The 115,343-nt window shown below is 35.9% G+C and carries 95 protein-coding genes and 3 pseudogenes (1 of these 98 running past the window's edge); 16 read left to right on the top strand and 82 right to left on the bottom strand.

The genetic code is table 11. The features are described 5' to 3' along the window. Nucleotides 1–104, bottom strand: the 5' end (the start) of a protein-coding gene (gene ribD / locus MMB68_RS10585) for a bifunctional diaminohydroxyphosphoribosylaminopyrimidine deaminase/5-amino-6-(5-phosphoribosylamino)uracil reductase RibD (RefSeq protein ID WP_277548843.1). It extends 988 nt beyond the left edge of the window; the window shows 104 of its 1,092 coding nt (coding positions 1–104); the start codon lies at nucleotides 102–104; its stop codon lies beyond the left edge, outside the window. After that, nucleotides 101–850, bottom strand: a complete 750-nt coding sequence (locus tag MMB68_RS10580; protein WP_028408822.1) for a GTP cyclohydrolase II — start codon at nucleotides 848–850, stop codon at nucleotides 101–103. Before MMB68_RS10580 ends, ribD begins: the two co-directional genes overlap by 4 nt. 356 nt (nucleotides 851–1,206) lie before the next feature. Between MMB68_RS10580 and MMB68_RS10575 the strand changes: the two genes are divergently transcribed. Further along, nucleotides 1,207–1,530 carry a winged helix-turn-helix transcriptional regulator gene (locus tag MMB68_RS10575; protein ID WP_014460492.1) on the top strand — a complete coding sequence of 108 codons (324 nt, stop codon included), beginning with the start codon at nucleotides 1,207–1,209 and terminating at the stop codon, nucleotides 1,528–1,530. A 118-nt stretch (nucleotides 1,531–1,648) separates the two neighbouring features. Here MMB68_RS10575 and MMB68_RS10570 read toward each other — a convergent pair whose 3' ends face one another. The 4 genes from MMB68_RS10570 to MMB68_RS10555 all read right to left on the bottom strand — a co-directional run bounded on the left by MMB68_RS10570 (nucleotide 1,649) and on the right by MMB68_RS10555 (nucleotide 6,871). Next, entirely contained in the window at nucleotides 1,649–2,857 is a 1,209-nt protein-coding gene (locus tag MMB68_RS10570) for an MFS transporter (protein WP_264409095.1), read from the bottom strand. A 273-nt stretch (nucleotides 2,858–3,130) separates the two neighbouring features. Next, nucleotides 3,131–4,186, bottom strand: a complete 1,056-nt coding sequence (locus MMB68_RS10565) for a tartrate dehydrogenase (RefSeq protein ID WP_264409094.1) — start codon at nucleotides 4,184–4,186, stop codon at nucleotides 3,131–3,133. 148 nt (nucleotides 4,187–4,334) lie between these two features. After that, nucleotides 4,335–5,834: a glucose-6-phosphate dehydrogenase gene (zwf, locus tag MMB68_RS10560; protein WP_264409093.1), complete on the bottom strand. Its 1,500-nt coding sequence runs from the start codon at nucleotides 5,832–5,834 to the stop codon at nucleotides 4,335–4,337. A 125-nt stretch (nucleotides 5,835–5,959) separates the two neighbouring features. Further along, nucleotides 5,960–6,871, bottom strand: coding sequence for an AEC family transporter (locus MMB68_RS10555; RefSeq protein WP_025752008.1), 912 nt, complete (start codon nucleotides 6,869–6,871; stop codon nucleotides 5,960–5,962). Between the two features lie 255 nt (nucleotides 6,872–7,126). Here MMB68_RS10555 and MMB68_RS10550 point away from each other — a divergent pair, with 255 nt between their 5' ends. Together MMB68_RS10550 and MMB68_RS10545 are read left to right on the top strand one after the other, a co-directional pair. Beyond that, complete coding sequence (locus MMB68_RS10550; protein ID WP_221812858.1) at nucleotides 7,127–8,644, top strand: alpha/beta hydrolase; 1,518 nt, start codon at nucleotides 7,127–7,129, stop codon at nucleotides 8,642–8,644. Between the two features lie 53 nt (nucleotides 8,645–8,697). After that, the gene (locus MMB68_RS10545; protein ID WP_277548842.1) at nucleotides 8,698–8,841 is read left to right on the top strand and encodes a hypothetical protein; all 144 of its coding nucleotides are present in this window, start codon (nucleotides 8,698–8,700) and stop codon (nucleotides 8,839–8,841) included. 42 nt (nucleotides 8,842–8,883) lie between these two features. Here MMB68_RS10545 and MMB68_RS10540 read toward each other — a convergent pair whose 3' ends face one another. After that, nucleotides 8,884–9,567, bottom strand: a complete 684-nt coding sequence (locus MMB68_RS10540; protein ID WP_260507801.1) for a DUF421 domain-containing protein — start codon at nucleotides 9,565–9,567, stop codon at nucleotides 8,884–8,886. 137 nt (nucleotides 9,568–9,704) lie between these two features. Here MMB68_RS10540 and MMB68_RS10535 point away from each other — a divergent pair, with 137 nt between their 5' ends. Beyond that, nucleotides 9,705–10,334, top strand: a complete 630-nt coding sequence (locus tag MMB68_RS10535) for an NUDIX hydrolase (RefSeq protein WP_221782712.1) — start codon at nucleotides 9,705–9,707, stop codon at nucleotides 10,332–10,334. Nucleotides 10,335–10,338: 4 nt separating this feature from the next. On the opposite strand, the gene MMB68_RS10530 is transcribed toward MMB68_RS10535, so the two are convergent. From MMB68_RS10530 to MMB68_RS10500, 7 genes and pseudogenes are all read right to left on the bottom strand, one after another. Continuing rightward, entirely contained in the window at nucleotides 10,339–10,737 is a 399-nt protein-coding gene (locus tag MMB68_RS10530) for a PaaI family thioesterase (protein WP_221782710.1), read from the bottom strand. A gap of 190 nt (nucleotides 10,738–10,927) precedes the next feature. Continuing rightward, entirely contained in the window at nucleotides 10,928–12,079 is a 1,152-nt protein-coding gene (locus tag MMB68_RS10525) for a suppressor of fused domain protein (protein WP_221782708.1), read from the bottom strand. Nucleotides 12,080–12,109: 30 nt separating this feature from the next. Beyond that, nucleotides 12,110–12,577, bottom strand: coding sequence for a DUF6985 domain-containing protein (locus MMB68_RS10520; RefSeq protein ID WP_221782706.1), 468 nt, complete (start codon nucleotides 12,575–12,577; stop codon nucleotides 12,110–12,112). 308 nt (nucleotides 12,578–12,885) lie between these two features. Next, nucleotides 12,886–14,703 (bottom strand): annotated as a pseudogene (locus MMB68_RS10515) (type IA DNA topoisomerase); the annotation flags it as partial. Between the two features lie 339 nt (nucleotides 14,704–15,042). Then, nucleotides 15,043–16,368 carry a hypothetical protein gene (locus MMB68_RS10510; RefSeq protein ID WP_277548840.1) on the bottom strand — a complete coding sequence of 442 codons (1,326 nt, stop codon included), beginning with the start codon at nucleotides 16,366–16,368 and terminating at the stop codon, nucleotides 15,043–15,045. Nucleotides 16,369–16,695: 327 nt separating this feature from the next. Beyond that, on the bottom strand, nucleotides 16,696–16,860 hold the full coding sequence (locus MMB68_RS10505; protein WP_277548838.1) for a hypothetical protein: 165 nt from the start codon (nucleotides 16,858–16,860) through the stop codon (nucleotides 16,696–16,698). 150 nt (nucleotides 16,861–17,010) lie between these two features. Continuing rightward, nucleotides 17,011–17,364 (bottom strand): GIY-YIG nuclease family protein, encoded by a 354-nt coding sequence (locus MMB68_RS10500; protein WP_277548836.1) that lies wholly within the window; start codon nucleotides 17,362–17,364, stop codon nucleotides 17,011–17,013. Nucleotides 17,365–17,633: 269 nt separating this feature from the next. Between MMB68_RS10500 and MMB68_RS10495 the strand changes: the two genes are divergently transcribed. Continuing rightward, nucleotides 17,634–18,026 (top strand): hypothetical protein, encoded by a 393-nt coding sequence (locus MMB68_RS10495; protein WP_277548834.1) that lies wholly within the window; start codon nucleotides 17,634–17,636, stop codon nucleotides 18,024–18,026. Between the two features lie 200 nt (nucleotides 18,027–18,226). Here the strand turns inward: MMB68_RS10495 and MMB68_RS10490 are convergent, their stop codons facing one another. Together MMB68_RS10490 and MMB68_RS10485 are read right to left on the bottom strand one after the other, a co-directional pair. Further along, nucleotides 18,227–18,421, bottom strand: a complete 195-nt coding sequence (locus tag MMB68_RS10490) for a DUF4083 domain-containing protein (protein ID WP_277548832.1) — start codon at nucleotides 18,419–18,421, stop codon at nucleotides 18,227–18,229. Nucleotides 18,422–18,525: 104 nt separating this feature from the next. Then, nucleotides 18,526–19,998 (bottom strand): M1 family metallopeptidase, encoded by a 1,473-nt coding sequence (locus MMB68_RS10485; RefSeq protein WP_277548830.1) that lies wholly within the window; start codon nucleotides 19,996–19,998, stop codon nucleotides 18,526–18,528. 85 nt (nucleotides 19,999–20,083) lie between these two features. Between MMB68_RS10485 and MMB68_RS10480 the strand changes: the two genes are divergently transcribed. After that, entirely contained in the window at nucleotides 20,084–20,596 is a 513-nt protein-coding gene (locus MMB68_RS10480; protein ID WP_277548828.1) for a hypothetical protein, read from the top strand. Nucleotides 20,597–20,718: 122 nt separating this feature from the next. On the opposite strand, the gene MMB68_RS10475 is transcribed toward MMB68_RS10480, so the two are convergent. The 6 genes from MMB68_RS10475 to MMB68_RS10450 all read right to left on the bottom strand — a co-directional run bounded on the left by MMB68_RS10475 (nucleotide 20,719) and on the right by MMB68_RS10450 (nucleotide 31,133). Next, complete coding sequence (locus MMB68_RS10475; RefSeq protein ID WP_277548826.1) at nucleotides 20,719–22,875, bottom strand: type IA DNA topoisomerase; 2,157 nt, start codon at nucleotides 22,873–22,875, stop codon at nucleotides 20,719–20,721. A gap of 221 nt (nucleotides 22,876–23,096) precedes the next feature. After that, nucleotides 23,097–25,619, bottom strand: coding sequence for a DEAD/DEAH box helicase family protein (locus MMB68_RS10470; protein WP_277548824.1), 2,523 nt, complete (start codon nucleotides 25,617–25,619; stop codon nucleotides 23,097–23,099). Nucleotides 25,620–25,734: 115 nt separating this feature from the next. Then, nucleotides 25,735–26,631 (bottom strand): HNH endonuclease, encoded by an 897-nt coding sequence (locus MMB68_RS10465; RefSeq protein WP_277548823.1) that lies wholly within the window; start codon nucleotides 26,629–26,631, stop codon nucleotides 25,735–25,737. Beyond that, nucleotides 26,632–28,173 (bottom strand): AAA family ATPase, encoded by a 1,542-nt coding sequence (locus tag MMB68_RS10460; RefSeq protein ID WP_277548822.1) that lies wholly within the window; start codon nucleotides 28,171–28,173, stop codon nucleotides 26,632–26,634. Between the two features lie 216 nt (nucleotides 28,174–28,389). Next, nucleotides 28,390–30,069 carry a hypothetical protein gene (locus MMB68_RS10455; RefSeq protein ID WP_277548820.1) on the bottom strand — a complete coding sequence of 560 codons (1,680 nt, stop codon included), beginning with the start codon at nucleotides 30,067–30,069 and terminating at the stop codon, nucleotides 28,390–28,392. Continuing rightward, nucleotides 30,066–31,133, bottom strand: a complete 1,068-nt coding sequence (locus tag MMB68_RS10450; RefSeq protein ID WP_277548818.1) for a dsDNA nuclease domain-containing protein — start codon at nucleotides 31,131–31,133, stop codon at nucleotides 30,066–30,068. The genes MMB68_RS10455 and MMB68_RS10450 overlap by 4 nt, the downstream gene beginning before the upstream one ends. A gap of 199 nt (nucleotides 31,134–31,332) precedes the next feature. Here MMB68_RS10450 and MMB68_RS10445 point away from each other — a divergent pair, with 199 nt between their 5' ends. Beyond that, entirely contained in the window at nucleotides 31,333–32,856 is a 1,524-nt protein-coding gene (locus MMB68_RS10445) for an HNH endonuclease (protein ID WP_277548816.1), read from the top strand. A 267-nt stretch (nucleotides 32,857–33,123) separates the two neighbouring features. Here MMB68_RS10445 and MMB68_RS10440 read toward each other — a convergent pair whose 3' ends face one another. The 9 genes and pseudogenes from MMB68_RS10440 to MMB68_RS10400 form a co-directional block, all read right to left on the bottom strand. After that, on the bottom strand, nucleotides 33,124–33,663 hold the full coding sequence (locus tag MMB68_RS10440; RefSeq protein WP_277548814.1) for a hypothetical protein: 540 nt from the start codon (nucleotides 33,661–33,663) through the stop codon (nucleotides 33,124–33,126). After that, entirely contained in the window at nucleotides 33,648–35,666 is a 2,019-nt protein-coding gene (locus MMB68_RS10435; protein ID WP_277548812.1) for a hypothetical protein, read from the bottom strand. The genes MMB68_RS10440 and MMB68_RS10435 overlap by 16 nt, the downstream gene beginning before the upstream one ends. After that, a complete protein-coding gene (locus MMB68_RS10430) occupies nucleotides 35,663–38,065 on the bottom strand; it encodes a site-specific integrase (protein ID WP_277548811.1) in 2,403 nt (800 codons plus the stop codon). The genes MMB68_RS10435 and MMB68_RS10430 overlap by 4 nt, the downstream gene beginning before the upstream one ends. Further along, complete coding sequence (locus tag MMB68_RS10425) at nucleotides 38,058–39,413, bottom strand: tyrosine-type recombinase/integrase (RefSeq protein ID WP_277548809.1); 1,356 nt, start codon at nucleotides 39,411–39,413, stop codon at nucleotides 38,058–38,060. Before MMB68_RS10425 ends, MMB68_RS10430 begins: the two co-directional genes overlap by 8 nt. Before the next feature lie 168 nt (nucleotides 39,414–39,581). Beyond that, a pseudogene (locus MMB68_RS10420) lies at nucleotides 39,582–39,920 on the bottom strand (toprim domain-containing protein); the annotation flags it as partial. A 265-nt stretch (nucleotides 39,921–40,185) separates the two neighbouring features. Next, on the bottom strand, nucleotides 40,186–41,484 hold the full coding sequence (locus MMB68_RS10415) for an arsenic transporter (RefSeq protein WP_115653665.1): 1,299 nt from the start codon (nucleotides 41,482–41,484) through the stop codon (nucleotides 40,186–40,188). 15 nt (nucleotides 41,485–41,499) lie between these two features. After that, a complete protein-coding gene (locus tag MMB68_RS10410; RefSeq protein ID WP_013056623.1) occupies nucleotides 41,500–41,850 on the bottom strand; it encodes an ArsR/SmtB family transcription factor in 351 nt (116 codons plus the stop codon). 674 nt (nucleotides 41,851–42,524) lie between these two features. Next, nucleotides 42,525–43,289, bottom strand: a complete 765-nt coding sequence (locus MMB68_RS10405; RefSeq protein ID WP_221782702.1) for a YibE/F family protein — start codon at nucleotides 43,287–43,289, stop codon at nucleotides 42,525–42,527. Continuing rightward, nucleotides 43,286–44,278, bottom strand: coding sequence for a YibE/F family protein (locus MMB68_RS10400; RefSeq protein WP_277548807.1), 993 nt, complete (start codon nucleotides 44,276–44,278; stop codon nucleotides 43,286–43,288). The genes MMB68_RS10405 and MMB68_RS10400 overlap by 4 nt, the downstream gene beginning before the upstream one ends. Before the next feature lie 548 nt (nucleotides 44,279–44,826). Between MMB68_RS10400 and MMB68_RS10395 the strand changes: the two genes are divergently transcribed. Beyond that, nucleotides 44,827–45,393, top strand: a complete 567-nt coding sequence (locus MMB68_RS10395) for a peptidoglycan-binding domain-containing protein (RefSeq protein ID WP_221782700.1) — start codon at nucleotides 44,827–44,829, stop codon at nucleotides 45,391–45,393. 226 nt (nucleotides 45,394–45,619) lie between these two features. Here MMB68_RS10395 and MMB68_RS10390 read toward each other — a convergent pair whose 3' ends face one another. The 4 genes from MMB68_RS10390 to MMB68_RS10375 form a co-directional block, all read right to left on the bottom strand. After that, nucleotides 45,620–45,940: a 2Fe-2S iron-sulfur cluster-binding protein gene (locus tag MMB68_RS10390; RefSeq protein WP_221779773.1), complete on the bottom strand. Its 321-nt coding sequence runs from the start codon at nucleotides 45,938–45,940 to the stop codon at nucleotides 45,620–45,622. Between the two features lie 74 nt (nucleotides 45,941–46,014). Beyond that, on the bottom strand, nucleotides 46,015–46,194 hold the full coding sequence (locus tag MMB68_RS10385; RefSeq protein WP_014460510.1) for a hypothetical protein: 180 nt from the start codon (nucleotides 46,192–46,194) through the stop codon (nucleotides 46,015–46,017). 263 nt (nucleotides 46,195–46,457) lie between these two features. Beyond that, nucleotides 46,458–47,765 (bottom strand): MFS transporter, encoded by a 1,308-nt coding sequence (locus tag MMB68_RS10380; protein WP_221782698.1) that lies wholly within the window; start codon nucleotides 47,763–47,765, stop codon nucleotides 46,458–46,460. 194 nt (nucleotides 47,766–47,959) lie between these two features. Continuing rightward, on the bottom strand, nucleotides 47,960–48,517 hold the full coding sequence (locus MMB68_RS10375) for a YdhK family protein (protein ID WP_221782697.1): 558 nt from the start codon (nucleotides 48,515–48,517) through the stop codon (nucleotides 47,960–47,962). Nucleotides 48,518–48,745: 228 nt separating this feature from the next. On the opposite strand from MMB68_RS10375, the gene MMB68_RS10370 reads away from it, so the two are divergent. Continuing rightward, a complete protein-coding gene (locus MMB68_RS10370) occupies nucleotides 48,746–49,174 on the top strand; it encodes a hypothetical protein (protein ID WP_221782695.1) in 429 nt (142 codons plus the stop codon). 138 nt (nucleotides 49,175–49,312) lie between these two features. Here MMB68_RS10370 and MMB68_RS10365 read toward each other — a convergent pair whose 3' ends face one another. From MMB68_RS10365 to uxaC, 18 genes are all read right to left on the bottom strand, one after another. Beyond that, complete coding sequence (locus MMB68_RS10365) at nucleotides 49,313–51,730, bottom strand: heavy metal translocating P-type ATPase (protein WP_221782693.1); 2,418 nt, start codon at nucleotides 51,728–51,730, stop codon at nucleotides 49,313–49,315. 85 nt (nucleotides 51,731–51,815) lie between these two features. Beyond that, complete coding sequence (gene copZ, locus MMB68_RS10360; RefSeq protein WP_221782691.1) at nucleotides 51,816–52,022, bottom strand: copper chaperone CopZ; 207 nt, start codon at nucleotides 52,020–52,022, stop codon at nucleotides 51,816–51,818. A gap of 14 nt (nucleotides 52,023–52,036) precedes the next feature. Continuing rightward, nucleotides 52,037–52,369 (bottom strand): metal-sensitive transcriptional regulator, encoded by a 333-nt coding sequence (locus MMB68_RS10355; protein WP_013056612.1) that lies wholly within the window; start codon nucleotides 52,367–52,369, stop codon nucleotides 52,037–52,039. A gap of 113 nt (nucleotides 52,370–52,482) precedes the next feature. After that, entirely contained in the window at nucleotides 52,483–53,163 is a 681-nt protein-coding gene (locus tag MMB68_RS10350) for a response regulator transcription factor (protein ID WP_221782689.1), read from the bottom strand. A 1-nt stretch (nucleotide 53,164) separates the two neighbouring features. Next, nucleotides 53,165–54,541 carry a sensor histidine kinase gene (locus tag MMB68_RS10345; RefSeq protein ID WP_221782687.1) on the bottom strand — a complete coding sequence of 459 codons (1,377 nt, stop codon included), beginning with the start codon at nucleotides 54,539–54,541 and terminating at the stop codon, nucleotides 53,165–53,167. 378 nt (nucleotides 54,542–54,919) lie between these two features. Then, entirely contained in the window at nucleotides 54,920–55,339 is a 420-nt protein-coding gene (locus MMB68_RS10340) for a universal stress protein (RefSeq protein WP_050690064.1), read from the bottom strand. A gap of 226 nt (nucleotides 55,340–55,565) precedes the next feature. Continuing rightward, a complete protein-coding gene (locus MMB68_RS10335) occupies nucleotides 55,566–55,763 on the bottom strand; it encodes an IDEAL domain-containing protein (RefSeq protein WP_013056608.1) in 198 nt (65 codons plus the stop codon). A 79-nt stretch (nucleotides 55,764–55,842) separates the two neighbouring features. Continuing rightward, nucleotides 55,843–55,995 carry a hypothetical protein gene (locus MMB68_RS10330; protein WP_221782685.1) on the bottom strand — a complete coding sequence of 51 codons (153 nt, stop codon included), beginning with the start codon at nucleotides 55,993–55,995 and terminating at the stop codon, nucleotides 55,843–55,845. A 143-nt stretch (nucleotides 55,996–56,138) separates the two neighbouring features. Then, nucleotides 56,139–57,635, bottom strand: coding sequence for a CoA transferase (locus MMB68_RS10325; protein ID WP_221782683.1), 1,497 nt, complete (start codon nucleotides 57,633–57,635; stop codon nucleotides 56,139–56,141). 242 nt (nucleotides 57,636–57,877) lie between these two features. Further along, on the bottom strand, nucleotides 57,878–58,123 hold the full coding sequence (locus tag MMB68_RS10320; RefSeq protein ID WP_013082790.1) for a DUF2164 domain-containing protein: 246 nt from the start codon (nucleotides 58,121–58,123) through the stop codon (nucleotides 57,878–57,880). A 117-nt stretch (nucleotides 58,124–58,240) separates the two neighbouring features. Beyond that, on the bottom strand, nucleotides 58,241–59,605 hold the full coding sequence (locus tag MMB68_RS10315; protein WP_221782681.1) for a glycoside-pentoside-hexuronide (GPH):cation symporter: 1,365 nt from the start codon (nucleotides 59,603–59,605) through the stop codon (nucleotides 58,241–58,243). Nucleotides 59,606–59,700: 95 nt separating this feature from the next. Next, a complete protein-coding gene (locus MMB68_RS10310) occupies nucleotides 59,701–61,650 on the bottom strand; it encodes a beta-galactosidase (protein ID WP_221782679.1) in 1,950 nt (649 codons plus the stop codon). Between the two features lie 608 nt (nucleotides 61,651–62,258). After that, the gene (locus MMB68_RS10305; RefSeq protein ID WP_264409092.1) at nucleotides 62,259–63,656 is read right to left on the bottom strand and encodes a glycoside hydrolase family 28 protein; all 1,398 of its coding nucleotides are present in this window, start codon (nucleotides 63,654–63,656) and stop codon (nucleotides 62,259–62,261) included. Nucleotides 63,657–63,698: 42 nt separating this feature from the next. Beyond that, nucleotides 63,699–65,189 carry a UxaA family hydrolase gene (locus MMB68_RS10300; RefSeq protein WP_221782677.1) on the bottom strand — a complete coding sequence of 497 codons (1,491 nt, stop codon included), beginning with the start codon at nucleotides 65,187–65,189 and terminating at the stop codon, nucleotides 63,699–63,701. Nucleotides 65,190–65,201: 12 nt separating this feature from the next. Then, the gene (locus tag MMB68_RS10295; protein WP_221782676.1) at nucleotides 65,202–66,665 is read right to left on the bottom strand and encodes a tagaturonate reductase; all 1,464 of its coding nucleotides are present in this window, start codon (nucleotides 66,663–66,665) and stop codon (nucleotides 65,202–65,204) included. 116 nt (nucleotides 66,666–66,781) lie between these two features. Next, on the bottom strand, nucleotides 66,782–67,795 hold the full coding sequence (locus MMB68_RS10290) for a LacI family DNA-binding transcriptional regulator (protein ID WP_221782674.1): 1,014 nt from the start codon (nucleotides 67,793–67,795) through the stop codon (nucleotides 66,782–66,784). Nucleotides 67,796–67,897: 102 nt separating this feature from the next. Continuing rightward, a complete protein-coding gene (locus MMB68_RS10285) occupies nucleotides 67,898–69,280 on the bottom strand; it encodes a glycoside-pentoside-hexuronide (GPH):cation symporter (protein ID WP_028413697.1) in 1,383 nt (460 codons plus the stop codon). Nucleotides 69,281–69,327: 47 nt separating this feature from the next. Beyond that, a complete protein-coding gene (gene uxaC / locus MMB68_RS10280; protein ID WP_277548805.1) occupies nucleotides 69,328–70,749 on the bottom strand; it encodes a glucuronate isomerase in 1,422 nt (473 codons plus the stop codon). A gap of 512 nt (nucleotides 70,750–71,261) precedes the next feature. On the opposite strand from uxaC, the gene MMB68_RS10275 reads away from it, so the two are divergent. Then, nucleotides 71,262–71,456 carry a twin-arginine translocase TatA/TatE family subunit gene (locus MMB68_RS10275; RefSeq protein WP_221782667.1) on the top strand — a complete coding sequence of 65 codons (195 nt, stop codon included), beginning with the start codon at nucleotides 71,262–71,264 and terminating at the stop codon, nucleotides 71,454–71,456. 109 nt (nucleotides 71,457–71,565) lie between these two features. Next, nucleotides 71,566–72,657 carry an AI-2E family transporter gene (locus MMB68_RS10270; protein ID WP_025751972.1) on the top strand — a complete coding sequence of 364 codons (1,092 nt, stop codon included), beginning with the start codon at nucleotides 71,566–71,568 and terminating at the stop codon, nucleotides 72,655–72,657. A gap of 61 nt (nucleotides 72,658–72,718) precedes the next feature. On the opposite strand, the gene MMB68_RS10265 is transcribed toward MMB68_RS10270, so the two are convergent. Then, a complete protein-coding gene (locus tag MMB68_RS10265; RefSeq protein WP_013056601.1) occupies nucleotides 72,719–73,069 on the bottom strand; it encodes a VOC family protein in 351 nt (116 codons plus the stop codon). A gap of 376 nt (nucleotides 73,070–73,445) precedes the next feature. Between MMB68_RS10265 and MMB68_RS10260 the strand changes: the two genes are divergently transcribed. Together MMB68_RS10260 and MMB68_RS10255 are read left to right on the top strand one after the other, a co-directional pair. Beyond that, the gene (locus tag MMB68_RS10260) at nucleotides 73,446–74,876 is read left to right on the top strand and encodes a hypothetical protein (protein ID WP_014460532.1); all 1,431 of its coding nucleotides are present in this window, start codon (nucleotides 73,446–73,448) and stop codon (nucleotides 74,874–74,876) included. Between the two features lie 898 nt (nucleotides 74,877–75,774). Continuing rightward, entirely contained in the window at nucleotides 75,775–76,914 is a 1,140-nt protein-coding gene (locus MMB68_RS10255) for a hypothetical protein (protein WP_060747457.1), read from the top strand. Nucleotides 76,915–77,514: 600 nt separating this feature from the next. Here the strand turns inward: MMB68_RS10255 and MMB68_RS10250 are convergent. The 6 genes from MMB68_RS10250 to MMB68_RS10225 form a co-directional block, all read right to left on the bottom strand. Further along, on the bottom strand, nucleotides 77,515–78,219 hold the full coding sequence (locus MMB68_RS10250) for a FadR/GntR family transcriptional regulator (RefSeq protein ID WP_221782665.1): 705 nt from the start codon (nucleotides 78,217–78,219) through the stop codon (nucleotides 77,515–77,517). Between the two features lie 218 nt (nucleotides 78,220–78,437). Then, nucleotides 78,438–79,811 (bottom strand): glucarate dehydratase, encoded by a 1,374-nt coding sequence (gudD, locus tag MMB68_RS10245; protein WP_221782663.1) that lies wholly within the window; start codon nucleotides 79,809–79,811, stop codon nucleotides 78,438–78,440. 36 nt (nucleotides 79,812–79,847) lie between these two features. After that, nucleotides 79,848–81,221: an MFS transporter gene (locus MMB68_RS10240; protein WP_221783416.1), complete on the bottom strand. Its 1,374-nt coding sequence runs from the start codon at nucleotides 81,219–81,221 to the stop codon at nucleotides 79,848–79,850. A gap of 119 nt (nucleotides 81,222–81,340) precedes the next feature. Further along, nucleotides 81,341–82,807 carry an alpha-ketoglutaric semialdehyde dehydrogenase GucD gene (gucD, locus tag MMB68_RS10235; protein ID WP_221782661.1) on the bottom strand — a complete coding sequence of 489 codons (1,467 nt, stop codon included), beginning with the start codon at nucleotides 82,805–82,807 and terminating at the stop codon, nucleotides 81,341–81,343. A 39-nt stretch (nucleotides 82,808–82,846) separates the two neighbouring features. Then, nucleotides 82,847–83,779: a 5-dehydro-4-deoxyglucarate dehydratase gene (kdgD, locus tag MMB68_RS10230; RefSeq protein WP_221782659.1), complete on the bottom strand. Its 933-nt coding sequence runs from the start codon at nucleotides 83,777–83,779 to the stop codon at nucleotides 82,847–82,849. A 156-nt stretch (nucleotides 83,780–83,935) separates the two neighbouring features. Continuing rightward, the gene (locus MMB68_RS10225) at nucleotides 83,936–85,855 is read right to left on the bottom strand and encodes a sigma-54-dependent Fis family transcriptional regulator (RefSeq protein WP_221782657.1); all 1,920 of its coding nucleotides are present in this window, start codon (nucleotides 85,853–85,855) and stop codon (nucleotides 83,936–83,938) included. Between the two features lie 214 nt (nucleotides 85,856–86,069). Between MMB68_RS10225 and garD the strand changes: the two genes are divergently transcribed. Further along, nucleotides 86,070–87,605 carry a galactarate dehydratase gene (gene garD / locus MMB68_RS10220; RefSeq protein ID WP_221782655.1) on the top strand — a complete coding sequence of 512 codons (1,536 nt, stop codon included), beginning with the start codon at nucleotides 86,070–86,072 and terminating at the stop codon, nucleotides 87,603–87,605. A gap of 59 nt (nucleotides 87,606–87,664) precedes the next feature. On the opposite strand, the gene MMB68_RS10215 is transcribed toward garD, so the two are convergent. The 12 genes and pseudogenes from MMB68_RS10215 to MMB68_RS10160 form a co-directional block, all read right to left on the bottom strand. Further along, entirely contained in the window at nucleotides 87,665–88,699 is a 1,035-nt protein-coding gene (locus MMB68_RS10215; RefSeq protein ID WP_221782653.1) for a DUF3231 family protein, read from the bottom strand. 121 nt (nucleotides 88,700–88,820) lie between these two features. Beyond that, nucleotides 88,821–89,981, bottom strand: a complete 1,161-nt coding sequence (locus tag MMB68_RS10210; RefSeq protein WP_264409091.1) for a Ger(x)C family spore germination protein — start codon at nucleotides 89,979–89,981, stop codon at nucleotides 88,821–88,823. Beyond that, a complete protein-coding gene (locus tag MMB68_RS10205; protein WP_221782651.1) occupies nucleotides 89,981–91,504 on the bottom strand; it encodes a spore germination protein in 1,524 nt (507 codons plus the stop codon). Before MMB68_RS10205 ends, MMB68_RS10210 begins: the two co-directional genes overlap by 1 nt. Further along, on the bottom strand, nucleotides 91,491–92,597 hold the full coding sequence (locus MMB68_RS10200) for a GerAB/ArcD/ProY family transporter (protein ID WP_277548802.1): 1,107 nt from the start codon (nucleotides 92,595–92,597) through the stop codon (nucleotides 91,491–91,493). Before MMB68_RS10200 ends, MMB68_RS10205 begins: the two co-directional genes overlap by 14 nt. A 184-nt stretch (nucleotides 92,598–92,781) precedes the next feature. Continuing rightward, entirely contained in the window at nucleotides 92,782–93,354 is a 573-nt protein-coding gene (locus tag MMB68_RS10195) for an HTH-type transcriptional regulator Hpr (RefSeq protein WP_221782647.1), read from the bottom strand. Nucleotides 93,355–93,586: 232 nt separating this feature from the next. Continuing rightward, nucleotides 93,587–94,801 (bottom strand): cystathionine gamma-synthase family protein, encoded by a 1,215-nt coding sequence (locus tag MMB68_RS10190; protein ID WP_221782644.1) that lies wholly within the window; start codon nucleotides 94,799–94,801, stop codon nucleotides 93,587–93,589. A gap of 287 nt (nucleotides 94,802–95,088) precedes the next feature. Further along, nucleotides 95,089–95,325 (bottom strand): annotated as a pseudogene (locus tag MMB68_RS10185) (butanediol dehydrogenase); the annotation flags it as partial. Nucleotides 95,326–95,402: 77 nt separating this feature from the next. Continuing rightward, nucleotides 95,403–97,280, bottom strand: a complete 1,878-nt coding sequence (locus tag MMB68_RS10180) for a sigma-54-dependent Fis family transcriptional regulator (RefSeq protein WP_221782643.1) — start codon at nucleotides 97,278–97,280, stop codon at nucleotides 95,403–95,405. Nucleotides 97,281–97,544: 264 nt separating this feature from the next. Further along, the gene (gene lpdA, locus MMB68_RS10175; RefSeq protein ID WP_221782642.1) at nucleotides 97,545–98,924 is read right to left on the bottom strand and encodes a dihydrolipoyl dehydrogenase; all 1,380 of its coding nucleotides are present in this window, start codon (nucleotides 98,922–98,924) and stop codon (nucleotides 97,545–97,547) included. 15 nt (nucleotides 98,925–98,939) lie between these two features. Beyond that, nucleotides 98,940–100,169: a dihydrolipoamide acetyltransferase family protein gene (locus MMB68_RS10170; RefSeq protein ID WP_221782641.1), complete on the bottom strand. Its 1,230-nt coding sequence runs from the start codon at nucleotides 100,167–100,169 to the stop codon at nucleotides 98,940–98,942. 24 nt (nucleotides 100,170–100,193) lie between these two features. Further along, nucleotides 100,194–101,228: an alpha-ketoacid dehydrogenase subunit beta gene (locus MMB68_RS10165; protein WP_013082775.1), complete on the bottom strand. Its 1,035-nt coding sequence runs from the start codon at nucleotides 101,226–101,228 to the stop codon at nucleotides 100,194–100,196. Nucleotides 101,229–101,246: 18 nt separating this feature from the next. Beyond that, entirely contained in the window at nucleotides 101,247–102,239 is a 993-nt protein-coding gene (locus MMB68_RS10160; RefSeq protein ID WP_136789441.1) for a thiamine pyrophosphate-dependent dehydrogenase E1 component subunit alpha, read from the bottom strand. Nucleotides 102,240–102,696: 457 nt separating this feature from the next. On the opposite strand from MMB68_RS10160, the gene MMB68_RS10155 reads away from it, so the two are divergent. Further along, nucleotides 102,697–104,031: an ArsB/NhaD family transporter gene (locus tag MMB68_RS10155; RefSeq protein ID WP_277548799.1), complete on the top strand. Its 1,335-nt coding sequence runs from the start codon at nucleotides 102,697–102,699 to the stop codon at nucleotides 104,029–104,031. A gap of 79 nt (nucleotides 104,032–104,110) precedes the next feature. Here MMB68_RS10155 and MMB68_RS10150 read toward each other — a convergent pair whose 3' ends face one another. The 3 genes from MMB68_RS10150 to MMB68_RS10140 all read right to left on the bottom strand — a co-directional run bounded on the left by MMB68_RS10150 (nucleotide 104,111) and on the right by MMB68_RS10140 (nucleotide 107,542). Further along, entirely contained in the window at nucleotides 104,111–105,487 is a 1,377-nt protein-coding gene (locus tag MMB68_RS10150; protein ID WP_221782640.1) for an NCS2 family permease, read from the bottom strand. 255 nt (nucleotides 105,488–105,742) lie between these two features. Beyond that, nucleotides 105,743–106,069, bottom strand: a complete 327-nt coding sequence (locus tag MMB68_RS10145) for a Na-translocating system protein MpsC family protein (protein WP_013056580.1) — start codon at nucleotides 106,067–106,069, stop codon at nucleotides 105,743–105,745. Nucleotides 106,070–106,105: 36 nt separating this feature from the next. Beyond that, complete coding sequence (locus tag MMB68_RS10140; protein WP_221782639.1) at nucleotides 106,106–107,542, bottom strand: NAD(P)-binding domain-containing protein; 1,437 nt, start codon at nucleotides 107,540–107,542, stop codon at nucleotides 106,106–106,108. Nucleotides 107,543–107,932: 390 nt separating this feature from the next. Here MMB68_RS10140 and MMB68_RS10135 point away from each other — a divergent pair, with 390 nt between their 5' ends. Further along, nucleotides 107,933–108,835, top strand: coding sequence for a COX15/CtaA family protein (locus tag MMB68_RS10135; RefSeq protein WP_221782637.1), 903 nt, complete (start codon nucleotides 107,933–107,935; stop codon nucleotides 108,833–108,835). Nucleotides 108,836–108,882: 47 nt separating this feature from the next. Here the strand turns inward: MMB68_RS10135 and MMB68_RS10130 are convergent, their stop codons facing one another. The 7 genes from MMB68_RS10130 to MMB68_RS10100 form a co-directional block, all read right to left on the bottom strand. Continuing rightward, nucleotides 108,883–109,767, bottom strand: a complete 885-nt coding sequence (locus tag MMB68_RS10130; protein ID WP_013056577.1) for an SDR family oxidoreductase — start codon at nucleotides 109,765–109,767, stop codon at nucleotides 108,883–108,885. A 349-nt stretch (nucleotides 109,768–110,116) separates the two neighbouring features. Continuing rightward, on the bottom strand, nucleotides 110,117–110,611 hold the full coding sequence (locus MMB68_RS10125) for a universal stress protein (protein WP_221783413.1): 495 nt from the start codon (nucleotides 110,609–110,611) through the stop codon (nucleotides 110,117–110,119). A gap of 148 nt (nucleotides 110,612–110,759) precedes the next feature. Beyond that, complete coding sequence (gene cyoD, locus MMB68_RS10120; RefSeq protein ID WP_269871613.1) at nucleotides 110,760–111,056, bottom strand: cytochrome o ubiquinol oxidase subunit IV; 297 nt, start codon at nucleotides 111,054–111,056, stop codon at nucleotides 110,760–110,762. Then, on the bottom strand, nucleotides 111,057–111,656 hold the full coding sequence (cyoC, locus tag MMB68_RS10115; protein WP_277548798.1) for a cytochrome o ubiquinol oxidase subunit III: 600 nt from the start codon (nucleotides 111,654–111,656) through the stop codon (nucleotides 111,057–111,059). A gap of 1 nt (nucleotide 111,657) precedes the next feature. Next, nucleotides 111,658–113,625, bottom strand: a complete 1,968-nt coding sequence (qoxB, locus tag MMB68_RS10110; RefSeq protein ID WP_277548797.1) for a cytochrome aa3 quinol oxidase subunit I — start codon at nucleotides 113,623–113,625, stop codon at nucleotides 111,658–111,660. A gap of 1 nt (nucleotide 113,626) precedes the next feature. Then, the gene (locus tag MMB68_RS10105) at nucleotides 113,627–114,583 is read right to left on the bottom strand and encodes a cytochrome c oxidase subunit II (protein ID WP_221782629.1); all 957 of its coding nucleotides are present in this window, start codon (nucleotides 114,581–114,583) and stop codon (nucleotides 113,627–113,629) included. A 665-nt stretch (nucleotides 114,584–115,248) separates the two neighbouring features. After that, the coding region (locus tag MMB68_RS10100) for an IS3 family transposase (RefSeq protein WP_251399788.1) at nucleotides 115,249–115,343 on the bottom strand (95 nt) is incomplete at its 5' end.

The following is a 115,343-nucleotide window of genomic DNA, read 5'->3' as shown; positions in this document are numbered from 1 at the left end:
TCGTTTACAATGACCGATCCTACAAGCGGATTTGGCTCTGTTTGTCCTTTTGTTGCTTTTGCATTTTGTAAAGCTATGTTCATATAAAATTCGTGATTGATCAAAGAAGAACCTCCTCTTTTAAGTGTCCTGAACGTTTAACTTTAGTATCTAAATACTTTTCATTAAACTGAGATACATCTCCCCAAAGTGGAACGCGCCCTGATAAAAGTGCGCCGTTTTTCTCAAGCGCGATTAGCTTTTTCGGATTATTGGTAATCAGCGTAACCGGTTTTTGACGCAGCACTTTTAACACGCTGATGGCATCACTATAGCTGCGAGTATCATCTTCAAATCCTAACCCTTCATTCGCCTCTACCGTATCAAATCCGTTTTCTTGAAGAACGTATGCCATTGCTTTGCTGAATAGGCCAATGCCGCGTCCTTCATGATTTGCTAAATAAAATAGCGCTCCGCTTCCATTTTCGACGATCATTTTCATCGATTGTTTTAATTGAAAACCGCAGTCGCAGCGTTTGCTTCCGAATATATCTCCGGTATGGCAGATACTGTGCATACGAATGAGTGCCTCATGCGATTCTTGAAAATCTCCGTACACAAGAACACTCGATTGCTGCATGTCAGCTAAATTAGCTCCTTGCATTTTTTCAATAAGCTCTTCCGTACTTAAAGATCCTTCTTTTACATTATCAGAACGCAGCCATGAATACCAACTAAATACTTGTGTCTCGCCATCTAGATTCACAGGAAGCGTGATAGGTCCTACTATATAAATAAAATGATCATCATTTTTTACTACGTTAATTTTATCTTTTAAAATTGAAACAACTTTTTCGTTAATCACAGTCATTTCCTCCTCTTATGTGTCTTTCACTTATCTACTATTTTCACATTGTGCTCAATCTCTCACATGAACAAATATTTTTTCTAGCACTTCACTACATTTATCTTTTTTAATTGATGTATCAGCTTACTAAAAGTAAGTAACTTTACTTGCTTAAAGTATTATATGACGATACATTTATCTTGTAAAGCTTTTATGCTCTATTAGTTACTTTTAGTAATTAACTTCTTTAATTATATAAATTATATAATTAAAATATAAAAACGTAAAGTAATTTATATTCTTTAAGTAATTAAATTACATAACACTAGATAAAATGCCGACTTTGTTTTATAATATAGGAAGAGAATGGAGGTAATAACATGGACGGTTTAGCACTCTGCCCGCGTTTTGAAAAGGCTGTTACTATACTAACGAAACGTTGGACGAGTTTGATCATTTTTCAGCTGCTTTCCGGCTCACAACGGTTTTCTCAAATGCAAGAAGCACTTCCAGTAAGCGGAAGGCTCTTATCCGAGCGCTTAAAAGAATTAGAGCATGAAGGAATCGTCATTCGTACGGTTATTCCGGAAACTCCTGTTCGAATTGAGTATTCGTTATCCGACAAAGGATTAGCACTGGCGCCGGTAATTCAGGAAATTCAGACATGGTCCAGTGAGTGGATTACAAAAGAAGAAGTGGAATAAAAGAAATCTCTAAAGAAATCAGGAGGGCTTCTATATCGATATGCTCACAGCCGTTTTCTTTAGAGCTCCATAAATAAAAAAGGCATGCTCCCCTTGAGCACGCCTTTTTTTATTTATGTTATTTTCCTAATGATTCATTTTGAGAAATAATGCGCTGTTTCTGGCTTTTTCGGCCGTGCAATACAAGATATACTGCTATAGCTAAAAGAGCAACAATAGAACAGAATACATACATTCCTTTATATCCGGCTGCTGTAGATAAAATACCTAATAAAAAGGACCCTAATCCCATTCCAGAGTCAAAAAACACAAAAAACGTAGCCGTGGCGACACCTCGGCGATGAGGAGAAGCTTTTTTTACAGCAATGGATTGAAAACTTGATGTAATCGTTCCAAAGCCTAACCCAATCAATGCTCCAGCTAATAAAAACACCCAGCTTGTTGTCGCTTGGCTAAGCAAAAAGATACCAATAGCTAAAGATAAAATGGACGGATATACCACGCTGTTTTCTCCGTATTGATCAAACCATTTTCCGGTAAAAGGTCTAGAAGCTAATAAGCACACCGCGTATACAACGAAGAAAAAGCTTGAAGCTTGCGTAAAGCCCATTTCTTTTGCATAAATAGACACAAACGAAATAACACTTGCATATGAAAAAGCTACCACAAGGCCAGCAACAGAAATAGGCAGCGAACGGTATTCAAAAAATGCCGCAAGACCTTTAGCTGGCTGTATTTCATTTGTTGCAGAAGAAGCTTGCACCTCAGGTATACGAAGTACTAGACTGCATAATACTGCTAAAACAGAAGATACAACCGCAACGGTAAAGACCGCTGTATGACCCAAAGTATTTGTTAACGTTAAGCCTACAAACGGACCTACTACCATTGCTAAGTTCATAAACGTCGCATAGTACCCCATCCCTTCGCCTTTTCTCTGTTCTGGGATTACATTTGCAACAATTGCTCCTGTAGCAGTTGTGCTCATTCCAAAACCAATACCATGAAGCACACGCAGCAGCATCAGCGCAGATAATGAGTGAATATTCATATATAAAATAGAACCAATTAAAAAGATAAAGACACCTATTAATAGGACTTTCTTTTGTCCTAATGTTGTCATCCACTTACCGGCTAGCGGTCTGAACACAATGCCGGACACTAAAAAGATTGTCACAATTAGCCCTAAGCTTTGCTTACTTGCATGAAGTTCATCCGTTGCAAACAGCGGCAATGTGACAGTTAACATATAAAAAATGACAAAAACAAAAAAGCTAGTCAATGAGACCGCTAAAAAATCTTTTGTCCATAATTTCGATTTCTGCATGATTTTCCTCCTTTTACCTTTTCATTCGTACCTATTTATTAAAACAAACTAAAGCATAGTCAGGAAATAATATGTATACGAATTATATCAACTCAAACTATTATAGGGTTCATATATGTAAGTGTCAACATGTATTTATCGATTCCATTTTTCTATAGAAACAAATCGATAAATGAAACCTACATTCACCACCACAATGAAAAAATCCGAACGATTAATCGTTCGGATTTTCCTTCAACTACATTACTTTTATCTCAGCCTCTTTTAGAAGCGTCACTTTTTTAAATGAGAAATAATTTGATCCGTTACTTCACTAGTAGTTGCGCTGCCTCCAACATCTGGTGTAATGATGCCAGATTCCGTCACTTGTTCAATAACCTCTAACAAATGACTGCCTAATTCTTGTTCACCAAAATGATCCAACATCATTTTGGCTGTCCAAATCTGTCCGATTGGGTTTGCAATTCCTTTTCCGACAATATCAGGAGCAGACCCGTGTACCGGTTCAAACATCGAAGGATGTTTTCCATTCACATTAATATTTGCAGCAGGAGCAACGCCAATACTCCCCATAATAGCAGCTCCGATATCTGTTAAAATATCTCCAAATAAATTACTTGCCACAATTACATCAAAACGACTTGGTTTTGTAACGAAAAAAGCGGCCAGCGCATCGATGTGCTGTGAGTCTGTTTCAATATGAGGATAACTCTTTGCAACATCTTGAAACACTTCGTCCCAAAACGGCATGGAATGAACAATTCCATTTGACTTCGTTGCGCTTGTAACTTTTGCTTTTCTTTTAGAAGCTAATTCGAATGCGTAGCGCATCACTCGTTCTGTTCCTTTTCGAGAAAAAACCGCATTTTGAATAGAAATTTGATCTTCTCCTTGATAAATCCGGCCTCCTACTTCACTGTATTCTCCTTCACTATTTTCACGAACAACAATTAAATCAAAATCTTTTGGGTTCATTAGTGGAGATGCAATGCCTTTTAACCTCTTGGCTGGACGAATATTAATTACCTGCTGAAATTCTCGACGAATCTTAATGAGCAGACCCCATAGCGACACGTGATCTGGCACAAGATTTAAATTTCCTACGGCTCCTAAAAAAATTGCGTCAAAGTCTTGAAGCTGCTTTAGCCCATCTTCCGGCATCATATGGCCGTACTTCAAGTAATAATCACAGCTCCAAGGAAATTCTGTAAATTCAAATTTTAATCCCCCGTGAAGATCTGCAATCGTACGAAGGACTCTAACCGCCTCCGGCACAACTTCTTTTCCTACTCCATCTCCTGGTATGTTCGCTATTTTTAACGTTTTCATCAAAAATCCCCCTGCGTCTTTTTATATTAATCTTTACACAATACTTCATGCATCTACTCTTTTGATTATACGCAGGGAACATAAGAGCCTCAAGAAAATTCAGAATATACAAAGTATGAAAAAGACACCTCTAAAAGAGATGTCTTTATTAAATCGGCAAAAACACTCCAGGTGCTTCCCCATGTTCATCGTCATCGAGCCACCATTTAAAGCCTTCTTGTGCAACTAATTTTTGTGCTTCTTCAGGACCTTGTGAGCCGGATGGATATTCATAAAGCGGCAGCATGTCAGCTTCAAATGCATCTAATACATGCTGCACCCATTGCCAAGATAGCTCTACTTCTTTCCAATGGGCAAAAAATGTGGAGTCGCCGATTAATGCGTCGTAAATAATTCGTTCATATGCTTCTGGCACACTTTCTTCTTCTCTTGAGAACGTAATACGAACCGGCTCAATAACACCATTTTTTAATGGATTTTTGCTGTTAAGCTGCAAAGCGACGTTTTCGCTTGGACTAATTTCAATAATAAATAAGTTTGGTGCTACTTTGTCATAAGGAGTTTCATACAGACCTTTTAAAGAATCTTTAAATTCTACGACGATACGAGTTGATTTTTCTTTCATTCGTTTGCCCGTTCGAATATAAAAAGGAACACCTTTCCAAAATGGATTATCAATCCATAAGCGAGCGGCTACAAACGTGTCATTTTTAGAGTCTGCTTCTACGCCAGGCTCTTCTTTGTATCCTCTAACAGATTTGTGATCGATTTCTCCGCTTCCGTATTGCCCTCGTACAACATCGCGAGCTACTTCTTCCGCTTGAATTTTCCTCAGTGACTCCATTACTTTTTGCTTTTCTTCTAAAATGTTTTCTGAGCAAATTCGTTTTGGAAGATGCATAGCTGTCATCATGAGAACCTGCAGCATATGATTTTGAATCATGTCGCGTATGGCCCCCGTATGATCATAATACCCTGCACGATTTTCAACACCGACTGTTTCACTTGCCGTAATTTGGACATTTGCAATGTGTTTGTTATTCCACAATGATTGCAGTACGGGGTTCGTAAATTCAAGCGCTTCTAAATTTTGCACCATTGGTTTACCTAAATAATGATCAATTCGATAAATTTCTTCTTCTTTAAACGTACTGCTTAGCTTTTCATTAAGCTCCCTTGCTGAAGCAAGATCATGTCCAAACGGCTTTTCAATCATTAGACGCTTCCAGCCTCCAGTTTGATCCAAGCCGCTTTTTTTTATATGCAGAGCAATTACATCGAAGTATTCTGGTGCTACGGACAAATAAAACAAACGATTTCCTTTACTTCCATGAGTTGTTTCTTGCTCATTCACAACCTTTAATAGCTGTTTGTAATCTTCCGTTTTGCTTGCGTCTACTGCTTGATAATGAAACAGCGACAAAAAATCTTCCTCGTTACTTTCCATTTTCCGTCTCGAAAAATCGTTTATAGATTGCTTTACACGCTCTTTAAAATCCTCATGAGATAGCTGCTCGTACCCTGATCCAATAATAGAAATAGCATCAGGGAGCTTTTTGTCTGTAAATAAATTATAAAGAGCGGGAAAGATTTTTCTTTTTGCTAAATCACCCGTTGCGCCAAATAAAACAAAAGTTAAGGACTCCACGTTTTTTCCTCCCGTCAGATTGCATGTATGATGGATTTTCTCTTCTCCTAGCTTACCTCTGTTTATTTGGGAATATCCTTTTTTCATCAAAAAGGACGCTCACAAATGCGAGCGTCCTCTGTTATTTACATTAAAATGTTTGTCATTCCCCACAGCAGCAAAAAGCTCAGCAGAATCGTCATATTGGACACGGTGCCGACAAATTTTTGATCGTATTTGAATTCTACTGCGTAAGGTAAAACGGACCCCGCTACTGGTAGAATGAAGCAAACTAAGATTGTATACCGGAACATATCTTCAAATGGAAGCAAGAAAAACAGCGCAATTCCTACGCCAAGTCCAATCACGTAGCGGATGCTTAAGAACATGATAATTTTTTTCAAATAGCTTTTTTGGAATGAAAAATTTAAATATACGCCTAAAAGCAAAAGAGAAAGCGGCATATTCGCTTTCGAGATAATGCCTGAAACGTCTAATACATATGATGGTAAATGAATGCCTATAATCGCCAGAAGACAAATGATTACATAGGTAAGAAGCGGCATTGATTTTAATACTTTATATAAAATCTTTTTAAATTCAATGTCAATATCATCCCCAGAGTAGTAGCTGCCAATTACATAGCATAAAACAAAAATAACAAAAGCATTTCCGACATCAAACATACCAAAATATTTAAGCCCTTCTTTTCCCCAGATGCCTTCTACTAATGGATAAGCAAACATTCCAATATTAAAACCTGGAATCATCATGGTCAGCATGCCTTTCACTTTTCGCTCATCTTTTCGAAAAACAAAAATTCCGACAGCAGCTAACAGCAAGCCATAGACAATTCCAATAACTAATAGTAAAATAAGCGATCCGTCAATTTTAATGCTGCTGAATGTAACAATAATCAAGCAAGGCATTGTAATATTAAAAATAATTCTTGCTAAAGCTTCCCCGTCTTTTTGCTGAAGAAGGTTTGTTCGTTTTAGTATGTATCCTAATAGAATGATTGTAACAGAATACAAAAACTGACTGTTAAAGCTACTCATAGACCTACTCCCTTAACCTCTTTTATACTTATTTAATCGATTGTTTTACCCTGTCTTTTTTAATCCTTTTTTCATTATAATATAAGTAGCTTAAAAAGAAACTAGAGAATTGGATGCAGTTTACCTGTTTGTTAGACAGAAACAGCTTAAAAACAAACGAAAAAACTTCCCCAAAACTGATTTTAAAACAGGACATTTTTCTTTTTTATGGAATTTACTTAAAAGGTATGAGTATTTTCATGAGGAGGAAGAAACGTGAAACGAAAAATGATAGCGCTTACTTTTTCTGCTGCTCTTTGTTTTTCCGCTTCAGGATCTCTTGCTGAAGCTGCTAACAAAACAGATGCCATTCCAAATGCTGATCAGTCAGCAGAAACCTATTTTGACGGAGCGAACGGGAATTGGCTGACGACTAAAAACCCGGCTCAATATCAGCTGGCTACGCTCTATGGAAACATCGGGCTTACTCCTTATAACTGGGGAAAAGCTGAAAGTGAATCAGGCTGGTATCGAATCAATCAGCCCGCTGCGGTTAAAGGAACGCAAGTAAATGGAATTTTTGAAGACGCTCAGTTCGTCATCCGTGTTCCTGATAACTGGAACGGAAAACTTGTGGTAGCCGGCATTCCTGCTACGCGCAACGAAACGTCCACCGATTTATTGTTCAGCGATTACGTTCTTAAAAAAGGCTATGCGTTTGCCGCGATTGATAAAGGAACGCAAGGGGAAAGTGACCCTAACGATCCTTTTGCTAAAGTAAAAAATGCGCTTGCTAGCGATGACGACAGCGTAGCAGAATGGAATATGCGCTATCGTCAAATGACAAAAGCAGCACAGCAATATCTGACTACTCATTACTCAGACAAACTAATCAGTCCGTCTAATCGAAAAAACCCTGCAAGCGATTTGATTCGCAACGATCATAAAGTACCAACGTATGCAATTGGCATTTCAAACGGTGGGTACGTTGTCAGATACGCACTTGAGCACGATGATCCAAAGCAAACAAAAGAGCCTCGTTTATTTGATGGAGGCGTCGATTGGGAAGGCGTATTATGGAGTTCAAAAGCGCCAAATTTAATTAGCTCACTAACACCTGTTGTCAACAACGCAGAAGAAGCGCTGTACGGAACGGGAAAAGAACAGAAAAAAGCCATGAAACAAATGTACAAAGCAGGTCTTCCGAAAGGATCAGAAAAATTGTGGAATTATCATGATCAAGTGTACTGGGCGGTCACATTAAACATTTACCGTGATCACTTTGATCCAACTGCTCCTGGAAGAACAAACTGGCACAACTATTTAAACTTTACTTCATCAGGCCTACGCGACCGTTCATGGGACTACATCTTTGAAAATTATCGCTATCAAACCCGTCCAAAAAGCGTAAAAGAAAATGTAGCAAAAGTAGAAAATACGGGTGATATCGATGTACCTCTTATTAGTATGACCGGCTCTCTTGACTCACTTATCTTTCCGTCTATTCACGCGGAAGGCTATGAAAAACTCGTTAAAAAAGCTGGCAAGGCAAATCTTCATCGTCTTTATACCGTTAAAAACGGAAATCACGTTGACAGCTTAGTATGGAATAAACAAACGGATCCAAATCAAGAGCTTCAGCCTCTGCTTCCATATGCCCATCAATCTTTTGATTTGTTAGTAGACTGGGTGGAAAATAAAAAATCAGCGCCTGCAAGTAAAGATATTCAAGCACCTCAAAATAACCTTAAAGTAATCGACATAAAATCTGGGCAAGAAGTAGATCCTCGCTGAGGTTGAGACATAACTAAATGAATCCAACCTAAAGACGAATAAATGAGACATAAATGAACTGGACTGCTTATTACACCGCAATTGATTTCCGTGCAAGGCTTCGCTTTGCACGGAAATCAACTGCTAGAAGGAACGAAACAGATAAAACTATATTCACAATCACAAAAAACGAACCACTAATCAAACATGTTGATTAGTGGTTCGTTTTTCACTTAGGGGAAAATGCTTTTGTCCCATACTCAGTCTTCATAATATTCAAGATACAAATGACCTGCTGAGTCTGCTTGACCTAAAAATACCTTATCGACTGCAGCACCTTTCTTTTGGAGTTGCTCTTTAACCCATGCTACGCTATACCCTAGCTCATGAACGGCTTCTTTCATTATATTTCCGTCCATGATAATCGTTTGAGGTAATTGTGTCGCCTCTCCTTTTATTAATAAATCTTCTCTCCTAACGTTTTGCTTTTCTTTTTTTAACAGCACGCTTAATTCGCCGTTGGTTTCAAGCATAGCAAAAGCTACGTCTTCCACATAAAAGATGTCTTTTTTGCGAAGCTGCTCCATGAGCTCATCTACTGTATATTTTTCTTTTTTTACATTTTCCTCAAGAATTTTTCCTTCTTTAATGAGGATCGTTGTCGTCCCTTCCACCGCTTTTCGAAAGCTTATGCTTTTTAACGATACGTTTGATACAAAAATAAGAAACGATGCCCACACTAAAATCGCGACTACCCCGTGACTTGCCTGTAAATCTACATCCATTGAAATTGTTCCCGCAATATCTCCAATTGTAATACCAACGATATATTCAAAAAAAGAAAGTTTGGATAACTGTTTTTTTCCCAACAGCTTTGTAATAAAAAACAAACCAAGTAAAATCAGCACTGAACGAAGTACTACTTCCATCCAATGATTCACCATAAGCACCTTCTTTACTAAAATTGATGTATCTTTTATTTTGTGCATATTTATATGTATCGAAGCAGCTTTTCACCTTCCATTATTTACATACCTTTCACGGCAGGTTAGAGTAGAAGGAGGAAACAAATGGGGGTTTTATGATGAATGATGAAGTGTTAACCGTATTTAACGACCAACAGCAGCGCATAGGAACAGCGTCTCGCAAAGAAGTTCATGAAAAAGGCTATTGGCACCAAGCGTTTCACTGCTGGTTTATCAGCCGTGAAAATGATACAGACTATATTTATTTTCAAATTCGCAGCGAACAAAAACAAGATTATCCCGGTGCGCTTGACATCACAGCTGCCGGACATTTGCTTCATACAGAAACCGTTCAAAATGGAGTAAGAGAAATTCAAGAAGAGCTCGGCGTCAACATTTCATTTGATGAATTGCTTCCTTTAGATGTCTTTAAATACGAAGTAGCTCAGCCGCACTATATTGACAAAGAATTCGCACACGTATTTTTATACTACAGCTCTCACTCTTTTAGTGCGTTTACGTTGCAGCAAGAAGAAGTATCAGGACTTGTAAAAGCGCCTTTTTCTCACTTTTGCGAACTGTGGCTTGGAAATCAAACAGAACTGATCGTTGAAGGGATAACAAATAAAAAAGAGCCTATTCACCGTATAGCACACAAAAGTGAATTTGCTCCTCATCCCGAAGCTTACTATGAAACGATCATTGCATTCATTAGTCAGCAGCTCCATTCAGCAAAAAAAGCTTAGAATCCTAAGCTTTTTCTGCTGAAAAAATCATATATGTTGCACTGCCAAGCGCAACAAGCTTGCCGCTGCTGTCTTCAATTTTCACTTCTCCAACTGCAAGCGTTTTGCCGCGGTGAGACAGTGTAGACTTTGCAACTAAATAATCGCCTATTCCTGGTCTTGTGTAGTTTACTTTTAACTCAACTGTACTGGCGCTTTCCTCCTCAGAAAGAGAAGACCGCACAGCTGAACCAACCGCCGCGTCGATAAGCGTTGCAATAACGCCTCCATGAACCGTTCCTCTTCCTTGCAGAAGCTGGGGTTGAATCGTGATTTTTAACTCCGCATATCCTTTTTCAAGCAGCGTTTCTTCAATGCCAATATAATCCCAAAACGGAATCATCCCTTTACTAGTTCGTTTCATTAATCTCATCCTTTGCATAAATAAACTATGTAAGAAATTCTAGAAAAGCTAGAGAAATCCTGTTTCTTCACATGCAAAAAGCGCTTGCTCTTTAGCAAACGCTTTTTATTTCTCTACTTTTCAAATAAAAACTGTACTTTGTTTTCTTTCCATACGGGTGATTGTAAAAAGCTACCCGGATTAACAAGTCTTATTGCATACCAACATTTATCCGATTTATATCCAAAACATCGGTGATTCCTTTCTCATTCATTCTTTCAAGCAGATACTCATACCCTTTTTCCAATGCAAGCTTTCTTTCTTCTTCATAGATAGGAACAAGTGTATACATATTTATGTCTTTATCTCTAGTATGGACGTTAGCCAGTCCGGACTCTTGAGGACGACAGATCATTACGCATGATAACTTTGTATTTGATGCAAATGGCTGAGGAGGTTCTCCATTTGGAAGAATAACTCCTTCCTCAAGCCATCCATCATAAAGGTGTGGAATATGAGCCACTTTCCTTAACCATCCAAAGGGCCAAGAATGATTTTGGTCTTGCATATTATCTTTTTCGACTATCCAACTTGAAGGTAATTTTAGTAGCAACTCTGCATACTTAAATGTTCTTTCTTCATCTGAATAATCCATAGGTTCATCACTCATACCGGTAGTTACAAGCGTGACGAAATCTTTATTCGTTGACGGAGGAATTATGTGAATAGTAACTGATACTCTACTACCTGGAACAGTTTCACTTATAGTATTTTCAATAGGACCGAAGTGTTTCGTAATATGATTTAAAATCTCAACATGACGGTCCTGATCAGTATGGTTCGTTGTAGTTACACCCGTAGAGAGCCTTCCCTGACTTTCTAACAATTTAACAATTTCTTTTTGGCCTTGTTCCTTTGCAAAAGTCAATGCGTCTACCTCTCTCATAGATTCACCACTATATTTAATATTCGTATCTATACCACTTTCAATTAATAGTTCTGCAATAGTAGCATGACCATTACTAATTGCACCAAACAATGGATTTCTTTCTGGATCACTTACATCCATATCTGCTCCACAAGATAATAGATACCTGACTATATCAATATGACCTGCAGAAGCAGCTTCGTTCAACGCTCCACCACCATACACTCCTCCAAGTACATTAACATTTGCACCGAGTTCGATTAGTTTCTTAACAATATCTAACTCTCCTCTAGAAGCTGCAACATGAAGCCAGGTTCCGAAAGGAGTCATCATATTTAATCGTTCAGGATTAAATCCGATTAATTCGGCTACCTTTTCAATATCGCCTTTTTTTATAGACGAACGAATTTCTTTTGCAACTAAATTACTATCCATTCCTCATTACCTCCTAGCGAGTAGTTCTATTTAAATTGCAATATCCTGATAGCCTACTTTCACTACTTTTTCATTTAATAGCCTAATCCCTAAGCCATTTTCCATATCCCATGTACAATTAAATGTCATTGTAATATCTCGCCCTTCAAAAATATCCGCATATGGAACAACAATCCCATCTAAAGTTATCATGTCTAGTACTTGATCCGCTGTTTTAATTAAGGGGTAATGTTCATTTAATCCACTATCATTGCCTAGTTCATGTTGCTTTTGATTATAATAGTCTATTATTGATTGCAAGAGACTTGGCTGTAAGTTATCCCAATTTTTTATGAATGATTGATATGCGGTATACTGATTTTCATCAAACATGCCCTCTTCTTCCCCATCAATCATCAAAGTTATCTGAACTTCTTTTCCCAAAAAACGAATAGTCGTATCCTTTATCCAACCATATTCATACTCAAGTTCACCAAAAATTGGATCGTTTATCATCATTTTAAAATCTCCTCTTTTTGTTTATTAGTAAACCTCATTTGTCTAAAGGCAGGTGAAGCTTCAGCAACTCTACTTACCCGCTGTCTTAGTTACTGCATTTTTTCTTTGAGAATATTTAGCGTCTTTATCATACCAAACTTCGATCTCGCTAATAAACTGCTTAAGATTTACTTGATAGTTAAATGGAATTCTGCGCAGTTATAAGAAAGAGATGAGAACATAACTAGCCTAAAATACGAAAAAAGGTTCTACTCATCCGACTTCGATGAATAGAACCTTTTTTTATTGACCGACTTTTGTCCTAGCCTCTATTTTTCAAACAAAAACTGTACTTTGTTTTCTTTCCATTCTAACTTGGCGTTAAAGGTCTTGTCTCCTTTTTTAAACCCTTCAATCAAATCTGTCTGTCCTTCGCTCAACAGCTTTTTTAAATTAGCTTGAGTGACTGTTTTACCTAAAATCTTTTTCGATACGGTAAACGTGCATTTTGTTTTTGCATAGTTTGAGCATCCGTAAAATGAGCCTTTATCCACTACTTTTCCATCGCAAAGCTTACACGAACCAAACGATTTGGAAGAAAAGCTTTTACCTTTGCCCTTGCCTTTTCGCTGAATGGATTCAGTGTCGTATCCGCTGAAGTTCCACTTACTTTCTGCTTCGACAGCATCTTCGATAATTTTAGCTGACAGCTTTTTTGTTTGTTCCATGAAGGCACCGGCTGATGCTGTCCCTTCACCAATTTCAGCTAAACGCTGCTCCCACTTAGCCGTCATTTCTGGAGAAGCTAAAATTTTATCGCCAATCGCGTCAATCAATACCTTTCCTTTATCAGTCGCAAATACTTGGTTTTTTTTCACATCAATATATTTACGGTCTTTAAGCATTGTAATGATTCCAGCACGCGTAGCTTCCGTTCCTAAACCTTCTGATTTTGCTAAAATTTTCTCCAGCTCATCATTATCTAAATGCTTACCAGCTGTCTTCATCAGTGTAATCAACTGACCTTCGGTGTAGCGTTTTGGAGGCTGTGTTTTACCTTCTTTTACGTCTACTTTAATAACTTTTCCTTCTTCGCCTTCTTGAACATTAGGAAGAATAACGTCGTCATCTTTCTCATTTTGAAAAATTACTTTGCGCCAGCCTTCTTGAATTTGCTGCTTTCCTTTTGAAATAAAAGCTGCTCGCTTTTCCACGAGTGTCGTAATCGTTGTGTAGTCGAAAATCGCTTTTTCGTAGTGTGCCGCAATTAGCCGTCTTACGACTAAGTCGTAAATTTTCTGTTCATCTCCTGACAGTTTGCTAGGGTCCTTCACTTGTTCTGTTGGAATAATCGCATAGTGATCGCTTACTTTTTTTGCATTTACATAGCGTTTATTTCCTAGAATTGAAGAGTAAGGAAGCGGAAATAAATGTTCGTATTCAGAAAAAGCACTCAGCTTTTCTAAAATCTCAGGAAACGTTTCTGCTTCACCTTCTGTTACGTAGTTTGAGTCTGATCTCGGATAAGAAACAATTCCTTTCTGGTACAGCCCTTGCAGCACATCAAGCGTCTTTTTAGGAGAAAACTTAAACGCTTTATTCGCGGTTGCTTGAAGTGATGATAGGTTAAATAACAAAGGCGGCTGAAACTCTTTTCGCTCCGTTACGAGTTCATGAACTTCCGCGTCTTTTCCTTCGCAAAACTGAGCAATTTTATACGCCATTTCTTTTTCTTTAAGACGTGATTCTCCGTCTTGATGCCATTTGCCTTCATATTTCTTTCCTTCAATATCAAACTTAGCAAGCACTTCCCAAAAAGGCTCTGATTTAAAATTATCAATTTCTTTTTCACGCTTTACAATCAAAGCAAGCGTTGGTGTCTGCACGCGTCCTGCTGAAAAAACATCTGACATGCCATGCTTTTTTAACAAGATGCTATACACACGTGAAGCATTCATCCCAACGACCCAATCCGCACATGCTCTTGTATATGCTTCATAATAAAGGTTGCGCGTGTCGCTTTCGTCTTTTAACTGTTGAAATCCATCATAAATGGCTTTTGGTGTTAAAGAAGAAATCCACAACCGTTTCATCGGCTTATGCACACCTGAGAGCTGGATGATATTACGGACGATTAATTCTCCCTCTCATATACTGACTTGTATATGTGTGTAAACACAAAATAAACTGTAATATCAATAGTTTAGATCATTTTTACTCATTTTCACAATTTACACACTAACTCTTGTAATAAAATTCCTTTTTAATAATTTAGTTTGAAGATATGAGTATATTTTTACACACCCCCATACACCTTCAATTCAATTTCAAAAAATAACAGATATATAAATTAGCTAATTTTTTCGTAAAATAGGCTAATAGAGTTGTTTCAACACTAAATTTTCATTTTCTTAAATAGACCTTTTAATTTTTACTATTTAAAGCTTTTATATAATATAGAAACAAAATCTGTTGTAGAAATTATATTAAATGCTATAAAATAAATAACTATATTTTTTCCTTACATCCTCACCAAAAAATTCTTTAGCAGAATGAAACAATATACTATGGGTGTCTTTTGCATCTCGACCATTGTAACATTGCGGATTATGATTGGCTTCTGTAAGCAATAACTCCATTTGTTCTCTGCTGAATTCTGTATAATAAGGACGTATACAACAACTAAAAAGAATATCTGCTACATCATAAGAATGACTGTGATAATAATGTTTGATCATTAAGTCATAAAATTTAGGTAGCATACTATACTCTTTACAAACTTTAAATAGGAAATCGATATCCGTGTTATTTAATATATAATTAAGGGCATATGGCTGGTTATAGTAGTTACCTGCTGTTGTATGGAATTCATTGCTCAATTTTGTTAAGTGGCTTTCCAGGGAATCTGATAAAAAATAGCTTTTAATCTTCAATGATGTTTTACTTTGAATTCGATTATTTAATAGTTGTTTTGAATGTTCCTTTAAAAGAAAGTAGACATTAGGGTATTTAGATAAAAAATCCACAAACTTATCTAAGATACTACTATCTTCGTCTAGAAAATCGCTAAAATGAGACTGTTCTTTTTTTACATATTCAAAAAGAATTTCCTTATATCTCTTATAGATAATTAATAGCACTTTATAGTTAATATTTCTGTTTTCAGCTTCCTTCTTTCCATTGCTTTTAAAAACACACTTCCATAGATGTTTAAAGATATACTCTACTAGCTCCTTATTAAAATGAACAAAGAATTTAGATTCTAAATAAATTTCTAATCTACTTTCTGTGGAGAAATCATTTTTAATTCGTTCGATTTCTACTAAAAAGGGAATAAAGACATTTTTTGTAAATAGTGGATGTTTGTTTAATAACCCTTCTAAAATGTTGATCATTAGTGACTCCACCATTTCCTTATTAGGTCTAAACAAAATCTCCAATGAATTTAAGACAGGGTGTCCAGAGAGATTACGATATTTTTTTAATGTAGTGATATGAGTATATACATCATTTTCTAATAGTTTGGCTTCCTTAAACGCTTTTTCAATGAGATTATTTTCCCAAACAGGCGAAACCGGATTTTCCTCTTTATCTGTTTCTAAATCTTCTAAAATTTTTCTAGCTTTTTCATCGTTATGGATATCTCTTAAATCATTTAACTTAAAGATTAAATCACAAATAACTACGGTATACAGCATCACTACAGCAGATCTGTAATTTTCATTCTTATACGAGCTGAGAACTTCTTGAAAATAATCTTTTGTTTTTTGATGGTAAATGCCTTCAGCTAGTTGAGTTAAATCTTGTCCCATACCAATCTCCACTTCCTCTATATCGTTTCTTTTGTTCCTCAACTATATATTACCATTTTTCCCGGACTTTAATATTAAGTTAAGATGTATATTCCTCAGCTCTTTAAACAAAATGTATTTAAAAAACTGCATCCTATCAATAATCGTTTTCTACCATAGACTTTTATATGCAGTTAATCTTAGGGGCTAGCTCTTTTCAGTACGTTTTGCTTATATACTTTTAAAGGTAAATGTTAAGAGCACCACTTGTATTATTTTAGTGGTGCTCTCTTTTATCTATACAAATAATTAAGGAAACAAATGCTTGCTGAGTATTTAAAAAGAGTATTATTTATATTTTTTGTCATAAAGTTTCATTTCCCAAGTTCGAATACTGTAAAAACCCGCATCAATTCTATCTTTTTCTGTCTTCAAATATTTAATTAATCCTGTAGGATAGTGAGCAGTATTATAGTCTAATTGTACTTTATCGTTTGGACTATATAGCATCACAATAAATAGCTCCTTATTTTTATAATCCATCCCTACACAAGAAATGTTAGAGCTGGAGCCTAGACGAAAAATAAACATAATTCTATAGATTCTAATCACCTCTTTGATGGTTTATTGGTTTACTGCTTTATAATTTTCTCTTTAATAACTTTAACTGATAGCATACTTAAGCAGTCTTTTATTGATCAAGCCTTTTGGAAAGATATGTGGTGAAGCTTGTATGAGAAGTAACTCAGCTTCTTTTAACAAAGCTTCATTGGCGTGGGGAAGCACAGCCAGTACTTTGACACTTAACTTATTTCTATTAAAAGCTGCTTGAAGCTCTTTACTATGATGCTTTTCACTTAACAACAAACTACGATGAGTAGCAATCCGTGCTCTTAAGTCTCTACTACATCCAATATATACTTTGTTGTTCTGCTCATTTTCTAAAATATAAATACCTGCTACATTTGGAAGCTCTGCATTCTTTTTATATTTTAAAAGGTCAACTTTTTTATTCATAAAACATCACTCCTTTTAACTTATAAGGCAATGTTACTTTATTAAAAATTAGGGAAACAACTTTTCCACCTTATGTGCTCTCAGTTCAATCCTCTTCGCACTGACCTTCATCCCCTGCCCTTAATGTAACCTTCTCTCTCAAAATAAAGTTCGTTAACTGTCTACAGTTAACTGTCTTTTCTCCATTACAGTTAATTTATAAAAATTCATCTTTTTAACATAAATAAAATATTTCGTTTAAAATCTTAAAAACTTAAGAGGTGAATTATATGAAATACAACCCTAAAAATTTTTCAGTTAAAATAATTAAGGGACACGCTTACATATATTCTTGGTCATATCGTAAGATATCTTATCGAACAAGCTCAATTTCACAACGATATTATTGGAAGTATAGAGGAAGATATGGAACGAGACGAGTGCGAGACTTTATGAAGAGATTAACAATTGAAGAACAAGAACAGCTAAAAAAGGAGGTAGAAAGAAAACTAAGTGTACATAAACAAATACAGAATCAGGTAGACGAACTTTTAAAAACTGAGCCTTTTAACTCTCAATATAAAGAGATTATAGAAATAAAGAATAGAATAAATCGTGAACAATCTTTAAGAAAATTACATAGCCAATTAAATGCCATAGTTAGGAAAAATGCAGGTATTTAGTAACCTACATAATCATTAATATACATCAAAAGCAGCTAATAGCATTACTATTAGCTGCTTTTACGTTTTGTTAAATGCATTCCTAGAAATTCAGTTTAGCTAAAGTTTCTCATTGTCTTAAGTTAGAATTCAATATTGGCAAATAATATTTTATAGCATTCCCAAAAGTCTTTAAAGGTCTTTTATGAGGGCAGAATTCATTAGGAACTTTTATCCTTTTCAAGTAATTCTATAATTTTATCGAGCTTCTTATCTATTTGAATTGATTGATTACTTTTTACAGAAGAGTTGATAAGTAATCTACGAATAAATAGCGTAAAAGAAACTGCAAATAAAGCAATAAGGCCTATTATTATGCACAGATATACTATTGAAGCTATATTAAAACTATCCATATTAAATTACCCACCTTTCATTTTTATTTTTCTAAATTATTTGGTAGGATTTCCGTTAAAAACCTAATCTATATTAAAAACAACAGTTTTTACAAGGACATTATTTATTTTTTTAGTATTAACCATTCTTTGAATACAGCATTGTTATCTAAATCAAAATAATGTTTTGTGAATCTAATAAACTCTTGTGTATCCACTTCCTTATAACTATAAAGTGCATAATAGCTTTTCAAGAACTTTTCTGCTTCTTTCTTACCGCCTCTTTTCTCAAAAAGCTTCCATAACATTGCATTTGATTTTCCATAAATATATGAACTACTGCTTTCACCGTATTCATCCAAAGGTAAATTTACTGGTAACGGTTTAAGCTTTTTTATTTCTCTATCCATTAATTTATAAGGTATATCTTCTTTTGACTTTGAAGTGAAATATAAAAGAGTAGCAAAATCCGCAAATCCCTCATCTAGCCAAGCATCATTGTAAGGATCGTTGCTAATAACACCATAAAACCATTGGTGAGCTATCTCGTGAACAACTATCCTTTTTAAAGATTCATCATTAACAGAAGCAGTGTAAATTGAATTACCTGTAACAATACCTGGATATTCCATTCCTAACTCATCCAATATAATATCTAATTGTTTAAAAGGATACGGACCAATGTTCTCTTGGAAATATTTTAACGCCGACGCCGCTTCTTCACTTATTTCCTTATACAAAGGATTATCTTTATCCAGCCCAAAAATCCTGATATTTACGTTATCTTGTTCTCTTTCAACAACTAATGGTTTTTTTAGCAACGCTATAAAAATCTCTTTTACATTTTTAACTTCAAAAGCACCTTTGCTGTCGCTTGGGTATTTATCATCTTCACTTGTTGAAATAAAAGTATACTCATTAGGAATATCATATGTTACTTTAAAATCGCTAAATGCTGTGTGATAGGTTTCTCCCTTAAAACGATATTCCTCCTTATTCCATTTATGATCTCTATACGTTGCAACCATTGGATAGAATTGAGCTAGATAATAATTCCCGTTATTCTCTGTAAATCTCAATCCTTTTTCAGGTAAGGTGAAGTCATATGAAAAGTTTACTTTTAATGTTTTTTGTGGATTTAGTTTTTTATCTAGAGTAATACGTAAATTATCTTTTTCTAACTTGAAATTAGCAGCTACCCCATCAACAGTAATGCTGTAAAATTTAATTGCTGAGGGATTATCTAGATGAGAGGATTCTTTATTAGTAAACATATTGGGAATAAAGTAAAAGACCAATTCTCCCCACGAATCCTTTGAAATATTTTTTATAGTTACTGTGGAATCCAAGTGAAATTTACCGGTATTATCCATATTTAACTTCATATCATATTTGCTATCACTTCCTGGAGGTACCCCTTGTGGAGAATACTTTCTTTTCATTTCTTTTTGCGCAACCGTATAATCTGTGCTTTTTACATTATTCGTTATACCCCAACTAACACAGATTAACAAAGCTATAGCAAATATAAATAGGATAACTTTTTTTCTGTTTATTTCCCTTCCCCTCCTCATAAATATCCAATTGTTCAGTAACATTGTAAATTCTAGAAATGTACATATATTTCCTTTTAATTACATATCAATAAATTACTTATGTAGAGTAATAAGGAGGAGATTTAGTATGAAAAAAGTAGTTCTGTACGGTGGAATAATTCTTTCTTTTATTTTAATGTTGGCATTTAATTTTTCATTTGTACAAGCTAAAAGTGTACAAAATAAAAACCTCTTCAATAAGGAATGTTGGGAACGCTTTAATGACAAAGTAACACGGGACATAAAATCCAACTTTCCAGAGTTAAAAGCATTAGATAACCCTAATGATCCTGTTCAAGAGTACACACATAGTGATCTAGATAAAGCTATGATGGCTACTGGAGGTACAGCTGCTCCTTATATAGAACCTGTTTACCAATTATTTTCAGGAGCTTTCACAGGAGAACCGAAGTTCTATGTTGCTCAACCAGAAGGTTTAATTGCAACAGAGAAGTATGACAGTGGGTTTGTCGGTTATTTCTTATATAAAAAGGATGAAATGAATGTGATGATAAAATTGAGACCTGGAAAAACCTCTTGGGATATTGTGGACAAGAACGAGGCAAAGGGTAAGATAATACCGTGGAAGTGTGGAAAATAAAACTGATAGAATATATTGTAACGTCGCGTATATAAATAATATTCTTTATATAAAGAATAAAGCAGGTTTAACCCTAAAAATCACTACCTCTTTTAGAGTTAAACCTGCTTTTATTTACAACTTTACTTATTAAATTCCATTTTCCAACTAAAATATTCATTATCCGCATTTTTTTCATATTTTAAATTCGCATCAAATTTATTACCCTTTTTACTCGTAAGACCTTTAACTGGAGCAATACCGTTTTTCAATAATGCCTTAACCATCGTTTTAGTTGGCTTTTTCTTCATTGTTGCTAAAAACTTATCATTTTTCCAAATAACAAATTTACAACCATTCTTCCAGTTGCTACATCCAAATCCTTTTTGACCTTCAATAACGGCGTGTCCACATACTGGACATTTTCCCATTACTTCATTTGGTTTACGTTGAATAGTAACTTCGTTTATTGTTACTTCTTCCTCATTTTTAATTGTTTCTATTGATTTTGTAGTGAAGTCAAAGATGAATTGTAAAAATTGCTCTTTGGTAAAAGTTTTTTTCTCAATATCATACAATGATTTTTCAAGTCTTCCTGTAAACTCAAGGTTAAACAAATCTTTAATTGGAAAGGTCTCCACTAGCTTTCTTCCCAACTCTGTACATAGCAGGTTTTTATTTTGTGTAGTTATATAGCCTACATCTTTTAGTTTTTTTATTGTTTCAGCTCTTGTGGCAGGAGTCCCTATACTAAACCCACTTAGAATTGCATTTAAGCTTTCTTCGTCTGTACCTTCATCATCATAATTCTTACCACAGGTTTCCATAACCCGTAGTAATGTTCTTTCTGTATGTTGCTTAGGAGCCTGCGTAACGTGTGTAGTAACTTCATTCTTTGTTTGTTCTACAAGTTCGTTCACCTGTACAAGAGGCAAAATGGTATCTTTTGACTGAACTTTCTCTACTTTCTTCCAACCTTCTACTAGCTGCACTTTTCCTTTAGAGATAAACAGTCCTTTTAAATTAGCATCAAGAATTTTAGTTTCAATCCTCGTTTCCTCATACTCAGCTACTGGCATAAATTGCATAATAAACCTGTTCTTTATGGCCTCATACACCTTATCTTCGTCACTGTTCAACTTTGTTGGCTTCAAATAAGTAGGTACAATTGCACTATGACTCTCTACTTTTGCGTTATCAAATACCCTTTTTGACTTAAAGAATTTTATTTCGTCTTTGTATGGTAGATCTTCTGAAAGAGCCTCTAAGACTTTAGCAGTTTTCCCTACAAGACTTTCCTCTAATGCTATACTCGCTGTACGTGGATAAGTGATAAATTTTTTCTCATACAATGACTGTGCAACCTTTAACACTTTATCTGAAGTCCAGCCTTTGTACTTATTAGTAATATAACCTTGAAGATTAGATAGATTAAACAAGAACTGTGGGTATTCTTTCTTTTTTTGAACTTGTTTATTACTAATAAGGCCTGGCTTATCTTTTAATAAATTTTGAAGTTCTTCTAACGTTTCTTTACTTTTAAATTTTTCTTCTTTTCCTTCAATATATGTCCCATCATACTCTTGCTCATCCTTCGTTTTAAAGGTCGCCTGCAACTTAAAGTAGTTTTCAGGTACAAAATTTTCAATCTCTTTGTCCCGATCATAAATAATCTTCAACGTCGGAAGCAAGACACGACCAATATTCAAAGCTTTACCTTTACCTTTTTGATACTTAAGTGTAGCCACCGATGTTAAATTAATTCCAATAACCCAATCCGCCCATTGGCGGCTTACTCCGGCATCTTGTAATGGTTTCAATTCTGCATTCAATTTAATATTTTTTAAACCATTCATAACTTCAGCTGGTGTCCATTCGTTCAATAAAAGCCTGTATACAGTTTTATCAGTCTTAAGGTTATAAATAATGCTATCTCCGATAACTTGACCTTCTCGGTCATAATCGCAAGCTGAAATAATCCCATCAACATCTGGTCTTTTCATCAAGCTTTGAATAATTTTCAACTGTTTTTTTGCACCTGTATCTGCTTTCTCTCGATTTCTAGGGTCACTTTTAACTTTATACTTAAATACTTCAGGAATAAAAGGAAAGTTATCCATTTTCCAAGAGGTCATCTTTTCATCATAATCTTTTGCATCATACAATTGAAGCAAATGTCCAAATGCCCAAGTAACAATATAACCATTCCCCTCAAAATACCCATCCTGTCTATTCCCTATTTTGAGTGCATCCGCAATATTTCTAGATACGGATGGCTTTTCTGCAATAATTAATTTCATTTGATTAATCACCTTACATAAAAAAATAAATGTCAATCTTAACTTTAACATATTATAAAAGATATCAATATTTTAATTACTAAAAAACAATATTTAATAATCATATTATTAACTTTAGTTGTATACTCCATTACTCCTTAATGAAAAACAAATTAAAAAGAAGAGCTTCAAGTAAATCAACTTAAAAACTCTTCTTTTAAAAAGCTTATGGATTTATCTGTTTACTTTTGAATCATAACAAAATACTTTTTGATTTGTGATCGCTCTAATTTATAATTCTTTAGCTCGCTCAATATTTGTTGCGGAGTCCAATCTGAAGGATTCCTTTCGCTTATCTTTACAAAGAAACCTTTAACATTTTCTTTTAAAGCATTTAGATTGTAATCATTTAACACTAGGGTTTCTTCTGGTGCAAAAGCTTCACGATGTGATTTATTAGCGGGATGAATCAATATAGGTGTACCTACTTTATCACTGTATTCTGTATTAAACCAGTTCATACTGTTAGAAATTTGTTCTGCTTCAGATTTATAAATCTCAGTTCTTGACTTTTTAACTTCATTTTTGGCTTCTATTATTAAAAACTCATCTTCATATATATTCCACAGTATATCACTACCTACTCCATATGCTTGCTCAGGCTGCTGTGTCTCGAAACCTAAACATTTACCTAATTCCGCAAAGGCTCTTTCAAAGGCTGAAGAAGAGTTTGGTTCAAACATTAAATTATCGAGAATTTGGGTCATATGCAGTGTTATTGCATTTGGCTCTATAAAACGTTTTATAAACTCTTGAACTTTTATAGATTGTTTAGTTTGCTTTTTTAGTAACTTAACATAGGTAGTTCCACTGGGTGGCCGTAATAAATAAGAATTCTTGCTATGAGCTGATAGCTGTAGCTCTATTGCCTTAGCTCTGTCACTATTATACATATACGAGGCTGCTAGTTGTAAATACCATCCTTCGTCATCCTGTACAAGGTCTGTTATCTCATTTAAAATAGATCTAATCTGCTCAGCTGCTCTATTATCTTGTCTAGCTAATGCTAGATCAAAGGCGTTTCGCTCTCTCTCAGCTAAATCAATTAAGCTCACATATCTAGAAGGTTTTTTAGTTTTAGTAATACGTTGCTTATGTAATTTAACCCAATTTTCATCTCTCTTTAATGCTTGTACCATTGTCTTCACTAATAAATTTATAGGCTCTCCTCCACCTTCTTTTTTCACTAAACCAGCAACCTGAGTGCCTAAATTTATTTGAGTAACTGTTTGAGGTGACATTAAGCTTTGAAATTCATTAGTAGATATAGTAGAAACAAGCTCAGATCCAACTAATAAAATGACTGCATAATCATTTACAGACCGAACTGCTCTTCCTAATCCTTGTTCAATCTTTTGAGCTTGGGTCATACGCATTATTTTAGAGTTTGGTCTAGAATATAGACTATGTTGTTCTAAAAGTGATGTAGACACAGGCAGATCATCTATAATTAGAATTCTACAAGCGTCACCTGGCAAATCAATTCCATCATATCTATTAGAGAAAACAATATGATTCCCATTCGATTTCTTAAGTTTATTAATAACATCAGTTATTTCTTCTGGTTGCGGCTGCACAAAATTATTTTTTTTCCATAACTCAGCCCTTCTATGTGAAGATACAATTGTTACAACATTATATTTCGTAATTGCTCCAAAAGCTGTAGCAATTAGGTCAGTTTTTAATGTTTTATCAATGTTGTAGGGCGCTAATATCATCTTTTCTCCAATATCACTAAACGTATCAGATTCTATGGAAGACAAAATTGCTTTTTTGTCAACCTGCATATCTCTTATTAATGAAGAATCATCATTTAAAGTTGCTGACATAAATATTCTTCGTTTAGCTCTATAGTAAGATGGAATTTTTTGTATCGGCAAACACTTAGGTGAAATCTCTATGGATTGACTAGATATAAACACGTGATAATGCTCTAAGTAGTCTCTAACTACTGGCCACTTAAAAACCATTCCTTCATTATCTTTGACAGCTTTTGATAACAGTTCCGTAACTTCCTTTATTCTTTCTTTCCACGACCAATATGGAACAGTAATTATTCCAAATCTATCTCTACCCTCTATAACGTCCATTGCTGTACCCATCGACTGCGATAACAGAGATTCTTTGAACATAGTTACTAAACTAGTATATACTACATTAGTTGAAGGGAACCTCAAAGTAAAAACATCTCTAGCTTTATTTAAGGCAGCGTGAGCATCATCAATTACTACGGTACCCACATCTATTACAGGTTTAGAAGCATCACCTTGTATTCCGAATGCCGACTTAGCATTAAATAGCCTCTGAAATGTCGTGACTAATATCGCTTCACTATTCAAAAACTCAGGAGGTATACCTTGTTTTCCAAAGGGCATAGCATTAATCCCCAAGTGTTTTGCATCGTTTAATACTTGTTCAACTAATTGGTTATCCAAACATAAATATAACGCAGGTCCAACCCCTTCATTTATGGAAGATTGTAGTTGTAATAAACCTACAGTAGTTTTGCCTCCGCCCGTATTCATTTTTATAATTGAATCTTTGTTTTGTCTTTGTTCGAACCATTTTTCTAAAACTTTTTCTTGATCCCCTCTTAAATAAGAAAATTTACTCTGATTATCTCTAACTGTGGATTCGAAAATCTCTTTAGGAAATATTGCTTTTTGTTGATCATTATCATCAAATAAGTCTAAAAAGTTTACCATCTTATTCCTCGCTTCTATTAAATTGATTGATTTACTAAAAGTTCTAATACAGGTATATAATACTACTAATATTTCAATATATCCAAGTTTTAGTTTAACAGTTGAATCTATTTCATCAATGTAATAAATGAGTCATCTCAGCATATACTTTTCTTAAATATTTAATGTCAAATAATTGGTCTAATTCAAGATAGGCTCTATAAACTACTGCTTCCAATGAATTATGCCCCTGTATTCTTTCTATTTCTTTTAACTTTCTATTTATTACGCGTTTTGAACCTTTAAAATTCTCACCCACTTCTAGAAGAATGATCATCATATCATACATTATAGTGCAAAGGACTCTTGGAAGTTCATTTTGGTATCTTCTAATTAGGTCTAATGTAGATAAATGATTTAGCCACACAGGATTATCTACGTCGTCGCGTATGGTTAAATGCCCTTTTATAGTTGTATCTAAGCATTCTAAAGTACAATTAATAATAGGTTCTTCTCCTACTTCTTCAAAATACGGATTAAATACTTTTCTAACTCCGTCTCTATCTAAAAAAAGCATTGACTTCTTCTCATTGCAGTAACTGCAAGAGGGAACTAAATTATGACTATGAACTGCATACTCAGGAAAATCATCCTTGGGTAAGTAATGATCTAAGTAGTTTGTATCCCCTAAACCACAATAAGCACATTTAGTAGTATAATGTATATTCTGGTTTTTAATAATAGCATCTCTGAGTTCCCGAACTGATTTTGTATTACCATTATAACAATGTAATAATGCTTCTTTTTCAGTTGGAGTAAACTCACCAAATGGAACGACTCTTTCAAGGTATTCTTTATGGGTTTCATATAATTCATAACACTCTTTTACGTTCGTAAAGGTTTGAGTTTTTAAAGACTCTGTTCCATATAGAAGGTTGCGGTACTTTTTGTGCTTACTTTTTGCAATTTTCTCATATTTTTCAAAAGGCTCTATTGAAGAAAGTAAATTCAGTTTGTAAAAGGTCACTTTCAATCACTCTCCTTCAAACAAGCTGGCAAGGTACAACTGAGTTTTTAAACTTAATCCATTGTCAAATAAATTGATAATCTCTTCTTCGTCTAAATCTCCATTCTTAGACCATTCAATTAATTTAGATCTATACAGACTTTCTCCATCTAACACATTAAAGATATTTGCTGTTATATCGGAAACGTTGTTTCCAAATGTCTCGATATTAGGTCTTGAATAATGGATTGTATTATTATCTATAGTAAAAAGCTTTCTTACATATTTCGATGGTATTTCTTGTACTAATATTGGAGAATGCGTACATAAGATTGCATAAGATTTAAACCTCTCTAAGATGCCATAATAAATTCTAGCTAAACTTGCAATAGCATTTGGATGTAAAAACAATTCAGGTTCATCTAAAAATATTAATGAACCATCTTCAATTTCACTTAGCAATCTACACAGCATAGAGATAAAAATACTCTGCCCTGAACTGAATATTCCAGTGAAAAAACCTTCATATTCAAAGTCTTCTTTTAATTTATAATTCAATATATTAGAACTGTTAATCGATTCTATAAATACTGACTGGCGTTTGTTAAGAATTATTTTTTTATATGCTCTTTTATTAATTTCAATTAAATCGTTACTAGAATATATAGAGTTATCTACTTTATGTAATCCGATATAGGTATAATTGTTAAACTTTGTTTGTTCCTCTTCTAAATCATTAATTTTTCTAGAATCAAGTTCTCTATTTACTGTCCCTTTATAAAATTTATCGAATACACTAAAAGAGATGGCAATTACCTTGTTATATATAGGAATTTTTTCATCCAATTTGCTAGTTCCTGTTTTCTCAATATCTATAAATCTATTTTTATTTTCAGGTTTAGAACTATCAAATAACGATTCGGCAAGCTGGTTTAATAGTCTAGTTTTACCGACACCATTTTTCCCTACAATTGTAAACAGTCTGTTTGGCAAATATTCATCTTTTTTTCTAAAATCTATATTGATTTCTTTAAAGCTTTCACTATTAGGATATAATTTGGCATTAAAAGTAAAATTATAATCTCTATCCTGGCTTCCTTTATCTAGGAAATACTTGTCTCTAACATCAGAATACAAGAAACGTCCTTCGCTCGATCTAAAAAAAGAATCTTGTATACCCTTATGTTCTAAATCGAATTTTTTATTTTCTTCAATGCCGATCAATGAAATATCGTTTATTCTAGTTAAAACTTCCTTTGCTCGATCTCTTCCAAGGACATTAAGTAGGTTCTGATACAATCTTTCATTAGTACCTAATGAAATATAATCATCAGTTAGTTCATAAAATTCCTCAGGAATAATAGCTCCGGTTACTTTTTCAGAAATATGTAGAATTCTTATGAAACCTATCTCAAAAACCTTCCCATCTTTCCAGACGTCTAGACAGAAAGTAGTTTTAAATCCATAGTCATCCCAACGATGTTCTGTTAACACAATGGATACTCCAATTATTCTTTCAAATTTAAGCTGATTTAATCTTTTTTCATTGGCTGTTTGAGTATAAAACAATGCTTTCCCCCCTCTAATTTAAATTGAATTCCTAATGTTATAATTTAGAGAACAATATATACATTACCATTTACACCTATAAATAGTATTTTTCATTTATTAGTAATTTAAATATTTCGCATACATAATTCTAATAAGTATTTTTATATAAAAAACAAGAGAACTAAAATAATAAAACCCTACAGTGGAGAATGTAGGGTCCAGTAATAAAGATTATTATGCATTAAAAACTTTCTCCAGAATATCTTTGTTATCTTCATAATCCTTACTATTTAGTAAGCTATATTTAGCATTTTTGAGAATGATAACTTTATCAACCGTTATGTCTTCGTAATCTTTTTCATCAAAACCTAAAGTTGAAACAATTAGCTGTGTATCTTTATCATTATTAGTAAATATGTAGTTAAATAAAGCTTTTCGTTTATTCTCATCTAACTCCACGTTATTAGGGCTATCAAGAATCAAAGGAAACTTAATACTATCGCCATTAAGCTCATATTTTACTTTTAATAAATTAAAATACCAAATGATTGTGGAGATGGGTACATTACTTCCTCTTGCTGTAAAATTACTTTTGATATTTTTAACTTTATTCATTGAAATTTCTTCTAATCCAAAATCCATAATTGAATTACTCATATATTGCTTATATAATTCATTTGCCTTTTTCTTTAACTTATTATAACCAGCTAAAGTCTTTTGGTGTAAGTTTACTTCTTCACTATTATTAGTTAGCTTATTTTCAACTTTCCCAAATTCTTTTATCATATTATCGTGGGTTTCCAAATATCCTCGATGTTTTAACACATCGGAAATATTGACATTGTGTACGTTTATTTCTCTTTCGAATTGATTAAATCTATTCAGTAATTTTGTATACTGCTTTTCTTTTATCTCTAGCTTTCTCTCCACTTCCAATATTAATCCATCAATCTGATCTTTAATAATGTAAAAATCCTCTAATTCACTATTCTCTGAAATTCTTAGTCCAATATCTGTTATATGCTGAGAACAGGTAGGACATAAATTTTCATTGACTTTTTGAACGTTTCCCTCCTTAATTTTTTTAAATTTTATAAGTTCGTCAATATCATTTTCTAAATCAATTTTTTCATTTCTTAATGCTATAAGACCGTTCTTAGCCTTTTTAAGCTTGACAACGAGGTCAGTATATTCTTGTTTACTTTTCTCCAGCTCTACATCTAAAACTGTCTTTTCAGTAGGGGCATCTATTCCCTCTAAATAGTATTTAACTCTTTTTAGCATACTTTCTATGATGAGTTTTTCCTCTAAAAGTGTTTTTTCTTCTTTTTTTAATCTTTCAATTTCCTTTAAAGCTTCAAAATAATCCTTTGTGAATACACCAAAATGATTATAAATAACATTTTCTTTGTAGTTTGCATATTGAGACAGTGATTTAAAAGATGTAAAGTTTGACCCATTCATATGATCTTGATCAATATAATTCAATAAATAACTGTATACGGGTGGAGTTATTTCTAATTCTTCACTTTCTCGATTAGGTAACTTTACGCAAAAGCCATATAATTCATTTAAATACGAAGATAGTTTTGTTCTATTGGAAGTATTGAAAAGATTTTTAAAATCCTTCGAAAACACTTTAAATAATTTAATATTTCTGTATATATAATATTCATTGCCCTTAATATCAATATGAATTAAATATATCTTTGTGGATTCGTCCCATTTATCATCAAAGATACTATCTGCTCCTAATGTATGATACAAACTTTTTAAGAGGATTGATTTCCCTACATCGTTTCCACCCTCCTTTTCAGAAGTGATTACATTAATACCTTTTTCAAAATTCACTCGTTTGGCAATTTTATTCTTTAGCTCAAATATAAATAAGCTTTTTATGAATAAACTTTTCATAACTCATATATTCCCTCCACAAAACGCTTCAATACTAATAAAACTAATACCTTTATCTCTTCTTCACTTATCTCAATTGTTTTCTTCCTGTTCATTTTCTCGCTAATAACTTCTATAATTTCAAGATCTGATCCTGGAATGAAATTTATATTTCTTTTAATATATTGGATAATTTCATTTTCAATGTATTGGAGGTGTTTACTACTGTGTAAGCTTCTTAACACCTGGGATAAAGCTTTATTTAATTTAACTCTTGTTCTAAAATCACTCTTATATTCTTCATTAATAAACTCTTTGACTGTATCTATAATGTTGTCAGTATTCTCAAGATAATTATTTAGCACACTATCAAGAAATGAATTGTCTATGCCCTTTTTCTTTAAAAGTTCTTCATATGAAGTTAATTGCAACTCAAAGGATGCTTTATTAAAAATCTCACTGGACAATATTCTATATAAAGAATTTATTTTTTTAGGTTCACAGTTAAACTTTTCTTCAAAAAACAAAGCTGTTTCACCAATCAACGTCTTTTCTGGATCAATTAAATCTATGCCTGTTTTTATGAAGTTTGAATTCTCTAAGGTTATTCCCTGTTCTAATTTAAGCTCTTCTTTAATACTTTTTTTTATAAGTAATATAGCCCTGTTTTCAATATCTTTTAATTCAACTTTTTCAATATTGTTATGGATTTTTTTTCCATCATTAAGTGGAGCATTTGATACTAATGAAATAACGGTTTCATCACATTCTTCTCCCATTTGATTGTATTTCAACCTATATAGTTTTCCTAAAATTGAATCTCCACTCTTATTCTTTTTTGTTAGCTTTTCTACAGTATATGTGCCGTTATTATTTTGTGTCTTTACTTGATAAAACTCAAAACAATTCTCTTTATGAACTTCAATGTCACAACTGTAATCAAAAACTACTGTAAATTCTACATTCTCTCTGTATAGCTCTAACATCTTTTTCAAACCCCATAAGATTTCATTACGAAATCTATTTTTAGCCATTGATCCAGATAAATCGTAAGGAAGATTCATATAATAATCAGCTAACGACAATTTTATGCCACCACCATCATTTTCTACTACTACCAATAATACAATAAGAAAATACTAATATATATATATATTAGTATTTTTTTCAAAAAGATTTAAAAGCCCACCTAGATCTTTTGATATGAAAACAGTAAAAAATACCTGTAATTAATAGTATTTGTAGGTATAATTATACTATTAATTAATTTGGAGGTTGGGTATAATGTTTGATTCTGAAGAGTACCAACTATTATTAGATGGCTTTATAGAATATGCAACAGAACACCTTAAACTGCAACTCAGCACAATTTCTAGATATAAAGTTATTCTTGATGATTATTTTCAAAGTTATGTAATAAATAAATGTTCTGTTGATGACTATGACGCAATTTTCAGTACTGAAAAATTATCTTTAATAACAAGAAAATCAAACAATGTTCGACCTAGCTTAATAAAATTTCTAGAATTTTTGCGTGATGAGAAACTGATAGATGAAAATAAATATTTTCAACTTGAAAGTAACATAAAAGCAACTCAAACTTATGTCCCAGAAAATCCAGACAGAGATGATAAAATTGAATTTTTAACTCCTAATGAGATAAGAAGGTTATTTAGTGATCGATTAGAGTTTAAACACGAGTATGAAGAAAAAACTATACCTCTATATTGCGCTCTATCTTTCTTTTATATGTTTAAACAAAAAGATATTATAAAACTAGAATTATCTGATATTGACTTAGAAAATAAGCGAATAAAAAATGTTAGAAAAGCTAATAATCCTGAATCTGAATTAGTAGAATGGCTATCTTTGAATCAAATTACACTAGATTATATACAAGAATATCTTCCCTATCGCGGCTCTTTAGAATTTGATGGTACAGAACTTTTAATAATGTCGAATAGGGATGGAGATATCATTGGTCCTCTAGATAATGAAAAAATCAATAGATTATTTAGATGTCTACACAGAAGGAGCAATGCATTATTATTTGGAAATAAAGGAATTCACTCAGAAATGCTTATGCGCAGTATGATGCTATATATTCTTTTATCAACAGATGGCCAGGGCCTTTATCAAATGCTACTAGAACAAGAAATGAATAATAGTGCATTAGAATATGCTTTTAACGAGTACGTATCAATTGTTAGAGCTAGGAATCAAAATAACATTATAGAAAGATACAGTATTGAAGATATATTACCTAATAAAAAGAGTACTAAACAAAACAAAGAAGATGTTATAAAAGGAGCTTACTCAGAAACTAATGATATAAATGAAAATGACATAGGAGATTACGATATGAATAACGAAAGAAACCTTGAGCAAAACAAAGTTTCTATCCAAAGAATGGTACGAGATAGTAGAATTTCAAGGCAACTAAAGGACTTGTACGAAGATAAGTGCCAACTATGTAATCATAAATTAAGAAAATCGAATGGAGATTATGTCTCTGAAGGACATCATATTAAACCATATAATAGGATTCATAGAGGCGACGATAATAGTCATAATATGATTGTTCTATGCCCAAACTGCCATACTCAATTTGATGATCTGTATTATGCTATTCATCCTGATACTGAAAAAGTTCATTGTATTTTCGGTGAAGAGGAAAGATACCATTTATCAAGCCTTACTATGCATAAAGGACACCATTTAAACAAAAAGTATCTTGAATATACTTGGCAGCTATTTGAAGAGAAAAAGAGCAAGACACATAGAAAAATAACAATAAATAAATATTAACTAACTTAAAAAGAACCTTATGCAATAAGGTTCTTTTTATTAAACTGCTTCATTTGCACAAAAAAATTTTGTCTTAAAGTGTATTTCTCTTTTTCTGATAGGTGTTCCGCCTTCTCATAAAATTAATAATTGCGCCTATATCTTAAATAGCCCGTTTATAACTTTAAACAGCTTTTCGAATACACTAAAACATTTTTATCAACAGAGCTATTTAACATAGCTATTAATCAAGTCATCTATCTTTTCAAAGATAAATTAATTTATTAATTATTCGCTTTTAAATTCCAATAAGTTACTCTTCCTGACTTGTGATGTTAAAACACGAATTTTATTTTCTTTTTCCATATCTATTTCTTTCCACGTTTTGATTTCTTCGTATTTATCATTTAGCTCTTGCTGTAATCCTCTATTCTCCATTCTTAGTAAGTGATGGTCAATAACATTATTTAAAAGCTTTTCATATTCTTCTGTTAACTCTTTAACTTGTAACTTTAGCTTGCTTATTTCATCTTCATTAAAAATTTCACTTTCATTTTGAATCGACTTATCTATATATTCTTTTAATATTTGATCGTTATACAATGTTTTTCTAGAAATATTGACTTCTTGAGCACTAACAATTGATACCTTAGTTATTTTCTTCTCTTTTAACTCCTTAATTAGTGAATTTTGTTCACTTCGAGCTCTTTGTAAATAAGTTTCTACACTAACCAAACGATTAATACTTTTTTGTGGAATGTTATTTAAGTCTGGTAACCCAAACTCTTCTAACTTTTTAGCAACTACTTCGGTTATTTGAGAATCCATTGTTCCATCTCTCTTTCAATTAAATTAAGATTATCTACAAATTCTGAAAGATAGGGATACTGTTTACAAACATTCACTCTACCATATAAATCTAAATCATTTCTAAGAAGTTCTATTTCTTTTTTCAATGTCTTGTTAATAAATCCTTTTAGAGCATTTTCCTCTCGTTGAAATTCGTTTATATAACGATTATCTTTTTCAGCTATCATTCGATTATGATTAACAACTTCTAGCTTTTGTTTGAAGCGTTCATAATTAAGATTAAGGAATTTATAATTTTCTAGTTGAATACCGATAAAATAGTTATCAGACATTGTACTAAAATATTTTTTTCTTTCACATAATCCGTGAATTAAACTCTTCATACACATTCCAAATTCATTCTCTGCAATTGTAGAATTCGTCTTTAACATCATTTTGAAAATCTTTTTTGTATCATTCAATATATTTAATTTATTCTGTTCAAGAAACTGATTAATTTTCTTTATCTTATCAGTAATTTCCTGATTTTGAACTTCAGATTTTATAAATACATCACTTATTTGCTTGGGATCTGTCTCCAATAGCCCCTGTTCATTTGTCATAAAAGAAAGGATTTTCATATTTTCTTCTAATTCATTTTTAAATGTATGGCTCTTGTTATAATATACAGTCATATCTTCTGAGAGGTGGTTCATATGCTTAACGATATAATCTAAGTGAACTTTTTGCAGGAAAAGCTTTGTACAAACTGTCACCCTAAATCTATGAAGATTAACGTGTGGGTATTTGATATTCTTTACCTTTTCAAAAGACATCTCTTCTCTTTTATCTACAGTAAACATCTTTTTATATTTACTAAATGCTTTGATTTCAAAAAAATTGATTAATTCTCTTTCCTTTTGGGATAAGATACTTAAATCAATCTCTTCATAGTGCCTAATTAAAAACCTTTGAAAATGTTCTCTTAATACGCTTGTTCCCTTCCTAAGTTCTCCTGTTATGGATGAAATAAAGATAAAACTTTTTTGAGGTTTATCTAACTTGCTAGCAGCTGAATAACTAAAATTTTCATTTGTTACAAGGGCCTTTCTTTTTCGCGAATTCTTTTTTGAGGTTTTATATACACTGTGTTGTTTTAAAATTTCTTCTACAAATAATTCTGCTTTCTGATAAGCTTTTGTTGCTAGTGAACTCATATAAGTGTATGTTTCTGTAGCTTCACTGGTCCCTCTAGTAGTTTTAAAAGTATTAAATATTAAATAATTGGCACTACCTTTGTTGATTTTAATACTATCTAGGCTATTGGTTTTTAATAAACTTAGCTCTTCTGCCCTCATCCCCGTTTCACCTAAAATAATTAACAAACAAGAAAAAATTTTAGAGTCTACTGACAAGTCTTTATTATCAATATCTTTTACAGCTAATGATATTAGCTGATTTAAAAATTTGTCTGGTATATATTCGTTGGTTGAAGATGTGGGTGTTTGCAACTGACTATAATGTTGGACTTCCTTTAAGTATGATATAGACTTAACATAACGGGTAGTTGCTGCTGTTTCTTGAATGACATACAAGAGCTTTTTGAAGTAAATAGCTTTTTTTTCAGTACGAGATGGCTTGTTCTTTTGTTGCACTAAATCAATATACCTTTTTACATCGTCATATTGTATTAGCCTTGGATCTGTGCAACCATTACTATATAGCCATCTGGATATGTGAATTGCATTAGTAGCCGTTTGTTTTACACTACTAAACTTATTTTTTTTTATCACAAGTTCTTCTAGGGTTAATAACTTGATAGAATCTTTGTAAGAGATGGGGGCTCTAGCAAAGTCATATCTATAAAACTGTGGACTCCTATTGTTAGTATTACAATGTTCAAGATTCCATTTATCATCACTAAATTTTATATTATGATGAATATAAAAATCCACTTTATAATCTTTTAATGCAATTTCTTTTTTTGCATTTAAAATTTCGCTTATCAAATTATTTGAAAATTCATATATTTTTTCTGTCATTCCTGAATGCCCGCCTTCATTCTATACATATCTGCTAAATATTTCGCTATCAACTTTTTTTCCACATTAATTTCTTGAATTCTTAAATCATCATATGCTGTATTTAATTCCTCATTGTTCTTCGATAATAACTTCTCAAATGCTGGAATACGATTAAGGTATGTGACAAAATGTTCACAATGCAAACACTCACCAACATCTTCGTAAGAGCAACTGTTCTCTTTACAATTTCCTAGTCCTGATTTAACGATTTGCTTTGTTTCTACTGGTTTTTCTTTAGCTAGTATTTCACCATTAACAGTCACTTCTGCTATCGTTACTTTTGCCATAGCTTCTACGTACATATCAATTTCGTTAAACATTCTGTAATGTTTATTTGCAGTCTTGTAGCTATTTCCTGTAATTTTAGCTATTTCAGGAATAGTTAACCCATTACTTATACCTTCTTTATAGACATTACTAATGAAGGTATGTCTCAAGCTATAAGGTGAATACTTTTTTTCCAATATTCCCCTCTTAGCATTTTGGACTTTGTTAAAGTAAGTATAGAAATCCAATCTTATGTTTTCTTTTCTTATCCTTCTTTTATACGGAGCTATAAATATATATTTCCCATAAATTCCATCATCTACAAATGAGTTAGTTAATTCAATTGCCCTTTTTATTAATGCAATTATTTGTTTTGAAATTCTTGTATAAACATATTCTCCGTTACTTGTTTTTAATAGGCGTTTAAGCTCGATTACATCTTTGGTTTTGCTAGGGTCGAGACAGTCTCTCTCAAGATTCAATATCTCTCCTATTCTGAGATTGCTGTATATAAATAGTTCGAAAACGATTGTATATAACTCTCCGTTTAATTGATTCTTCTCCATTTCCTTAAAACCTTGATAGAAAGTTTTTAAGTCTCTATCTGTCATCGGATTTGCTCCTTTACCTTCTTCCAGACCTTTTAATGTAAGAATATTCATTACAGTATTTGAAATATTATATTTCTCTTTATGAAAATCTAAATATTTTCTTATTGATTTTAAGCAAGACTTTAATGTCGCCTTATTTGAGTACATATTTTCAAAATAACTTCTAATATAAATTACAAATTCTTCACTAAACTCTTCCTTCTTCTGGTTAATTGCTTTGATATTTCGATAATATTCTTTTTTCAAATTTAAACAAACTTTTATATATGATACTTGCCTTACTTTAGTTGTTATATATCCGTTTGCATACCATAAAAAGTTAAGAAGATCTTCTTTATATACCTCAGATACGCTAGTAACATCCACATAAATCCAACCTTTATTGCTTGCGTCAGTGCTACGCTCTCGATCGTTTGAAGGTAATATACAAAATTTATCTACTTTAGGAATATCTTCTTGTTTGCTATAGAACATAGGAGTATACTTCTCCTTATATAGCTTAAAGAAAGACTTAGAGCTTATAGCAATTTCTAATGGTTTAGAGAACAATTGCTCTCCAAGTTCTTTTCTACACTTATAAGTAAGATACCTATAAAAATGAAGTAATAATTGCTTAACGCCCTTACCTCTGTCAACTTTAGGCATTTCTCCAACTAAAGTATTACCTATGCATTCGAAAAATTGAAGCTGTTTAAAGAATAGTTCTTCATTAAAGTCCTTAACAGACTTAATAGAGGTTGATCCAACACTATCTATAAAGTAATATGAAAAAATTTTGTGCTCCTTTAAATCTGGATTTTCTCCATAGAGGCCTGTTTTCGGAAAACTTTGAAAAAAATCTTCTAGCACTAGTTTGATAATTTTATGGTCTGTTCTTATATTAAGGTTATATACACCGGAAGAACCCTGAATCATATATTCAAATTTTGTATCAAGTGGAAAGTTGGTGTAGATTGTTTTGTGTAATTCTCGAGTTTTCTCATTACCATTCATTTGTAATAAGTAGACTCTTACAGTATTTACCAACAGATGTTTATACTCATTAATTTGTATAATATTATCAACATTATTTAATTCATTTGTTTTAACCATTAATATATAAAAATGATTAATTAAATTTTTATAAAATTTAAAACCATAAGCCAGTTTATTTTCTACAATACCTTTAACTATTTTTAAAGATTCATTTTTTAATTTACTTTCTTTTAATATTGCTTCATTTTTCAACTGAGTAACTAATTGGGTGTGGTGTAATTCACATAATTGTTCCCAGGTAAAATCTTTAATACTTTTATTAGAAATATTAAGTATGAATAATACGAACATCACGATATCATATCTATAGATCATTTTCTTTTCAAATTGATCTGCATAAAGCTTTTTAATTAATATTTGTACCATTGGGTCTTTAACACGTTCTTCAATTATCTTGTATATAAGAGGTTCAAATTCAACTAATAAACGCCACCCACTATTCATTTTGGCCCTCCGTAACTTTTCTTATTAACTCAACTTGTATCTTTTCAGTAGATTTTAAAATCTCCTCTTCTGTAGGATTAAAGTACATCATAGTAGATGCTAAAGATTTATGCCTCATCAACTTCTGTACCTCGGTAACATCCTTTTTCAAGTCTTTTATTAAAAACATAGCATAACCGTGTCTGAATCTATGGCTTAAGTTATGACGCTTATTTCCCTTGTCTATTGGTATTTCTAATTCAACAAAAAGATTTTTCAAATACTTGCTCCATCCACTCGCGGACAACGGACTTCCATTTTTATTCAAAAATATATAATAATTTGGTATGTCCTCATTTTCTACAGAATCTCCATTTGCGTAGGAAATAGTATTGTCTAGGTACTTCTCAGATTTCTCAAATATATTTCTTGACTCATTTATATAAGCTTTTAAGCGCTGGGTAATTAATTCCGGAAGAACAATCTGTTGATAAGATTCTTGATAAAAAGTTGTTGTATAGACACTTTTACTTTTGGGTTTGAAAGCTCCCTTCGCAGATTGGTAAGGTCGATCAGTCATCCTATTTCTAAGCTTTAATATACTAGCACCCCTATTCTCAGGGTGTGAATGTATATCCTCCAAAGTTAAACCTAATACTTCTCCTAAACGCATCCCCTGAGTAAACATCAAGTCGATGATTAGAAGGTTTCTGTTTATGAAATCCGTGCCCTCTTCTACATCATTAATATAATTTATAATTCTTCTATACTCTTCTACAGATATATATTTAGGCACATTTTTACGAGGGTTCGAGTGTCTATCCACACTTGTTTTATACCTCTCCACTGTTATTTTTTTCGCGTGTTCCATCATCCCATAACCATTTTTCTCAACCTTTACTTGTGATTTTTCAAAGAATATGGAATTATTAATGTCCATTTTTTTCAGAAAACTCCTAAATACCTCAAAATATCTTTGGTGTGTTGAGATAGCTCTAGACGTTTTCAATTCCCATCTACTATAATTCCCTTCTGAGCTCAACCCCAAGATGAACCTAGATAAATTACTAATATCGACACGAGAAAAACATTCAATATCTTTATTAATTATTCTTGAGAAAGAATACAATAACTTTAGCGCTGTAGAGTGCTGCTCTCTTGAATTAATACTTAATTCTTCATCCTCACCATTCAAATAATCGAATACTTTTTCTATAACTTTACGGTTTGAATCTAATAAAAATATGTATCTCCGTCCTTTATGTAGTTTACTTATTTTTCTAATATCTATTTCATCTACCAGTTGACCATCCCTGTATATTTCATAAGTAAAGCCATAGTTATTATCGTTTTCTCTGACTATTTTCATAGAACACCGCCCCCTTATCTTAATTATTTAAATTTTCTTAATTATATCACTATTGTTATGAAACTCAATGTATTTTACACAAATATTTAAGTAAGTATATGTATTTTATATACAAAAAAAGAGGGACTATGAATTTACTCAATTCACAATCCCTCAAGTTAGTATATCTTCCCGCCCCGCATCTCCCGCATGTATAATTTCTGTGACCGTCGGCTTTTTAAGCAGCTTTTTTACCACTTGAAACTGCTTCGCTTTTGAGCGCGTCACTTCATATTGAAAACGGTCTGGAATCATCGGCAGCGTGTCAATTGACCACTTTTTCCACTCCGGCTTATAATCTTCCGGACTTACAAGCTGACATAAATGCCCCACTGCCCACGTTACATATGCTCCGTCTGTAAACACTTCATTCGGTGGAATCTCTAAATAGCCGTCGTGACGCTTCGGCTTAAACTGTGAAGCGAGCGTCGATCCTTGATCCGGCTTTTCTGCAATAATTAACTTCATGTATTTAATCACCTTACATTTCAAATTTCCATGTGAAACTTAGTCAGTTTTATTATTTTATCATAGAAAGAGCTGTTGGAGTATGAATGGGGAAAAAAGTAGCTTAGATGAGAAATACGTATCTCATTTTAAAAATGTGTCAGTGTCCGTTATACCTTTTCAAAAAAAAAGCTGTAGATTATTTTCTACAGCTTCGATACACATCTGAAATTTTCTGATAACAGCGATTATCATATCGACTAAAACAAATCTCCTTTAACACGCGTTATGAAATAATCACCAACCAAATATACAAACCAACAAGCGTAATAAACAATGTCGGAATCGTTAAAATAATACCCGTTTTAAGATACGTTCCCCAGGAAATTTTCACGCCTTTTGTTGACAGAACATGAAGCCATAAAAGCGTCGCTAAAGAGCCAATCGGAGTAATCTTCGGGCCTAAATCTGATCCAATAACATTTGCATAAATGAGCGCTTCCTTGATCGTTCCGGCTGCGTGTGTTGCATCGATTGCCAGTGCATCAATCATAACGGTTGGCATATTGTTCATAATCGATGAAAGAATAGCCGCAGTGAATCCCATACCAATTGTTGCTGCAAACAGTCCATGGCTGGCTGTTGCTTGGATCACGTCAGCCAGAATTTCTGTTAAACCAGCATTACGCAAGCCGTATACAACGACATACATGCCGATAGAGAAAAAGACAATCGCCCATGGAGCTCCCTTTAGCACTTTTTTTGTATGAACCGCTCGGCTTTTTTTTGCCATCATCAAAAATAGGATAGCGATAATACCTGCGATGATCGAAACAGGGACGCTAAAGAATTCTCCAATTAAATAGCCTAGTACTAACAAAACTAAGACAATTCCAGATAGCCGGAACATCTTTTCATCTTTGATGGCATCCACTGGCTTCTGCAAATCTGCTACATTGTATTTCTTAGGGATTCTTTTGCGGAAATACACATACAAGACCATAATACTTGCAAACAGAGAAACCAAATCTGGAACAATCATGCGGGATGCAAATTCAGAAAAGCTAATACCAAAGAAGTCGGCCGATACGATATTCACTAAGTTACTAACAACAAGCGGCAGCGAAGTTGTATCCGCAATAAATCCACTTGCGATAATAAACGGAAAAACCATTTTTTCGTCGAACTTTAATGCCCGAACCATGGCTAAAACAATGGGTGTTAAAATCAACGCTGCTCCGTCATTAGCAAATAGCGCTGCTACAACGGCTCCAAGAAGAGATACGTAGACAAACATACGCACGCCATTCCCTCCTGCAGCTCTAGCCATATGAAGCGCTGCCCATTCAAAGAAACCAATTTCATCTAAAATTAAAGAAATAATAATAATAGCAATAAACGTAAGAGTCGCATTCCACACAATGCTGGTTACCTCAAGAACGTCTTGAAAATCAACAACGCCTGCCAGTAAAGCAAGGATAGCTCCCCCGCAAGCCGACCAGCCGATTGATAAATTCTTCGGCTGCCAAATGACAAAAATTAGTGTTACTAAAAAAATCAATGATGCTAGTACAACCGATGCCACTGTTTAAACCTCCAATTATTCACAACAACTAATACGCAGTCCTTGTTTTTCTAGCTCTTTTAAACGTTCGTCCTGACTTGGTACAGATTCAAGTATACCTAGAACAAACTCATAGTACTGGCTTTCTTTATTAAGAGAATAAAAAACCCATTGCCCTTTTCTTCTTTCCTTCACAAGCTCAGCATCTCTTAATTTTCGTAAATGCTGACTAATTGAAGGTTGGCTAGCTTGATAGATATCCACGAACTCACACACACAGCATTCATTGTTCTCTATTAATTTCACCATCGAAAGCCTTGTTTTATCCCCCAACAATTTTAAGATTTGGGCTGCCTTTTCAATACTATCTATAGATTTTGTACTCATTAATGAACACCTCCTACTCCCTTTCAGCTGATGTATAATAATGGGCTTATGTATTAATGCTTCATTACTATAATTGATTTATATATTATTTACAACTCTTCTAGCAAAATGCAATGGATGAACTATGAAGAATAATAACTAGGTCTGATTCTTAGGCTGTTTTTTAATAGATGTAATTTATATAGTTGACAATTTTTATCATAAGATTCATCCTGGCAGCTCCCCCAACTGTCCTTTTTCCTGTCTTATCTTTTTGAAATTCATGAATTCTCGTTAATTCTCGTTAAGCTGTCTTTTCATTTAAACTTTGTCACAAAAAGAGGCTGGGACAAAGTATTTTAGCCCAAGTAAAAAACGAACCATTGATCAACATGTTCGATGAGTGGTTCGTTTTTTTGGTTATGGTGAATACTGCTTCATCTGGTTCGTTCCTTCTAGCAGTTGATTGAAGGGCAAGGCCAAGACTCCTGCGGGAAAAGCGGGACAGATGAGACCCCGTAGGAGCGCAAGCGACGAGGACGCTCATCGCCCACCCGCGGAAAGCGAAGCCTTGCACGGAAATCAACTGCGGTGTCATAAGCGGTTCAGCTCATGTATCTCATTTGTTCATCTTTAGGTTGGATTCATTTAGTTATGTCCCGGCCTCTTTTTAATTAATCCGCTTATTTCAGAACTTACTTCGCTTTTTCTCTTTTTTGTAAAAAAATAGAGGCACTAATCCAAGAAGTAATTGGAATAATAATGGCTACACCAATACCTCCGCTTAAGATAGAAATGACTTCTGCACAAAAGGTTTTTGAATTGATAATATCTCCAAACGAATACGACAATCTCTTAAACCATATAATTAAAGTCAAATATCCCCCTACAAATGCAAAATACAGTGTATTGGTTGTGGTGCCTAAAATATCTCTTCCAATTTTCAGTCCTGAATTAAAGAGATTTTTTTTAGTTACGGACGGATCATGAATAAATAATTCATTCATAGAAGATGAAATAGATAGCGAAATATCAATGATCGCTCCTATGGCTCCCATAATAATTGTACAAATGGCTATTTTAGCAAAGTCGATTCCAACGTAAAGTGAAAAAGCGTTAATTTCTTCTTCTTGTTCTTCTCCAAACCCTTGAATCATGGCATGATGTTCAATGACAAAAATAAAGAGTACTAAAACGGCTAAGGTAATAATCGTTGAAACAAACGCAGCAAGCGTTTTATGATTGAATTTATTAATATAAAATAAATTAATGCAGCTAATGATTGTACAAGCGATCACCGTAACAATAATCGTATTTTTTATAGACAGCATAAAGAGAATGGTTAGAAAAATAACGCCAAAATTCAAGAACAAAGCAAGGAAAGATCTAATTCCTTTTTTTCCGCCTACAATACTCATCAGAATAAATAAAATAAGAGCTAGCAACAGTAAAACGTTCACTTTCTGTTCCCCTTCCTAAAAATAAAAAGAATCGAAAGATAGAGTGTAATTGGAATCGTTAGCACAATGCCAATGCTGCCAGTAAGAGCACGGATTAACTCTAACGAGAAATTCATTGAAAACGTGTATCCTAAAGGAGAACCGTTTTTTAAATAAAGAAGAACCATTGGAATTGTTCCACTTATATATGAAAAAAATAAAATATTCGTCATGGCTCCCATGATGTCTCCGCCAATTTCCTTGCCCGATTTCAGTAAGTCTTTGTGCGCTATCTCTTTATTCTTTTCATATAGTTCATAAACAGAAGAAGTAATCGTAATCGCTACATCCATCACAGCTCCTAATGATCCTATTAGTACCTCACTCATAAATATTTTTTGAGGAGGAATCGTCACAAACTCCATTCCTTCATAATGAAGACCGTTCGAATCTGTTAGCTGCATGACGATGTACGCAATTAATAGAGCAACAAACGTACCTATTAAAGTTGAAATAATTGCTACATACGTTTTTTCTTGATTACCGCTTACTAATAATAAAGAAATAACTGTAAAAAGAACGACCGCAACAATACATACAGCTAGCAAGCTCACATTCCCTAGTGCTAAATATACATTGAGAGCCCCGATTAAAAGTCCAATATTAATAAATAAGCTAATGATTGAATAAAAACCTTGTTTTTTTCCAATCGCCAGCAAAATCAGTATAAATAAGCCCGCGACAGCGGTAACCTGCGTGTCCCGCTTCACTCCTTCAATCGTGCCGCTTAAAGCATGCTGGGAATTCTTTTCTAAGGACACAAAAAGATCTGTTCCAACAGTGTACTTTTGATCATAAGCACCTGAGTATGAGTACGTATTCTCTAAATGGATAAGCCTTCCTTTATATTTTCCGTTCATTATTTTAGCAACAATTTCCTGAGAATATACGGTATCTTTATTATGATTTAAATCAGCAGATTTGTTTTTTTCTACAACATTCGTCTTCACTACCTCAGCTATTGGTTTTTTATAAAGAGAATAATTGTGGTTTGTTACCATTAGCGCTATACACAAACAGCAAATTCCTAGTATATAGAGAAAGATTTGTTTCCGTGATGATTTATTGGACTTTACTTTCGAAAAAAGGTTCCTTATGTGCTGAGAATACAAAGTAGACATAAATACTTTCCTTTCTGGTTATCAATTGAACGCAGAGCTTTTCAACATGAAGAGACTGCAAAGAGATCTAAATTCCCTTTGCAGTCTCTTCATTCGTTTATTGTGAGTGCTATACGGCAAGACTACTGTAGGTATAAAAGACCCTCAAACCTACCGTTTTCCCTTCCGTACTGTACCAGATAAAAATGAAATTATAGTGAAAACATAGAGCGATTTATCTACTTCACTAGTTTTTTGTAACTATTTTATATAATCATAGGAATATAAAAACAAATAGAAAACTGCCTGCGCTATAATAAGTTGACTTTATAGCTACTAATTAGTTATAAAGCTCATGAAAAGCGACAAATAGTTGCTAAAAACAAGGAGGTTATTTCATGTTAACGAAAAAAACACTTGTCATGCTTTCTACTCTTACACTTGCAACAACATGCGTAGCATTCAGCACTCCAACTACTGAAGCAGCTGCTAAAGATACCTACTCAAAAAAAATTGAAGCTAAAGCAGAAACGAGACCTACGCTTCGTAAAGGTTCTCACTCTAGCTACGTAAGAGACTTACAGCAAAGCTTAAAAGATGTGAAGTATAACACATCAGTTGATGGAATTTTCGGTACGCAAACGCAAAATGTAGTAAAAGAATTTCAAAGCGATCACCGCTTATCTCCAGATGGTATTGTTGGCCCCTTAACATGGGCGGCTTTAGATGAGAACAAGGTAGAAAGAAAGCAATTTCCTGTCAGCACGGCTATTACATTCGGTAAAAAAGAACTCGGTGACAACATTGTCTTCAGTACAGACGACCGCTTACGGAAAGATATCAACGATAAAGCTTACTATAGATTCGTAGCAAAAAATAAAGACTGGATGGATCAAGGGGGATCAGGTACCATAGGCTGGTATCATATTTACAAAAGTGGAGATGTGATTGAAGAATCCAATTAAATCTATTTACAGATAACGGTTCGAAAAAAGCCTTTATAATCACTCTTTTGAGTGATTTACTGCCCGCCTTAAAGAATGCTAAAATTTAAAAGAATCATTCCGTAGGTACTTTACTTGAACAAGAACCGCTAGTTTACTCCCCACAGCTGTTCTTGTTATTTTTTTAGGTAAAAATACAAAAAGCAGCATGTGAACATTCCACGCGCTGCTTTTTGCAATTACATGACTACTCTGCGGGTCGAGGTCCTGCTTCACGTCCCGAGCTCTCTACCGTTAGTATTGGTCGAACGGTGACATCTTCATTTACACGAATTTGGCAAGATAAGCGCAAATGATCTTCAATTGAACTTTCTGAGTATGCATTTTTCTCTGCGTTTGTTAAATCACAATATTCACCTTCGAGCACTTCTACCCTGCAAGTTGTGCATTTGGCTTTTCCGCCGCACCGATGAAGAATATTTATACCATTGTCTTCAAGTGCCAAGACAAGCTTTTTTCCTTTTTCCACTTCAAAACTTCCGTATCCTAAAACGGTTACTCTTGGCATGTATCTCCCTCTTTCCCTCTACTGTGTACAAGCGATTTAAATTACACTATATGCAGTTTCTTTTTATTGCATGCCTAGATCCAATTAAGAAGACCATCATTTTGTAATACGGCAACTAAAACGACAATCCCAAGTATAATAACAGGTATCAGTGCTTTTAAAATTTGATACTTAGATAATTCTACGCGTTGAGGCTCCTTTAATGAGCGGCTTTGATTTAACTCAGTGTTGTTTTCACTTTCTTTGTGATCCATGTTCCTCTGCCTTTCTATTTTTTATAGTGCGGTTCATATCTACTTTTGCTGACATAACAAAAATAGACACAGAATTTCTTCATAAAAACCATCTTAACCTTTTTAAGAACATGCTATACTAACAATTCTATTTTAAAATACGCACCTATCTTAAATTTCAGACAAACAAATTCACCATGATCATAAAAGACACGAACTACTCATCCATTCATGATAAATAGTTCGTGCCTGACTTTACCTGCACTACTTTTGTCTCGAGCTTTTTACTTTATATGTTGGTTTTTTGGAATTTTAATTTGTTTAATATCTCCCAGCACGTAAATATAAAAAATTAACCCTAGCAACAATACAATTCCCGCTACAATAAAACTTAGATTAAAAGAACCAGTTTTATCCAAAAGATATCCCGTTAAAGCTGTAGCTATAATTCCACCAAACAAATTATTAGCTAAATTAACAATAGAACTGAGAAGAGAAATAGAGCCTGCAGGCGCAATTTCAGCGGAAATAGACCAGCCGATTGGTGCCGTTGCAGATATACCTGCCAGTCCAATCGAAATACAAATCATCGCTACGACGACATTATCGGTGAAAATAGAGCCTAAAAACACAAACCCTAAGCATAACCCTACTACAATGATCGTACGATATACGTTTTGACTGTTATACCCTTTTTTTATAAGGTAATCAACAAGCCAGCCGCCAACTAAAATGCCAGCAAATGTAGCAATTAGCCAAGGTACTGCCGTAAGCAGGCCCGATGACATGATATCCATACCGTATTTTTCTTTTAAAAAAGTTGGCAGCCACGTTAACAGTAAATTAAACGTATATCCATAGCCTGTAAACCCAATCATTAGCCCCCAAACTTTCCGATTCGTAAATAATACTTTTAAGGTATGTAAAAATTTTGATGTTTGCTCATCGTTTGCATTTAGATTATTTTCTTGAATATACTTCAACTCATCATCTGATATGCGTCTATGCTTTTCTGGCTTTTCGTAATAAAACCAAAACAGCAGCGTAAACAGCACGTTTATCATTCCAATGGATAAAAATGCTGTGCGCCAATCAAATTTGGTGATGAGAAATGCTACAAGAGGCGCGCCAAGTACATTTGAAAATTTGGCCGCTGAATCAAACAAAGAATTTGGTAAGCTTCTTTCATTTGGAGGAAACCATAGCGACGTAGCTTTTGATGCTGCCGGAAATGCAGAAGCACTCATTATTCCTATTAAAAACCGGACAATATAGAGAAGAAGTTTTCCTTGCAAAAAAGCCATCGACATCGTTAATAAACTCCAAATCACCATACCGACTCTTGTCACCCATGCTACTCCGAACCGATCAAGTAAGCTTCCGGCAGGTATTTGCATGATCGTATAAGAATACGTATAAATAGAAAAGACAATTCCGAGCTCTGTTCCCGTTAAGTGAAATGCATCTTGTATTGCAGGAGCGGCCACTGACACCGCTACACGATCAAAATAGTTTAAAATAATCATACTGCTTAACAAAGATGAAATGAACCATCGTGTGCGTCCTGTTCGCTTTACTGTATGTTCACTCATAGCTAGCTCCTTTCATCAGTAGTTTGTTCGTTTTATTACCGTAGCATTCTACTTAATACCGCAACTTCTTTTGAAAGAAACATGAGTTTTCTTCATACATCATGTCAGAAATTCATCATTATAAAACATAAAACAAGAAGCAAACAAAAAAAGCCTAAGAATACATCTATTCTTAGGCTTTTCTCGCTAACAGTCTATTTGGTTGAAAGTTCACTTTCGGTTACCCACTTATGATTTTTCACTTTCTCTCCGCCTGTAGTCGGCGTGTAGTCTACCATATATACCGTTGTTTTTTCGGCTGAATCAATCGTTGCTTTTGCCCCTTTCATACCTTTCATATGATCTGCTTCAAGCGTCACTTCGCTACCTGGCTTTAACTGTTCGTTACCCGCATCTTTTATTTCTTCTTGAATAACCCACTTATGATTTTTTACTTTTTTTCCGCCAGTCTTTGGCGTATACGAAACGGTATAGGCCGTAGTGGCGTAAGCACCAACAATTGTTGCTTCAGCCCCGTTCATGCCTTTCATATGATCTGCTTTTATAACGGCTTTATCTCCAACTTTATATGTTGGATTCTCAGCTTTTTTTAATCCTTTTGGAACCTCTCCTGAACTAGAGTGATTCATCTCTGAGTGATCGTGCATGGATTCGTTTTTGTCAGCTGAAGGCTTTTCATGACTAGAATCGTTTCCGCATCCGCTTAGTCCAATAATGACAGATGCACCAAGAATAAATAGCTGTTTTTTCATAACAGTCCCTCTTTTCCACATAATAAATTTTAAAATAAAAATCATTTAATCCTTAAAAACAACTTATCTTTGCCTACTCTTCTTCTTTTCTTTATTGTAGCCAGAATTTGTGCAGATTTTGTGAAGATGAAGGTAATTAGGCACGAATAATTCCTGTACCTAAAAAAGGCCTTCGTATGAATCACTTACCACAAGGAAAAAGTATAAAAATAAAAGGAGGAAAGAAACATGCTAAAAATACGCTTTGCTCTGTCCTCACTGTTACTTGCGTTTAGCTTGGTGATGGGAGCCCCTTTTGCTTCCGCACACTCCACTCTCTCACCTAGCGTACAAAAAATAGAAGTAACGTCCATTAAAATGAAAACGCTCAAAACATTTATTGATGAACAAGATATGAATGCATTCACTAACAGTATAAAAAAAGCGCAGCATATGAAACTTCTCTTAGATGAAGAATCTGCTGGGAGCATCGATTGCAAAATGACCATTACCTATGGAGATGGTTCTAGCCGTCATTATTTCATTTGGATTATGGATGATGGACGCGATGTGTTAATTGCTCAGCAAAAGTATCCCGAGGACCTTCATCTTAAAGGGTATGAATTAAGCCAAAAAAATTCCTTGCACCTAACAAAGCTGCTAAAGAATATTCTTTAGCAGCTTTGTTTTTAGATTACTTTCACCGAGAATGACTCGATGACTCTAATATTTTTTAGTTTATATTGCCCACATAGCATATACTGCTATGACTGCGAGCACATACAAAATAGCTGAGACGATCCACTTTTTCATATCTTATAGCCTCACTCTCTGCAATCGCAGTGCATTTAATACAACCGATACAGAACTAAAGGCCATCGCGGCTCCAGCGACCCAAGGGGCTAACAGCCCAACTGCTGCAATTGGAATACCAAGCGTGTTGTAGCCCATTGCCCAGAATAAGTTTTGCTTAATATTAGAAATTGTTTTTCTACTCATTTCGATCGCATCTGCAATGCTCATCAAGTCTCCTCGCATCAGCGTAATATCAGCGGCTTCCATCGCTACATCCGTTCCTGTTCCGATGGCCATTCCAATATCAGCTAACGCAAGTGCAGGAGCATCATTAATACCGTCTCCTACCATGGCGACTTTTTTACCTTGCTGCTGAAGCTTTTTCACTTCTTCTGCTTTTCCTTCTGGCAACACTTCTGCTATAACGTGCTCAATACCCGCTTGCATCGCAATAGCCTGAGCTGTTTGACGATTATCACCTGTAATCATCATCACTTCTAAGCCCATTTCTTTTAACCTGGAAACTGCTTCTTTAGAAGTCGCTTTAATGGTATCTGCAACAGCAAGCATGCCGGCATATTTTCCGTCAAGAGCAACGAGCATAGCCGTTTTTCCTTCTCGTTCTAAATTTGTCATTTCTTCTAAGGCTGTATCAATATTTACTTTATGTTGGTTCATAAGCTTTCTTGTTCCCACTAACAGCTCTTGCTCTTGTACAGTTGCTTTCACCCCATACCCTGGAATAGTTTCAAAAGATAACGGATCTTGAATCTCTATACCTTTATTTTTTATACCTGCTACGAGTGCTTGAGCGAGAGGATGCTCCGACAAACGCTCAGCCGATGCAACTAACTGCAATAGCTCATTTTTTTCGTAGCCTTGTGCAATACGCACATCGGTTAACTCGGGAGTTCCATTTGTAACAGTTCCCGTTTTATCTAAAAGAACCGTATCGATTTTATGCGTTGCTTCTAAATGCTCGCCGCCTTTAAACAAAATACCAAATTCTGCTGCGCGGCCCGACCCCGCCATAATGGAAGTTGGAGTAGCTAAGCCTAACGCGCATGGACATGCAATCACTAATACGGCAATAAGCTTTTCTAAAGCCGGCGCAAATTCGCCAGGCGCAATCCAAATATACCAAACAAAGAAAGTAAGAAGTGCAATTCCGACTACAATTGGCACGAATATACCTGAGATATAATCAGCTAATCGCTGAATAGGCGCTTTAGAACCCTGCGCTTCTTCTACTACTTTAATAATTTGCGCAAGCGCCGTCTCCCTGCCAACGTTTGTAGCTTTTATTTTTAGAAAACCGTTTTTATTAAGTGTGGCCCCAATTACTTTATCTCCAATGTTTTTATCTACCGGTACACTTTCACCTGTGAGCATGGACTCATCTAAGGCCGATTGCCCTTCAATAATCTCTCCGTCTACAGGCACTTTTTCACCAGGTTTAATAAAAATAACTTCCCCTTTTTGGACTTCTTCCACCGGAATTTCAACTTCCGCTCCGTCTCTTATGACAACAGCCGTTTTAGCCTGCAAGCCCATCATCTTTTTAATTGCTTCTGAAGAACGGCCTTTGGCATTTGCTTCAAACAATTTCCCTAAAAGAATCAGCGTAATTAATATAGCGCTCGTTTCATAATAAAGCTGATCTGTATGAGCAGATGACCCAAGCGATTTAAGAGAAGAGTATAAACTGTAGAAATAAGCTGCACTTGTACCTAGTGCTACTAAAACATCCATGTTGGCACTTTTATTACGCAGAGCTTTAAATGCGCCTACATAAAATTGCTTCCCTACCACGAATTGAACAGGCGTAGCTAAAGCAAGCTGAACCCATGGATTCATCAGCATATGAGGTAAAGGAATAAACGACGTAAACGTAAAATGGCTAACCATTGCCCATAATAGCGGTACGCTTAAAATCAATGAAAACCAAAACTTCCCTTTTTGTTTACTGAGTTCTTTTTCTCTGTAGCTTTGCTCTTCTTCCTTTTCTTCTGACTTTAGCTTTGCTCCGTATCCAAGCTTTTCAACTCGCTGCGTTATATCTTGCGGAGCTATTTGAGAAGGGCTGTATTCAACAGAAGCCGTTTCTAAAGCAAGGTTAACGCTTGCCTTTGTCACGCCTTCTAATTTGTTTAACCCTTTTTCAATCCGAGTCGAACAAGCGGCGCACGTCATGCCCGTAATAGCAAATTCGGCTTTTTCACTTACAACTCCATACCCAAGCTTTTCGATTTTTTCTTCAAAGGCCTGTGGACTTGTTTTAGACGGATCAAATATGATAGTAGATCTTTCCAAAGCCAAATTCACGTTTGCTTCTTTTACACCTTCTATTTTTTTTAATCCTTTTTCAATTCGGTTAGAGCACGCTGCACATGTCATACCTGTAATTTGCAAGGTGGCTTCTTTTTGTTTATCACCCATCACGTTTCGCCTCCTGTTATATACCTATAAGGGGTATATATTTTTCCTAAATCAAGCGTGCGAAGGTATTCGCACGCGATGCTGTTTATGCTACGTCATAACCTTGGTCATCAATAGCCTCTTTAATATCTTCGACCGTTACTTGACGTGGATCAAATGCAACTGTTACTTTTGCATCTTCTAAACTTACTTCTACGCTTTTAACGCCATTAAGTTCGCCTACGCCGCCTTCAACAGCTTTGACGCAATGACCGCAAGACATTCCTTGTACTGATAATGTTACGTTTTCCATTTTTAGCATCTCCTTTATTTCATTAATCGTTTAATGGTTGTTAATAATTCATCTACTACTTCTTCATCACCATCTTGCACACGTTCTACAATGCAATGCTTCAAGTGACCTTCAAGCAAAATTTTACTTACACTATTTAAAGCAGACTGCGCAGCTGCGATTTGAGTAATCACGTCGTCACAATACGTATCTTTTTCAATTAATCCTTTAATTCCTCGAATTTGTCCTTCAATTCGATTTAATCGGCTTGTTAGATTTTTTTTCACTTCTGGAGAATGGTGACTTTTTCTTTCACTATTTATCGTACAACATTTTTCTTCACTGTTCATGTGATTCGCTTCGACCATCTAACATCCTCCCTTCATGACTTCATCATACTATACCCCCCTACCCTATGTAAAGGGAAAAGGTCGCTTACTTTATCTTTTCACCAATTTCGATAGCTATGCTCATATCATTTTCAACTAACATCAACCCACTTATAGCCTATTCCCCATACGGTTTGCAAGTATTCGTCTACAGGAAAACCCGCTTTTCTAAGCTTATCTCGAACATTTCGCACATGGGAGTCAATAGTACGATCTCCAATCTCAGCCTCATATCCCCACACTAACACAAGCAAGTCGTCCCGGCTGAACACACGATTTAAATGCTGAAGAAGTAATCCCACTAATTCAAACTCTTTAGGGGTCACTTGAATGTGCTGATTTTTATATTGTAATACGTGGTCTTCCTTGCTCCATACTAACCCTTTATAGGTGATTTCATTCTTTTCTTTTAAGGAACGTCTAAGAACCGCGCTGATGCGTGCAACCAATTCTTCTTCGCTAAACGGTTTAGTAATATAGTCGTCTGCCCCTATATTTAATCCTTTTACTACATCTAACGTTTGGCTGCGGGCTGTGAGCATGATGACCGGTAGATCAGACATTTTTCTTACTTTTTGACAAATCTCCCACCCATCTTCGCTTGGCATCATAATATCTAATAACATCAAATCTGCTTTGTTACCTTCATAAAGATAGCGCAGCGCTTCTGTGCCTTTTTCAAATTTTACACATGTAAATCCGTTTGGCATCAGATAAAGTTCTAGTAAATCCAGCATCCTTGCTTCATCATCTACTAATAAAATAGTTGCCATCCTATCCATCCTCTCTTAATGCAATCTCTACAGTCGTTCCTTTTCCCGTCTCGCTTGTGATGGTTATTTCTCCTCCATGAGCTTCTACAATCTCCTTTACAATTGATAAGCCTAATCCGTAACCTCCACTTTTTCTCGAGCGGGATTTTTCCACTCGATACAGCTTGTCAAATACGTAAGGCAGATCTTTTTCTGGAATGCCTATTCCTTGATCTTTAAGAGTTATTGTCAATGATTCAGCTGATTTTTTTACCATTAAATCAATTTTAGTCCCTTCTTTTGAATATTTCATTGCGTTATCAAGTAAATTGATAATCACTTGCTGAAATCTTTCAGGATCTAGTGAAATGTAAAGGCCTTGAGGGCAGCTTATGTCCAGCTCCATCTCTTTTTCTTTTAAAGCTAAATTAAAATGCGCGCCTATGGTGTGCAAATACGTAGCCAGTTCTACTTTTTGTTTTTGAATAAAAAATGTGTGCTGATCCAGCTGCGCCAGCTGAAACAAACCTTTGACTAACTGTGAAATTCTTTCCGCTTCTTCTTCCACAATGGCAAGATATTTATCACGTTCTTGCGGTGTATTAGAAGGCCTTCTCGCTACGTCCGCATAGCCCTTTAAATACATCAAAGGAGTTTGAAGTTCATGTGAAATGCTGCTTAAAAATTCATTTCTCTCTTTTCGTAACCGCTGCAGCTCATTCGCTAGCGACTGAATGGACATTCCTAATTGTCCAAGTTCATCTCTTGAATGAGCACCAAGCTTTACAGACAAATCTCCTTGACTCAGCTTCTCTGTTGCTTTTTTCATCTTGATTAAAGGAGCAGTTATAAATTTAGACAGAGCAAAAATAGTCACAATCGAAAATAAAATGGAAACAGCTCCCGCTACGTAAAAATGATGCTGTAGTCTCGCAATCATTTCGTGAATATCATTTGTGTTTTTGAACATATAAACTGTTCCAAACTGCTGATGGCCTTTTTTAATAGGTGATGCTGTGGCGATATAAGGTTTGCTTTTCCAGTCGCCTTGCATAATTTCACCTTTGTATGTAAGAGACTTTCCTTTCCATTTCTCTACTGCTTTTCTTGCACCTTGAATTAAAGGCCTAGACGAACTGATAATTTTTCCTGTTTTATCTGTTATGACAACATCAGTTTCTGCTTCAGATTCCATCAGTGCAACATGGTTAAGCGTAGCCGCATCATGATGCTTTTCTAGTACTTCCCGGTGACTGTTTCCTCTTAAACGCAAACTTTCTAATTCCTCTGAAATTCGTGTGTTGGCAAGGCCGCTATATAAGTAAAAAAAGAGAGCCGCTTCAATTAGTAAAATGAACATTAAAAATAAGAGTCCAAGCTTAATAGAAATTCTATTCATTTATTCACATCCTTTGCTTTCATTATAAAAGTAATAATTGAAGAAACTGTGCAGAATAAAGCATACATGATTAAATAACCATTATTCTCTGACAGTTTACCACAGGTATCTGACAGCTTAGCGTATAAAATACGTTTATCATAACGTAAATTTCGAACTCACTAAGCACGCAGCACTACATAATCCAAAAGCAAAAAAAGATGGACACATAACGAAATCCCTCCATTCCACAGCTAGAAGCACCTATATACAGGAAACCTGCGTTCACCATATCAATAAAATCAACAAAAAATCCGAACGAGTTGGATTCTCCATCAAGAATCTCGATTCATCGTTCGGATTTTCCTTCAACTAAAATACTTTTGTCCCAGCCTCTTTTTATTTAACAATGATAACAGGACATTCTGCGGATTGAGCAACTTCGTGACTTACACTTCCTAAAAATGTCTCTTTCACAAAGCCCTTTCCTCGACTTCCTATTACAATGACGTCTTGTTGATTGTCATGTGCGTATTCGATAATTTTCTTTGAAGCGGTGCCTTCTAAACCGTATGCCTCATATGGAATACCTGATTGAGTTAAATAATTGTGAGCTTCAGATAAAATATCGCGGTTTTCTTCTTCTATCAGTGCGTCTAAGTCAACGCTAAAAACAGGCTGCTGCAAGTGAATTCGTTCCTTAATATGTACAATGGTCAGCTTATTAGCATTTACGCTTTTAGCTAGTTTACTTGCATGTTGAAGAGCACGAATAGAAGGTGCCGAACCGTCAAAGGCGACTAAGATTTTGTTATACATATAAAGAACCCTCTCTCTTTTTGTTCTTTCATGATGCGTTACCATCTAGATGCTGTAGATGATAAAGCAAAAAATAATAAAGTAAGAGACTTCTTGATTTTTGCTTTATCATCCATACTATACTTTTACCGCTTTCAGAAAAAACAAAACATTTATCCGTTTTTTTCCATATAAAAAGCCTTTGCTCACTAGAAGCAAAGGCTGATTGTTTATGTTAGTAGGTTATTTAACAAACTTCTTTTAACTCTTCAGTTAAACGTAAAAAAGTTTCTTTATCTCTTTTTTCTAAAGACTGATCAATTTGCAGTAAAAGCTGTGCTTTTTTAAAGTCACGAAGAGATTTGTTTAGCACTAGTTGAGCTGCTGTCGCGTCTGATACTTTTACTTCTTCTTGTGTCATTTTGCGGGACGTATAGTTTTCCATTACAAGTCAACTCCTCATCCTTTTCGCTATTATATAAGAAATCATATAATTATTCAAATATTTTTTCTTATTTTTCATTTTAATCCAAAGGCGAGCGAATTGGATGAATTGATTTCAGTGCAAGGCTTCGCTTTCCGCGGGCGGCCGGTGAGCCTCCTCGTCGCTTACACTCCTGAGGGGGCTCAACTATTCCGCTTTTCTCGCAGGAGTCTTCGCCTTGGCCTCCAATCAACAGCTAGAAGCAACAGAATACACAAAATCCACGTTCACCATCACCATGAAAAAATCCGAACGAGTTGGATTCTTTATCAAGAATCTCGATTCATCGTTCGGATTTTCTTTCAACTAAAATACTTTTGTCCCAGCCTCTTGTTATCACAACCACTCTGCGCGTGAAGAACCTCGAGGAACGAGAACCGTTTTATATTCCCCTGGAGTTTCCGACATTTCGATTTGTTCTGTAAGCCCTTGGTACAATCCTAAAGGTGTTTGGGCGGTAAAGAGATCCGGTGCAATGTACTCATGCTTCTCTGACGAACCAGCTGTTTGATGAGCGTATGTTTTGTCATAGATGCCCATTGATAAAATCCATAAAGATACGCGGTCTAATGATACACGCACGCGGTAGCTGCCTCCTTCTTTTGCTCTTCTTTCTAGTGCCATTAAAGCACCGACTTCAAGCAGCCAAGAAACCGCATAATCATTTACCACTACAATAGGAGGCAGCTTAGGATTTTCTGGCGATCCTTCTAACGCCATGACTCCTGTTACACTTCCCGCTGTCTGATCAAATCCATTTCTTCTTGCCCAGTCTCCTTGCGTTCCGTGCAGGTTAACGGCGCAGTGGATGATTCCTGGTTTTAGCTCTGCACACTCTTCAGCTGTTAGACCGTATCTCTCTAGAAATCCGTATCGACGGTTCGCAAAAAAGATATCGGCTTCTTTTAGAAGTTCAACCATTTTTTCTTTTCCTTCTTTTTCACCGATATCCAGCGTTGAAGAGCGCATACCGACATTAGACGTAGCGTAAATCGGATCATGCTCCCAATCCGTTGGCTTCCAAATATTTAAGACGTCCGCACCGTGTAAGGCAAGAGCTCTACCAAATCCTGCTCCCGCAATAACATGACCAAGCCCTAATGCTCGAATACCATCTAGCGGCGTTTTAGGATTCTTTGAAAAAGGAATCGGCTCACTTTCTCCAATCTTTTCAATTTCAATTAAAGGAAGCTGCGATACTTCTTCATACACGGACTCATTCATAAACTCTTCAATTGTCCGCACAACAGGCATGATAACTCCTCGCTCCGCTGCAGCTTTTTCTAATTCTTCTGCATTCCATCCGCGAATTGCTTTTGCCACTGCATCAGGGTCTTCTATACAATTTAACAACTTTAGCGTTTCATGCTTAGAGCGTGGATATGGATTCAGCGGCATCACCCATTTATCATCTTTTGTTTGATAAAAGCGAAAGCCTAATGGGTTATATGGATCATTTGCTTTACTCGGGGCATACCCATTAAGCTTTTCCCATTTTTTATCGTAAAAAGGTGATAATCTTCGGATAGCTTTTCGTAAATCCATATGAATATCTTGACCTTTTCCTCCGCGTATTCTCCAAATTTTTGAGACAGCTACTGACTTAGCAACTAGTGCAATAGCTGCTGCTGAAGCGAGGCGCAGCGTACTAGGAACAATCGGATCTTCTCCGTAAAATGTAATGCTTCCTCCGCTGTCTTTTGCTGATAAGCCGACTCCTTGAAGCACATTTTCCAGCTCTTGATAGATATCAAAATCACGATTATCCGTTAAACGATTTTCATTTGCTTTCACAATAGATTTTGTTAGCTGATCTTTCGTAATGTTGCTCACGTATAGTCCCTTCTTTCCTAATATAATTACCTCATTATGTCCCTGCTTGCTGAAGTTATGCCCTCATCGAGTTAAATCAAAACACTTTAATGTAACCTTTACGTTAACGTTAATATTATCTTAAAACGAATGTATCATATATCTCTTATACGAACAAATAATTTGTTTCACAGACAAACAAAAGCGCTTTATGTTTTTGTACATAAAACGCTTTTTTCCTATTTCATATTTTCTTTTTTGAACTACTTTTCAATCGGTTTTTTTAATGCATGTAAATTTTCTTCTGCAGAAAGCATGACTTGGTTCATAATATCTTCCGCATCTTTAATTGCTTGGTTATAAAAGTGAGGACCGATATGTTCTTTAATAAACTCTAATACATTTTCCGCTGCAAATTCACTTATTTCTTCATCTCGTTCGTTATAAAAAAACGTTTGAATTTCATTCAGCATTTTATCTTTGTCTTCTTTTGAAAAATTAATAAACATAAACAAAACTCCTCTTTACATTGATATCTGTCTACCTGACATCATAGCAAGAGGAGCTGAGAAAATGCAGTCTTTTTTTCTTGTTGTTTTTGTGTACAATGCCTATGCTGATTTGAATTAGCTAGACACTTTCATCGCCGGTTTTTCTTTTATGCGGCCTGAGCGCTTTTTCATATCTTGTAAAATTTCTAAATATCTCTTTTCCGTCAACTCATATTTTACGAGTGGGACAAGTGATAACAAGCAGAGAATACCCGGAATAATCGTAAAGATTAAAGCAATCCAAATGAGCGTGCTGTGTGACTGAATTTGATTTGGCACGTACCCTACTGCTGAAAGGATGTACCCGCCTACTGCTCCACCCACTGCTGAAGCAACCTTTGTTTTGAAAATATTCGTAGAAAACACCATTCCTTCCGCTCGGTTCCCCGTTTTCCACTCGCCGTATTCTACACAGTCAGCGAGCATAGATGTTTGAGCAATGTTGCTAACTCCACCGCCGAAAGAAGCTAAAAAGCTTAAAATCATCACTGGCATAACGTGGAAACCCGTTGCAAACATTGTAAGAGTGGCTACAGCATTTAGCGCAATCCCCCCTATTGCTGCACGTTTCTTTCCAAATTTATTTGAAATAAAAGGAGACGCGATCGCCCCTACAATTTGTGCGGTAAAAAATAAGGTTAAATAAAGAGACGCGATGTTCTCTGCATTTAGATTGTATTTAAAATAGTAAATAGAAAAAGTAGTTCGAATTGTTAAAATCGTTTCAACTAAAAGCATCGAGAAAATCAGGTAGCGCAGCGGTTTATTTTGAATAAATAAGTTCCAAACTGCTTTTGGCGTCTGCTTTTCCTGTCTTTTTACGGTATAGTTTTCTTTTACTCCTGAAAATGTGATGATCATTGTAATCATTAAGATACACGCATAAATAAGACTAAGCATAAACCAGTTTCCAAAATAATGAGCTAGTGGAAGAGTTAATAAACTAGCAAATAAAGACCCTACTGCTGCAATTGTTCTAGGAAAAGCTACTACTTTATTTCGTTCTTTTACATCTTGTGTAATCGTTGCTGAAAGCGACCAATAAGGGATATCCATGATAGCAAAGCTTGTTCCCCACGCGATATAAGTGATATAAGCATAAATTAATTTTCCTGTATGAGAAAGATCAGGACTAATAAAACACGCGACTGTAGCCACGGCTGCAAAAAATCCGCCTATTAAAAGATATGGCCTAAACTTACCAAATCTCGTTTCTGTATTATCAACAATCATTCCGATAATAATGTCTGCAATTCCATCCCATATTCTAGCAATAAGAAATAAAGTTCCTACGGCTGCGGCATTTAATCCTACACTATCCGTATAAAAAATCATTAAATATGTACTTGTTAATGCATAAATAATATTGTTTCCAAAACTCCCCATTCCGTATGATAATACGGTCTTTAGAGAAACTTTTGACTGTACCCCCATGCTCATATAACCTAACTCCCTTCTCCTATAAAACGCTTTCATATCATATTATGAGTGACTAGAATCTCATTGCTTTATGAGATTCTAGTCTCCTGTTGCTACTACATGTTTTCTACAATACGACTTTCATAAGGCTGCAGAACAATATCTTTAAATACTTTTACTTCTGACGTATGGTTCATAAGAAAGTAATAACTTTTCTCTCCAAGCTTGCGAGGATATACTTCAATTCCCTCTTCACTTTCTCTATGCTCAATATGCTGCTGTTTCACAATATCAAGCGCAATTTTTTCAAACGTTTGCTCCTCAATTCCACAGCCTACATAATAAACCGTTCCGTGACCAAATTGATTTTTTGTTACAGCTGCTTGATTATAAAATGGATCATCATACTCATACAGCACTTCAGCTGTTACAGGCGTGATAATATCTCTCCACACGGACGCACTTGATTCTTCTCCTTCATACGGTCCTTTTCCTTTAATAGCTGCTTTTTGAGTAGAAGACAGTGCTTCCACTTCATGAATTTCAATTCCTGTTATTTCTTTTACATATCCCGGGAGCGTCTGTTTAAAATGAATGTTATTTTGTTTGTCTTTAATGCCGGTTCTAAAAGTAAAAATAATCACGCCGCCGTTTTCAGTAAATTCAGTAAATCTTTTACCTAGTTCTTCATCAATGATTTGCAAAGCCGGAACAACCAGTACTTTATAGCTTGAAAAATCTCTCGAAGCAGGAATAACATCAATAGGTGTATTCAACTTATAAAACGGTGTATATCCTCTAAGAAGCTCCTGCGTAAAGTCAAATCCTTCACTTTGCTGCTGAAAGCGCCATGACCATATATTTTCATAGTCATATAAAACGGCAACATCGGATTTAATATCAGACTCAAGTACATGTTCGTAATGAACGATTTCACTAAATAACGACTGAACTTCTTTGTAGCGTCTTCCATAATGATTATCGTGACCTACAACTCCATAGCAGTATTGCTCAGCTCCTCTTGTCATTCCGCGCCAACGGAAATACAGCATGTCCGTGCATCCATGAGCAAACGCTTGATAAGACCACATTTTTGCCTGATTAGGCCTCGGTAGATAACCGATGACATCATGACCTTGAGCACCCATTAATTCCTCTACAATCCAGAAGTTTTTATGTAGCAGACCTCTATTAAAATCATGTCCCAGTGCAATATGAGCAGGGGTAATCGGCTCTGTTTGACCGCCCCATACCGGATAATTGTCATAGGATACAAAGTCCATGACTTCTAGATTCTCTTCATGGTCAAACCATTTATCAAAAAAGCCTCCTGAGACGTTCGTTGTCAACAGCTGGTGATCACCTTTATATCTCTTCACAATTGCTGTTTGTTCATGAGCATATCTGTTTAACGAAAAAGAGCGAAAGCGCGCCCAATCAAGCTTTAACGAAGGACTGTGTGTCGTAATTGTTTTTACAGGCATAGGCACTTCAGTAAACTCGTTATATGTTTGTCCCCAGAAAATAGTGCCATACTTCTCATTTAACTCATTGATGTCTTTGTATTTTCTTTCTAAAAACTGCTGAAACTCTTTATGACATTGTTCGCAGTAACACATGTCACTGCCTTCATGGCCAAATTCATTGTCAACTTGCCATGCTACGATTGCTTCTTCTGAGCAGTAATGCTTTACAAGTTGTTCTGTAATCTGAGCACTATACTTCCGGTAAAGAGGCGAATTAAAACAATATTGACGTCTTCCTCCAAAGGCTCTGACCGCCCCGCTTTCATCTTTGGATAAAATAGAAGGATGCTTCTTCGCAAGCCAAGCCGGAAAAGTGGCAGTAGGCGTACCAAACATAACGTCAATATTCTGTTTTTTGAGCTTATTGATAACGCTATCAAAAAAAGAAAAATCATATTCACCTTCTTTAGGCTCCATAAGATGCCAAGCGAACTCTCCTATTCTCACCATGTTTGATCCTAGCTCTTTAATGCCTTGGATATCTTCTTCTATCATATTCTCTGGCCAATGTTCAGGGTAATAATCGACACCGATGTACATTTTTCTCTACTCCTATCTATTTCTTTATTTCATTAAATGAACGATTTGCTGCTACTTATTAAGGTCTACTCGGAAACGGTGATCAAAAGCAAAAAAATCACATTTATTTTCTTCATAAATAAATCTCTGTTCAACTTTCAAGATACATACTTCCTAATCTTTTAAAACGCTTACAAGTTTATTTTATGAACTTTATTCAAAATATTCAATGGTAAAAATTTAGAGAAAAACATCCTTTTTTTGCTCCTTATTAAAAGAAAGAATAAAACGCTTACAAAGACAAATGTTTTTATAATTCTTTTATATATCTTCCCTCACACTCCCCACATCCACATTTAGGTAATAAATTGCTTAGAAAACAATCGTCAAAAGTAATTTCTTTCATACATGTTATCTAACAATTAGTAAGAGTCATTTGACTTATTTATAAAATAGTAAAAATTACAGAGCAGGTTTTTACCATTGTTAACACACTAAACCTACGTTCATCATCACAACAAAAAAAGACCGCACAATTAATCAATAATCTCGATTAATTGTGCGGATACTTTTTGGGCTAAGATACGTTTGTTCCGCCTTTTACTTGCAGCTGATTATAAACATACCTTTTACCGGTTTGTGTTCATGCAGCTTCCATTTATACAAAGCTCTTCAAACACAGGATCCTTTACATTTTCCATTAATAATGGTGTTGCAACATGCTGGAAATTAGAATGACGAATCGTTAGGTTTGTGACGGGAGAACGTTCATAGGCTCGAATCCATAAGCCGTATTTGCCTCCGTTGCTTTGCATATTTTCTATGTTGATATTACGAACGACGGGCGTAAAATTCCCTGTGTCTCCTTCTTCATAGTACATGTCTATTTGAATCACTTCACTGCCAACGCTTTTGACCGTATTGTTGCTAAAGTTGATATCTTCAATCGTTCCGCCGCGGACTGAATTTGTTTTAATGCGCAGCGCCCGGTCTAGATTGGGACTGTCCATAACATTGTGCTGAGCAAATACGTTCCGAACGCTTCCTGATATTTCACTGCCTATCACAACGCCCCCGTGGCCATCTTTCATTTCGTTTCCTTCAATAATAATATTTTCACTTGGTACGTTGATTCTTCTTCCATCTGCATTACGCCCCGACTTAATCGCAATACAATCATCTCCATTGTCAAAATAAGAATCTTTAATAAGCACATTTTTACTCGATTCAGGGTCTACTCCATCATTATTAGGACCGTGACCTATAATTTTTACATCATCAATTAAAATGTTCTCGCTTAAGACGGGATTGATTTGCCACATTGGCGAATTTAAAATGGTTACGCCTTTTATCATGATATTTTTGCTGTGGTAAGGCTGAATAAAACTAGGTCTCAAATAGTGCCCTTTACCAAATACGCGCTCTTTAACAGGAACTTTCTCTTCTGCCATTTTAAACAGCAAATCCCGATCTTGCTGTTGATTCGGCTCGCCTTCTTTCCATCCAAATTCCTTTTTCCCTTTCCACGGCCACCAATGTTCATTATCACCCTGTCCATCTAGCGTACCTTCTCCTGTAATCGCAATATTTTTTTCATTATAAGCATAGATAAGCGGTGAATAATTATATAGCTCTACGCCTTCCCATCTTGTTAAAACAGCAGGTAAATATTTATCAGGATTTTGACTAAACTTGATTGTAGCTTTTTTCATAATGTGAAGGTTCACGTTGCTTTTTAAATAAATTGCACCCGTAACATAAGTTCCTGGTGGAACAACAACGCGCCCTCCTCCTGCTTTGTTAGCCGCTTCGATTGCTTTTTTAAAAGCAGCCGTTGAATCAGACTTTCCACCTCCTGCTGCTCCGTACCGCTTAATATTAAACGTACGGTTCGGAAATGAAGGAGGCTGAATTTGTTCTTTAACTGCTGTTATTTTTTCACTTGCTGAAAGAGCTTCTCCTTGGGCAGAAAACGGTAAAATAAGCATAAGAGTCATCACAAACAAAGAAAGCACATATTTTTTCACTAGCTTTTCCCCTTTCGTTTAACAATCTAGTAACCGACTTATTTATAAAGTAACGCCTGTTTTAAAAATGGCTATTTCTCTAAAATCATTTTTTTCATTATTTACAAGCTCTCCGCTAGAAACGCTGATCATGTACTCAATAAAGCTTTCTAACGTAGCTTCTTCTGTGTCACCTTCAATCAGTACCCCTCCATTAAAATCAATCCAGTGCGGCTTCTTGTTATAAAGAGCGGTGTTTGTAGAAATTTTTATAGTGGGCACAAACGTTCCAAACGGCGTTCCTCGTCCCGTTGTAAACAGTACAATATGACACCCTGAAGCCCCTAAAGCAGTTGAGGCAACTAAATCATTTCCAGGAGCACTTAGTAAATTTAAACCGTTAGTTTGTAAGCGATCTCCGTAATTTAACACGTCTACGACTGGAGCCGTGCCTGCTTTTTGAGTACAGCCAAGTGATTTATCTTCTAACGTTGTAATGCCGCCTGCTTTATTGCCGGGAGAAGGATTTTCATACACCGGCTGTTTATGATTGAGAAAATACGTTTTAAAGTCATTAACCAGATGAACAATTTTATCAAATGTTTGTTCATCAACAGCTCTTTCCATTAGCAGGGTTTCTGCACCAAACATTTCAGGTACTTCTGTTAAAACTGTTGTGCCTCCTTGAGCAATGAGCCAGTCAGAGAATTTACCGAGCAGCGGATTTGCTGTAATACCAGATAATCCATCTGACCCACCGCATTTAAGACCTACTTTCAGCCTGGAAATATCAACGTCTTCTCTTTTATCATCTTTAGCAACAGCATAAATTTCTTTTAACAAATTGACTCCTGCCTCAATTTCATCCTCGACGTCTTGAGATTGTAAAAACTTCACTCTGCTTTCATCAATTGTACCTAGCGCTTGTTTAAATTCTGTTAAGCTATTATTCTCACATCCAAGCCCTAATACTAATACGCCTCCAGCATTTGGATGCTGTACCATTCTCGTAAGCATGGTTCTTGTATTAAGGTGATCATCACCGAGCTGAGAACATCCGTAATTGTGTTTTAAAACGGTTACATGTTCAAAAGGCGAGATATCCCCTATTTCTTTTTGAAACTGTTTAATCATTTGTTCGGCTATACCATTTACGCACCCTACAGTTGGAATAATCCAAAGCTCATTTCTAATTCCAATGTCTCCATTTTTGCGGCGATATCCTTTAAACGTTAGCGCTTGTTTTTTTTGTTTAGGAACTGCTAACTTTTGATGAAATTCATATTCGTTAACATTATTTAAATTTGTTTTTGTGTTATGCGTATGCACCCATTCACCAGGTGAAATAGAGTGCGTCGCATGCCCGATTGGAAAACCATATTTTATAATGTTGCCGCCCGCTGAAATTGGCGTAAGAGCTATTTTATGGCCCAGTTTCACTTCTTCTTTTAGAGAAAATTCTTTTCCATCAACCATAAGGTTCTCTTGTGCTAAAAAATCTCGTAAAGCTACTGCTACATTATCTTCCTCATGAATACGAATTACTTCTTTCATATGCTTCACCTCTTACTGTTTAGTTGCGGTTACATAGAGAATTTCTTTTATTGCCTGTTTCATTCCTAGAGTTTCAATGGCTAAGACTCCATTTGTTACGGCTTCTGTTAAGCTAGGAATCGTATTTAAATTCTCTCCCCAATGCTCTTTATATCCCAGCACTTCTTTTACAATGCAAGAAATGCTTTTTTCAGTACCGTCAAACGTATTCCAAAGAGATTCATACATTTCTAGAACTGCAGGGTCATCTGATAGTTCAATTTTTTCTCCTTCTCTTTTCCCTTTATAAAAAGAAATGAGGGCACTGAGAGAAAATGTAAGCAAAGCCGGCAGCGCTCCTTGCTTTTCAACGTACTCTTTAAGAGTTGGGATGTTTCGCGTTTTAAACTTTGTCATGCTGTTCAAAGAGATGCTCAATAATGCGTGGTGGATAAACGGATTTTGAAAGCGTTCTAATGCAGATTTAGCAAATGGCAAAGACTCTTCTTCCGAAACTGGTAAACTAGGAATAATTTCTTCATACAGACACTTTCGAATAAATGTTCCGATTACATCATCTTCGACTGCTTCTCTGACCGTATTTAGTTCCGCTAAATACGCAACAGGCATCATAGCAGTATGAATCCCGTTTAAAATTCTGACTTTCTGCAGCGCATATGGTGTAATGTCGTTCACAAATTTCACATGTAAACCAGCTTCTTCCGCGGGAAACTCTTCTTTTACCCACTCAGGTCCCTCAATAACCCATAAGTAAAATGGCTCTGCGATCACAAAAAACTCATCTTCATAACTCAGTTCATTGAGCAGATTTTCATCGTTTGGATAACCTGGCACAATTCGGTCAACAAGCGTGCAGCAAAAAGCATTTGCTTCGTGTATCCATTCGGTAAACTTTTTCTCTAAATTCCATTTGTCGGCATAGCGCAATACCATTTTCTTTAACAAGTCCCCGTTTCGCTCCACTAATTCACAAGGAAGGATAATAAGTCCCTTTGTTGTATCTCCTTGAAAAGCTTTAAACCGCTTATATAGAAATGCCGTGACTTTACCAGGAAAACTCTTTTGCGGTGCATGTTCCAAGCGGTCCTCTTCTAAAAATGCGATGCCTGCCTCTGTTGTATTAGAAATAAGAAATCTTAGCTCTTCTTTCTCCGCTAATTGCATATACGCCTCATAATCTTCATATGGATTTAGACCGCGGCTAATAGATTCAATTACTTCATGTTCTTTGACTGCTTTGCCGTCTTGAATTCCTTGAAGAGAAACCGTAAACAAACCGTCTTGCTTATTCAATTTACCTGCATTTCCTGTGATTCTCGGATTGACAGCTACTATACTGCCTTTAAATGCAGTGCGTTTGTTCATTTGATGAATTTGCCAATCAGCAAACCCCCTTAGAAATACGCCTTCTCCGAACTGCAGTACTTTTTCTGGGTATATACGTGTGTTAGCTTGCATCTGACGGTTTAACTTCATGTTAGCATCTCCTTCTTTGCACACATTAACATTATTATTTTTATAGCTTTTTATATTATTTTAATTCAAAAAATGTTAACGTTAACATTTTTGGGCCGGTTATTTAGTATAACCGGCTACATGGATGAGCGTGACTTTACAGACTGGCGAACCATTAATTCGGTATTAATTAAAACTTTATTTTGCACCATATTTTTGTCATCTTTGTTCATTAATGATAAAACTGCTTCTGCTCCGGTCATGCTGATTTTCTCGATTGGTCTTTTAACGGTTGTTAGTGAAGGAGTGGTGTATTTGGCTAATTCAATATCATCAAATCCAATAATTGAGATATCACTCGGTACGTTTAGCCCAGACTCGAATGCGGCATTCATAGCACCGATTGCCATATCATCATTTGAACAAAAAACAGCAGTAGGCGGCTGCTTTAACCTTAACAGTGCTTTCATTCCTTCATATCCGCTTTGCATATCGTAATTTCCTTGAATCATATACTCTTGGCGAATGGAAACATTGTGATCAATTAACGAGTTAAGAAATCCTTCCTTACGCTGTTGAGTTGATTTAAAACCTTCTATTCCTTCTATGATTGCAATATGCCTGTGACCTAATTCAATCAAATATTCGCCGGCTTTGTAGGCTCCTTCTTTGTCATTTGACAAAATATTAATAATCGATGAATCGTCAACTTGACGGTTGAGCACAATCAACGGGATGCCTTTTTCTACTACGTTATATATAAAAGTGTTATCACGGTCGCTTTGACTCATTAAAATAATCGCATCAAAGCGTTTATTGTTGATGTACGTATAATCATCATAATCGTCAATGCCTCTTACAAATAAATTATACTGAACATCAATTACTTTACTTACCCCTCTAATACTATCTACTAAAAAACTTGGTGACGTACCGTTTGCCATGCTCGTAAAAAACAATCCAATTGTATGAGATTTTTGAAGCACTAAATTTTTCGCATGATAATCAGGAATATAGTTAAGCGTATTTGCAATCTCTAAAATTTTCTTTTTTGTTTTTTCTTTAATAAGCGGACTATTGTTTAATGCACGTGAAACCGTTGTATGTGATACGTTTGCTAGTTTTGCAATATCCTTAATTGTAACACCCATTTCATTTACCTTCCTTTAATGAATCAGTATCGATTTTTATTATAAGGATATCACAAGTTAGTAGGAATAATAAGCAAATGGTGAATGTTATGACAGTTTTGACTAAGACCTAGCATGAATATCTTGGACAATCTCCGCGTGTTTCTTATCCGTTAGCTTATACATAAAACCAATAATCACTGCAGCAATGGACAAAGCAATAGCAGGATATAGTAACAGCAAACTTTTAATTCCCACTAATGTACCTGCCTTTTGTGCCACGTTTGGGATATACCCAACTAACCCTAAACCAATACCTGATAAGAAGCCGGATAGCGACTGAGCAAGCTTTCGAGAAAAGTTGAACAATGAATACGTTGTGCCTTCTTTTCTTTCGCCTGTTTTCCATTCACCATAATCAATAATATCTGATACAAATGCCCATGTAATCCCGTTAGGAATGCTGATACCTATAAAAGCAATACTTGCTAAAATCGTAAAAATTACGACGTTAGAAGGCATAAAGAAATTTACTGTGTCCGCTGCAATACTGATTCCTAAGCCAATCATTGCAGCTTGCTTTTTTCCAAATCGGCTAACAAGCTTTGGCAGCATAATGACTCCTAGAAAGGATGAACCAATAATAATAAAGTTCATGTAAGCCATCAATTTAACATTTCCTAAATTATACTGTGCAAAGTAAATAAGCATAGCTGATTTAATATTGTAAGCTGAAATGGTAAATACCGTCATAAACACTAAAATTAAAAGAGGTTTGTTACTTACAAACGTTTTAAAAATAGACTTGACTGATAGTTTTTCTTTTGGACTCTCTTTTACGACAATGCGTTCTTTGCAATTGCGATAGCATACATAAAAAGCGATGATGCCAATGACCGACATAATTCCCATAACAACGGGATAACCGATTTTTTCATTTGGAAATAACAGAATGAGCGGTACAACAGCAATGCTGGTTACAAACAGTGCACCTAGCGATCCTGTTTGACGAAAAGCAGCAAGAGACGTGCGATCAGAAGTATTTTGAGTCATGGATGCGCCTAGCGATCCGTATGGAATATTGACAAATGAATAGCCAATTCCCCAAATCATATAAGAAGCGTACGCATAAATTAATTTACCCGCCGGTGAAAGATTTGGCGAAATAAACGTGAGTACGGTTAAAATGGCTAACACCATACTTCCGAATAGTAAATACGGCCGGAATTTTCCTTTAGCTCCGATGTTTTTTCGGTAATCAATGGACGAACCAACAATGGGATCACAAACTGCTGCAAATAACTTACTTACTAGAAAAATCCCTCCCGCAGCCGCGGCAGGGATGCCTGCCACATCTGTAAAGAACTTCAACAAATAAAGCTGCCCTAAATCAAACATGAAACCGTTACCAAAATCACCCATACCATAAGATATTTTTTCTTTTACACTAAGATTTTTCTTTTCTACTTTTATTTCAACCTTTCTTTCTGTTGCCACAACACTCATGGTAATCCCCCTTCTCCCCTTGCAATTCTTTAAACTATTTTGCGCCTTTATTTTTGCAACGTATAGGCTGGGAAGCTAAAGTAGTCTTTAGCATTTTCATAACATATTCCTTTCACAATTTGCTCAAGCAGCTGCTGGTCATTAGGTACTTCCCCTTCTTCTACCCACGTACCGATTAAGCTGCATACTAGTCTTCTGAAATATTCATGCCTTGTATACGAAAGAAAACTTCGGGAATCTGTTAACATACCGATAAACCGACTAAACAACCCAGCATTTGATAACGCTTTCATTTGTTCTAACATACCTTCTCGTTGATCATTAAACCACCAAGCCGTGCCAAGCTGCAGCTTGCCAGGAATACCGTCTCCTTGAAAGCTGCCAATTATACTTGCTAATACATAATTATCTTTTGGATTTAACGAATATAAAATCGTCTTTGGCAAACTATTTTGTACGTCCATTTGATCAAGAAGCTGTACGAGAGGCTCTGCCACTTGTCCGTCATACATCGAGTCATACCCTGTATCTGGACCTAACTGACGAAACATTTTGGTGTTATTGTTTCTAAGAGCATGAAGGTGAAATTGCATTGCCCAACCTAGCTCATTATACAGCTTCCCTAAAAAGATTAACGTATATGACTTGTATTTACTTTCTTCCTCAGTACTTACGCCTTCACCTTTTAAGGCTTTTAAGAAAATCTCCGAAACTTCTTCTTTCGAAGTCTTCGTATATACCATTTTATTTAGTGCGTGATCAGATAAACGCCCTCCCATGGAATGGAAAAAACGAGCTCGACTTTCAAGAGCTTTTAACAAATCATCATAGGTGTGAATGGAGCGGTTTAAACAATCTTGCAACTTTGCAATCCAGCTCTTAAACCCTTCTTGGTTGATTTCAAGCCCTTTATCCGGACGAAAACTTGGAAGTACTTGGGTCTCAAAACCTTGGACATCTCTTAGTTTCATATGATACTCTAATGAATCTGTTGGGTCATCCGTTGTACAGATAACTTTTACGTTAGAACGTGTAATAAGATCTCTTGCACCAAACTTACCGCTGCGTAATTTCTCGTTTGCTTTTTCCCAAATAAACGGTGCCGTCTGTTCATTTAATATCTCATCAATATTAAAAAAACGCTTTAACTCTAGATGCGTCCAATGATATAGCGGATTCCCAATCGTCATTGGAACTGTTTTAGCCCACGCGAGAAATTTTTCATAGTCACTCGCTGATCCTGTTATCTTTTCCTCTTCAATTCCGTTCGCTCTCATCAGTCTCCATTTATAGTGATCTCCATCTAGCCAAACGTTAGTTAACGTTTTAAACTGTTTATTCTCATAAACTTCCTGCGGGTTTAAGTGGCAATGATAATCAATAATCGGCATATCTTTTGCGTAAGTATTATACAAGTGTGCTGCTGTTTCATTTGTTAATAAAAAATGGTCATCCATAAACTTTTTCATTCTCATTCACTCCTTCACTTTTTTGTTAACGTTAACAAAATCAAATAAATTGATGAATACTCTTATTTATAGATAACTATATTAATAAGATATAATCTTCAATAACAAAAATGTTAACGTTAACATTTTATTTAATTCTATTACTTATTTCTAAATTTTACAACAATTTATCTTTATATTTTTCAATTTTTTTCTCTCTTTATTTCATATATTGATTCTTCATTTTAAAAAACCAGGATTTATGACATGTTTCCATAAGAATTAAAGCAAGTTTTTTCACATAGAGCTTATACAAGGGGAATAAGGCGAACGGCTGTCTTTAATGCTATAATAAATTTCATATGCAAAATATCACTACTAGCATTTAAACCATACATAGCCGCTTCACCTTATTTTCGTATCATTTAAAATAAAGGAATTTCAAAGAGAAAAGTGAATAGTATAAACATGCACTTTATTTACTATCTCTTTTTAATTTTCATATATTCATTGCTTTTAAAGGAGAGGATATCATGCCAGGAGCCACAAGCATGGTCGTGATCGGGATTACTGCCTTAATTGTATTTGGACCAAGTAAATTGCCGGACATAGGACGAGCATTTGGACATTCCCTGCGAGAATTTAAAAATGCAGCAGAAGGAATTATACAGGATGACGACAAAAAAACTTCAGAGGATACTACTGAAGATAAAGAGAAAAAATCCTAATTTTTATGTAAATGAAAGTTATACAGACTAAAAAGCCCACTTTTAACGTGCAGTGGGTTTCTTTTTTGATGTATGATAGTAAAAAATAGTAAAGAAAGAGGGTAACTTTTTGTTTAAATCGAAACTGCATTTTTGGACATTGGAACTATTAATGATTGCTTTACTGATCTACATTTGTAAACATATTTCGTTTGTTTTTCTGCCAATCGGTGTGTTTATCTCCACTTTGTTTTTCCCTATTCTTGTAGCTGGTTTTCTTTTCTTTTTATTCGAACCAATTGTGTCATTTCTCACAAGAAAAAAAGTGCCAAAAACACTGGCCATTTTACTATTATACGTTGTGTTTATCGGCGTAATTGCTTCTATTGTAGGCGGTGTGGGACCTACTTTATCTAAACAATTAACTGATTTGGCTAAGAATATTCCGTCTTACATTGTAGAAACGAGAGAGTACATAAATGATTTATCTAATTCAAGATGGTTTAACTGGCTCGTTGAACAAAAATATGTGTCGCTCGATCATATTGAAGAGTCACTTTTAAACTACGCGTCTACTTTACCTACGAATCTCACAAACAGTATTTCATCTGTTTTAAGCGTCGTAACAAATATTACACTTACGGTTGTAACCGTTCCTTTCATTCTTTTTTATATGCTTAAAGACAGCCATAAACTTCGTAAAAATACGCTGCGTATGGTTCCTGCTTCTTACCGAAAAGAAACGTTACGTACAATGAAAGAAACAACAAATACGCTAGCTACTTATATTCAAGGCCAAATGCTCGTTTGTTTGTTTGTCGGTATTAGTACATTCATTGGTTACCTCATCATCGGGTTGCCTTATGCATTAATACTCGCACTAATAGGAGCCCTTACTAATATTATCCCGTACGTCGGCCCTTTTATTGGCGTAGCACCCGCTTTAATCGTAGGTTTATTATACTCTCCTACAAAAGCGATATTAGTAATTATTGTCGTCGTAATCGTTCAACAGCTCGACGGGAACATTATTTCTCCGCTAGTAATTGGAAAGAAATTAAACACACATCCTTTAACAATTATTATTTTATTGCTTGTTGCGGGTAACATTGCAGGAATACTCGGAATGATCTTAGCGATTCCGGCTTATGCTGTAACAAAAACCATTGTGATAAATATTGTAAGAATGATTCAATTCAGAAATAAATCTATCAAGTTGTAAAATGCAAAGGCAATACAATAAAAGGACCTTCTCTTGAAGGTCCTTTTATTGTTCCATAGGTTCAGCACTGACACACCATCAGGTGATTTCCATCCGGATCTTTAAATGTAAACCAATGATTGTGTTGAATTCCTGTCGTTAGCTCTACTTTTTTTTGTTTCATATATTCATAAGCTTCTTTAATATCGTTTGTATTCAAATGAAAAGCTGGCGTTTTAAAAAGCGTATTTTTTGAATAAGTTTTGCTATCTAATACAATTCCTGTTCCATTCATAGGTATCACATATAAATGATCATATAAAATGTCTCCATCTGCTATCAAACCTAGTATGTCACAATACCAGTCTCGTGCTTTTTTTATGTCCTTTACAGGAATAAAAACCGTGCCTACTTCATTTAATATAGGGTTCATTTATGACCTCCGGTATGGGTTTAGTAGTTTTACAAAGTATTCTCTTTTAATCGCTGATAACCTTTTATTTTGAGATGCTTTCTATCAGTCCATTAAACTCGGTAGCAGAATTAGCAGTCTTGCGGACACGGTTATTCTCCATACATAAGCTACACGGCAAATGTAGATGCTTCATGACAAAATGTGGATTACTAAAAAAGAAAATGAGAAAATCTCCCCCTTCTCCTGCTTTGCACGTGTATAATGAAAAATAGACTATAGATAGTAGCCGCCTTTTGTTTGTAGCATCGAACTTTCGTGCCTTACAATAGATTTAAAGCCACTATTCAACTAAGAATTAAATTGACTAACTTAAGGTTAAGGAGGTTAGATGTGTATGGATTATTCATCTTTACTCATACGCGAAGTCATTGATAGAGTATCTAAATTACGCCTCTTATCTGTTTATAATGAAAGCATAAAAAGTGATTTAGAAAGCACCATCCTCCCTCTTTATCAGCAGCACTTTGAAAATAAAGATGTAAACGAAGCGTTGAGGATTTTAAAAAAAGACTTTCTCAATCGTACGAAACGCAGATGGTTAGATGCTGCTATACGCGATTATGAGCAAAAAAAGCCTAAGAAGAATAAAGAGCTGATTGGAGAATACAAAGCGCTAACAGCTTATTATAAAACGAACGGAAAAGAACTCTTTTGCAAACAGTTTGAAAACGTATCATCTCCGGAAGAAGTCATTGATAAACGAATTGGAATTCTACGTGAATGGAGTCAAGAAGATAGCTTCTTCTTAACGGATTATCCTTATATTCATCAAAAAACCAAGACTCAGCGAGAAAAAGCAATCCATACGGATATATCTATTATTATTGGGCTGACTATACTGGACCCAAGCTTCCAAAACGGAAATCATAGTATTATTGAAAGCCCTTTTTCAACTGTAGAGAACCCTTTTTTCTCTAACTCAAGAGCAAAGCTTCTCGTCGAGCAACCCCTATTAGAGAAAGAAGGAAAAGAATATTTCTTAAGTACTTATAACTCTGAAGACGGGACAGATTACGAATTGTTAATAGAAAAAGAATACGCTGAAGAAAATGGAAACAAGATTAGTGATTTAGATCGGTTTGATTATAAAGTGTTTTTAGAAATCATGAGCCAGCGCGACGAGTTGTTCGCTACACAGAAAATCATTAACGTAAAAATTGGTGACCTTGTGAAAGCACTTTATAAAACAGACAGTAAGCGCAACTATCAAATGATAGAAGAAAGAATTACAAAAATGAAGCACTACAGCATGACAAAAGTACAGCATAATAAGAAAATTGCCTACGGTATTTTTGACTTTGTGGATATTACTACGATGCCGAACGGAACGCGAATTGCTGAAATTCACGTCAACGAAGTGATATATAGAGACTATATTCAACGCCAAACGGTGCGTATTTATAAAAATAAAGTAGAAAAATTAAGTTTAGACGCCGCTTATCATTTGCTATTCGTTATGCAAAAAGAGCGTCTCATTTGCTATGAAACAAAATCTTCATACAATGTCACAAGAGATTATTTATATTTTTCGACAAGAGTCCGCTTTCGAAAAAGACGAAAAAAAGAAAACCTTGTCGAAATTGAAACAGCCTTAGATGAGCTAGTCGAACAAAAACTAGCTGTTCAATCTTATAAAAGAGTAGGCCAAGTGTTTCAGATTACCTTTATTCCTGTGGGAGAAAGTGAAGTAAAAGACTTATTAGCCGGTGATTACGAATATGCTCCCCTTTCTATTTATCAAAACGTAACAAGTTCTATAGGCTAAAAAAGAATGCCCTTATAATTTTTATAAGGGCATTCTTTTTATCTATCTACTATTAGTTAATGCACTTTTTGCTCCACATTTCCGTGCAAAAGTGTTTTTTTGCTCCAATTCTCCATGTAAACATATTATTTCCCCTGCTAATATGGCAGTTAAACTTCACCTTCCTCGTCATTTTGTGAACTTTTTGTGTCTGGAAAAAGCATTATAATTATTTTTTGCTCCAGATTTCCGTGCAAATGTGTTGTTTTTCTTTCTATACGGCATTTACTATAAGTTTGGCTCCAATCTTCCGTGCAAATATGCCACTTTTACATAAATTTTCTTGTGACAGCGACTTTTCCTCTTCATTTTCTCCAATTTTTGCTCCACATCTCCGTGCAAAAGTGTTTTTTGCTCCAGATTTCCGTGCAAACATGCCATTTCCTCAAAAAAACACTATTTTCGCTGCAAATGTTTGTTTATCCCCTCTGAAAATGTGAACTTTTTGTGTCTCAAAAAGGGCATTTTTCTTTTTTTTGTCCCTATTTTCCGTGCAAATGTGTCACTTTCTTACCTGAATCTTTACTTTTATTATTTTTGCTCCTATTCTCCGTGCAAATATGTCATTTTTACATCAAATTTTTTTTGAATTTGTCGCATTTTGTGCATTTTATCCGTCATAATACGACATTTAGCTTAAGAATGCCGTTTTATCAACGTTTATGAAATATAACGCTATTTTTGCTCCACATCTCCGTGCAAATATGTCACCCTGTAAATAGATGTTTCATCCCTTGGTATCACTAGTCTTCTAAAAAAATGCACCATTTTCCCGTGCAAATATGTCATTTTACAGCCTATATGACTGTGTCTATACTGTAAAAGACGACATATATAGTTTTGGGAAGGAGGTAACTACATGAGTGTACAAAAGCTGTCACTAAAACGGCACACCCTTATAGCAAACAAGCTGCTGATTGTCATGAGCGGCTTAAATAGAAACACTAAACGAGACAATAGCTATTACTATGAAAAACATTCATTTGGTCTTGCGAAAAACTTTGTAGATATAAAGTGGACAGGTTCTCTGATGAAGCAAATTTTAGCTTACGTAGCCAAATGTAACAGCCAAGGTCATATTTCAATTATTTCTGAGCAAGAACTGGCTAATACAATCCAATGTTCCGTTCGGACCGTTCAAAATAACAATAAGCTTTTAGAAGACTATGACATCATTCGCTGGGATCGTTTATGGGGAGACTATATTCAAGTTTCTTTAAACAACTATTTAGAGGATTTTTTAGACTTACATATAAAAGAAGCTGCTGATGTTCAAAACATATCATATAATCCTGAAATGCTTGATGAAGATCACAATACATATACTTCAAAAGGTGGTTATACTTCTGTTTCGATGGAAGTGATTTATCAATTGCTGGCTATTAAAAATATCAACATGCTGCGTCTGGCTTTACGTGCGTTGTATGTATACGAATCTGATGTAAACGTAAAGAAAGATTCAGAAGCACTTTTATCTTACACTGAGGTAAAACACATTCTTCCAAAATACATTGGCTATAAAGCTGCTATTAAAGAAATGGCTAGCAAATTGAGTACAATTTTCCGTATCGATATACTAGAAAAAGATGATTGTGTCAAAACATTATTAGAAGAAAAGCAGCCAAGAAAATCAATTATTGAAAAGATCAAGGATGGTTTTATTTTAAGCTTTAATTTAACTGGTGCTCATGATAGTAAAAAACAAAAAGAAATCGAAAAAATCCGTGGAGAGCATGCATTTGCTCAGTTTAAGAATTTCTTTAAATCTTTTGGTCATTATTCAATTAAAAAGGAAGATATTCATTCCATTGTACATGAGTTTGGTTTAGATATAATCGAAAAATCATTAACGTCCGTTCAGCGTTACCTACAACAAACTTACATAGAAGAAAGTATGGATGCATTTCGCCCTCTTGTGCATGAAATGGAGTCAAACTTCTTTACGTATATCCGCAAAATTGCCAACGGGTATTATCAGGCAAAAATTAACGCTCTATAATACTCTTTTTTGTTATGCCTTTTTTTACTCATTTCTACTCTATTTTCCTTCCATTCTTTCTTTCTCTTTAACTTACTAAAACATAAATATCTCTCAGCTATAATAAATCCCTTTAAATGATAATGATTTTCGTTTTCATGAAAAAAATCAACTAAATGAACAAAAAATACAATACATAAACGTTATTTTCCAATCGACTGCGTAGAAAATATAGCTGTTATAAAAAAATCCTATATTTTTTCGTGAAAATTCTTGTAGTAATCTGCAGTTTTTTTTGATTGCTTTATTCCCTTTAACCTCAGTCAGCAGAAGGCTTTTACCCATATAAGTTTTAGCAATGTTTATAATTTCTTTAAGTTCTTTTTAATGTCTTATAAATGTCTAGTAATTTCTATAAAATAATGAGCAGCAAATAAATAGCGTTTTTTATACACATAAATACTAAGCTACAATGAGTACCAGTTTGGTAGACATAATATATAACAGACTAAAAAAGCACTTCTATAAAATAGAAATGCCCTTTCTTACTTTATGCACATGTATACTTTCATAAAAAAAACACACAAAACAAATTCTTTACATCTGCTTTGTGTGTTTCTTTTACTTATTAGGATTATATTGTTTAAGAACTTTATCACGCACATATTTAAGATGATGATACATTTTCTTGAATGCATCATCGGGGTCATGATTAGCTAACGCATTATAAATAGCAGTATGATGTTCTACAGTAAGTTCTGGTTCTCTAAAGGTAATTTCCCTATCTGTTTTTTCGTGAGTGAAGAGCAAGGAATTAATCATACCTTCTACCACTGGATTATCAGCGCTAACAGCAATAATTCGATGGAACTCCTTATCCGCTGCACCGTAATTGTTATCTGCACTCTTTTTTATGTCTTCGATCGTTTCTTTTAACTGTCTTAATTGATCATCGTTTATTTTTTCCGCGGCCATGGTTACTAGACCCAGTTCTAGTGCCATGCGCGCTTCCACTACTGCAGGTAAATTATCCATTGATAACGCTAACATAACAGAAAAAGGATGTGCTCCTATTTTGTTATTAAAATACGTACCTCCACGGGTTTTTCTTGTAATTACACCAAGTACTTCTAATGCACTCAAGGCTTCTCTCAATACAGGGCGACTTACATTCAATACGTCTAATAACTCCATTTCAGTTGGCAGCTTATCTCCTGGCTTTAATTGCCCGCTGACCAATAACTGAATAATACGGTCGACTACTTGTTTTGCCAGCGTATTACGATTAACGGATTCAAATGACACTTTTTTAGTCGAACCACTCATCTTCATCCACCCTTTTCTGAATATTGTTTATTTGTAAGACTAATTATATCATATAGAATTTCTTTATGTATCACCAACACTACTTCTTAACTATTCTTATTTCTTATCTACATAAGATTATGTATTAAACTGCTCGTTATTATAAAAACAGAAGCTCGAACAAAGACGTAGAATTGTTCGAGCTAAAAGCACCCTGTAATTATTTTTTAAAAAAATTTTTAACGTACCAGACAAGGACGTTTATTATCAAAGCTCCAATTTTTAATTAAATACTGCATAGCTTTTGAATCATCACGTGCTCCTAATTGCATTTTCTTATATAGCTGATGTGCTTGCTCGATTCGTTCTAAATCCAACTCTATGCCAAGTCCTGGCTTTTTAGGTACTGCTACTCTTCCTCCCTCAATTTTAAAAGGATCTTTTGTCAATCGCTGACCATCTTGCCAAATCCAATGCGTATCAATAGCCGTTATTTTTCCAGGAGCGGCAGCAGCCACATGAGTGAACATGGCCAGTGAAATGTCAAAATGATTATTTGAATGTGATCCCCATGTAAGACCCCAATCATGACACATTTGAGCCACACGAACCGACCCTTGCATCGTCCAAAAATGGGGATCTGCTAGAGGAATATCTACAGCGTTTAACTGAATAGCGTGCCCCATTTGACGCCAGTCTGTAGCAATCATATTCGTAGCAGTGGGCAGTCCAGTTGCTCTGCGAAATTCCGCCATTGTTTCTCTTGCTGAATATCCATTTTCGCTCCCGCAAGGGTCTTCTGCATAGGCCAATACATGATGTTTATTTTTACATAGTTGAATAGCTTCTTCCAAAGACCAAGCTCCGTTGGGGTCTAAGGTAATTCGAGCTTCAGGGAATTTTTCAGCTAATGCTGCTACCGCTTCTACTTCTTGCTCACCTTGAAGAACACCGCCTTTTAGTTTAAAATCATTAAATCCATACTGCTGATGAGCTGCCTGTGCAAGTTTTACGATTGCTTCAGGAGTCAGAGCTTCTTCATGACGAAGTCGAAACCACTCCACTTTTTCATTTTCACCACTTAGATAGTCCAAGTCAGTTTTGTTGCGATCTCCAATATAGAATAAATAACCTAGCATTTCCACATGTTCCCTTTGCTGGCCTTCCCCTAACAATGCTGCAACTGGTACATTAAGAAATTTTCCTACTAAATCTAATAAAGCTGCTTCCAGTGCAGTAACAGCATGAATGGTCGTCCGTAAATCGAATGTTTGAAGCCCTCTCCCTGCCATATCTCGATCTCCAAATTTTTTACGTACTATATTTAAGATGTTATTATAATTTCCGATTGATTGACCTACTATAAATGTCTTCGCATCTTCAAGCGTTTGACGAATGTTTTCACCTCCAGGTACCTCTCCTACCCCTGTGCTTCCAGTACTGTCTTTTAAAATAACAATATTTCGAGTGAAAAAGGGACTATGGGCTCCGCTGAGATTAAGCAGCATACTATCATACCCAGCCACTGGTATAACCTGCATATCTATAATTTGAGGCGTAGACGATTTTTTTTCGCTTTGGATTTCACTATTTGTAAGAACATAATTATTCATGCTTTTCACTCCTGATCTAAGTTTTTTTGAATCCGCTTACATATCGAGCGTGCTTTCATCCTTTGAGGAGATATTCTTTAGTTCTACTCGTTTAATTTCTCCTACTAAAAGAAGATAACAGAGAATAGCTATAAGAGCGTTAGCGCCCACAAAAACCAATGCTCCATTAAAAGAGCCTGTTGCATTGACAATATATCCAATAATAATAGGCGTTGTAATAGACGCAATGTTTCCAAATGTGTTAAAAAGTCCGCCGCTTAAACCGGCTATTTCTTTAGGGGAAGTGTCAGCAACAACAGCCCACCCTAATGCTCCAAAGCCTTTTCCAAAAAAAGCAAGTGACATAATTACTACGACAATCCATTCAGCATCTACATAATTGCAAGCAACCATGCTACAAGAAAGCAACATACCAATAACGATAGGTGTTTTACGTGCAAAAGTTAATGAACGACCTCTTTTTAAAAAGAAATCAGATACAATTCCCCCTAACACTCCTCCTAAAAATCCGCATACGGCAGGTAGAGAAGCAATAAATCCAGCTTCCAAAATTGACATTCCGCGTGCTTGAACTAAATAAACAGGAAACCATGTTAAAAAGAAATAAGTGAGAGTCGTAATACAATATTGTCCAATGTAAACACCTAACAACATTCTGCTTTTAAGAAGTTGTTTAATTTGATTCCATCCCGGGCCGGTATTTTTCTTTGTTTCTACTTTTTTATCATCCATATCAATGAGCCCGCCGCCCTGCTGGATATAATTTATCTCTTCTTTTGTAATGCGAGGATGTTTGCTTGGACTGTAGATCACTTTCATCCAAACAGCAGCTAAGATTACCCCTAAGACACCCATAATAATAAATACAAAATGCCAGCCGAACCTGTGAGTGAGCCATGCCATAATAGGCGAAAATAATACTAGTGCAAAATACTGAGCCGAATTAAAAATCGCAGAGGCTGTCCCACGTTCAGATTTTGGAAACCAGGCCGCTACAATACGGCTATTTCCTGGAAAAGAAGGGGCTTCAGCTAACCCAACCATAAAACGAAGCGTAAATAAGATAATTATAGCAGCACCGCCACTAAAAAAGCCGATAAATCCTTGAAAAAAGGTAAAAATAGACCAAAAAAATACACTGCATGCAATGATTGTCTTTGATCCGAATTTGTCTAAGAACCAACCTCCAGGAAGCTGACCAATTACATAGGCCCATCCAAATGCTGAAAAAACATACCCCATTGAAACTGAATTTAAGCCTAATTCTTTTTGAACAGAGTCTCCTACAATGGACAGCGTCGCTCTATCTGCATAATTAATCGTTGTCAAAACAAAAAGCATAAATACGACAAACCAGCGTACATGGCTTTTCTTGCTGCTTCCCGCTTCCAATTTTGGTTTAGCTTGCATAATCACTTATTCCATCCCCCTCTTATTGTTTTGTTCTTTTCCTATGTTTATCTCTCTTAAAAAGGAGGAGTTTTCCTCCTTTCTAAGAGAATAAAAGGTTCATAATACAATAAAGGTATTTAACTTTTTATAAAAATAGTTTTAATAGCTGTGAAAAATTCTTTAGCAGCTTCCCCTTGTTCTCTAGAGTGAGAACTTGATTGTTTCATGCCTCCAAAAGGTGCCTGAAGTTCAACGCCTGCACTTTCCGAGTTAATTCGAATAAGCCCAGCATCCATTTCATTAATAAAAGAAAGCATATGAGAAATATTTGTAGTGAAAATAGAAGCACTTAGCCCATATTGAACATCGTTAGCTAGTGCTAATGCTTCCTCGATGGATTCTACTTTCATCAATGCTATTACGGGCCCAAAAATTTCTTCTTGTGATATCGTCATATGCGATTCTACGTTTTCAAAAATAGTAGGTTCTACGTAAAATCCATTTTCATATTCCCCGTCAGTCAACTGACGTCCTCCGTATAAAAGAGTTGCACCTTCACTTTTTCCTTTTTCAATATATGACAATACGGTCTGTAACTGATTTTCGCTTGCACATGGTCCCATCCACGTGTCTTCTTTTAACCCTTCTCCAACGGTAATTTCCTTCGTTTTTGCTAATAGTTTTTGTTTGAATTTTTCATATACCTCATGCTGAACAATTACCCGACTAGTCGCAGTACATTTTTGACCTGTGGAACGGAATGCACCGCTGATCGTACCTTCTACTGCTAAATCTAAATCTGCATCCGCCGCTACAATTACCGGGTTCTTCCCCCCCATTTCTAACTGATATTTAGCTCCTCGAACGAAAGCCTGTTGACCAATTTGTTTACCTACTCGATCAGATCCTGTAAATGTAATAGCATTAATTTCTGGATGTTCAGCAATAGCTTGACCAATGATTGATCCAGAGCCCGTAATCATATTTATTACACCCGCTGGAATTTCTGCTTCTTCAAAACATTCGATAATCTTAGCGCACGTAATAGCTGTTTCAGTAGCTGGCTTAATTATGATAGTGTTTCCGTAAACAAGTGCCGGAGCTATTTTCCATATAGGAATAGCAATAGGAAAGTTCCATGGAGTGATAACTCCAACAACGCCTAACGGTACTCGAGATGTAAACATCAATGCTTCAGCATCGGTAGAAGGAATTACATCTCCCATTTTTCTCATACCTTCTCCCGCATAGTATCGAAGAATAGCTATTCCTCGAGCTGTTTCTCCTTTTGTTTCAGCCAAGGTTTTTCCCATTTCACGTGTAGCACATTCTGCAATTTCATCTAGTCTATTTTCCATAATATCCGCAGCTTTGTGAAGGTACTGTCCGCGAGCTGCGCCTGACAAGCGCTTCCATTTTTCTTGAGCTTGTTTAGCTGCTTTTACCGCTAGATTTAAATCTTCAAGAGTTGATTTTTGTACATATCCTACAGCCTCTTTCTTATTGGCTGGGTTTAGACTTTCCATCATCTCTTGAGACGATGATGGCACGCCTTTTCCATTAATAAAATTTAAGTATTGTTTGTTTTGAACACTAATTGTCATATGAACTCTCCTTTTTATAAAGCGTTTACATTTTATTAATTAAGATAAAACTTGTTTAGAGGATTTAGGATATTGATCAAATGCTTGTGTTAAAATCTTTTCGAGCTGTACGTAATGTTCTCTATCTACTGAAACAATAGGAGGCCTTACTGTATCTGTAACGGGTAAGCCTATAATTTCCATGCCTGCTTTAATCAATGAAACGGCATATCCTTTTTTTTGCTTGCGAATATCGTTAATTGGAAGAATTATATTTTGGTAGAGTTCACTGAGTAACTCTTGATCATGACTTAATAAAGCATTGTAAAACATTCTTGATATGTGCGGGATATAGTTAGATATTGCTGACGAATAAGAATCAAATCCAATTGGAGCGTATGCTGGCATCGTTACTTCAGCCATTGGCATTCCGTTTAGCCAGCCTAGTCGTTTTCCTAAAGACTGAGTTAATTCTATATTTAATTCCATATTTCCATATCCGTCTTTTAATCCTACTAGTTGGTTTAATTCTGTAAGCTTTTCTAAAGTTGGCAACTTTAAAATAGCATTATCTCTTTGATAAACAATTGCGTTTAAATTTGTATGCTCAATGATTGCTTTTAGATAGTTGTAAAGGCCCTCTTGTTCACCTTCAATTAAGTATGGAGGTAAAATTAAATATCCATCTGCCTGTTTTTCCTCTGAAATACGAGCCCATTCTAAAGCTGTAGAAAGATTACTGCCCACACCTGTATAAACGGGAACTTTTCCGTTGACGACAGATATAGCTACTTCTAACATTGCTGTATATTCTTTTGTACTTAAGGATTGAAATTCCCCTGAACCGCAAGCGATGAAGATAGCCTCTAACCCTTCGTCTAATAAAAATTGAATATTCGCCTCTAAAGCTTTTTCATCCAATTTTCCTTGGTTATTAAGGGGAGCAACGGGGAAACCTAAAATTCCTGTAGGTGCTTTTCTATTCATATTCACATGCATATCCTCCTATAAATTTTCAGATAATTTTTACATTTTTATTGTAAGACAAATTAAATTGTTTGTCAATAAAATAAATAAGCTTAAATTATTAAATAAAGAATTTTAAAATAGAAACAAAAAACACCTCTAAGAAGGAGATGTTTTTTGTTTCTATTTATACGCCTTTTTTATTTCAATTTCATAGTTTCTCAACTTACGGTAAAGTGTACTTCGATCAATTCCTAACAATTTAGCTGCTTGAGATATATTAGAATGAGTTTCTGTTAAAGTAAGTAAAATTTGCTCTTTTTCAGATTGAAGATGATTGGTGGTTTCTGCTTCTTCACTGATGTAATTTGTTTCAAAAGCATTTTCGTTCAGCTGCTCTTTCATATCTTGATCCGAAACTACATTATTTTTACTGATCACTACTAACCTTTCAATAAAATGCATCAGTTCTCTTACATTTCCTTTCCATTCATAGGTAGTTAATTGTGAATAAGCTTTTTCTGTAATCTCTATATTTTTCTTTTGATAGAGATTCGTATAATAGACTAAAAAATGCTGAGCCAGGTAACGAATATCACTTTTTCTTTTACGGAGCGGTGGAATATTTATAGTTAAGACCTTAAGCCTGTAAAGTAAATCCTCTCGAAATTTGCCTTTTTCTACGACTTTTAATAAATTTTTGTTCGTTGCTGCAATAACTCTTACATCTACAGGAATATATTTATTATCACCTAAGCGCATAACCTGTTTTTCTTGTAAAACTCTAAGTAAGCGGGATTGTCCATATGTATCCATCTCCGAGATTTCATCCAGAAAAATCGTTCCTCGGTGCGCCATTTCAAACAAACCTTGCTTTCCTTTCCTTGTTGCTCCAGTAAAGGCTCCTTCTACATATCCAAATAACTCACTTTCCAGTAAATTAGGCGGAATGGCTGCACAATTAACAGCAACAAAAGGACCGTTTTTTCGCAAACTTTCTGCATGAATACTCTGAGCAAATAATTCTTTCCCGGTGCCGGACTCACCAAAAATCAAAACGGTTGCATCTACAGAAGACACTGTCTGCCCAATCCGTTTTGCTTCACAAATTTCCTTAGAATGCCCTAAAATATCAGAAAATGTGTAGCGTGTTTCAAACTTTCTTGACAGTACTTCCCCTCTAATTTTAGCTTCCATTTCTTGAATATTTGTAATATCCTGAAAAGTTATCATTGCTCCGATAATGTCTTTCTCCACTTTAATTGGAGCAATGTTAAATATTAAACTTTTGTTTTTGATTTTTTTGATTATACCTAAATGCTCTTCTCCTCCAAAATAATTTTTAATAGGTAAAAAGGGCATAACAGCATCGATCTGCTTCCCTAGCACTTCTTGCCTTTTTAATTCTAGCAAGTGCTCAGCAGCCTGATTAAATACTTCTACTTTTTTATTTCGATTAATACTAATAATTCCTTGTATAGAATAATCAATAAGGGCTTTAACTGTTTGGGAACGCTCTTTTTCAATTTTTCTTCCTAAAGAAATTTTTTTAGCTTCTAAAAGCGCTGTCCGAACAGCAGAATTTCCAGATTCAATAGAAATTGCCTTAAAGCCTTTTCTAAGTGATAAAGTAGTTGTTTTCATTCCCCCAATAACAATATCTGTTTCTGCTGAGGAAAGTTGCTCAATACAAGTTGGAATATCTTCAACTGAATTAAGAGGATAAATAGAAAGGTTGATACCCAAAATATCTGCTAAAATTTCCACATCATTTTTCATATTTTGAAACGCGAGCATGGCCACTTTAGGATTTTTTAAGTTTGTTACCTGCTTGCTTTTATAAAAAACTTGAGCTAAATCTTGTCCTGTAATTGGAATTTCAACTAGAGGAATTCTGCTTACAGAATCAGTAATTAACCTTGCAGTCCCTCCTCTGCAAACGATAACATCACAAGTGGATTCTAATTTATTGGCGAGTTTTACGGCGCGACTTAACCTTGCAAGGTAGATTTCAACCTCTCCTTGCAATCCTAGCTCTTGAATTACTTTTTTTCCTTGTAAAAATAGTTGTTTATCTGGAGCAATAAAAGCAATTTTTGCCATATCGTTTTCCTCCCTACTAGTTAGAATATTCTATTTATTATAACCTATTGACACAACAATTGTTGCTTTACGTACAACAGTTGTTGTATATTCCATCACTTCTATTTGATATAAAAGCTTTTTTTACGCGCTAAAATTATTGGCATGTTTATTGCAATAAATAAAGATGAACATGTTTAGAAAGAAACTAAAAACCATTAAGGAGAGATGAATCATGTCTTTGCAAATCAACCAAACAGAAAAACCCCTTTATATCAAAGTAAATGAGAACGATAATGTTGCTACGATTGTAAATTCAAAAGGATTATCGAAAGGAACTGTGTTTCCATCTGGGTTAGAGCTAAAAGAATATATCCCTCAAGGACATAAAGTTTCATTAAAAAATTTTGAGAAAGGTGACAAAATTATTCGCTATGGAGAAGTTATCGGAGCTGCTTCCTCACCGATTTCTCAAGGAACTTGGGTAAAAGAATCATGTGTTACCCTACCTGATCCCCCTATTTTAGAAAAGCTGCCTTTGGCAACTAAAGTTTCCGCCCCTTTATCTCCTTTAGAAGGATACATATTTGAAGGCTATAAAAATACAAATGGAAGTGTTGGAACAAAAAATATACTTGGGATTACGACAAGTGTTCAATGTGTAGTAGGAGTACTTGATTATGCGGTTAAAAAAATCAAAACAGAACTTCTTCCTTCTTATCCCAATGTAGATGATGTAGTAGCTTTAACTCATAATTATGGCTGCGGAGTTGCCATTAATGCACCGGACGCCATCATTCCGATTCGTACATTACAGAATCTTTCTATTCATCCAAATTTCGGCGGTGAAGTTCTAGTAGTTGGCTTAGGGTGTGAAAAGCTGCTTCCTGAACGTTTGAGTCCACAAGAGATTTCAGGAAATATAACACGTTTGCAGGACCAGGCGGGTTTTAAGCAAATGATTGCTACGATTATAGAGATGGCAGAAGAAAAATTAATTAAACTAAATAGCCGGACGCGTGTAACCTGCCCTGTGTCTGATTTAACGGTAGGTTTACAATGTGGAGGAAGCGATGCCTTTTCCGGTGTTACTGCCAATCCAGCAGTTGGATACGCGGCAGATTTACTAGTAAGAGCAGGCGCTACTGTTTTATTTTCTGAAGTTACTGAAGTTCGAGATGCTATTCATTTGTTAACGCCACGAACAATTAATAAAGAAGTTGGTCAATCTCTGATTAAAGAAATGAAGTGGTATGATCAATATTTAAAAAGAGGCGAAGCAGATAGAAGTGCAAATCCTTCACCTGGAAATAAAAAAGGCGGACTTGTCAACGTAGTAGAAAAAGCACTTGGCTCCATAGCTAAAGCGGGAACAACTCCAATTGTCGAAGTCTTATCGCCTGGAGAAAAACCAACTAAAAAAGGCTTAATCTATGCAGCAACTCCAGCGAGTGATTTTGTATGTGGAACATTACAGTTAGCTTCTGGAATGAACATGCATATTTTCACAACAGGGAGGGGAACTCCATATGGCCTAGCAATGGCACCTGTTCTTAAAGTATCTACTAGAAGTTCATTAACTGAGCAATGGCATGATTTAATAGATTTAGATGCAGGAAGAATAGCACAAGGGGAAGCAACCATTGAAGAGGTTGGTTGGGAGCTCTTTCACTTAATTATAGAAATTGCAAGCGGTCATAAGAAAACGTGGAGTGATTATTGGGGGTTGCATAATGATTTATGTCTGTTTAACCCTGCTCCTTTAACTTAACAAGATAACGAGAACCTGTTTCTAAACTGGTTCTCGTTGTTTTATGACGCGTTGAGTAACTAATTGGAGTTTAAATGACCTCTGTCTACCGCTTCCGGTGGTGTTTCCATCCAACCATTTTCCATCATAATATCCGCTGCATCTTTTACAAACCTCGAGATATTTGTCATTGATTTTCCATATAACAGCGCCAAATCATGTCTTCCATTGACAGCTACTGAATTTCCAAAAGCCCTCATTTTCATTGAGAACATATCCATTTTGTGAAACAGCATCAATTTATCGGAAAATGGTGAAAAAGTCGAAGTAGTAATTAAATGATCAAGAAAGGATGGCGCTGGTAAATTATCTAGATGAAGCTTTTCAATATAGCGTTCTACCGCTTTATTTGTCAGATCTTCGCCTTTTACAAATAATGCACGGATTTTTTCACTTTTAACAACTTGACTAAATGCCAAAATTAAGGCTTTGCTTGTCACATTATTCTCGATGTTATCATACAGATGAGCAATTTCTAATGCGTGCAAAGGTCGAACATCTCCTATAAATCCGCTTAAATAATGAGTATTAGCGATGTTCACTTTTTCTGGTGCGGGAATAATTGGCGGCTTAATAATAAATCCTTTATCCATTAAGATTGCCTTTATTTGCTCCATCAGTTCCATTGTTGCTTTCATACAATACGTTAAAAATGTCTTTACATCTTCTCTATACATTAGGGGCAGTGCGATACTGTAAATGCTTAATCCCGCTTTAGCAGCATATTTTAAATAATGCACGTAAAATTCATCTTCAAACAGCTTTGGAGCGCCTAGATTCACGTCTTCTTGCGTAAATCCATGCGGAATCGGCACATTCTCTTTTGTGAAAATTTCTTTTACGTTAGTTTGAAATTCTTCCGTTAAATCTTTTGCATGCTGTAATAGTTTTTTTATATCCGGATCTTCAACGTGTTCAAGAAAATAGCTTAAAATATACGAAGACATGCTGTTGCCCATATAGGTTGCCCAAAGTTTGCCCATTTCGGGGGCTGTTAATTTCTCTTTCACGCTTGTTTTTTTTGAACCTATTTTAATTGGTTTGATTGTTTCCATCTATAATCTCCTAATTCGATTTGTTCTTAGGTTGGTCTTTTCTATCTTATCTATTCCTCAACTTTTGCCCGTTGTTTAATGAGTTAAAATTCTCAGGTGAGATGTGCGGGTTTTAAGCATTTTAATCTAAAGTCGGACCTATTCGCTGTTTGTTTCCGTGCTTAACCTGTACGTTGACCTTCACATTTATTGAGTCTTTTGTTAAAGGAATGGCCCCGTTGCTTTGAACAGCTTTCCATTTACGCAGTTCTTTTTTGTAAAGAACATGAGAAAGCCTGTAAACATCGCTGTTTATACTTAAGCCTTGCGCGTACGTTTCAATAATTTGTTTCTTAATTTTCTGTTCAGCTTCTTTTTTTATAGTCGATAGTTTTTCGTGCTGCGGCATAACTAAAATCGTTGCTTTTGCACGAACTTTTATATTAAATGTTAAATTACTACCTTTTATAACAGGTTCAATTTTTACTTTTTTCTTATCTACCACAAGATCAATATCGGAATGATCAGGCAGCCTTACCCGTAAACCAGCTCGTACGAATTCATCCGTTATCCATCTAAGCCCTTTGATTTTATTCTCAGAAAAAACGCCTTTTAATTCAGATGATGTAATAGCCACTGCTCCGTTTACTTGAATAGCTGTTTCTCTTTTTTGATCCGTTGTTAAATGTTCCTTAGTCTGAACTAGAGGAATGTTTACTTCGTGACTTGGTTCATTAAGGTGGATAATGAGCTCTCTTAAATCAACGGGTGGAATAAACGAGTTTTGTTTAAAAATCACTTTAGGATCGCTCAAGCGAGAAAGAGCGTTAGATACTTCGAACATAGGCGTAGCTAACAACGTTTTTTTCAAAGGACTTTTCGTAGCATACATCCAGATGTTGTATCTCGTTTCCCGATAACGATCTAAAAAATCCACCGCAGATTTGACAGCGCCATGCTTTAACGCATCGTCCGTTAGAACAAGGAAAGCTAAGTGCCCAAAAAAGATTCTGCGCTGAGAAATTTGATAATATCTAAAAATGGCTTCATCAATAGTTTTACCTGTTGCATAGCCAACTTCTACTTTGATTTGGCCAGCGCCAGCACCGCTTGCCTCTGATTTTGCTAATAAACTTAAATTAATTGTCTGCAGGTAGAGAACGTAACGATTATTTTTAAAATCTACCCCCATTCCTTGTGCATATACCATTTGTTCCGGTTCATTCGTATCCCAGCACCCCGAAAGAAACAATAAAAAAGAGCTCATAACAAGTATAAGTAAATTCCTTATGTTCCTTTTCACTAACTTTCTCCTTCTTCGCGAGTGGAATCGCTTGGGTTAAGCATACTAGCTCTTGTTGCTTTTTTACTTTCGGGAAGGCGGAAGAGAGATTTTAAAATATTTTTCGCGTCTAACCGGGTTGCTAATTCGAAATAGGGCACACCAAACGTTCGAATGTTTGTAATATAGATCATGACTAAAAAGATGGAAATAAAAAATCCAAAAAAACCCAAGATGCTGACACAGATAATACAAAAAAAGCGGATTAGTGAAATTGTTCCTATAAGAGACTGATTCGCTAGCGTAAACGTAGCAATCGTAGAGCCTGCAATGACAACAAGCATGGCAGGACTTGTTAAACCGGCTCTAATGGCTGCATCACCGATAATAAGCCCTCCGATTACACTGAGTGTCTGCCCGACGGAAGTCGGCAGTCTAAACCCTGCCTCTCGAAACAATTCAAATAAAAGAAGCATTAATATTGCCTCAAGAGAGGTAGGAAACGGGACACCTCTTCTTGCTTCAACAATCGTAGCTAATAGACTGAGCGGAAGCTGATTTTGATGAAAAGCCGTCATTGCCACCCAAAAACCCGGCAAAAAAGCAGCGATGGAAAGCCCGAAGATTCGAAGAATACGCTCAAAAGAGCTGTATAAATATGTATTTTCTTTATCCTCAGATCCTTTTAATAAGTAAAAAAGGTTAATGGGTGTAACATACGCATATGAAGTTCCATCAATTAATATAATGAACCGGCCATTTAACAGAGATTGAACCGCAAAATCAGGTCTCCCTGTATAAGCGTGGCGTGGAAAAAAGCTATACGGATTTTTATTAATGAGCTCTTCTAACTGTGTTCCGCTGAAAATACCGTCGATATCGATATCCCCTAACTTCTCCATAATTTCGTCAAGTATCTTCTTGTCAGCTACATCTTCCATGTATAAAATGCTTACTTTTGTTTTTGTTCGTTTTCCAATCTCTAAAGAGTTTGTTAACAAGGAAACCGATTTAAGACGCTTGCGAATTAAAGCAATATTGACAGGTAAGTCTTCAATAAAATTATCTCTAGGACCCAATATGGTTACTTCATTTTTCGTTTCTTCTGGGCTTCTTTGAGGACGGTCCGAAATATCGATAGACAGAACAGATTGTGGTGATCCAAAATCAATGAATAATTTCCCAGAAAAAATTTCCGAAACTGCCTGCTCTTCATTTTGAACGATAGAAACTGAGGGAAGGTTTAATAATTTTATGATCTTGTCTCCTTCTACTTCACCCTCTAACTTAGCGCAGCATTCCTCTAATCTTTTAGGAATCATTTCATATAGCATTTCCGTACTAACTAGACCGGTACAATAAATCATAAGCACTCGTTTGTTATAAAAATAAACGGTCTCGAAGTTAATATCGCTGCATTTTCCAAATAAATCTCTTAATGTACACTCATTGATTATCTGAGAACGAGAAGAACTTTCTTTTAAAAGACTTTCCGTCTCTTGTTTTTTAGAGCTGTAGCCTTTTTTCTTCTTAAAAAATTCCACTCTTATCCCTCCTTGTTTTATGAGAAAATAGAAAGACTATGCCTGCTAAGAAAAGAGAGAAAGCAACAAATAACCAGAAAGTAGCCGGTATGATTGTAAAAAATAAAAGATTTGAAAAAGCAAAGTCCGTTATAGGAGCTAGTGTACATACAGTGATAACCACTAAAATGAGTAAAAGAAACCTTTTTTGGCCTTTTTGAAACGCAACTAATTCTTTCATAATAAAAAGAAAGGTCGAAATGCGGATAAAGGTACCCGACAACCACTGATAAATAGATAGAAAGTCGATATGCTCTATAAACTTTCCAAGTGATGCAATTCCCCATTCTTCATAGGGAGGGAAACGTTGCTTAGAGGCTTCTACAGGGCCAAATTCAGTAATTGCTCCAATGAGAGGCCCAATCGTAAGGCCTGTTAAGAGAATTGCAGCCACCGCTAAATGCTTATAGCGTATAGGCTGCGGTACTTTGTGCTGCAAAAAAATCAGCAGCAGCAGCTCTACCATCCCTGATCCTTGAAATACAATACTTTTGATAACAGGAAAATAGCCATTTTCTAAAACAGGCTGCAATAAAGAATAATCTTTAAATTGAAAGTTTGTAAAAGAAACAAAAAAACCTAATAGCACAATAAAAAATAAAAGAAATACGTTTACAATGCTAATCGTTCTAATACTCGTAGCAGCAAGTAAGCAACAGGTAAAACCAAATATCAAAACAAGGATAATTAAAGGTGTTCGCTGAAGGAAAATAATATTAATCCACGTAATCGTCTCTCGTAAAGTGACGATCTCCATAATGGTCAAATAAGCGATTGTAAGAAAAATAACGACATTGGTAAATGGCTTATTCATATGTTTTTTCATCCATTGAAAAAGATGTTCGCCTTTTGTTTTTTTATTTACATATACGAGTAAAGGAACCCATATGAGCGTTAAAAGACAAGTAAGAAGAACGGTGATCCAAGCATCTCGTCCTGCCGTTTTAATTAATGGAGATATAAGCATCACATGAGTTTTTAAGCCAATAAACGTCATTGAAAGAAGGATCAATTGAAAAACAGAAATTGAGTCTGACTTATTTATGGTAACCACTCCTTCTCTCCGGCAAATTTACTACTGGTAGCTTATCCTAAATTTCTCATAATATAATGGAAAATCCTCACTCGAAAAATAAAAAGAGCTGTTTTATACGTCATATTTCTCACGTATAAAACAGCTCAGCCTGTTATTCACTTATTTTCACAAAGCCCTATTCTCTGCACATTATTCACTGTGTTCAATTACTAGTTAGCTGGACTTCTTTCTTATCTTCATTTTCTTCTATTTCCGCTTCTTCTATATTCACAAAAGGTTGATCAGCAACGGTCACAAGCTCGCCGCCGCAAACATGGCGAACAACGGTTACTAGCTCTGGAAAAGCGGGAAATTTGCCGTATAACGTTTTTAAAGGAAGTGCGCCTTTACATATTTTACTGTTATGTGGTTCATACCCTTTGAGCGTATCAAGCAATAATTGTTCGCCATTTTCAGTCAATTTGATATAGGTGTTTCTTTTATCATTTTCTCTTTTGAACAAATGCAGATATCCTTGGTTTTCTAATTTTTTCGAAAAATTAAATGCTGTAGAGATATGCATAGCTCCTAAATTAGCTAACTCTGACATAGAAATTTCTCCCGTGTTACTAGCCAAACATAAAATATGATGCTCATTTACGTTTAGACCATAAGGTTTCACCCATTGCTCCCAGTCATCTTCCGCAGCTCTCCAGATGGCTTTACTTACCTGCATTAATTTGAATCCAAACAATGATGCATCTTTTATTGTGTATTCACTTTCTTGTTTCGACATACTCTCATTCCTTATTTGTAGGCTGTTGTAAGTTAGTTTATTTTTAAAGCGTGTAAAAATATTTTTATTTCATCTAATTTATCAGCATACCTACAAAATCAGACGAAAAAATACACGTACAGTTTAATTTATCAGCTTTATTCCACAATATCTCTGCAATTCTGAAGAAATGTCTACCAACTAAAAAGAGTTGCTTACCTTATTTTTATTAAAAAAAGTAATACGTGTCTTTTTAATGACTAATAGATGATGCGGATTCTAAGTGAGCAAATGCTTGTTCTAAGTCTGCAATTAGATCTTCCGTATCTTCAATTCCTACAGATATACGAACTAGTCCTTCGGATATTCCAAGAGCTTTACGTTCTTCAAGCGTACATTCTACGTGACTAGTCGTTCTTGCCGGGCCGTAAATCGTTTCAACCGCTCCTAGATTACCGGCTTTATTTGCATACGTTAACCTTGGCAATAAAATTTTAATGGCTTCCATTTCTCCTTTTAACACAAAGCTTAATATTCCGCCAAAGCCTTTCATTTGTTTTTTGGCAATATGATGATGAGGGTGTGTTTCCAATCCTGGATAATAGACGGCTTCAACAGCTTCTTTCTTTTGAAGAAATTTAGCAATTTCCAAAGCGCTTCGTTCTTGTTGACGTATGCGTAATTTTAACGTTTTCATTCCTCTTAAAATAAGATACGCTGACATGGGATCCATGGTCGCGCCATTGATCTCACGGTAGTGATACACATGCTGCATTAATTCTTTAGAGCCGCATACTACCCCTCCTAAGGCATCCGCATGTCCGCTTAAAAATTTTGTTGCGCTGTGAATGACAAGATCTACCCCTAATTGAAGAGGGTTTTGATTAATGGGTGTCGCAAACGTATTATCAATAATGACGACTGCCCCTACTGCTTTTCCTGCTTTCGCTATTCTTTCAATATCAATAATTTTCATCGTAGGATTTGTAGGTGACTCTAGATATAGCACTTTGCACCCTTTATTTACTTCTGCTTCAATTTCTTCATGATTTCCCGTATTACATAAGGTTACATCAACTCCGATGTTAGGAAGGAACTCAGTGAAGATTTTATTTGTTCCTCCATATGTATCTTTTACCGATACGACTCGGTCTCCCGGTTTTAAAAAAGTGTATAATGTGCTGCTGATAGCCGCCATGCCGGAGGAAAATGCGACCGCTTCTTCTGCTACTTCAAGTATCCTTACTTTTTCTTCAAAAGCTTTAACCGTAGGATTACTCATGCGATTATACGTATAGCCTGGTTTGTTTCCTAACGCAACTTCTTGCCATTCATCTACATCATCATAATTGTACGCTACGCTGAAGACGACAGGAACTTGAGTGGCATTATAAGCAAGCGATTCTTTTTCTCCTGCCCATACCGCTTTTGTTCCGTCTTGTACATTTCTAAACTGTTTGTCTGTCATTCACCCATCACCTCTGATTTTATTAATTAGATAATGATTAGATTATATATTGTATACAATATACTGTATATAGTACAGAATAATCTGATAATAAAATATACGTACATTCCTCATTAAATTTAAAGAGGTTGAGATATAACGAAATGAATCCAATCAACTGCTAGAAGAACTTAAAACAAATCGAACCTACGCTTACCATAACAAACAAAACAAACCACTAATCAAAAATCTTGATCAATGGTTCATTTTTTACTTCGTCTAAAATACTTTTGTCCCAGCCTCTTTTTTTATTCGGCTTTCACCAAAATTTTCACCTGTTCTTTTTCTTTTAATAATGTCTCAAAACCTTCTTCAATCACCTGTTCTAGTTTAATACGTTTTGTCACCAGTTTATCAGCAGAAAAATAGCCTTTTGCCATTAAACTGATAACCGCTGGAAATACATCGCGGTAGCCAATAATACCTGTTACTGTACGCTCTTGTAAAACGATTGTTTGGGGATGAATGGACGCTTCTTTTTCAAATCGTGCCATCTTAATGCTTTCATTCTACTCAGCTCCTATTCTTATTTGAAAATTTAAAATCCCTATGAACTCTCAGCTTATAAATTGAATTTTTTTAATCTGTTATAAAATGTACTTCTTGGTATATCTAACAGCTTAGCGGCAAGTGACACATTTCCCTGCGTTTTACGTAAAGCATCCATCATTAAGTCTTTTTGAACTTTTTCACGAAATGTGAGTGCGGGTAAGGACGTAAAATCATTTTCTTCTATTTTTTGTGAAGTATCAAAGTGGGAGATGCTTTTCTGACCGCCAAGATTTAAAGAACTTAAATAATTCAATACTTTCTCTTTTTCTACTTCCGTGTTTAGTGAGATTTTCAAGCGTTCAAGTACATTAAATAATTCTCGAATATTGCCGGGCCACTGGTAATCTATTAATTTATCCACTAATTCTTTGGGGAAATTAATATTCCAAGCATTCTTTTGACAAAAGTAGCGCATCAGATATGGAATATCTTCTTTCCTTTCTCGCAAAGGCGGAACATGCACGGGATACACGTGAAGCCGGTAATATAAATCTTCTCGAAACGTCCCTTCACCGACAAGTTGACGAAGATCTCGATGAGTAGCGGTAATAATCCGGATGTCTACTGAAATTTCCTGATTGCTTCCAACAGGTGTTATCTTGCGTTCTTGCAATACTCTTAGTAAAGAAACTTGCATAGAATGAGGAAGCTCACCTATCTCATCAAGAAAAATCGTACCATGATTAGCCTGCTCAAACTTTCCTTGATATCCTTGACGCCGTGCTCCTGTAAATGCTCCTTCTGCATAGCCAAATAATTCACTTTCCATAAGTTCCTTCGGAATGGCACCACAATTAAGAGCAATAAAAGGTCCGTTTTTACGCGAGCTGTTTTCATGAATTGTTTGAGCAATTACTTCTTTTCCGGTACCTGTTTCCCCTAAAATATAGACCGTTGTATCCGTAGGAGCCGCATGCTTTATTTCTTCTAGCGTTTGCTGAAAGGAACGGCTTATGCCCGCTTCTCCTTTAAAAGAAAATGATTGAGCAGGGATCTGTGTAGTTGTTTGGTTATGGTGCGTTTCTTCTGATAAATAAATAATCTTGCCAATAGAATGACCGTGTCTCTTTGAAATTACAGGCACTTCCATCACTATACGAAATCCCTGTTGTACAATCGTATTCAACTGCAGGCCTGACCATTTTGGTATACATTCTCGCACGGTTTTGCTTGCTCCCACAATCACTTCTTTGTAATTGCAAAGCAGCAAGAGCTGTTTGCTATCAACAAAATTCATAGAAGCGTGAACCAACTCAATTTCATCTTTGTGCATTCGAATGCTTAACTCCCGTTCAATTGTATACGCAATGGACGTAACCATTCCAAGTGTATAAGGGTGAGCTCTGTTTACAGGACAAGAAATATTAATAATCCCAATTAAATTTCCGTCGTCATTTCGAACAGGCGCTGCCGAACAGCTCCATTGATGCGAAGCAATTGAATAATGTTCTGTACCCGTTATCATAATGGGCTCTTCCGTTTGCAGAGCCGTACCGATTGCATTTGTGCCTACTTCTTTTTCTGTCCAACAGGCACCTTCCACAAAATTAATTTTCTTTGCTTCATTCAGTGTAAGTCTATTTCCTGTAATAGATAAAATATAGCCTTCTGGGTCAATTAATAAAGCAACCATCCCTAAGTCCGCTGCTGATTGCCTGATTCTTTCTAAGTGCGGCAAAGCCGTCTCAAGAAATAAAGAGTTCATTTGTTTTCGAGAATGAAAAGCTTCGTTTTTTAAAATCGATCTGCCTTTATCTAGGTAAGGATTAACATCTGCGCTTTTACAGCGGTGCCACGATTTCACAATGATGTCGTTTAACCTTGAAGATTCAAGTGCACCTTCGTTTACAAAACGTTTCCATGTGTTTAAAGAAAGTGTGGATTCCATTTCTTACCTCTCCCCTATAAACTTAATTGAATATAGTAAATCAAGGCTTGTTACTATTATTATAAATCACAAAGAAAGCGTTATCATTACCAAAGATAGATTCTTAAACTTACGTTATGTAAAAATTATAGAAAGACTAGACGAGGATGCAGGAAAACTCCTATCTCTCTTGCATGATTCCTTCATCCTCTAGTTTATCTTTTTAAGCCCTTCATTTTTACTTTTCATTCCTAAAGAGCTTAATCATTTAGGACATTTGTATAGTTAAGAGTGAACGGCCTGACCCGCCGACTGCAAAAGAGCTTCGTGAATGGCTTCAGATAATGTAGGGTGGGCAGCGATAAAGTCTTCCATTATATCTGTGGTCAACTCTCCATGCATCATAATGGTTCCTTGTCCAATTAATTCTGTAGCATGTGAACCTACAATGGAAAGCCCAATAATTTCATTAAACTGCGGTTCTACGATTACTTTCACTTTTCCAACGGACTCATTGGCAATCATCGCTTTGCCGTTTGCCGTAAACGAGAATTCTCCGACGCGAATATCGCCGTATTCGCTTCGAGCCTGCTTTTCTGTCATACCGACACTTGCAATTTCAGGGTGAGTATAAATGCAGCGTGGTACAGCTCGGTAATTTACGCTCTTATCTTTTCCGCATGCGTGTAAAGCAGCAACTGTGCCTTCATGAAAGGCGACATGAGCAAGCTGAATTCCGCCAACTACATCTCCACAAGCATAGATGTTAGGTATATTCGTTTGCATATGCTCATTAACATCAATTCCTTGTTTTGAAAAATGTACGCCAACCTGTTCTAAACCTAAACCTAGCACTCTAGGTTTTCTTCCAATTGAAATTAATGCATACTCAGCTTGCAGTTCATGCAGCTCTTCTTTATGTTTAAATAGAGCCGTTTTATGTTCTGGCTTCATTTCTGTTAGCGAAGCGGATGTATAAATCCCTACGCCTTTTTTCTCTAACTCTTCCTGTAACGTAAATGCGATATCGGCATCTTCACCAGGAAGCAGCTGATCTGCCGCTTCCACAATCGTTACGTTTGTTCCCATTTGACTGTAAATGCTTGCAAATTCACATCCAATTACACCCCCTCCTACTATTAAAAGAGATGAAGGGATAGCAGGCAGCGACATTGCTTGTTTACTGTGAATGATCCACTTTCCATCAAAAGGAGCAAATGGGAGGCTAGCAGGTTCTGAACCCGCAGCAATAATAAACTGTTCAGCCTCTACCTCTTCTACGCGATTTTCGTTTCGCACGGATAGACGATGATTTGTCAAAAAGGAAGCTTCTCCTTTCATGACTTTAATACTGTTCTTTTTCATCAAATAGCCAATTCCACTGACCAAGTTTTTAACAATAGCTGTTTTATGATGCTGAACGCCATCCCAGTTAATTTTCACTTGTTCTAAAGGAAGAGTGATGCCGAATTGCTCAGCTTGCTTAATTTTCTCATAGGCTTCCGCGCTTGCTAATAATGACTTTGTTGGCATACAGCCCTCATTTAAACATGTTCCACCTAAATCTTTTTGTTCGATTAACGTAACTTGTTTTCCTTGCCGGGCGGCAGTAATTGCCGCCACATATCCTGCAGGACCGCCGCCAATGACAACTAAAGGTTTCACGGAATGCACCCCTTTCTATAAGAGTAGTAAAATAGGCTGTTCTAAGTATTGTTTAATAGTTCCAAGGAAATTAGCTGCAGGTGCTCCGTCCAGTACGCGATGGTCAAACGTCAGGCTTAAAGGCAGCAAGTTTCTTTTTTGTAATTCGTCTCCTTTATACATCGGTACATCTTCAGTAGCTCCAACACCAAGAATTCCTGTTTCAGGCGGGTTTAATACAGGTGTAAAATACTCTACTCCGTAAGCACCGAGATTAGTAATAGTGAATGTAGAACCTTGCATCCTATCAGTGCTCAGCTGACCTTGCCGAGCATCCGCTGCTCGTGTTTTAATCTCTGCAGCTAATTCAACTAACGACATCTTTTCAGCATGCTGCATAACTGGAACAACTAACCCATTTTCTAAGGCTACGGCCATTCCAAGATGAACATGGTTATAGAGTTGAATTTCGTTATCAATATAGGCACTGTTCATTTGTTTGTGTTCTTGAAGTGAAAGAACAACAGCGCGAGCAATAAAATCAGTTAGAGAGATTTTCACCTTATGGCGTTGCTGGGTCACATCTTTAATTTCTCGTTGAAGAGACAGTAAATCCGTCACGTCAGCTTTCATATTAATCGTTAATTGGGCACTGTTTAATAAACTGTTATGCATTCGATTTGCAATGACTTTCCTCATGCCCGCTATGGGAAGAGTTTCTTTGTTTATAGCGGTGTTATCTCTTTCTACCGTTTGGGGACTCGCTTCTGAAGCTCTTTCCGCCAGCACTTTTTCTACATCTGCTTTGGTGATTCTTCCTTTTGGTCCTGTGCCTTTAATCGTTTCAACATTAAGGTTTTCAGATTCTGCTATTTTCCGTGCAATTGGCGAAATGCGCACAGTTTCTTTATTCTTTTTTGATGGAGCTGCGTTTGCTGGCGGCTCTTCTAAAGAGATAGCAGCCGCTACCTCGTTTTTAGGCGCTTGCAGCTCATTTGCTGAACGGTTCTGCTCAGTGAGCTGCTCGTTTGGCTTTCCAACATAACAGATAATCGTTCCAGGAGGTACTCCTACATCTTCTTGTACAAGAATATCAAGAATCACACCGTCCTGCGGCGCTTCAATATCCATTTCGATTTTTTCAGAATTAATGCTTGCAATCATATCTCCTTTTGAAACGGAGTCTCCAATTTTTTTGTTCCACGTCGAAACGGTACCTTCTTTCATTGCCATACCTAGTTTGGGCATTACAACCTCTGCAGCCATTTGCTTCCTCCTCCTTTTTTAAAATTACACGCTTAGAAGCGATTTATCTCCTAGCAACTCCGATACAACTTCAATTACTTTTTGCGGTGTTGGCAGATAAATATCTTCTAATGGAGGAGAAAATGGCACAGGTGTATGTGGTGCTGTAATTCGTTTAATAGGTGCATCAAGCATGTCAAATCCTTTATCAGCAACTAGCGCAGCAATATCTGTTGCGATGCTGCATCTTGGATTGGCTTCGTCAATGACAATTAATCGATTCGTTTTTTCTACAGAAGAAAGAATGGTCTCTTCATCAAAAGGTGATAAACTTCGCGGATCGACTACTTCTACATCAATTCCTTTGTGAGATAATTGATCTGCTGCTGTAAGCGCAGTATTTACTTGTTTTCCAATGGCTACAATGGTTAAATCTGTTCCTTCGCGTTTTACATCCGCTTTCCCTAACGGAATTGTATAGTAGCCTTCAGGAACCTCTCCTTTCATGTTGTACAATGTTTTGTCTTCAAAAAAGATAACCGGATCATTGTCTTCAATAGCTGCTAACAATAACCCTTTTGCATCGTAAGGGTTAGAAGGTACGACTACTTTAATGCCAGGAATGCTAGTAAACAAGGCGTACAAGCTCTGAGAATGCTGAGCTGCAGCCCTAAATCCAGCTCCGTGGGTTGTCCGAATCGTGACGGGAACTTCAGCTTTTCCTCCAAACATGTATCTAAATTTTGCGCCTTGATTCAGCACTTGATCTAAACAGCAGCCAATAAAGTCATTAAACATTAATTCTGCAACCGGTCTTAACCCTGTAGCTGCCGCTCCCATTGCAGCTCCTATATAAGCTGCTTCTGAAATAGGCGTATCAAGAATTCGTTCACGTCCAAATTCTTGTACAAGCCCCTTTGTCACTCCAAGGACCCCGCCCCAAGCCTCATCATCTTGCAGGTGGTCAATTTCCGCTCCGCCAGCTACATCTTCTCCCAAAAGAATCACATTCTCATCTTTTCGCATCGCTAGTTTCATAGCTTCATTAATAGCTTCAGACATGCTTAATTTTCTAGTCATTTCCTTTTCCCCCTTTAATTAATAAGATACATAAACATCCGTTAATAGTTCCGAAGCATCAGGATAATCGCTTGTTTCTGCTAGCTCAACTGCGCGTTTTACTGCTTTTTCTACATCGCCATCAATATCTCTAAGCTCTTTTTCTGTTACTACTTGTTCTGAAAGCAAGTAATTTTCAAAAAGAGCGATCGCATCTTTTTCCTGGAGATGTTCTTTCTTTTCATTTCCTGATTTATACGTTTGTGCGTCGCCTTCAAAATGTCCGTAATTTCGATACGTTACACATTCAATTAACGTTGGCCCTTCTCCTCTGCGGGCTCGTTGAATAGCTTCTGCAGCTGCTTCATAAACTGCCATCACGTCTTTTCCATCCACTCGTACACCTGGAATGTTATAAGATGCGGCACGGTCCGCAATCGCGCTGCAACTCGAAGCATAAGAAAATGGAGTTGCCTCTCCGTAGCCATTATTTTCAGCAACAAAAACAACCGGCAGTTTCCAAATCGCTGCTAAGTTAATTCCTTCATGAAACGTCCCTTCATTGCCCGCTCCGTCCCCAAAAAAGCAAACGCTTACATCTTTTGTCTTTTTATACTTAGCAGTTAAAGCAGAACCGCATGCAAGCGGAAAGCCTCCTCCTACAATTCCATTTGCTCCTAAAATTCCTTTATCTAAATCCGCGATATGCATGGATCCGCCTTTTCCTTTGCCTAACCCGGTTACCTTTCCAAAAAGTTCAGCCATCATGCCATCTAAATCGCCGCCTTTAGCAATACAATGACCGTGTCCCCGATGAGTGCTCGTAATACTGTCACTGTCGTTAAGATGAGCGCACATTCCAACCGCTACCGCTTCTTCACCTGCATACAGATGAACAAAACCAGGCAGTACACCTTTTGCGAAAATTTGATGTACTTCATCTTCAAACTTTCGAATTTCTACCATTTTCTGATACATCCAGCTGGCTTTTTCTTTCGTAAGCTTTTCTGTTTTGTTTTGAGCAGTTTTCATTATGGTAAGCCTCCTCATTTGATTATCAAACTTCACTTAACTACTATTGCAAGTACCGTGCCAATAGTAAAATCGCTTTATACTAGCAATCTATTGTTTTATTTCGCCTTTTGAAATTAGACAAAATTGGACACTGTTCCAACTTTGTCTAACTTTGTCCAATCTTAGAGGAATCAATTATGTAAACTGAATTTAAGGTGCATAATAAGCGTGTGGGTTAAAAATTACATTGAATAATTAGCAAGAAAGCTTTTATGTAAATATGATATAATGCTGAAGGAATCGTCTTCATTTTGAAGAACACCAAAGCTCTTAAAGGAGGTTGATTAAAGTAAAACGGATTTTATAGAAGTTTCACCGTAAAGTTGGATGTAAATTAAACGATGAAAGATGAGGTGAAAACCTGGACAACATCCAAAGTTCTCGTCACTAGATGACATATCGCCAGGTTACTGTTATGCACAATGCAATTCAACACATTACAAGTTTTTATGTATACGCAGCCATTATTATATTTATCATTACATATTTTTTGATTATGACCGAAAAGATCAATCGCGCTTCGGCAGCTCTTTTAGGTGCTATATTGATGATTTTGTTAGGTATTGTTGACTTTAATAAGGCCATTATGGAACACATTCAGTGGGAAACGATTGTCCTTCTTATGGGTATGATGATTTTAGTCGGCATTACAAACAAAACAGGCGTGTTTCAATACGCAGCCATCAAGTCGGCTAAAATCGCTAAAGGTGATCCGGTTCGAATTCTAGTTATTTTATCAATATTAACAGGCGTCGGATCAGCATTTTTAGACAACGTAACAACCGTGTTATTAATTGTTCCCGTTACATTTTCCATCACTACTATTTTGAATATTAATCCTTTTCCATTTCTTATATCAGAAGTGCTGTTTTCAAATATTGGAGGAACGGCAACTTTAATAGGCGACCCGCCTAATATTATGATTGGGGCAGCGAATCCTCATCTTGATTTTAACGCTTTTTTATTAAATTTAGCTCCTGCAGTACTAATTATCGGTGTTGTTACACTAGGAATTCTTGTTCTTATTTATCGTAAAAAATTAAAAGTAGAAGATAGTAAAAAACAAGAGCTAATGAGTTTAAATGAAAAAGATTATATTCAAGATTCCGTTTTAATGAAAAAATCGTTAACGGTATTAGTATTAACGATTCTAGGTTTTACCCTGCATTCCGTTTTACATATCGATGCCGCTATGGTAGCTATTACAGGTGCAGCTGTATTATTGGTAATTGGATTAAGAACCCATGATGAAGTAGAAAGCGCTTTTGATTCTGTTGAATGGACAACGATTATTTTCTTTGCTGGTTTGTTTATTCTTGTCGGGGGATTAATCGATGTAGGCATCATTAAAAAGCTGGCTGCAGGCGCGTTAAACGTTACAGACGGCGATATCGCACTGTCAGCCTATCTCATTTTGTGGATTAGCGGAATTGCATCAGCTGTTATTGACAACATTCCTTTTGTTGCTACAATGATTCCGCTTATTCAAGATATGGCTCACGGAATGGGAATGAGCCCTGATTCTGCTCAAATCAGTGTACTATGGTGGTCATTAGCTCTAGGAGCATGTCTGGGAGGAAACGGTACGTTAATTGGAGCATCTGCCAACGTCATTGTAGCTGGCATGGCTGTAAAAAAAGGACATAAATTTTCATTTATGGATTTCTTAAAAATTGGAGCTCCAATCACACTCGTATCTCTTTTGATTTCAACGTTATATATCTTCCTTCGCTATCTTTTATTTCTGTAAGGGAGAGAAATTAAAATCTACACGAACAGTAAAAAAGACTTCTCAGCTGAGAAGTCTTTTTTGCTCTAGATATATGCGCTCAGGCAGCCCAGATGAAGTTGATAATAAAAGCGGCGCTAATGATATACATAATCCAGTGAATTTCCTTCGCCTTGCCTGCTAACAGTTTAACGAATGTATAAGATAAAAACCCTAGCGCTAAGCCTTCGCCAATACTAAACGTTAACGGCATCAAAATAATGGTACAAAAAGCAGGTACAGCATCTGTTATCTCATCTAAAGGAATGTTTTTTATTTCCGTTAACATGAGAGCTCCAACCATAATTAAAATAGGGGCTGTAGCAAAAGAAGGAATAATGCTAATTAATGGCGTAAATAAAAGGCTCACTAAAAACAACATGGCAACGACCAGTGCTTTAAGGCCCGTTTTGCCTCCTTCTGCAATTCCCGCAGCATTTTCTACATACGCGTTCATTGCGGTAGATCCCATAGCCGCGCTGGCTACAGTCGCAAGAGAATCTGCCATAAGCGCTTTATCTAACCCTTTAATTTCTCCTTTTTCATCCATTAATCCAGCTTTTTTAGATAATCCAATCATCGATCCTAAATTATCAAATAGCTCCACAAGTGTAAATGAAAAAATAATAGAAAAAAGACCGTAATGAAGAGCTGATTTAATATCCATTTGTAAAAAAGTTTCCGACATGCTCGGCATTGAAAACGAGACTACGCTGCTGATGCTTTTAGGTGCTTCTACTATGCCCAGCACCATCCCGGCAATTGATACTAGCAAAATGCTAATCAGGGCAGCTCCTTTAATTTTTCGAGCAGTTAATACAGTTACCGCGATAAAACCTAACAAAGCGAGTAACGGGCCCGGTTTTGTAAGCTGACCAAGGGCTACTAAATTTTCTTTGTTGCTGACAATAATTCCTGCTTGCTTAAAACCGATAAAAGCAATAAATAGACCGATTCCAACAGAAATAGCACTTTTTAAAATAGCGGGTATCCCTTCAATAATTTTCTTGCGTAAGCCTGTTATTGTTAAAATAAAAAATACAACCCCTGAAATAAATACAGCTCCTAAACCTGTTTGCCACGTTAACCCTTCACCCAATACCACTGTGTACGTAAAAAAAGCGTTTAGCCCCATTCCTGGTGCTACTGCAATAGGCATGTTCGCCCACAGTGCAAACAAAAGAGTGGCAAAGACAGTGGCAAAAATCGTCGCCGCAATGGCCGCTTCTTTTGGAATGCCTGCATCTGCTAAAATCGTTGGATTAACAAAGATAATATAGCTCATCGTTACAAAAGTAGTAATTCCAGCAAGAATTTCTGTTTTTACATCTGTTTTGCGTTCGGTTAAATGAAACAGCTTATCTAACCATGAAGGAGTAGGTGCTGATTTTTTTGTTAGTTCCATATGCTGAGCTTCCATTTTTTCATTCATCGCCACTTGCTTTTCACTCCTTTAATGATCGATTGGATTTTTTTAACTAGTTTTTACAGCCCCTTTATCAACAAGTGTATATTCAGTCATTTTCCCCCTCCTTTTTTATGAAAATATCTATAAAAAAAGCCGTGAAAACAGAAGGGAATCCTTCTATCTTCACGGCTCTTTGCTTCTGTAAACAGAAGATAAGCATCCGTCTTTTACGTGTTTTGCGAAACACACGATTTCATCGCACGTTTTGCAATTTATATAGAGAAGTTATTTAAAGCAAATAACTGTACAAGAATTTTCGGTAACAGGATCATAATCTCTAAATAAAGAAGTGACCTGGATATCAAATAAAAGCTCCACTTTTTGCTTTAGCATTTTTTTATATTTAGTCGACAAAGCGGCATCAAGAGACATCACTAATTCTCTATATTCTTCACTGAGGGCTTCTAGTGCCGGCATTCTTTTTGATTGAGCTAGAATAAGAATTTTATTATCAATAATATCTATTTTTTGAGTATTCACGCCTACATTAAAAATCTCCTGGCTAATTTGAGTATACAAAGTAGCTATCTTCTTTTTAGAGATCGGCTCCATATGCTTCACCTTTTTCATTGTTAAAAATGTGTTTTGCTATCTTGTTTTTACTTGATTATCGTCCTTTGACCAGCTGCCGATAAATTCAGGCTCATTATAGTCGAAGAAATTGGTTAAATTCTCATGGCGGTTATCAATAAAAAGCTGATTAGCGACTTCTGATACGAGCTTCGGTATCGCATATTTTAGACCTGAAAGAGCGGAAGCAGAAATTCCACAGCTAATTAAAGCGGAATAATTAAAAGCAAAAAGGCCATATACTATTTTTTGACCTTCCCCATCGCGATTTGAAAAAGCAAAGCCATTACTAAGATAAGGGTGGGCATCCAATACTGGATTGGCGATTTCATGTGGTGCTTTGTAATGATCGCTCCAGCGGGCGATGTGTTTCTCAACAAGTCGCAATTCTGGACGCAGAGCAGGATCTGTTAGAAGCCCTGTGCTAATAATTAAATAGTCAAATGTAAAGATTCCCTGAGGAGTTGTTACAACTGCTTTGTTCTGTTTTTCTTCGACATCCAGCCACGGTGCATGTACGTGTAAATGAAAACCCGGCCATGAGGAAGCGCGTCCAAATGTATCATTCGTAGGTGGCTGGTTGTATTCGAAAAAATGAGCCATCACTTCATATTTTTCAGCATCTGAAAAAGCGTGGAAACGTTCAATCATTCCTGAAGCTTCCATTTGTCTGATTGGGTTAATACGCGGAAGTTCTTTTCGGCGAACAAATACATGAGCTTCAGCAACCCCTTCAGAAAGCGCATAGTTGGCGTTATCAAACGCGGAAGCTCCTCCTCCTAAAACAGCTACTTTTTTGTTCTTCAACGTAGTAAAATCAATGGTTTGGGAAGTGTGAGAATAAAGGTGAGGCGGCAACTTTTCAGAAATCATAGGCGGGACGTGCCACTCTCCTCCTCCTTGAATTCCTGTAGCTAGTATAACTTTACGTGCCATCAGTGTAGGACACGAAGCTCCATTCCCTTCAATATGCAAGCGATGAATACCTGTTTTTCCCGGCTCAATTAACGTTAATTTTATTTCATTTGCCACAGGGAGGTTAAGAATGCTCCGATACCAGCGCAAATAATTCATCCAGTCTCCTCTTGGAATTTTGTCAAGAGCTTCCCATCCTCCTGAGCCAAATTGTGCTTCCCACCACGCTTGAAACGTCAGTGAAGGAATTCCTAAATCGATAGATGTTAAGTTTTTTGGTGTTCTCAGCGTAATCATTCGCGCATACGTTTCCCACGGCCCTTCTAAACCCGAACGGTTTTCATCAATAACAAGAATATTCGACACGCGTTCTCGCAGCAAACCAAAAGCCGTTCCTAAACCGCTTTGACCTCCTCCAATAATGATTACATCATATACGTGTCCGCTCTTAGGGATGATTGGCCTTGCTTCTGTTGGTTTCCTGAAGGAAAGGTAAGACAGATCGGTTTCTACTCTTTTATTTAAAGCTTCTAAGCTCATTGTTATCTCTCCTTTCAATAAAGTTTCTTTCTAATAAAAGTTTATTTTAAACCTTACACAAAATGATAGGTTTTATAACATCGTTTAATTTATATTTATATTATCACTTTTGGAATATGATTGTATCTCCATTCTCTCTAAAGTTTTTTTGGCAAATTGTATAAAATCACTAATATAATTTTTTTATATCTTATGTATGGAAGCATATTTACATCGTTTAAAAGGAAAAAACCATTACAAAGTTTAAGGAAGAAAGCTTTTCTGACATAAATTTTAAGAGAAACATGTGCGAGTTTGTGACAGTTATTTGTTAATTACGCTCTACTACTTGACTATCGTATTCATCAAATCTATAGTCATAATTAGTAACTCAGCAAAGGGAGTCAACGTATGAGAAATTTATTTAAAATAACAGCTATATTTACAACGATTGTTATGTTTATTTTAATGATTGCCGGCAGTCTGGTCACAACCACAGGATCTGGATTAGGATGTGGAAATGAGTGGCCACTGTGCAACGGGCAGTTAATACCCGAATACGCGGTAGCAACAATGATTGAATATACGCATCGTTTGATTACCGCATTTGCAGGTCTTCTTGTTTTAGCATTTTCTATTTGGGCTTGGATTCGTTATCGCAGAAACCGTGAAGTGAAAATTTTAGCGATTATGAGTATTGCATTTATCGTTATCGAGTCATTACTCGGGGCTTCAGCAGTTATCTGGCCTCAGTCGGCTGAGGCGCTAGCACTGCATTTCGGTCTTTCGCTTATTGCGTTTACCGGTGTATTTTTACTTTCCATCTTTGTTATTCAAAAGGACCGTTCGGACCATTTTATTAAAGGAGCGGTTACAGGCAAATTTAGATGGCTCGCATGGTTTACGCTCATATTTACCTACTGCGATATTTATTTAGGTGCATATGTACGTCACAAAGGTGCAAGCTTAGCATGTACAAGCTTTCCTGCTTGTTATGGCAACACTCTTATTCCAAAGCTATCAGGAACAACAGGCATTCACTTTGCCCACCGATTTGCTGCTCTTGTGCTGTTTGTTCTTATCATTTGGATTATGGTATCTGCCATTAAACAGTATAAAGAAACCCGCCGTGATATTTACTATGCGTCCATCATTGCAGTTGCTTTAACCGTTGCTCAAATATTTAGCGGTATCTTTGTTGTCATGTCTCGTTTAAATGTCTTTGCTACACTGTCTCACTCGGCGTTTATTACAGCGTTATTCGCTACGCTTAGCTACATTTGTGTACAGGCTTTAAAAGGTAAAAGACGATAAAACAAAAAAAACACGTGCAGTTCATAACTGCACGTGTTTTTTTTGAGTTAAGCTAGTTCTATCCCGCCTGTAATCCCGTAAACTTGAGCTGTTACGTAGCTTGCATCCGTTGAAGCTAAAAATACGTATACATTTGCTAACTCTACCGGCTGACCAGCGCGCTGCAAAGGTGTATCTTGTCCAAAACCTGGAATAGCGTCGCTTGGCTGCCCTCCAGAAATTTGCAGCGGCGTCCAGATAGGTCCTGGAGCAACTGAGTTGACGCGAATACCTTTTGGAGCTAGTTGCTTGGCTAGTCCGCGAGTGAATCCGTTAATGGCAAACTTTGTAGCTGCATAATCTAATAAATTAGGACTTGGGCTATAGCCTTGTACAGAACTTGTGGTAATAATAGAAGCACCTGCTGGTAAATAAGGCAGCGCTGCTTTTACGGTCCAATATAAAGAGAATACATTTACTTCAAAGGTTTTGCGCAGTTGGTCCGTTTCTAAATCAGCAATATCTTCTACTGCCTGCTGTTTACCTGCTACGAGCGCTAAAACGTCTAATCCATCTAATTCCTTATAAGCTTTTTCTACTAGCTCTTTGCAAAAAGATTCTTCGCCTACATCACCAGGTATGAGTACTGCTTTTCTTCCTTCTGCTTCAATAAGCTTTTGTACTTCTTCTGCATCAGCTTGCTCTTGTGGCAAGTAATTAAGCGCAACGTCCGCTCCTTCTCTTGCGTAAGCGATAGCTGCTGCTCGGCCAATACCTGAATCTCCACCTGTTACAAGAGCTTTTCTGCCTTTTAATTTACCTGCACCTATGTAACTGTTCTCCCCGCAGTCTGGGATGACGTTCATTTCTTTTTGTACACCGGGCGGTTCTTGATACTGTTTTGGATAGTCTTCATGGAAATATTGAGTTAATGGATTATTTAGTTTTGACATATTCGTCACTCCTTTATGAATGAATCCTTAACCAACTAAGGAAAAGTTTTCTATATACTTGTTCTTCCCGTCTGCTTCTTTAATAAACATGTTTGATGTGCTCTATTATCCTCACTTTTCTTTCATACCCCTTCCCCTTCAATCAACAGCTAGAAATAGCTGCATACATGAAACCTACGTTCACCATCACAATAAAAAAATCCGAACGAGTCGAATTCTCTATTAAGAATCTCGATTCCTCGTTCGGATCGCCTTTCAACTAAAATACATTTATCCCCCCTCTTTAAATAAATGGTGAGAGCTTTGTATTTTGCTGTGAACAGTAAGCTTTCTTTCTCGTCTGTGCCCGCTACTCTGTTAGTTCCGCTTGTAAAGGTTTTGATTCTTCTTCGGCTTCTTTAGGAGTGCGAACGATTAACACATCACATTTTGCATAGCGCAAAATATGCTGAGATACACTTCCAATTAAGATACGCTCTACCGCGTTTAACCCGGTTGCACCGCATACAATTAAATCAACGTGCTTGTCTGGTGCGATTTTTTTAGATATTTTTGTTTTAGGAGAGCCGTGTTCAATTAGTGTCTCGACTCTTGTTACTCCAGCTTTGATGGCTAGGTTACGATAGTTGGTTAAAAGTTCTTCAGCAAATTTCTCTGCATCTTGAAAGCGTGTATCCGTATAGAATGCATAAGGTGATGGACTTAACGCCTGTATATCGATAACGTGACAAACTATCAAATGAGCGTTATTTTTTTTCGCACTGTTAACTGCTTTTTTGAACGCCCACTCCGCTTCTACAGAACCGTCTACTGCTACGAGGATGTTACGATAAGCCATATTCATCATAATCTCTCCTTTGTCTTTCATTTATAAAGAACTTTCCTTGCTACACTTTTATTTTACTTCTTGCGAAAACGAAAGTATGTGATTTTTATCACAATATATAGAAATTAATAAAAAATAAAGCCGTGTGTAGTGCACGGCTCCATTTTTATTGAACTTGCGAGTTAAAAGTCATTATCCAAATAGATCCTGCTACAATCGTAATAACAAAAACGATTCCAAGTATTAAAGCCATCACATTATAACGAGGCTTTTCTCCGTCTTTAATATGCATGAAGAAAAACAGTTGAATGAAAAATTGAAGCACGGCCATTCCTAGAATGCTAGCTGATAATATATTTTTAGCAAGTACGTGGTTTAATACCAGCAGCAGAGGAATAACGGTTAAAATAATCGAGAAAATAAATCCGATTGTATAAGCTTTTAACGACCCATGGTTCTCCATCTACATCACCCCCATTAAATACACAACCGTGTAAAGGAAGATCCAGACGGCATCAAGAAAATGCCAGTATAAGCTGATAATCGTCACTTTTTGTTTTGTTACAGAGGTAATTCCGTATCGTTTTAACTGGATTGTAATTGAAATCATCCAAATGATTCCGACCGAAACGTGCAGCCCGTGCGTACTAACTAGCGTATAGAAAGCTGTGAAAAATGCGCTGGTGGAAATGGTTGCTCCTTCATGAACCATTGTTTGAAATTCATGAATTTCAAGTCCAACAAAGCACATACCTAAAAGCAGAGTTACGATTAGCCAGCCAATTAAAGGCTTTATTTTTCCCTTGTGCATGCTCAACACGGCTAATCCGCTCGTAAAGCTGCTCGTTAATAAGATAAACGTTTCAGAAACAAATCCTGGAACTTCAAATAATTCCTTTCCTGTAAGACCTCCTGCAGTATGATTAATAAGAACGGCATACGTAGCAAATAATGCTCCAAATAAGATGCAGTCCGTTACGAGGAAAAGCCAAAAACCCATAACTTTGATTTCTTCATCATGTTCATCATGATGTTCTTCGTGGTGCGCTGTCGCATAAGCCATGTCAGCCAACCCTCCCTACTGAATCTTCTGTATGTCGAATTTCATCCACTGGAATATAATAGTCCGAGTTGTATTGAAAAGAACGAGCTAGTAAACAAGCTCCGACTCCTGTCAAACCGAATATCGCCATCCACACCCAGTGGAACGTTAAGCCAAAGCCAGCAATGAACCAGAAAAGCGACATGATAAATGGAATACCTGAATTCTTAGGCATATGAATCGGAGAAAAAGCAGGTGTTTCCTTCGCTTTTTTCTTTTTTCTTTCTTCTTTTATTGTCCACCATGTATCTTGCCCCGTTACTGTTGGAATCACTGCAAAATTGTAGTGCGGCGGCGGTGAAGGGATGGACCATTCTAATGTACGTCCATTCCAAGGATCCCCTGTTACATCTCGTTCTCCGTACTTAATGCCATGAAGAATCTGCCATGCTTGAAAGATAAACCCTATGCCCATAAAGAAAGCTCCGACTGTAGAGATAACGTTCAGCGGTCCCCAGCCCATGTCAAAGTCGTACGTATAAATACGGCGTGTCATTCCCATAAACCCTAATGCATACTGAGGCATGAAGCATACATAAAAACCAATATTCCACGTCCAAAACGCCCATTTGCCAAGACGGTCATTTAACTTAAAGCCAAACATTTTTGGCCACCAATAGTACAAACCTGCAAAAAAGCCGAATACAACGCCTCCGATTAACACTTGGTGAAAGTGTGCAACTAAAAAGTAGCTATTATGATACTGATAGTCTGCGGGAGCTGCTGAAAGCATAACACCGGTTGCTCCTCCCACAACAAAGCACGGGATAAAAGCAATTGTCCATAGCATTGGCTGCGTTATTTGAATACGGCCGCGGAACATCGTAAATAACCAGTTGAACACTTTAACACCCGTTGGAATTCCGATAGCCATCGTCGTAATAGCAAAAAACACATTCACATTAGCGCCTGCACCCATCGTAAAGAAATGATGCACCCATGTGAAATACGATAGAACGCTAATAATCATCATTGAAAAAACCATAGACTTATAGCCAAATATCTTCTTTTGAGAAAACGTTGCAACGATTTCAGAAAAAATGCCGAATGCAGGAAGTACAACGATATACACTTCAGGATGTCCCCACATCCAAATTAAGTTAATGTACATCATCGGATTTCCTCCGCCGGTCATAGTAAATAAATGTCCGTCAAAGAAGCGGTCAATAAACAATAAAGCAAGCGTTACGGTTAATACAGGAAACGCGAAAATGATAATAATACAGCTTGCTAGAACAGACCACGTGAATAACGGCATATGCATAAGTTTCATGCCCGGCGCACGCATTTTTAAAATAGTCATAATAAAATTAATTCCAGAAGCCAAGCTGCCAATACCTGATATTTGAATACCCCAAATATAAAAATCTTGACCTGGTCCAGGACTGAACTGCATGCCAGAAAGCGGCGGATAACTCAACCATCCTGCATCTGGCGAGCCGCCGATTACAAACGACAAATTAAAAAGCATGGCGCCAAAGAAAAATAGCCAAAAGCTTACCGCGTTTAAAAAAGGATAGGCGACATCTCTTGCTCCAATTTGAAGCGGTACAACAATGTTAAAGAACGCAAACATAAGCGGCATTGCCATAAATAGAATCATAATGGTTCCGTGCGTAGTAAAAATTTCGTTGTAATGATTAGAATCTAGAAAATGCCACTGAGGGAATGCTAGTTGCATACGCATTAATAATGCATCTACTCCGCCTCGAAACAGCATTAACAATGAAGAAAGCATATACATAATACCAATTTTTTTATGATCCACCGTTGTGAGCCACTCACGCCATAGCCACTTCCATTTTTTAAGATACGTAAGAACAAAAATAATACCGGCTAGTGTTAACAAAATGGCGACATCTGCTCCATAAATCATCGGTTCTCCAGTCACAAAAAAATGAGATGAAAAATCTTTTAATTTGTCTAACAACTTAGTTTCCTCCTTCCTGGTGCTCATGCTGTGCATGTACTTGTTCTTCAGAAGCCACATTCATAGTCTTCATGTCTTTGTTTTTCATATGGTGATGCTGACTATAATATTGACCACCGTTTTTAATGACAATTTCTTGGAATAAGCCTTTAGGAATGGTAGAATACGATTTTCCCAAGGAAAGACCTTGTTTTGCGAGATTGTTATAATCAGCTTTTGTTAAAGCAGGTGATGTTTCTTTCACTTGCTTTACCCACTGATTAAATTCTTTTGTCGATGTAGATTTAACTTTAAAGTTCATATGAGCAAACCCTTCACCCGTAAAATTAGCGCCTGAACCAAAATATTCTCCCTTGTGATCAGCTTGTAACCAAAGCCCCATTGCCATTCCCGGCATGGTATATAATTGTCCTCCCAGCTGGGGTACCCAGAAAGAATTCATCGGTGCATCTGACGTTAGCACGAATTGAACAGGCACACCTTTTGGAATTTCTACATAGTTGACTGTCGCAATATCTTGATCCGGATATTGAAATAACCATTTCCAATCAAGAGATGTTACTTCAATTGTTAGTGGCTTTACATCTTTTTGCGGCGGATCTACTAAGTCATACGTCGTCTTGGCCGTAGCGAAACCCAAAATACCGATAATAATAATAGGGATCCCCCACCAAATAAATTCAAGACGCTTGCTATCGTCCCAGTCTGGCCGATACGGAGCCTTGTTTCCAGGCTTATCACGGTAGCGTAAAACGATATACACAAGCAGACCTAAAACAGGAATAACAACAATTGTGCATAAAATTATGGAAAAAATAATTAACTGGTATTCTTTTTGAGCCACCGCCCCCTGCGGATTTAAAATCAAATAACGACTATCACAGCCTGCTAAAAAAATTGTGATGAATACGGAGAGAATGATTAACTTGCTAATATGCGTTGGTTTTTGCTTTCTCACCTAAGTTCAGGCTCCCTTCCTCTAAATCTCTGTACATAATAATGATATATAAACGTTCATATTAGAGATGCATCTCAACGGTTCAAAGAGCTAATAACCTCCTAACATATTGAAATTTGTCATGACATATTGCTTACTCCTAAAAAATTATCATGTTGTATCATTAAAAGGTGTGATATTTATCACACTTGAAGCGGTTTTTATCTATTTTGAATACCTTTACCATAATTTCGTCACATATTTGGGTAAATGTGGTGTGTAAGAGGAAGGTCAGCATTGCCTTGTGACTAGCCTAATAAAAGAAAAAAACTCTTCCCGTTTTTATTAACTGAAAGAGTTTTTTATAAGTACTAGATGAAGTATTGAGTTTTAACATTTACTGATTTGCCTATTTGACCTGCTGAAACATCCAATCAATCATTTTCTGATTTTGGTACGCGGGAACCCATGAAGCATGATCATACTTTAATTATTTAGAATATTCAGTATATAGCGGATGCCCCCAGATTTTTTGTAAATTCATTGCACCGTTATTTATATTTAAGATGAAACACTCCTCATAAAGAAAACTATATTTCTATTTTCAAAGAGACTTATCACTATAGCAATATCTTTTAAAAAAGCTATCTACTTTTGAACTGAACCCAAAAAGTTAGACACGTTATTTAGGCAGCTAATGAGGATTGAATTCTGTATTCTACAGGGGTCAATCCTTTTAATTTTTCTTTTATTCGCAGATGGTTGTAATAGAGGATATAGG

This window comes from Priestia sp. Y58, from assembly GCF_029522095.1.
Classification (GTDB): domain Bacteria; phylum Bacillota; class Bacilli; order Bacillales; family Bacillaceae_H; genus Priestia; species Priestia megaterium_E.
The sequence above is the reverse complement of the archived record's forward strand: the minus strand, read 5'-3'. Positions and strand labels throughout refer to the sequence as shown.

Coding starts and splice junctions, on each gene's coding strand:
- MMB68_RS10580 (WP_028408822.1), bottom strand. CDS start 850: ATGACTGTGATTAACGAAAAAGTTGTTTCAATTTTAAAAGATAAAATT.
- MMB68_RS10575 (WP_014460492.1), top strand. CDS start 1,207: ATGGACGGTTTAGCACTCTGCCCGCGTTTTGAAAAGGCTGTTACTATA.
- MMB68_RS10570 (WP_264409095.1), bottom strand. CDS start 2,857: ATGCAGAAATCGAAATTATGGACAAAAGATTTTTTAGCGGTCTCATTG.
- MMB68_RS10565 (WP_264409094.1), bottom strand. CDS start 4,186: ATGAAAACGTTAAAAATAGCGAACATACCAGGAGATGGAGTAGGAAAA.
- MMB68_RS10555 (WP_025752008.1), bottom strand. CDS start 6,871: ATGAGTAGCTTTAACAGTCAGTTTTTGTATTCTGTTACAATCATTCTA.
- MMB68_RS10545 (WP_277548842.1), top strand. CDS start 8,698: ATGAACTGGACTGCTTATTACACCGCAATTGATTTCCGTGCAAGGCTT.
- MMB68_RS10540 (WP_260507801.1), bottom strand. CDS start 9,567: ATGGTGAATCATTGGATGGAAGTAGTACTTCGTTCAGTGCTGATTTTA.
- MMB68_RS10535 (WP_221782712.1), top strand. CDS start 9,705: ATGATGAATGATGAAGTGTTAACCGTATTTAACGACCAACAGCAGCGC.
- MMB68_RS10530 (WP_221782710.1), bottom strand. CDS start 10,737: ATGAAACGAACTAGTAAAGGGATGATTCCGTTTTGGGATTATATTGGC.
- MMB68_RS10525 (WP_221782708.1), bottom strand. CDS start 12,079: ATGGATAGTAATTTAGTTGCAAAAGAAATTCGTTCGTCTATAAAAAAA.
- MMB68_RS10520 (WP_221782706.1), bottom strand. CDS start 12,577: ATGATGATAAACGATCCAATTTTTGGTGAACTTGAGTATGAATATGGT.
- MMB68_RS10510 (WP_277548840.1), bottom strand. CDS start 16,368: ATGGGACAAGATTTAACTCAACTAGCTGAAGGCATTTACCATCAAAAA.
- MMB68_RS10500 (WP_277548836.1), bottom strand. CDS start 17,364: ATGAATAAAAAAGTTGACCTTTTAAAATATAAAAAGAATGCAGAGCTT.
- MMB68_RS10495 (WP_277548834.1), top strand. CDS start 17,634: ATGAAATACAACCCTAAAAATTTTTCAGTTAAAATAATTAAGGGACAC.
- MMB68_RS10490 (WP_277548832.1), bottom strand. CDS start 18,421: ATGGATAGTTTTAATATAGCTTCAATAGTATATCTGTGCATAATAATA.
- MMB68_RS10485 (WP_277548830.1), bottom strand. CDS start 19,998: ATGTTACTGAACAATTGGATATTTATGAGGAGGGGAAGGGAAATAAAC.
- MMB68_RS10480 (WP_277548828.1), top strand. CDS start 20,084: ATGAAAAAAGTAGTTCTGTACGGTGGAATAATTCTTTCTTTTATTTTA.
- MMB68_RS10475 (WP_277548826.1), bottom strand. CDS start 22,875: ATGAAATTAATTATTGCAGAAAAGCCATCCGTATCTAGAAATATTGCG.
- MMB68_RS10470 (WP_277548824.1), bottom strand. CDS start 25,619: ATGGTAAACTTTTTAGACTTATTTGATGATAATGATCAACAAAAAGCA.
- MMB68_RS10455 (WP_277548820.1), bottom strand. CDS start 30,069: ATGAAAAGTTTATTCATAAAAAGCTTATTTATATTTGAGCTAAAGAAT.
- MMB68_RS10445 (WP_277548816.1), top strand. CDS start 31,333: ATGTTTGATTCTGAAGAGTACCAACTATTATTAGATGGCTTTATAGAA.
- MMB68_RS10440 (WP_277548814.1), bottom strand. CDS start 33,663: ATGGATTCTCAAATAACCGAAGTAGTTGCTAAAAAGTTAGAAGAGTTT.
- MMB68_RS10435 (WP_277548812.1), bottom strand. CDS start 35,666: ATGACAGAAAAAATATATGAATTTTCAAATAATTTGATAAGCGAAATT.
- MMB68_RS10430 (WP_277548811.1), bottom strand. CDS start 38,065: ATGAATAGTGGGTGGCGTTTATTAGTTGAATTTGAACCTCTTATATAC.
- MMB68_RS10425 (WP_277548809.1), bottom strand. CDS start 39,413: ATGAAAATAGTCAGAGAAAACGATAATAACTATGGCTTTACTTATGAA.
- MMB68_RS10410 (WP_013056623.1), bottom strand. CDS start 41,850: ATGAGTACAAAATCTATAGATAGTATTGAAAAGGCAGCCCAAATCTTA.
- MMB68_RS10395 (WP_221782700.1), top strand. CDS start 44,827: ATGTTAACGAAAAAAACACTTGTCATGCTTTCTACTCTTACACTTGCA.
- MMB68_RS10390 (WP_221779773.1), bottom strand. CDS start 45,940: ATGCCAAGAGTAACCGTTTTAGGATACGGAAGTTTTGAAGTGGAAAAA.
- MMB68_RS10385 (WP_014460510.1), bottom strand. CDS start 46,194: ATGGATCACAAAGAAAGTGAAAACAACACTGAGTTAAATCAAAGCCGC.
- MMB68_RS10380 (WP_221782698.1), bottom strand. CDS start 47,765: ATGAGTGAACATACAGTAAAGCGAACAGGACGCACACGATGGTTCATT.
- MMB68_RS10375 (WP_221782697.1), bottom strand. CDS start 48,517: ATGAAAAAACAGCTATTTATTCTTGGTGCATCTGTCATTATTGGACTA.
- MMB68_RS10370 (WP_221782695.1), top strand. CDS start 48,746: ATGCTAAAAATACGCTTTGCTCTGTCCTCACTGTTACTTGCGTTTAGC.
- MMB68_RS10365 (WP_221782693.1), bottom strand. CDS start 51,730: ATGGGTGATAAACAAAAAGAAGCCACCTTGCAAATTACAGGTATGACA.
- copZ (WP_221782691.1), bottom strand. CDS start 52,022: ATGGAAAACGTAACATTATCAGTACAAGGAATGTCTTGCGGTCATTGC.
- MMB68_RS10355 (WP_013056612.1), bottom strand. CDS start 52,369: ATGGTCGAAGCGAATCACATGAACAGTGAAGAAAAATGTTGTACGATA.
- MMB68_RS10350 (WP_221782689.1), bottom strand. CDS start 53,163: ATGGCAACTATTTTATTAGTAGATGATGAAGCAAGGATGCTGGATTTA.
- MMB68_RS10345 (WP_221782687.1), bottom strand. CDS start 54,541: ATGAATAGAATTTCTATTAAGCTTGGACTCTTATTTTTAATGTTCATT.
- MMB68_RS10340 (WP_050690064.1), bottom strand. CDS start 55,339: ATGTATAACAAAATCTTAGTCGCCTTTGACGGTTCGGCACCTTCTATT.
- MMB68_RS10335 (WP_013056608.1), bottom strand. CDS start 55,763: ATGGAAAACTATACGTCCCGCAAAATGACACAAGAAGAAGTAAAAGTA.
- MMB68_RS10320 (WP_013082790.1), bottom strand. CDS start 58,123: ATGTTTATTAATTTTTCAAAAGAAGACAAAGATAAAATGCTGAATGAA.
- MMB68_RS10315 (WP_221782681.1), bottom strand. CDS start 59,605: ATGAGCATGGGGGTACAGTCAAAAGTTTCTCTAAAGACCGTATTATCA.
- MMB68_RS10310 (WP_221782679.1), bottom strand. CDS start 61,650: ATGTACATCGGTGTCGATTATTACCCTGAACATTGGCCAGAGAATATG.
- MMB68_RS10300 (WP_221782677.1), bottom strand. CDS start 65,189: ATGAAAGAAGTAATTCGTATTCATGAGGAAGATAATGTAGCAGTAGCT.
- MMB68_RS10295 (WP_221782676.1), bottom strand. CDS start 66,665: ATGAAGTTAAACCGTCAGATGCAAGCTAACACACGTATATACCCAGAA.
- MMB68_RS10290 (WP_221782674.1), bottom strand. CDS start 67,795: ATGGGTGTTACAATTAAGGATATTGCAAAACTAGCAAACGTATCACAT.
- MMB68_RS10285 (WP_028413697.1), bottom strand. CDS start 69,280: ATGAGTGTTGTGGCAACAGAAAGAAAGGTTGAAATAAAAGTAGAAAAG.
- uxaC (WP_277548805.1), bottom strand. CDS start 70,749: ATGAAAAAGTTTATGGATGACCATTTTTTATTAACAAATGAAACAGCA.
- MMB68_RS10275 (WP_221782667.1), top strand. CDS start 71,262: ATGCCAGGAGCCACAAGCATGGTCGTGATCGGGATTACTGCCTTAATT.
- MMB68_RS10265 (WP_013056601.1), bottom strand. CDS start 73,069: ATGAACCCTATATTAAATGAAGTAGGCACGGTTTTTATTCCTGTAAAG.
- MMB68_RS10260 (WP_014460532.1), top strand. CDS start 73,446: ATGGATTATTCATCTTTACTCATACGCGAAGTCATTGATAGAGTATCT.
- MMB68_RS10255 (WP_060747457.1), top strand. CDS start 75,775: ATGAGTGTACAAAAGCTGTCACTAAAACGGCACACCCTTATAGCAAAC.
- MMB68_RS10250 (WP_221782665.1), bottom strand. CDS start 78,219: ATGAGTGGTTCGACTAAAAAAGTGTCATTTGAATCCGTTAATCGTAAT.
- gudD (WP_221782663.1), bottom strand. CDS start 79,811: ATGAATAATTATGTTCTTACAAATAGTGAAATCCAAAGCGAAAAAAAA.
- MMB68_RS10240 (WP_221783416.1), bottom strand. CDS start 81,221: ATGCAAGCTAAACCAAAATTGGAAGCGGGAAGCAGCAAGAAAAGCCAT.
- gucD (WP_221782661.1), bottom strand. CDS start 82,807: ATGACAATTAGTGTTCAAAACAAACAATACTTAAATTTTATTAATGGA.
- MMB68_RS10225 (WP_221782657.1), bottom strand. CDS start 85,855: ATGGCAAAAATTGCTTTTATTGCTCCAGATAAACAACTATTTTTACAA.
- garD (WP_221782655.1), top strand. CDS start 86,070: ATGTCTTTGCAAATCAACCAAACAGAAAAACCCCTTTATATCAAAGTA.
- MMB68_RS10215 (WP_221782653.1), bottom strand. CDS start 88,699: ATGGAAACAATCAAACCAATTAAAATAGGTTCAAAAAAAACAAGCGTG.
- MMB68_RS10195 (WP_221782647.1), bottom strand. CDS start 93,354: ATGTCGAAACAAGAAAGTGAATACACAATAAAAGATGCATCATTGTTT.
- MMB68_RS10190 (WP_221782644.1), bottom strand. CDS start 94,801: ATGACAGACAAACAGTTTAGAAATGTACAAGACGGAACAAAAGCGGTA.
- MMB68_RS10180 (WP_221782643.1), bottom strand. CDS start 97,280: ATGGAATCCACACTTTCTTTAAACACATGGAAACGTTTTGTAAACGAA.
- MMB68_RS10170 (WP_221782641.1), bottom strand. CDS start 100,169: ATGGCTGCAGAGGTTGTAATGCCCAAACTAGGTATGGCAATGAAAGAA.
- MMB68_RS10165 (WP_013082775.1), bottom strand. CDS start 101,228: ATGACTAGAAAATTAAGCATGTCTGAAGCTATTAATGAAGCTATGAAA.
- MMB68_RS10160 (WP_136789441.1), bottom strand. CDS start 102,239: ATGAAAACTGCTCAAAACAAAACAGAAAAGCTTACGAAAGAAAAAGCC.
- MMB68_RS10155 (WP_277548799.1), top strand. CDS start 102,697: ATGCACAATGCAATTCAACACATTACAAGTTTTTATGTATACGCAGCC.
- MMB68_RS10145 (WP_013056580.1), bottom strand. CDS start 106,069: ATGGAGCCGATCTCTAAAAAGAAGATAGCTACTTTGTATACTCAAATT.
- MMB68_RS10140 (WP_221782639.1), bottom strand. CDS start 107,542: ATGAGCTTAGAAGCTTTAAATAAAAGAGTAGAAACCGATCTGTCTTAC.
- MMB68_RS10135 (WP_221782637.1), top strand. CDS start 107,933: ATGAGAAATTTATTTAAAATAACAGCTATATTTACAACGATTGTTATG.
- MMB68_RS10130 (WP_013056577.1), bottom strand. CDS start 109,767: ATGTCAAAACTAAATAATCCATTAACTCAATATTTCCATGAAGACTAT.
- MMB68_RS10125 (WP_221783413.1), bottom strand. CDS start 110,611: ATGAATATGGCTTATCGTAACATCCTCGTAGCAGTAGACGGTTCTGTA.
- cyoD (WP_269871613.1), bottom strand. CDS start 111,056: ATGGAGAACCATGGGTCGTTAAAAGCTTATACAATCGGATTTATTTTC.
- cyoC (WP_277548798.1), bottom strand. CDS start 111,656: ATGGCTTATGCGACAGCGCACCACGAAGAACATCATGATGAACATGAT.